Genomic DNA, 115,343 nt, shown 5'->3' on the forward strand with positions numbered 1-115,343 from the left:
TATATTTTGCATTACCAACGAGTCGATAGATTGTTAATGCATCGTTGATTTTCGCCGAACTAGTTTCCGTTTCAACCACGGATAGACCTGGTAGGCTACTTCGGTCGAGAGCAGGCCAATCCCCGCCCCAACCAATACGTCCGATATCCAATGTTTATCATTTGTCATTCGCAGTATTCCAGTCGATGTAGCCATCGCGTACCCTCCGATGGGAATCCAGGGACTAACCCCGCCAAATTCCCGATCCAGCAAACCCGCTCCCGTAAAAGCCAGGGCTGTATGGCCTGATGGGAATGAATAGGAGTCGGATAAATCGGGGCGAAGTTCATGGGTGACCTGTTTCAGACCCAGCACGACTACGGTCATAATGCCGTGAGCCACCAGCGCAATACCGGCCCTGTCGAGGGGTTGCGACCTACCTTTTACGCCCGCCAAACTCAACCCGGCCCAGCCAATCATTGGTCCATACTGTAGGTAATTATCGACCTGGGTGCGAAAATGGATTTTATCCTGAAGTTCACTTCGGACATAAAAGCGGTCAAAATGACTGTTCGGATAGTCGGGTGATAAAGCTAATCCCGTCGATAGGAGTACTGCCGGAGTCACCCAGCGAAACGTAGCGGGACGCGTTGGAAGGCTATCTAAAAATGTTTGTCGGGCATTGGTATTCAGGGGCTGCCCAACGGATACCGCTAGTGGAAGCAGCAACAACCAACTGACCAGTACCCAGCAGGATGGTAACGAATAACCGAATCTCCGACTTTGCTTCATAGGTTTAACATGCATAGCATCTCTTAACTTATCAGTACGTGTAGCGAGCAAAAAAGGTGTGGTTGACCTGAGTAATGTCGCGCAGAATAACTAAGGATGAGTAAAGTAAAGGGGCAAACCTGGGGATAATCTGGAGTTGATGCACCCGCCGGGTCGCCGGAGCGTTGAGGCATCAGCTAATCACAGCTTCAAAATGTAACCAGAATTGCCGCTGTACTTTGGCATGTAATCCAGATGAATGAAGTATGAAAATTTTGCTGATTGAGGATGAACCGTCGCTGTTAGTGGCCATACGACACTATTTAGAGAGGCAACAATACAATGTATCAACGGCGAATACCTACCGGAAATCCTCCGAGTAGATCCAAACAAGCGGTCCAGGGCATTGTATTCAATGAGCCGTTAAAGCCATTCCCCCATTTATAAAAGGCATTAGCCACGTTTCTTTTCAATTCATCAAGAACCAGAGGCAATTTTGCCCGGTCAGTCAACAGTCAATTTTTTACTATCAACTTATGTGGCTTAGAATCACCGTTTTTTTATTTTTACTGACGATCACTGTTACGTTCGCTCAAAATCCTGTTGATACGCCCCCTCCGACGGTTCCAGCTCAATCAAGCCAACTATCGACCACTCCAATCAGCGAAACGTCGATAAAAGGCAACGCAAAAATTTTGGGATATGTCATCGACTCTACCTTGACCAGGGTGGTTGAATTTGCGAACGTAGCCTTATATGAAACGACAAGCGGTAAACTTGTAGATGGAGCTGTGGCTGATGCGAAAGGGAAGTTTTCGCTCACCCATATTGCCCCTGGCTCATACAGACTGCTCATTTCGTTCTTGGGTTACAATGCGAAGTCTGTAGACAATATCGTTTTGACCAAAGGCCAAGTCAAAGACATAGGAGTTGTTCGACTCAGTTCCAATACGCGCACACTGGGTGAGGTAACGGTAGCGGGGAAAAAAGCGCTGGTGGAAGACAAAGTGGACCGACTAATCTATAATGCCGAAAATGATGTAGCGGCTAAAGGGGGGGATGCCCTTGACATTTTAAGAAAAGTGCCGATGCTTTCGGTCGATCCGACGGGTAACGTCTCCTTGCAAGGTAGCACCAGCGTGCGGGTTTTGATCAACAATAAACCCTCCTCCATTCTGGCCCATAATCTGGCCGATGCGCTGCGGCAGATACCGGCGGATTTGATTAAAACAGTGGAGGTCATAACCTCTCCATCCGCCAAGTACGATGCCGAAGGAAGCGGGGGGATTATTAATATTATCACCAAAAAGAACACCCTTCAGGGACTACACCTTGACGTTGACGGTGGAACGGGTAACCGCAATTCAACGCTGGGATTAAATGGCAGTTTCCGCAAAGGGAAACTGGGCCTTAACCTCAATGGCAATGGTCGACTCATTTACAATCCATCCGCGTCCGACTTGGATCAAACGACATTTCTGGCAACAGGGGCAACACCGGTTCAAACTCATCAACGAATCGACGCCTTCGACAAAGGTACCTTTGCCCAGTATGCTTTAGGATTGGATTATGATCTGGCGAAAAATCAATCCTTAACGGCGGGGGTAAGGCTGGGTGTTCGAAATTTAAGTCAGGATCAACATCAACTCACGAATACGTTCTCCAGTGAACGCATCGCTGCGCCGTTTAAACGGGATGTCAACACGCAGAATCTATCTAATTCAATTGACGTCAACATTGACTACCTGTATACCTACGAGGGGTCTTCGAAAGAATTAAGCTTTTCAACCCAGTATAGCCGGAGTAATTTGACTAATAACTTCGAGGCCAGCAACCTGGATACGCTGGGGCTCATCAGTACTCGGCAACAAAACCTGAACGATGCCACTAACCAGGAATTTATTCTTCAGGCTGATTACCAAACCCCTGTCAGTAAAATGCTTCAGCTGGAGTTTGGGGCCAAAAACACGCTTCGTCGGGTAACCAGTGACTACAATTACCTGCTGGCAGGCCCGACAACCGACTTTAATGTCGATCCCAGCCGCCCGTCGGGTTTGCTCAATTACGATCAGAACATCTCCGCTGCGTACCTATCTACCACGTTTACCTTACCCGGTGGGGTCGTCCTGAAGCCGGGATTACGTTATGAATACACCAGTATTCAGGCCCAGACTGGAGGGACCCAGACTGGAGGGACCTCTGTGGGTGGGCCAACACCCATATCAATTCCCGATTATGGACGCTTATTGCCCAGCATCAATGTGGGCAAAAAGGTGGGAGAGAGCAGCAGCCTTAAATTTGGGTATACCCGCCGTATCCGCCGACCGTTCATAGACGATCTGAATCCCAATTTCAATACAGCCAATCCACTCAATATCCGTGTGGGTAACCCGTATTTAAAGCCTGAAACCGTTGACCGGATTGAAATCGGCTACAGCACGCAATTAAAGAAAACATACCTGAATTTTTCGCTCTACACCCGGCTGAATACCGATGATATTCAATCAATTAGCCAGCGTTCGGATACGTTAGTGGGTGCGGTCGTAACCAGGGTAACCAACCTGGGTAAAGAATACAATTATGGAACGAATTTGTTTGCTACAATAAATCTGACCTCTAAGTGGAGCATAAATGCCAACCTGGATATTATGTACCGCTTTATTCAAGGGCTGGCCCTGGATGTAAATGGTCTGTCGGCCATGATCAGCAATCAGGGCTTTCGTTGGGGTGGGCGCATGGATACTCAGGTGCAATTCGATAAAGGGTGGGTGGTACAGGCCAATATTGGTTACCGGGGTAAAGACATTGCCCTGCAGGGGTATCGAATTGGCTTCGCCCAGTATTCGCTGGGAGCCCGGAAAAGTTTCACCAATAAGCGGGGTAGCGTCGGTATCGTGGCGGAGAACTTCCTGACCCAAGGCATGCGATTTACCTCTATTCTGACGTCGGCCCAGTTTGAACAGGATTATCGGCAGTATATATATAATTCCAGTGTTCGAGCCACATTCAGCTATAAATTTGGTAGTCTAAATGGAGCTAAGGTGAAGAAAAATAAATCCCTCAGCGAGGAGAATTGATTACATTCTGTTGTGAGCGAACGAAAAAATGGTGTATTGGCCGAAAATATTTGAACGGTTTCAAGGTGGCGGGAAGATTGTCAAAAACTGGCTTTATTGCGGCCAGAAAAACCGTTCAATTAAGTAGTGCAAGAATTGTCGCTCATAACTAATTTTTCTGGCCAGTTAGATGAAAGCTATCGATATAATACCTACTGTTGAATTGTTGTGATTATTTCAGCCCATTCTTCCTGTGATAAACATAATCATTTACCTTTTAGACATATGTCGGAAAGTTGCCTGTAGAGTCTAGCCACCTTTTTGTTAGGTTATACCCAACAGTCTCACAAAAACTGTTAGGTTCGCTGCTGAGACAAAACCCAGATTCATGGCTGGCCTTTGTCGCTAAAAATCAAGACCTTTCAATAGGTAGCGGGGCGAGCTAATCATAAAACTAGGTATAGACCTATCGATGCGATACAGACCCCGCTACCCTTTGAGTGCAGAATAGGGAACTCATAGGAATTGAGGCACCAGGCCTACTATCACAGTTTCGTTCGCCATTCTGCTTACTAATAGTCTGTAACGTAAATCCGCTAAACCATGACTACTTACAACTACTTCATTGGTATTGATATTGGCAAGAAAACGAATGCAGTTTGTGTCTTCGATGCACTGGAAAACCGGAAACTTGAACTGTCTATACCCAACACCAAAGCGGGGATGGAAGCCTTGCTCAAACAACTCAATAAGCTACCCGACTTCGAACTGGAAACAACGCTGTTCTGTATGGAGCACACGGGGATCTATTGCCAGCCAATGATCAACTTCTTTTATCCTATCGGCGCTAATTTATGGCTGCAATCAGCAGTCCATATTAAACACTCATTGGGTTTAACGCGGGGTAAAACCGATAAGGCTGATGCCCGTTTGATTGCTAAATACTGTATCCGCCATCAGCGTGATCAGAGGCTCTTTAAGTTGACTGACAAAGTGTTAGCTACTGTTCGCCAGCTTGCCCAGCAACGGGAACGGTTGATGGAGATGGCTAAGGCCTTCACGGATTTAAGTCAGGATTACCAAGCAATGGGCCTTTTAGCGGAACTGAAGCTCCATCAGCAGACTAGTGAGGTAGCCTTAGTTGCCTTACAGAAACAGATCAAGCTGGTAGAGGCACAAATTGAAGGTCACATAAAGGCCTCCCCTGAGTTGAAATCGAACATGGATTTACTCATGAGCATACCGGGAGTGGGTCGACAAACAGCCTTGTTTATGCTCATCTTCACCAGCAATTTCACCCGGTTTACGGACGCAAAAAAGCTAGCCAGTTATGCTGGTGTGGCGCCTTTCGCTTATGAGTCAGGTTCATCAGTAAGAGGCCGAACTAAGGTCAGTCGGATGGCAAATACCAAATTGAAACATCTGTTGCATATGGCGGCCTTAGCCGCTGTCAAGGCAAAAGGTGAATTGAGGGATTATTTTGAGCGGAAAGTAGCGGCTGGAAAGCGAAAGATGAGCGTTTACAATGCTATTCGCAACAAATTGGTGCATCGAATGGTATCGGTCATGGAGCGGAGAACGGCTTACATGGCGATTTATGAGAAATAGAATAATTTTTAGTTGACAGGGCTTGTTTTGTTCATAGGAATCGCTCTAAATGCGAGACGGTGTATTGGCCCTTATACAAACGTCCGTCAACTGGTGAATAGAGTGGCTAACTTCGAGCGAATAGTCAATCTAAATCTGTCCCAAAAATAGTACTTTACCGCTAGAGTAGAAATAAGCTTATCCTCTCCTGCCCTTTTCAAGATTTGTATTTTTCCTAGTAGGCGTTCAGGAAAGGCGACCTTTTCGTGAACGATTTCAAGCTTTCAGAACCAAGGTCAGACTGTTTCAGTAAGTCAGGAAAATCGTTCATTTGGCCAAGCGTTTTCGTGAACGATTTTACCAAAGCCCTTATATCGTATTCAACATACTGAAATACAGCTATTTATTTAGTACATTTAATATTATTCACAAGCCTTTAATTGGACGAATTCATAGTACAAGCACAGTTATCTTTTGATTACTATGTAACGTCTGCCAAAAGTTGGCAAGCTAGAGCCGAAGTTATATACCGTCAAATAAATACGAATATGAATAGTTCTCTATTTATTATCATTTAATTAGCTTTAAGGGATTATCACTCTTATTTACCTACTAACCACACTATGAAAAACAACTTCTCTACTTTAGCGAAGAAAACTGCCACTATTATTGGTGCAGCCATTGCCGCGATTGCCGGTACAGATGAGCGAATCACAGATACTCAACAGCAGACATTTGAACCAGCAATAAGCCAAATTGCCACTCAGAGCAAGATAAAGCCAATGGCTGTTCTTAAATTGAACTTCGGCAACCCAGATGAAAGTCAGTTGATTGCTCAGCACCGATCACACTCATCTCATAGTTCCCATAGCTCTCACCGCTCCCACTCATCTCACCGCTCATCGAGCTATAGCTAGTTGATCTTAATTGATTTATGAGGAATAATTACACTGAAGGTGACAGTATAACTGTCTTCGCAGATACTGCTTTGTATTCGAAGGAAGCTGTTTTTAAATGCCTATACTGGTATGGCAACCGATTTCATACATCTGTTTCTCTTCTGGATGAAGCTACTTATCTCATTCGATTAAGACTGCTTGCCGGTCAGGAAATGGCCGCAACCGAAATGGAGCTTTACCTACAAAAACTAGAGCGTGATTTGATTGATTTCAATTTGCGTGATATAGTTACTCGGGAAACTAAAAACGTACGTGACCTTTTGATCGCCAAAGCTTTTTCAAATGGCGAATTTGATGAGGACCCTCCCGGTGAATTATCTGATCCGGTAGGCTTCGCTGTAAATCAAATGGCTAATGATTAAGGAGAGAGAAGCCAAAACCAGCCGAAAGTTTAAAGAAGCGGATGTTTATGACCAACAGTCCGGCGACCAATACTTTCTCCTTCCTTTTCGGTTCCATAGGCTCAATGAGGATCAGGAAATCATCGTGAATGAAGTAGGAGATTACTTAATAATACCTACTGGCACCTACGAGCAGATTGTTCGAAGACGAATTTCGAAAACTACGCATCATACGTTATACGCTGATCTACTGAGTGGCTTCTTTATTTCTGAGGAGCCAATCTCTCCATTAATTGATGTACTAGCTACTCGGTACCGGACAAAGAAGTCCTTCTTAGATCAGTTTACCGCACTGCATATTTTTGTCATTTCACTCCGCTGTGAACACACCTGCCATTATTGTCAGGTTTCTAGGGTCACTCAGGACAAGGAGAAATACGATATGGCCTATCGCTATATAGACCGAGGTATTGATATGATGATGCAGTCGCCTAATCCCCATGTAACGATGGAGTTCCAGGGGGGCGAGGCTTTATTGGCATTTGACAATATTGTGTATGCTGTCGAACGGACAAAAGTACTGGCCCTAGAGCATGGGAAGCAAGTCACGTATGTGATCTGTACGAATTTGGCCGTAGTTACCCGGGAGATGCTGGAATACTGTCTGGCTAATGAGATCCTGATTTCTACCTCACTCGATGGTCCATCTACTTTGCATAATCAGAATCGAAAAAGACCAGGCCGAAACAGCTATGAGTTAACGATTCAGGGTATTGAATTGGCCCGATCTATCCTGGGAAAGGATCGCGTATCCGCTTTGATGACAACAACCAACCTGTCGCTCGGCTATCCGGAAGAAATCGTTGATGAGTATTTTAACCAAGGATTCAGGAGTATCTTTTTAAGACCAATTTCACCCTATGGGTTTGCGGTTCGTAACGAACGAAAAAACAGTTATGAAACCGATCAGTTTCTCCATTTCTACAAAAAGGCGTTAGATCGAATCATTGAGTACAATGTACAAGGTCACTTTTTCTCTGAGGACTATGCGACCATTATTCTAAGAAAGGTATTAACGCCATTTCCCGTTGGCTATGTGGATCTGAGCTCCCCTGCCGGTGCCATTACCAATGCGATCGTATTCAATTATGATGGGGCTGTATATGCCAGTGATGAAAGCCGGATGCTGGCCGAAATGAATGACTTCACCTTTCGGCTAGGTCATTTGGATACGCATTCCTACGAGGAGATATTTTACGGTAAGAAAACAGAGCAATTGGCTCAAGTATGGTCCAATGAGAACTTACCGGGGTGCTCGGAGTGTGCGTTTCAAAGTTACTGTGGGGCTGATCCGATTCATAACCATGCTACTCAGGGTGATGTATGGGGTTATCGGCCAACCAGTACCTTCTGCCAGAAAAATATGGAAATTATACGGTATCTAATCGAACTAATGGAGAAAGAGCCAACGGTTAAGTCTATTTTCGAAAGCTGGATAAGGCCCCGCCACTAAATAGCTATGCTACTACGAACCAGAGGAATACCCCTAAACTTTGAAGCAGATTTAGTGGGTCGGGTGACCCGGAACCCAGATAAACTGGATGAGTTATCGTTCCTATTAGTTGATCAGGAACCAGTACGAACAGTACCCGGGCCATACCTGGGCATGCTGACTAAACAGGCATCTGTCGATGATAGCTATACCCAGTCAGTTATCTACCGAGTGCCTACTCTGGATCACCTGGCGGAAGGAGATATCGTGTCAGTCAGTCAGGATGGAAATATTAACACACTGTACCGCGTTAATTCGCCCCACAATACGCTACTGGCCACTGAACGCTGCAATAGTAATTGCTTGATGTGTTCACAGCCACCTAAAGACAAAGATGACATTAATCGGCTTTTTGACGTACACCAAAAGTTAATTCCGTTAATTCCGAAAGACTGTGATGAACTGGGTATTTCGGGTGGAGAGCCTACGCTTATGGGGAACCACTTCTTTACGCTTCTCGAACAACTTCAAGAGCATCTGCCTCAAACGGAGATTCACATTTTAACGAATGGCCGAACGTTTGCCTGGAATCACGTCGCTGAGCGTCTGGCTCGGATGAACTATTCCCGGGTCATGCTAGGTATCCCAGTTTATTCGGATTACTATCAGGAGCATGACCATATCGTTCAGGCTCCTAATGCGTTCAATCAAACCATTCTAGGCTTACATAATCTAGCGCGGTACAATCAGCGAATTGAGATTAGGGTTGTCCTACATAAATTATCGATTCCTCGTTTGGTCAAGTTGGCCAAATATATTTATAAAAATCTGCCTTTTGCCGAACACGTCACCTTTATGGGATTGGAGTACGTTGGTTATACGCCCCATAACATTGATAAATTATGGATCGACCCATATGACTATATGGATGAATTGGGTGAAGCCGTTGAATTTCTGGCGGTACGTGGTATGAATGTTTCCATTTATAATACACAGTTATGTATCATGCCAGAACCTCTTTGGAAATACGCTCGCAAATCAATTTCTGACTGGAAGAATAGCTTTTTGCCAGAGTGTACACGCTGTGCCCGCCTTGAGGAGTGTGGGGGTTTATTTACCTGGAATCTAAAGAAACCCAGCCAGCACATTCAACCATTTTAAATTATACTCATTCGTCTGGTTAAAAAAGGGGTTTCTATCTCGTTTATTCAAAATCTACTTTGACAAAGTTCAGCTACTACCCCCTTTTCGTTGATACGCAGTGGCATTCATGCTTATATCAACAAGCGAATAACAGCCTCCGTAACCTTTCCGGTCACGTCCAAACCATTCGCCTGTTGTAAAGCTTTGACTGCCTTTTCGGTGGCTTCATCAAATCGATCAGTAACGGTTTGAGTTGAATCAGCTTTTAGATAACCTTTTTGAATTAGCTTCGTTTTCAGTTCGACAACATCGGCTCCAGATAAGCCCCACTGCAAGATTCTGGTACCTAATAGCGAAGTTGGGAGAGGTGGCGCGGTCTCATCGTCTAAATAAGGCACCACTTTTTGATCGACAATATAATCCAGTGGTAGTTGATTGGCCTGCTGTAATTTTCCAACAGCCGTACGAGTTTCTTCGTCGAAAACATCTGTCATCGACACATTACTCGCTCTAACGTAGTATCCCTTTTTAATTAATCGGTTTTTGAGCTCATAAACGTCCTTACCTTTCAGCCCCAGATAAAGCATCCGACTACCCAATTGGCCGCTCGACGTCACTACTTTTGTCCAAGGGCTGGTATTAGCCGGTTGGACTACCACTGGAGGAGAAGTAGCCAGTTTCTGATTCGAAACTGGTGACGCCGTTGAGAAATAACTAGTCTTTACTGGCGAACCTGAGCTAGTTGAAGGCATGGTTGGTGCGCGGTAACTCCCTGATGAACTTGACTGACTAGTCCCACTGGGTGAACTTGATAAGTAAGAGCTACCGCTGCTGTATCCTGAGTAATGGGATGAATGGGAGCGATGGGATGAATGTGAGCGGTGAGATGTGTGATAATTGCCCTCAAATGAACCCGAGTTCGGGTCTATTGCTCTTAGAATAAAACTGGGTTTTTTTAAGGAACTTTTTAGTTTCTTAAAATCAAGCTTTTCTTTCTGAGGAGAGACTTCATGCAATATGGACTCTGTATTTGCCGTAGCCTGTTGTTGGATACCGGCCAGGGCTCCTAAAGCAATACTTTGCAGAAGCAGGGGTAGCTGTTTACTCATTGATGGATAGAATGATAATCGGTTGGCCTAAAATTAGTCAGAAATTTATTTAAACGTTATCCATATGCCTTCAGATTTGCCCATTGACAATATTCTAAGATAGAAGTTCAACTAAGGGTATAATTAAAAAATGGACTGAATTCGTGGCGGCTCACTTTGTCAATATTAAAGCCAGTCTTGTCGGTGAATATGCAGCTAAGAGAGGCTGTTAAACGTACTTTTTATTAGGTATTAATCTTTTATTTTTCCTTTCCGCTTCCCTCGCTTATTGAGCCTAAAACGAACGTCAAGCTCCTTGTCAATGAGTTCCTCTAACTCTTTACGACCAAGCGGAACCGTCAGATAAGCGATGGATAGATGATTGCTGATGTGCGTATTAAGCAAGGTTTCAATGTCGAGTGGAAACTTCAAGCTTGCGGTTGCTTTATGAAAGCCATCTCGAACATTAAAAAGCCGCTCGCCTAGTGTCCTTCGTACACAGTGATTGCGGCTATCGAGCAAATCGCCCATACGACCGCGCAAGTTGCCCGTTTCGCCCACGTAAATCAGATTATCCCCTTCTTTAATGACATATACTCCAGCTTCGTTTGGAGCTTGTTTTGCCCATTGACGGGTCAGTGTGATTTGTTGCCAGTTACCCTCCTGTAATAACTTATTTCTTTGGGCTTCGAGATATTTGCCAATAATAGGCGACAGGGCTTCATCCACTCCAGTTGACTCTACCATTTCCTAGGGTATTTACCTGGCTACGGGTTAACTTCATTAAGCTTGCAAGAGTCAGTACTAATAATTAATTAGTTATAGCCAGTTAATGAGCTTATAAAGCTCATTAACTTTCTAAGTCTAATACCTTTAAATTGACAATAGTCTTCTGGTATTCCTGAAAAGCCAGACCAAATTCTTGACAAGCTTCATGGTGGCTAAACTGGTAACCCTCGTGTAGACCGTTTTTGGTAAGCAACTCGATTTCTCCATACTGAGCAATAGGAATTTGATAATTTCCTTTAAATCGTTTATCCCGACTCCCGTTTTTGTTTGATTTGTACCAAGCCTGCCCAACTACCTTACTGTCACCGGGGACATTTCCTGTCTCGATAAACCGAGACGTTGAAAAACGAAAGGTTAGCTCATCGTAACCAATGACAGCAAAATGCGTACGACTGCTGTAGGCAATTAAGAAGTTCGGGTATAAATAGAGATCGGCTCCATTGGCGTTATGAAAATAAAATGGTTCCTGATCCGCTTTAATATCAGGCAGACTTTTGAAGCCAATACGCACTTCCCTTCTTTTAAGGCTGGTTGAGGCTGCCGAACGCGTTTTAACCCGATCTTCCCGATAGGCCCCGGTTACATCCCATATTTTCTTAGACTTAATCAGGTTATTATAGCCATTGACCATCCGCTCAAACTTAGGCTTGATCGTACTGTCAAAGTCAATTTCCAAGCGTACGAATGAGTTTACCAACTGGTCACGTAAAGCATCCAGGGTTTGCTTCTGGGCTAGAATATCCTCTTGAATAGCTGCCGGTATGTTCTTTTTGAAAAGACCGACCAAAAATAAATAGCTAGAATATAGCTTGAGTTTCGAGACAAACATAGTCCCCTTGAGTTGACGCAGATTTAAGGCTAGTTCTTTCCGTTGCTGGTGAGTATCGAGGATCAAATCCTTTACACCCTGCATATTCTGACTAGTAATGTGCTGGACTTCCAGACTAAGGATATTATCGGCTGGCTCTATTAAATATACTCCAGGCAGTTCCTCTGGCGTAGCAGGAAATGAAGACGGGTTGCGACTAATAGTTTCCCGGTACGAAAGTCCGGTTCCGGGAATACTACCGTAAATTAAAGTGCCTTGGTTAGAGATTTTAATGCCCGCTCCTCTTATACCAATTGAAGTACTAACGCCCCGAGTACTAAAGTTAAGACGAACGCCGGGGATAATCTTTATACTCTTTCTAAATCGCCAACCCATGAAAAATTAAGTTCAGTAAATGGTGTAAGATATTAAAAAAGTATTTTTTTGGTCTTATAACCTTGTTATTAAGAATTTCTTACTTAATCGGCCGTTCGTAAATCGCCAGATAAGTACTGGTCGGCCTTCCGCCCAGACATCCGCCCGGCTGCGATACCTGAAAGACAGAATGGAGTCTGTAACCGTCGGCTGACCGCTGAGTAAAACGACCTGCGAGAAGTGGTAGGTCTTTATTGGCGAACTGCGCCCCAATAGGTTCAATAAGGTATTCCATAGCAAACAAGAAAGTTAAACGGTTATGGTAGATCGACACCTCCCGCGCCGGGGCGGCATCGGTGTAGGCGCTTAAATGATGATGACAGTCCTTTGCTGAATCCATGCTTACGAAGGGCCAGCTCAGCGTAGCGGGAACAAGTCGGTTCATAAACGCATCGCTGACCCAAATGAGGAGACACCCGTTTACGATACCACTTGAAAAGTCTCACACTAGCCCTTAGCCACCAAGGTGCCGTAGGTAATGGCAGGTTGTCAACTTCGGTATCGGTTGGCGTCGTACCGGTCAGGGCGCGCAGGACACTGGTCTGTAGTGAAGGAGCAACGTTTAACTGATACTTGGACTCGTTTAGAGTAACGATACGGCTTTTCTCTTTGGACACAGCTAAATGGATGTTGGTGGATAGACGCCAGCAAGTTTGGACCACCCGCTAACGAGGTTGTAAACAGGGCATTTCTCTTAGAAAAAGCAAATTATATCTGTACCGAATAATATATTTTCTTAAAATCATATATATGTGTAAAACCGTATTTGCCATATTCAACAAAAAGCCACACCATATATAATCTATACAATGGATACTCCGAACTTATATAGTATATACGTAAGTAAGACGAGTGATTAATGGATTGTAACAGCAAAAGCCTTCATCAGCCCTTTATATTCTTAACACCGATTAAGAACCGGCAGTCGGCTAGAAGTCTTGTTAAAACTGGCTTTCTTAACAGCATGAGGACGGTATCTATTACAAGGCTATAACGAGCGTAAATGATATGTAAAATTCAGGAAATTCAGTTTGGGCTTAACTTCTCTACCCTGTCGAGTGAAGAGATGTTTAGTTGAATCAAGCGCATAACGTCCGTTATGGCTTTGTTACGAAGAGCTTTTTGACTTGCTAGAGACTAACAGCATGACAAAAGAGAAAACTATCCCCTTATCTCTCGGCAGCTAATCAAATAGGGTAAAGTGGAGTCATTTCAAACAGTCGATAAGTTGAATAGATAGATCACTAAAACAGATTTCTAGCAGGGAAATGTATAGTGCTCCCCGAAAACTGGACCTATTACGCCAACGAGTGCTTTATCGGTGCTGAACCACATAAAGTGCGTAAGAGCCAACATTTGGGGAGCCCCATAATGACCCCGCCTAGCAAGCCAAGTCTAATTTTAAAGACAATAGCTTATATTAAACGAATCTTATAGTTCAACTTTCTTAGGAAATTTTTGATTTGATGGGAAGACTTCAGTAGTATAGGACTCCTTCAATAAAAAGGAAATTGCAACCACTACATACTAAACCACAGTTCAATAATTTGCTTTTAAAAACATCCGACAATTAATTAATTGTCATCAGTTGGATATTCTAATATAAACCTTGTTGATTTTATATATACAACAGGAAGGACAGTGGTTGATTCAGCATGTTCAAGTCTAAGTTTATGTACAGGTATATATAATTTTTTTGAAAGCATATCCTTGAATTCACTATAAGTATATGATTCAAGTTGTTTCTTAGATTCCTGTCTCAAATAAATAGATTTACTTTTGAAATGAATACTTAAAATTTCAAACCGAGTTTCGTGTTCGGAATTAATCTTATTGAACTTAATATTTAATATTACATTCCCTGCACCTGGAGTATAATATATTTTAGTTGCATGCGCCCTTAATTCATTAGCAATAAATTCAAATGATGTTTTAAAAGTAATATCACTCTCCATCCTTAAAAGTTGATTTAATTGCTTCTTTTTTATAGAGCCTGTTCTAAATTCATTATTACGATTAAAATATACTTCATAAAGCATTCCATTTAGAACATGGTTCTGACCGTTTATAGTAAAATCATTAAGCCATGAATAAAATGAATATCCAACCTGTTTTAGTAATTTATTTGCGTCAAAGCTGTCGTCATCAGCAGCAGCCAAAATAGACCTGCCTAAAACAAAAAGGTCACTGTCAGAACTTCCTTTTCCAAGATTAGAATCTATACGTCTTATTGCATAGTTTTGGGTATCGTAAACGTGTGTTTTCAAGCCTTTTATAATTTTTCCTATATCTATTGATTCATCGGGTTTATAGTTAATATCCTTTATTGCATCCACGGTATAGGTTAAATCTAACTTATAAAGCTGTTGCCCATAATTAAAAATAAAGTCATCAGTTAATGAAGAATGATCCCAGGTGAGTTGATTACCTCTAGTATCAGAATAAACTGAGTTTCGTACCTCCCTAAACAATTTTTCGATGGTAATATTCTCTTTATCAAGTTGGTTTAAAACCCAAAATGTAAAATACCCATTTTTTTGAGTTAGGTTTTCTTTCGAAGTTTGACCAGGGGATGTTGCAAAGGCTATAAATGTTCCCTGAGGTGCTTTAATTGAGGCTAAGTTGTAATCGTTTGTATCAGTAACACCCCTTGTAAATTTTCCGCTTCGGCAACAATCAAGAATCAGTATATTAAAAATGGTGCCAGACTCCTCCATTTTTTCTAGCAATTTTCTTATAGTATATGCGTTACGAGTGACATCATATTCTTGATTTACATCGTTATCAATACCGGTCAAATAATTCTCTCCCTTAAATTCGACTCCATGCCCTGCATAATAAAATATACCTGCTTTATAGTCCTCCTCTTTTAGTTTGTGAGTAAATTCTTCGATCAAATCATGGATCTCCTCGCAATTTTTATCCAATCCAGCATCTACATCGAATTGTAGGGACCTGAATTTATTGGCCATATCCTGGGCATCTTTTGCGGCAAAATTTAATACCTGATCATTTATATTGTAATTACTATTACCAATTGTAAGGGCAAGGCATTTCATGAGTGGAAGAACATTAATTTATATTTATGAATGCAAACCTAAAAGAAATCTATAAGGAAATTCCTGAAATGAGATTATTAATGCACTCACTTTCTATGTAATAATAAATTTACAATTGCTCACTTTAATTAAATAAAATACCTATAGTCGTAGGCTCTTTCAAATCTTCCTAATAGTGAACCAATTTGTGCTATCTTATTTGATGAATTTATAGTCGCTGGCAAAATCGAGTATAGGTCCATACTATTCCAATTTACCTTTGTGAGTCCCAATATTTCATTGGCTATTGTACTGATATTACTTTCGCCATAATGCTTTCGTATAGTTATTGGAGCAGGTATTCCATTACCACCTAAATAGTACTGAAATTTTGGATTTTGGATTGATGGTACTACACCATGCGTATAGAGCAGAGCTTTTCTGCTAGTTAGCAAAATACAAGTTCCCCTATTTATAGGGAATTTATCTGCTTGTGGCATTCCTGCATCGAGTTTATTTCGAGTATACCTTATATTGTCTTCAATATTTATTTCAACTAGATCGACTTCATGGATTCCTCCTTTAGCTAATCCGCTAACAATACCCTTTATCTCTTCTTCTGTGAAATGAGTACGCTTGTGTACAACAACACGTTTTACTTCTTGCGTGAAATTATCACGACACATACCTGCCGTCGATAGCCCAAACTTAAAAGCATCGTCAAAAGGTAAATACGGGTTCTTATGCTTGGCGTCCCATATTGGCTCATTAACTTTCGATAACTTATACTTAAGTCCTTGCCCCTGTGGGTTGTAAATATGACTACAGCCTAGAATCACCTTGCCCTGATTCCGGTGTTTATTCACGCTGTAACCAATTCCGGCATAAGCTGTCTGTGTATCTGTATTGGCTAGTATCCAAGGCGTTTTAAGAGCTTTTACGTAAAACGAAAGCGACAACCACCAGGTTATTTGACCTCTGAGAGGGTCTGATAGTGTCTTTTCCTCAATAAGCTGTGTAGCTATTTGATGTTCAGCAGCAAATGCCTTTAGGTAATCATGTAAATCAAAAAATTCATTGACACTATCGTAACTCTTATAATGCTCCCAAACTTTAGGTATGAATACGGTTACTACATTAGCTCCTTCATCTGAAGCACGCTGAATTCGTTGACTCAAAATGTTCGCTAATTCAACCGCCCCTTTCATCATGTCTGTCGATGGAGGAGAGATTGGGCAGTCAACCCAACGTGATTCGGAAACGTGAGGAATATTTATCCCAATGCCATATGCGGTATGGAAGCTTGGAAAATCAATCAAATAATCAGCATTATGTCTTTTCCCATTGTAAGTGGTGGTAACAACCTGATTTTGTAAGTTCAAAAAATTATAGAATCTACTAGAGTACTCTTGTGGGCATACTACTCCAATAAATATATCTTCTGATAAAGCACTACCAGATATTGGAAAATCATAAGGTCTATTATTCAATAGGCCCTTCATTGGATGAAAGTGATTAACCTCGTTTCCTGAAAGTGAGGAAAAAATTAAATTTGGTTCTAAGTACTGTATTCCCTCATGTACAAATAATTTTTGAGGAAATTTCTCTGATATTCTCTCACCTGATTTTGCACCAGCTTGCATTATTTTAGCGAACCCAGGTGATGGTCTAATTGTAAATTTAAAACCGTTTTCAGAGTCAGCAGGAAAATCGAAATTTAGGCTTTCATTGTCTTTAAATAATAGTTTTCTGAAATTATCGATGAAGGTTTCATATTGGCCATTATATAGCTTCTTAAAAAAGCTGTTTTTAAGATCTCTTTTAATATCTATTGGTATAGGATCATCATTATATTTTGGTATATATAGTTCGGGTTTACATGATAGATAGTTATAGCTTGAGTCTGCAATAAATTTAAATTTTATTCCACGATGAGTAGTATATCTAATTCCTTTGTATTCGTGGCTACTCTCAACTTTACTTGACCATACTAAGTTTTTATTGTTGTTAGAAAGACTAGGAAATTTTTGAGATATAGATAATGTTACAGCTCTGATTAGAAGGTTTGAAATTGTAGGGTTATGTATGTCATTTTTAGATAAAGGGCTTCTTTGAATATCGCCTTTGATACGACCTTTGAATATTTCATGAATTTTATCAGGTGAACCAAAAGCGTACACATTACCATTAAAATATCCAGCAACCAAAGATTGATCTGAAGTAGCTTCTTTAACTAGCTCCCAGGGTTCTTCGTCTGAGGTGTAAATGAATTCAAACTGGAAAACACTTTTCGGGAATCTTATAGGAAATAAATTTCCTTTTAGCACACTGTTGATGTGAGTAACGTTCATTGAGAACGGAGTGCATTTCTCGTGTTGAACGGGAAGTGAGGATATTATGTCCTGTAGCTGTTTTTGAAAAGGAGGTTTGCTTTCAAAACAAGCTTTAGATAGACCTATCATCAACTCATCAAATCCATCGGTCGGGACATAAAAAGCAGTTCTACCATTAGCACGAGCAGTATCTAATAACTTTTCGATTCTTGGATTTATTCTGTCTGCTCCTCGTCCACACCAATACAAACGACCTGCCCCTTTACTGCTATAAACTTTAGTTAGTGCATCCATCAGAGAAATGTCTCTCCCACTGTAACCGCTAACTATCAGGCTTTTATCGTTTAAATACCTTACTAATATATCAACAAATACTTCTTCTTGTGTGTCTAATTCTTCATCTGTATTTTTCATAGGGCCATACTTATAGTCCCCATGAAGTGCTATACATAGTAAGTTGTTTCTTTTATATGGCTGATAAATTTCAGATATATTACCTAAACTTATCTTACTGGCTTCCATATTGAATTGTATAGCCGCTTTATATGACAGGTTATCGAAATTAGTTGTCCATACTGATCTGATAATTTCAGCTTGTGCCAGTAAACACATCATCTGATAACCAACAGCGGGTTTCTTGCCTTCAATAATGCCTTCAAAATAGCTTTGGCGATCTCCCTCTATAGGATATGCTTTTTGGGCATAAAATGAGTATTCCGTTGCATGATTAAGTTCGGGAAAGTTGCCTTCATTATCTAGCCAACGCTGGATATGTTGGCGTACTTGTTCATCTCTATGATTTGTGAAACGACTTGCATTGTGAGCATTCTTGGTAACAAAAATATCTTTCTTCCACTCCCATATACAATCCGTTGCAGATTGTATTCCTGAACTTACCGAAGCCCCAGCACCTAATAATAAAGCATGTGCAGTGTTGGAATTGACTTTGATAGAGCGGATAAAAGCGTCATAATCAAGTATTAAGCTTTGCATAAATGTTGTTTAAGGAAAAGGCAGTGTATGGGTGGACCTGTTTTTGTGGTTCTGTCTTTAGATTAGGCATATCTAATCATGGAAAACGATAGCTTCTAATCATAAAATAAGGAAGTACGAAGCCCCTTTGCAGATTCTCAAAAATAGTGAATAATTGAATGAAATGCCTTTGATGATATGATAACTATCATTATACTAATTTCATATCCAAGCGACGCCGTATTACGCTCAAAGTGAGAGGCTTACAGAGCTTCTATTTGGTTACCATTTAATTTCGTTGATTCGCGTTTGTAGTATTGATAAATGTTCAATAAGCTCAACAAAAGGAAGTGTTTCACCGTAAATCATATTTTCCTGCATTTGTCTATAGTCGGTTTCCCAGTCTGATAATATGTGGCTAGGCGGAACAAATGCCAGTTTGTCCGGTGTATGGTTATCATAATCTACGTCGGCAAGGGCAGTAAAACGCCTGCGGTGGTCAACTATAGTCTGATAGAGCTCGGCATCTTTTAAGGCACTATCGGCATAAGGGGATTGGTTTAACTTTTCGATATCATAGAGATGTCGGCTTAAGCGGTCAACCCGTACTTTTTCTGGTGCTTTTTGAAACTCCTCGTGCAACAGAAAGATTTTTTCTAAAAATGTTCGTTCGGGGTTTACAACCGGTATCGTAATCGGTACATCGGCAAACGGGCGGCCTCTAAATTGTTCAGTCACTAAGGTGGCAAATGTCCGGCTGGTAGTTGGTTCTATCAGTGAACGACACCCGACTTCTACCAGCACGCCAGGTCTTAAGTAAGTGTCCTGTTCGGTCAGCTTGGGGTAATAAATCTCTATAATAATCGGATCTTGGTCTGACTGGCCAGTATCACGATAGCCTACCGTTACGCCTGCAAAACCAGCATCATTGAATTTAGCCGTGAGTTCATCAATGAATGTTGTCGTCATAAAAGCATAGGAGGCTTTACGTAACTTTTTGATTTGCTGTCTATTCAAATCATCCGAAAAGCCTAAATAAGCTCGGTCGATAGCTAAATCAATGTCCTCCGAAAAGCGTTGAATTAGTCCCCAGCCTTTGCTCAACGACGTACCACCTTTGAAGATAAGCGCAGGAGCACATTCCATTGAAAATACAAGTGCCAGTGTATGCACCACCCACCAGTCTTTTTCGACAGCGATGGCGGGTAGCCCTATTTGTTGGCCCGTTTGGGTAAAAATAGCCAACCGGGTTGCATCAGATAACTGCAACCATACCTGTAAACTTACGTTATCAATCATTATTGTTTATCTGGTTGAATGGCCGCAGCAACTGTCTTATCCATTCAGGAGCTACTTTCAGATCGTGTTGCAGGTGGTAAGGCTTTTCGTCTTTCAATCGCTCTCGGATAATACGCAGGTCTTCATCCGTTACGTTGTCTTTGCCAATAGTACGCAAGGCTTGAATCGCTAGTTTACTAATATCGCCAATAGCAGCAAGATTTCGGGCGCTGGCTTTCTTAAACGTAATGGTCTGTTGACCTACTTTAATTTTACGGGGTGAAGCGTCGGTATAGTAGACTACATTCAACGGTACCTGCGTAGTAAGTCCTAATTTATAAAGCGCGTAGCTACCGGTTGGTACTGTTCGTGATTTGTCGCGTTTGGCAATGGCGGCTGCAATCTCTTCGATGCTGGGTAGTATAGTCCCTATTATCTGATCATCAACCGGCCGAACATACATGCCCGTTGCCACACGGTACAACTTGCCAGACTGCACTAGTCGCTCCAACGATTTGGCAACCGTTTTGGCATTGGCAATATTTATAAAGTTATCTGCAAAGAATATTGTACCCCTTGCGGAACGCGATACTTTCCCAAATACCTGACTTTCAGTATTTTCTATCATTAAGGTAATATACGTTCTGTCGCAAAAATAGCAATAATTTGCGACAAGAATAGGATCAGGCCTCAGTAGAATAAAGTGATATTTAAGATGTTCTCTTCATAGTGTAGGCATTACTATTCGGCAAGTTTACGAATACGCTTGGTCAGACGGCGCCTATCTTAATGCATCAGTTAGAAGAACAGTTTGGCATATATTGATGAGGAAGCCTTTATAATGACTGCTATACTGAAATTAGATTTACTCAACTTACCGTGCTTCTGAGTGACCAGGTTTTTAGCCGATTATGGCATTCTCCATCCGGGAATCTCCTGTTCGCTTTCATTAATCGGGAAAGGCAATCATGAGCCAAAGCTTTGGTTATCCGTTCATATTTATACAATTCATCCAAAATCCATAGTATGGTGAAAACAGACAAGCCTTGCTGCTTGGCTTTTGCACGTACCAGCTTAATATGTGTCAGAAGTAAACTCTGACTTTCGTAAGCTAACCGAATCGCAGAAAGGTCCTGGTAACAAAGCTGGGAATCAGACGCCAGTTGCTGGGCCAATGCATCGATTCCCTCAGCTGATATAGAGCGAATAAGTAGTTGGCCTGTATCTAGATACGAGTTAAAAAGTCGTTGCTCTTTCAATGTTAATTCATCAAAAACTGACTGAGTTGTTTGATAAACTATATCTAAATCAAAGGGCATATTGACCAATTCTGTTTGAACTAGGTCGCTAAAAATGGTAGCATCGTGGATAGTAACGGGAGTCGTCATCAATAAGTAATACTATAGCATTTTGTCTAACACGGTTCTCAAATCAGCGATTTTCATTTCCCCTAACGCGGCAGCTTTAGCTAACGACACTAATTCTTCTGCTGCAATACGATACAGAAGCAGGTTGAATCTGTATGATTTCTCTTCCCCTTTGTATGACCCTAAGCCCTCCTCTTTCCTATTCTTACTGATCCAGATGAAGAAGTTTTTATAGGCGTAGTCATTGATAATCTCTAAATCTTTTGCTCTTCGAACGATTGCCTGAATGGAAATGCCGTATTGTTCTTTAATCGATATTAGCTCATCCAGTGTAATATTTGTTCTTGGCTTACCCAGAAGTGTCTGCATCACTGGTTTGGAAACCAGCATAGCACTGGCAAATCGATGGCAGCAACGTTCTATTTCTTTACTTTCCCAATGGTGGGGAAGTTTTAGCATGATATGTCCTAGCTCATGAAGGGCAGTTAGTCGTTTCCGCTCTGGTGTATAGGCTTTATTCAGCACAATAACCGGAATCGAATTGACCATTGCCGCAAGCCCATCAAATTCAAGTGGTGCCTGGATTTCCACTATTTTGATTCCTTTTTCTTCCAGCATCTCAATTACATTAGGAATAGGATTATAGCCTAAATTCCATTCTTTCAGCAACTGCAAAATCGTATTTTCTATTTCATCGATACTGGATATAGGTTTGTTCGCCAGTGGATTGACAAACTCTTGAGAGATATGAAGAATGCTTTCCACTTCTAAGTATCGCTCAACATGATCTTTTACCCGTTCTTTAATACTACTGATTTCTTTGGCAGTGAGCTTTGCCCTTTTTCGAAACTCAACATTAGTTAGCTCAATTTTAGATGGCTTGAAAAAGTAGTCAGGACTTACCGCTAATGCTTTAGCAAGAGCTGAAATAACCGGCTCTTCAGGCATCATTTTGCCGTCTTCGTACTTCTTAATGGCGTTGTAACTAACAATTAGATTAGCACGCTCAGAGAGTTCCCGTAGCGACAGCTTAGCCAATAAACGTGCTTGTTTTAAACGGATAGGAAAGGTATTATTCATTTTCTGCTTTAGTTGGCAAGGGTTGACGCATTGAGTTCGGTATGCCTACACTATAAATTTATGCGCGCAAAAGTAGTGTTAAATACGCTCTGCAACAGGAAAACCGGCAAACTATTCCTTTCTACTGGTTGACAGTTAAAAAAAATTGGTTGACAAATGATATAATAGAACTTTTTTTGTCAACCTTGCATTGTGAGAACGTAACGCCCACCTAACAAATATGAAAGAGATAATAAATGTCTTTGTTGGAGTCGTGCTCTTTGTAGCAGGCACATGGTTTCTGAATAATCGACCTGATATAAAGGATAGTGTAAGGGATGCTGGTTTAGGGGTACTGTTTGCTGCCGGAACCAGTCTGTTAGTACTGGCTTGGGAGAGTAAACAGTACCTTCGGGTTCTGATCCAATCCTACATAAAGCCAACAAAAGCTGTTCGGGTTTCTATGGCTTACCTGTTCCGTATCGAAGTTGACGGTCAGTTCCTGCTTGTTCGAAATCATAAAAATCCTTTGCGGGGTTACCAGCCTGTGGGTGGCGTCTACAAATACTTGAAAAGAGAAACGGCTTCCCTGTTCCAGGAATTAGGCATCGCTGTTGATATAAGGCCGGGTATTGGTGTAGACGATGACAGCCGGAATGACTTACGGTGTAAGATTAATGAAAGACGTCATTTACCGGCTTTTTTAAGATGGTTTGATGCTAAAAGAGACCGTGAGACAGACCCGTGGAGAGAGTTTTATGAAGAACTGATTGTAGAGGGTTTACTGAAACAAGAGGACTTCCCCTATATACAGTATTGTCATTTCAAATCTGATTACGAAGGGATAAAATCACCGGATGCCTTCCCCATAGATGAGTTTTTATACGCTGATATTATCGAGTTAAAGCCGGAAAACAGTAAGCAGATCGATGAACTCAAGCGTCTGTTTGTCCAGCGGAGCTTAAATGATATATATACGTTTGCTACTCCGGAAGAAATCCGTTCAGGGAGCACGTCGACAGGCATCACTATACTTCCTCACGCAAAGAAAATTTTGTGTTAACTTAAATCAATCAATCAATGATTAACTATGACGATCCTACTATTCAGTTAGATGATCAACTGGATAAAATGGCAGAAAGCCTTCAGTTGGATGATACCCGCCGGGAGCGTATGGAAACGGCCTACAAGGCAGTACACCAATTTGTTATGGATGACCCCATCTTCTTCAAAGGTCTGGTATCAGAAGCATACGCACAGGGCAGTGTTCGTATTGGCACAACTAACAAGCCGTATACAGGAAGCGAGTTTGACCTGGACACGGTAATTCAACTCAGGTGTATATCTGCTCAATATAGCCCCAGTTACATTCTGAATCAGCTGGAACGTCGTTTGAGTGAACCGGGGAGTAGATATCGGGACAAACTGGATCCTAAAAGCCGATGCATACGAATCCGCTATGAGAATGACTTTCATATGGATGTACTGGCCGCTTGTCAGGAGTCGGAAAGCTGTAAGAATACGATACTTGTTGCCAATAAAGATAGCGGCACAATTGATAAAAGTAATCCAAGAGGTCATGCAGACTGGTTCATTGATCAGGCAAATAAAGTAATTGAATCGTTACTGGAGAAAGCTGATCAACGAATGGCTGCATCGTTAGAAAAGCTGCCAGCTGACAATTTTAGAAGAAAAAAACCTTTACAGCGAAGTGTACAATTATTAAAGAGATACCGCGATATTTTCTTTGCTGACGATGACTCATATGCGACATCAAGCGTAATTTTGACAACTATCGCAGGTCAATATTATGGCGGTGAGCCCTCCATTTACACCACTATGGATGGAATCATCAGCAGAATTGTAACTGACGCAAATAGGTTTCAAATGGTTGTTGGCGGCCGGATCAAGGTATTAAATCCAGTGAATTTAAATGAAGATTTTACGTCAAAATGGGAGACTGAGCCAAAATACTATTATGAGTTTCTGCGTTTTGCCCGGCACCTTAAAGAAGAATGGCAAAAGTTTAAACTTCAACAGGGAGTAGTAACAGAAAGCCGAATCCTAAAGGATCTTTTTGGAAATGATACATATAATGCGGGATCGTCATTACGCATGCAGGAGATGGACGTAAGACGTTCAAACGGGCAATTACGGCAAGACCGAACGACGGGTATTTTGACAGCGAGCGTAGCCAGTAGCACAATAATTAAACCGAACACTTTTTACGGTGATTAATCGCAAGCTGCGCAAGATGCCGAACTTAGCTCAGCAAGCAGCCTATATTCAGCGCAATCATCCAAATTTTAAAATTCGCTATCTATCTCATAATCAGCTAGAAGTTCGAGGGTCATTACAACCCAGCGCTAGAAGTTGTGCCTATTTTTTTCGATTAACGTATCGTCAACACTCCAGACCGGTTATACATATTCTTAGCCCAGAACTAGAGAAAGGGGCAACAGGTGAAAAGCCCCCTCATCTATATAGTGATTGGTCGTTATGTCTATATCTTCCTAGTGCCTGGGAGTTTAGTGATTATGAATGGTTAAACGACACAATTATTCCTTGGATATCCTTGTGGTTACATTATTATGAAGACTGGCTTGTAAATGGTTATATCTGGAACGGTGGAGGAATGCATCCCACGCCCAAGCCCAAAAAGAGGAACCAACAATTAATACGCCCCTCTATATAATAAGCTAATTTTTACCTGTAGAACGACTTTCTACTATACTGCAAATAGGACGGCAGTATTGTCGCTCGCTTGTGATCCAAGCGAGCTTTGTTACGTCCATGCATGTATTTAAGTTTTACGATCACGTCAAAAATCTGGCTAACCGCGTCCAATAAAAGCTTGGAACAGGTCCATATCGTAAACAATTAAACTGAACGGGTTTATTGAACGCAAAAAAGTCCTTTTTCAGCCACTTCCCTCCTACCCGATCACCGTTCAGAAAAACGTCGGTCTGTGTGTATTGTCACAGACAGGTCATCCGTAATGTGATTACTTTACGACCAAAATCACTTACTATCAATTCCCATGGAGCCTAACCCCCATCACCGTCAGGAGCACTGGAATACTGTGTATCAAACCAAAGAAACCGATCAGGTTAGCTGGTACGAGCCGGTGCCTGCCGAATCGCTGCGTTTCATAGATGAAGCCAAGCTACCCCAATCCGCCCGAATCATCGACGTGGGCGGGGGCGATAGCCGATTGGTCGACTGTCTGCTGGAGCGGGGTTTCGAGCAAGTTACGGTGCTGGATATTTCGGCGGCTGCGCTCGACCGAGCCCGGCGGCGGCTTGGTGCACAGGCCAACCGGGTCACCTGGGTGGTGGCCGATGCGACCCGGTTTCGACCGGACACGCCCTTTGATTTCTGGCACGACCGGGCCGCGTTTCACTTCCTGACCAGCCAGTCTGAAATAACTGACTACCTGACGCTGATTCGGGATAACCTGGCCGCAACGGGGCGGCTGGTGGTGGGTACGTTTGCCGAAGACGGGCCGGGACGATGCAGCGGCTTACCTGTTCAGCAGTATTCCGAAACCCAGTTAACCGCTACGCTGGGGCAGTTTTTCAACAAGCGATATTGCCAGCGGGTCGAGCACCCAACGCCGTTCGGTACGCTTCAGCCGTTTACGTTCTGTTCCTTCGGCCAGCGGTCGGCGTAGACGTTACTGACAGAAGCACGTAGCCATCAGTCCCAGCCCCATTTTTTGAAGACCGCGTGGCCTTTGTCAGATTGCAGAAACTGGACGAACTGCCGGGCTGTATCGGCCTGCCGGGTCGTTTTGCTCAAGGCAATCGGCGTACCCCGAAAAACGACTTCCGATGGGGGCAACGACACCACCGCCGTTTCGGTCGTCAGCCGGTTATGCCACGACGCATACGTGATCCAGGCATCGTAGCGGCTGTCCTGTTTCCAGGCGGCAATGCCCAGCGCCGAATTGGCGAACGACTGCCCGATGTTGGCCTGAATGCCGCCAATCAGGTTTTGCCGACCGGCCAGGTCTTCCCATAACCCTAGTTGCCCGGCCCCGTTCACGTCGAGGATGGTAATGCCCGGTTTGGTCAGGTCGCGCAGGGTTTTGATCTGCTTCGGATTGCCGGGCCGCACCAGGATGGCGGCCGCCCGGCGGTACAGTTCCGTGCGACTCGCGGCATCGACCAGATCGGGGTGCGCGGCCGTAAACTGGGTGAGCATATATTCCGAACCGCCAAAAAACAGGTCGGCACGTTGCTGCGCGTCGGCCAGCCAGACCACATCAGGACCAGCAACCACCTTAACGGGGTGGCCCGTCTGCTGCCCAAATAGGGCAGCACATTCATTCAGGGGGCCAAACGGACCACCGGGACCATACACATGCAGGGTGTCGGTTGGGGTCTGAGCCGCGAGTAATCCGGGCGTAAATAACATAGCGAGAATCGGCCAGTGCCGGAAGTTGGTCATACGTGTGTTGATAAAACCGGAAGTGAATGGAACCTGATCGGGCTTTCCGACACACGCCGAGCAGGCCACAAAGGTGACGCAATCCGCTCCCACCTGGCTATCATTTTTCGGAATGCCCCCGCACCAGTTATGATTGGCGCACCGGTCGATGGCTCCCTACTTTTGAGCCGGTCGTCTGGACATACTTATCCAGCCAGGCGACTGACACGACCATGAAACGCAAGCCATTAACCACCTATACTATTGCCGATTACCCCAGTGATGCCACGGATCAGCGTGGGTTTTACATGATTCAAATCGCCGATCTAATCCGGCAGATGCGGGGTATCGACCAGCCCCACGCCCATGCGTTCTACCTGGTGATGTACGTCTGGGCCGGGTCGGGTACGCATACTATCGATGCCCAAACATACACCGTTACGCCCCCGCAATTGTATTTTCTGGCACCGGGGCAGGTACACGGCTGGAGCCTGAGCAATGATGCCCAGGGGGTGCTGCTCTTTTTCGATGGGGCCTATTTTCAGGCCCGTTTTCCCAAACGGTTGTTCGACTACCCGTTTTTCCGGCCCGACCGGCCCACGGCGCTGCTGTCGCTCCGGCCCGACGCCCCCATGCTGCCTACCCTGTTCGACTGGGCGTACCGGGAGTTTACGCACCCCCGGCCCCGGCAGGCCGAGGTGTTTGCCTCGCTGCTGCACCTGATGCTCGAAAACGCCTTTCAGCTTTACGAAGAGGTGGCTTATGTACCTGCCCACAACAGCAGCGGGCTGGTGCGTCGGTTCGAGGAGTTACTCGATGCACAGTTTGCCAACCAGCGAAGCTGCCAGGCTTACGCCGATCAGTTGCGCGTCACGCCCAATTACCTCAACAGTTGCTGTCGGCAGCAACTGGACAAAACAGCCAGCCAGCTCATCCGAGACCGTCTGCTGGCCGAAGCCGACCGATTGTTGCTGCATACCGACTTGACGATCAAGGCCATCAGCTACACGCTGGGTTTTACCGATACGGCTTACTTCTCGCGCTTTTATCGTAAAAACAATGGGCAAACGCCCCAGCAGCGCCGCGAGTTACCGCCTGATAATCATTGAATTGTCCTGTGTAACTGTTCTTTTGTCTCTTTATCAGACCGCCCGAAGCCGGTAGCTTTGGCCCTACTCATCAACACTGTTATGATTACCGAAGCGCCAATCCCTGCCACTGACATCGACCTCCACGACGAGCCACAGTCGTTCTGGACCCGCTACATTTTTAGTACCGACCACAAAGTCATCTCCAAACAATACCTGCTGACGGGCATGGCCTGGGCGGTGATTGGTGGGGGGGCGTCGATGCTGATTCGGCTGCAACTGGGCTTCCCGGCTGCCAGACTGGGCTGGCTGCGCCCGTTGCTGGGCCACTATGTGAGCGAAACGGGCCAGCTCACGCCCGACAGTTACCTTGGGCTGGTCACCATGCACGGGGCGATCATGATGTTTTTTGTGCTGACGGCGGGGTTGAGCGGTACCTTCAGCAACCTGCTCATTCCGCTCCAGATAGGGGCGCGGGACATGGCATCGGGCTTTATCAACATGCTGTCGTACTGGTTTTTCTTCGCGGCCAGTGCGGTGATGCTCTCGGTCTTTTTTATCGCCACCGGCCCGCCCGAAGGGGGCTGGGTCGTGTATCCGCCCCTGAGTGCCTTACCCCAGGCGGCTGGCGGGTCAGGCCTGGGCATGACGTTCTATTTGCTGGCGTTTGCCCTGTTTGTGATTTCTACTCTGCTGGGGGGTATCAACTACATCGCTACGGTGATCAACTACCGCACACGGGGCATGTCGATGCTACGGCTCCCGCTAACGGTCTGGGCCTTTCTCTTCACGGCCATCATTGCTACCATTGCCTTTCCGGTGCTGCTCTCGGCGTTTTTGCTGTTGTTTTTCGATCATTCGCTGGGGACCAGTTTTTTCCTGAGCGAGATATACATCGGCGGTCAGGCATTGCCCGAAACGGGTGGAGCCGCTATTCTTTATCAGCACCTGTTCTGGTTTCTGGGCCATCCAGAAGTATACATTATTTTTCTGCCCGCGCTGGGCATCACCTCCGAAGTGATTGCCACCATGTCGCGCAAGCCCATTTTTGGCTACCTGGCTATGATCATCTCGATGGCTGCCATCGTCTTTTTATCATTCGTCGTTTGGGCACACCACATGTTCGTGTCGGGTATGAACCCGTTTCTGGGGTCGATTTTCATGCTGCTGACGCTGATTATTGCCGTCCCCTCGGCCATCAAGGGCTTCAATTACATCACCACGCTGTGGCGGGGTAACATCATCTTCAGTCCGGCCATGCTGTTTGCCATCGGGGTGGTCTCGTTTCTGTTTACCGGGGGCGTCACGGGCATCGTTCTGGGCAACAGCGTACTCGATATTCAACTGCATGACACGTATTTTGTGGTGGCCCACTTTCACCTCATTATGGGGTCGGCCTCGTTCTTTGGTACAATGGCCGGCATTTATCACTGGTACCCCAAGATGTTTGGCCGGCTGATGAACGCCACCTGGGGAGCCGTGCATTTCTGGCTGACATTCGTGGGTGTCTACCTAGTTTTCTTCCCCATGCACTACCTCGGTATCGCCGGGTTTCCGCGCCGGTATTATTCGTTCAGCACCTACGATTTTACCCATTCGTTTACCGACCTGAATCAGTTTATCAGCGTCGCGGCTTTCGTGACGTTTGGGGCGCAGTTTATTTTCCTGTTCAACTTTTTCTGGAGTATGTTCCGGGGGAAGTACGCTCCGCAAAATCCCTGGAAATCGAACACCCTGGAATGGACCACGCCCATTGTACCGCTCCACGGCAACTGGCCGGGTGAGCTGCCGCTGGTCTACCGCTGGCCCTACGACTACAGTAAACCCGGTGCTATCGATGATTTTATTCCGCAGACGGTACCCCTGGCGGCCACGCCCGAATCGAATCTGCCCCACGAGCAGGAACAGGTACGGATCGAAACGAGCGAGGGGGTGTTGGTGGGTACTCCCTCGTCCATCGGGGATCGACCATAACTATTGGTGATTGGCGGAGGTTCTGAAAAGGCCTGACCTTTGAAACAACAAAACGGGCTAAACCCCTTATACTCATGAAAACGAACACGATTAAAACCGCAACCCAGCCCTGGTGGCTGATGGGCCTTCATGGTGGCTTTTATGCCGGAATGGGCCTGGTCCTGCTGATTCATCCAACAACGGCATCGTTACTCCACGCCCTGCTGCTAGGTGGCCTGCTGCTGGCCGCCGGGGTTTGCACGATGATTCTGGGCTTCCGCCGGAAACGCCACGAACAGGTCGATAGCTGGTTTATCATTTCCGGTATTCGGGACAGTATCTTCGGGGTTGCCCTGCTGGTCGAAGCTGGTCAGCCACTGGCGATGATAGTCAATATTCTGGGGCTGTGGGGCATCGTTTACGCTTTTTTGCAAGCCATCGAAGCCATTTTCTACTTCCTGGGCACCCGTTCCGACGAGAAAGAAGATTACGGCGTCGAGATCATTCATGCCATCTGCGTGCTGGTAGCCGGTGGCTTTGCCTTCTCCTTAGTGATGCGTCCCGACGGGCTGCAAACGTCCCTGGGTTTCGTAGGACTGTTTCTGCTGGTGCTGGGTGGCTTACAGGGTCTGCTGACCGATCGGTTACAAAAAGCCAGTCTCCGCTAACCGGACCATCCGTAAATCTGTTTGGTGCTTATTCGTCATTTATCCCCTGAATTACCATGACTCATGTCCTGCTATTACTCCTGCTTGGTCTGCTGGCCGGTGCCCTGAGCGGGCTGATTGGCATCGGCGGGGGTATCATCATCGTACCGGCCCTGGTGCTGCTCTTCGGCTTCTCGCAGACAACGGCGCAGGGAACGGCCCTGGCCACCTTGATTCCCCCGGTGGGGCTGCTGGCCGCGTTTGCCTACTACAAAGAGGGGGCTATCGACATTTGGGCCGCCGTCTGGATTGCCGCCGGATTTCTGATCGGCGGCTTTTTCGGAGCCAAACTCGCCACCATGATACCCGTCAAGCTAATGACCAAAGGTTTTGCGGTCCTGCTGGTTGGTATTGCCATAAAACTGTGGTTCACGAAATAAGTAAACGCACAACGATAAAAATGGAAACGCAACCTGATCTGCCCGCACCCCGCCAAACTGACTCATCGGCCGATGCGCCGGTTTGGCAACTGATTACTTGGCTCAACGCGCTGATTGGCCTGATCGCTGTGGCTATCGTCGGCCTGCTGATCGTTGTCGTTATGGTCGGACTCGGCGACACGACCGCGCCGGCCCAATCGGTTGCCTGGACCACTGGCCCGGCGGTGCAGACGGCCTCCGTAACTCCGGTTGTTTCATCGCAACCCGACGGGCAGCCCAAACCCAACTACTGGCACCCGCCCGGCGATGCCCAGTTGCCCGCCGGGGCGGCTGGCAAAGAGATCCGCTACGGGCGGGAATTAGTGGCCCACACCGCCAAATACCTCGGCCCGAACGGATCGGTGTTACACCTGTCTAACGGCATGAACTGCCAGAACTGCCACTTGGATGCGGGCACCAAAATCATGGGCAACAACTACGCGGCCGTTTTTTCGACCTATCCCAAATTTCGGGAACGGTCGGGGGGTATCGAGACGGTGGTGAAACGCATCACGGACTGTTTCGAGCGGAGCTTGAGCGGCAAAGGACCCGACAGCAGCAGCCGTGAAATGAAAGCGATGGTAGCCTACATGAAATGGCTCGGCACGGGTGTTCCCAAAGGCGATAAGCCAAAAGGGGCGGGCCTGGCGAAACTGGATTTTCTGGACCGCGCAGCCGATCCGACCAAAGGTAAGTTGCTGTATGCGGCCAAATGCCAGAGTTGCCACGGGGCGAAAGGGGAAGGCATTAAGGTGGCGGGTGACGCGCAGTACACCTACCCACCCCTGTGGGGGCCGCACAGTTACAACGACGGAGCGGGCCTGTTCCGGCTATCCAGTTTTGCGGGATACGTTAAAAACAACATGCCGTTTGGAGCCAGTTACGAAAGCCCGATGCTGACCGATGCTGAAGCCTGGGACCTGGCGGCCTTTGTCAACTCGATGCCCCGGCCCCACAAAGATCAACACAGAGACTGGCCGAAGATCGAAGCCAAACCCGTCGATTTCCCCTTTGCGCCCTATGCAGACGCATTCAGCGAAAAACAGCACAAATTCGGGCCATATCAACCCATTGCCGACGCAAAGAAAGCGGCTGACCCGCAAGCAAAATGACTAAATTCAATCTCAACCCAGTTCGTATGAAAACGCTCAAAACAATCACTATGCTGTTTGTCACCGCCCTGCTGGGCGCAACCGTACCCGCCCTGGCGCAGACCAAAGACCCGTCAGTTTTCCATGGAGCTGAAGCCACCAAAGCCCATTATAAAGCGGCCTACCAGCTCGACAGCGAAGAACCCGATAAAATTAAAGGCACCCTCCGCAACATCCAGAACGCCCTCGACGATCCCCGGCTCAAGGGTAAACTCGACCTCGAACTGGTCGTTCACGGCCCCGGCGTAGCCGCGTTCAGAAAAGACAGCGGTTATGAGGAGATGGTCAAAAAACTCCAGGACCGGGGCGTAACCCTGTCCATGTGCGAGAATACCATGCGCGAGCGTAAAATCAGCAAAGACGAACTGTTTCCGTTCCTGTCCTACGTGCCGAGCGGCAATGGCGAGTTGATTATCCGGGGGCAGGAAGGCTGGACGATCATTCACCCATAATCCAATCAACAAGACTTTCCACCGGAATTTCATCCATATTCGCTCATGAAAATCAACCCAATTCTCGCTACGATAGTGCTCATGGCCAGCCTCCTTACCGACAGTCAGGCGCAGCCAGCCCCTACTCCGAACCGTTTCGACCCACCCTGGAATACGCCCCCCACCGGTGGGGTATCCTTCACCGTACCGGGCGTCGATAATGTGCCCGACCTCTACGGCGACATCGTCAACCCGCAGTTGGTGGTGTTTATGGGCGGCAATCAGTTTATGGTACTGGACGATCTGCTGGCCGCTTTCAAAAAAGACTATCCCACCTACACCCGGATCTTTGTGGAGACGCTGCCGCCGGGTATTCTGGCCAAACAGATGGCCACCGGCTCGATCGTCATCGGCAATATGCGGATCGACCACCAGCCCGATGTGTACCTGGGCGGCAAAAAGCGGGTGCAGGAAAACCGCGACCGGCTGGTGAGCATTCAGACCTACGCCCGGAATAAATTGGCGATTATGGTGCGAAAAGGCAATCCCAAAAAGATCACCGGACTGAAAGACCTGAGTCGGGCCGACGTGAGGATAAGCATGCCTAACCCCGCCTGGGAAGGCATCGGCGGACGCATCGAGGAGGCCTACATAAAGGCCGGGGGCGACGCGCTCAAATCGGCCATCATGCAAACGAAAGTAGCCGACCACAGCACATTTCTGACCCAGATTCACCATCGCCAAACACCCATGCGGGTGCTCTACGACGAGTCGGACGCGGGGCCAGTCTGGTTTACCGAAGCGTTTTATCAGCAGAAGCTGAAGAACCCCGTCGAGCTGATTGCCATTCCCGATATTGAAAACGTGGTGGCCGAATACCAGGGGGGCGCAGTCAAAACGGCCCCGCATCCCCAGGCTGCCACCGACTTTATGACCTTCCTGACCGGGCCAACCGCGCAGGCCATCTACAAAAAATATGGCTTTCAACCGCCCATTGCCCCCTGACCGGGCCTTCAACCCGGCCTAATTTACCTGCCTGCCACCCATCATCCGTTCACCAAGTCGACTTATCATCCAAACATGACCCCAACACCACTAAGAGCGGGACTACTGGCCGGAACTGTAGCGATTACGGTCAATACACTGGCCCTGAAACTGGCGCAACCCCTGGGTATTGTGGCGGAAAGTGGCGGTTTGCTCCGGCTCGGTAGTCGCTACGCCGGACCGATAGCCAATGGGCTGGGCATCACTTACGCCTGGGCGAAGGCCGGATTACCCGGCCCGGCTACGCTTCCGTTCTGGCTGGCGTTTCACTACGCGACCGGTTTTGGTATGGTGTGGCTCTTCGTCGCGGTCCTACACGCCCGGCTGCCCGGTAGCGGGCTGGTAAAGGGCAGTTTGTTTTCGTTGCTCCCCTGGCTCATCAACGGCCTGCTGGTCTTACCCGCACTCGGCCAGGGAGTAATCGGCTGGCGCGTACTCCCCCCATCCGGTATAGCCTACTTTGCGGTGGCTAACTGGCTTTTCGGGGCCGTCCTGGGTATCCTCTACGAAAAACAACAGCGCCCGAAGGAGCTCATTTCGCCGGTTGGTAGTTAGCCCGATACCGCAACGAGACGGCACCTGCCCCTTTTAAATCCGCTTCCCGAGGATAGACGAATCGGGCAGACGATCTATCCCACGCAACCTTTTTCCAAACTATTCCGTAGTAGCTAAGTTAGCTCACAATTAACCCGTTAAGTAAAACCAATAGGATGTTCAATAGACTACTGCTGATTGGAATACTGGCCCTGCTGGCCACCGCCTGCGCCGACCACCGCGAACCGGAAAATTTTGCCCCTACCGTGCGCATTGTTTCACCCGTGGCTAATGCCCGCGTCACGCGCGGGGACGGCCGACCCGGAGCCGGCAGCTTCAACGGCAGCGGCTTTGAGATTAATGTGGAAGTGGTCACCCGCGATTCGGTCAACGTCATTACCAACGAAAGCCTCAACATTCGCAACACCGCCCTGCTGGGTAATGTCAACCCCAACATGCCGGGCCTGACGGTTCTCTTCGACACCGACCTGGTTAAACCCGACGGTGGTATCATCCCAAAAAATACCAACCTGGCGGCCCTCTTCAACATCGCCGGCACCGACGACACGCCCGGCCCGGGGGTCACCATCTGGACCGGCTGGCACGTGCTCGAATCCATTCCGGTGGGCGTCGGTCAGTTTACCATTACCGTCTCGGTCCGGGACAAAGCGGGCAAAACGGGCACCGACAAAATCACCCTCTCCGTTGCCGAAGGCAATGGAATAGCCACCAGCGGGCAGGCCCTGACGCCCCCGCCCTCGGCGACCCTCAACACCACGGGTCCGGTTGACCCGGCGGGTCCGGTTGTCACCCTGCTGGCTCCCCGCGATCCGTCTAGTGTGTCCACTGGCCCCAAAACCTCGCCCACGCCACCCACCAATGCCTCGCTGTTTTTCATTCAGGTGTCCGCACTCGACATCAGCCGAGCGGGTATTGGGGTCAATGAAAATGGGGAGGGCCGCGACGACGCCACCCGGGGTACGATCGTCGACCCTACCCAGTCATCCAAAGGGCCCAACCGCTACGTAACGGGACTGAACGTGACCTTCGACGTGCCCCTGCTGCAACCCAACGGCAACATCATCGTGGCCGGGGGTAACTTAGCCCCTGTGTTCAACATTGCGGGCAGCGAACTCGACCCCACGGGCTACGTGCGGACGACCTTCGGCTGGGTGGTGGGCGGCTCGCTGCTGATGCCCGTGGGCAAAACATCGGTGACCATTACGGCCCGCGTGACCGACAATGCGGGGAAGACGGGGAGTGCTACCCGCGTGGTGCAGATCAGCCCGGTGGTGAACGGGCAGGCCCTGACCCCTAATTCATAATGAACTGATTGATCCATCACAGCACCACATGGGTTACCAACCCAAGGCGTTCGGTGTTGTGATGGATTAACCGCGCTGAATCAGCCATATACAGCAATCACACTCAACGAAAACAGATCATGAAAATTCCAGTACTACTAATGGCGGTTGGCCTGAGCGTATTGACCGCCTGCCAGGATCACATGCTGACACCGGTCACCACGCCGGATGCGGGTCCGGTGGGCGTGACGGGCCAGGACCGGGTCTACACCGCCGACCAGAGTTCCAACACAGTATCGGTGTTTGATCCCTCGACTGACAAACTCCTGGGGGTCATTCGCTTTGGCATCGCCCGCCCCAACGACTTTAGCCCACTCTACGACCGGGAGGCCAACGTGCACGGCCTGGGCATCTCTCCGGATAACCGCACCTTAGGCGTCGTTTCTACGCTGACGAACTCGGTCAGTTTTGTGGATTTGACGACCAACAAAATCAAGGGGAAAGTGTACGTGGGCCGCAACCCGCACGAGGGTTTTTTCACGCCCGACGGTAAGCAGTTCTGGCTAACGGTGCGGGGGGAGGACTACGTGTCCGTTATCGACGTGGAGAAGTTGCAGGAGGTTCGACGCATCGAGACGGCCAAAGGGCCGGGCATGGTCGTGTTCCGGCCCGACGGTAAGGTGGCTTTCGTCAACCACTCGTTCACCGCCGAACTGGACGTAGTCGACACCAAAACTTACCAGGTTATCAAACGTATTCCAACCGTAACGCCCTTTTCGCCCAATATCGCGGCCACCTTCGACGGGCAGCAGGTTTGGTTCACCCACAAGGATGAGGGCAAAGTAAGCGTGGTGAATGCCCAGACCTACGAAACCGAAGGCGTCATCGACACCGGACCGGGCACCAACCACGTCAACTTCGCGGGGGCGGAGGGCGGCTCGCGCTACAGCGGCAGTGCCGCCGGGGCGTTTGCCTACGTGACGGTGGGCGGGGAAAACGTGGTGAAAGTCTACAGCCGCAGCCGTCAGTTGGTGGCCACGATTCCGGTCGGCCCGAATCCCCACGGGATATGGCCCTCGGGCGACGGCAGTAAACTGTACGTAGGGCTGGAGAACGGCGACGCGGTTGATGTCATTGATACGAAGACCAACACCAAAATTCGGCAGATACCGGGCGGGCAGGCCCCGCAGGCACTGGTGTATGCCGTCCGGGCGATACCCGACGGATCGACCGGGCTAGCCAATCTGGAGGCTTTCGTACCAACCACACCGGTAAACGTGCGGCTGACGCCCAACGGGACGCCACCCGTTCCGGGCGTCGGGGGCGGGGCTACCGTGCGCACCATCGGGGGGATCGACGAGCTGGTTCTGGCCCTCAAAAAGCTGACGCCCGACACAGCATACACGCTCTACCTGTCCGACCAGAAAAGCATGGCGGTCAACCCCGAAGCGGTGGTAGCGTTTAAAACGGATGACAAAGGCGCGGTGGAAATCAATGCGTACTACCAGATTAAACTGCGACTGGCGGGGCGGTTCTTGGTGGTGCTGCAGGGCGATAAAAATCCGGCCGGTGCCGTGGTTCTGAGTACGCCCTGATGGTTATTGAAAAGGTGAGTTAACCCCGACACTTTAAAACACCTTCTTCCCGGTTTGGCTAATCCATTTTTAGCCGTTCACTCCTATCGTTCTATGCTCGATTTTCGCCTGAATGTCTTTTACACGGTGGCCAAACGGCTCAGTTTCACCAAAGCAGCCGCCGACCTATTCGTGACCCAGCCCGCCATTACCAAACACATTCAGGAACTCGAAAGCCAGTTTGGCACGGCCCTTTTCGACCGGCGGGGTAACCAGGTTAGTCTTACTAGGGCCGGTCAGGTGCTGTTTCGCCACGCTGAAGGAATCATTGCGATTTACCAGCAGGCCGAATTCGACATGAATACACTCAAGGGCCGGGTAGGCGGACAGCTGCGGCTGGGGGCCAGTTCGACCATTGCCCAGTACGTCATTCCGGCGGTACTGGCCCGCTTTCAGGAGCACACGCCCGAGGTGAAGCTATCCCTGCTCAGCGGCAACACCGAACAGATCGAACAGGCCCTGCTGGGCAACGACATCGATCTGGGCTTAGTGGAAGGCCGCACCCACCACAGCGATGTTCGCTATACGCCCTTTGTCAAAGACGAACTGGTACTGGTTTGCCGGGACGACCACCCGTTGGCCGGGCGGGATGAGCTGACGCTGGATGAGTTGAAAACCATTCCGCTGGTGCTGCGCGAACGCGGTTCTGGCTCACTCGAAGTAGTCGAACACGCCCTGCGAAAGGCGGGGCTGCGCCTGACCGACCTCACCGTCGGTATGCAGCTGGGCAGCACCGAAGGAATCAAATCGTATCTGGGCAGTTCAAAGAGCATGGCCTTTGTGTCCATTTTTGCGGTGCAGGATGAACTCAAATCGGGTGCGTTGCGAGTGCTGGATGTGGCCGGTTTAGCGATACAGCGCGATTTTTACGCCATTCAGTTGCAAGGGGTAAGCGAGGGGCTGGCCGATACGTTTATGCGCTTTACGAGGCATCACTATAACCGAAAGTAATCACCTATGAGCAGGGATGATTGGCCCCGCACCCAGCGGCCGGGTACCTTTGATCCATCAATAAAGTAACCGGTTATGAATCCGACAACAACGCCCCGCACTCCTTTCCTCAAGCATATTGACACCCTGCGTTCGCATACCTTCACCACCCGCGAACTCATTTTTGGGACCGCGCTGGTGCTTTGCCTGACTCCGATTATGTCGTCCCCACTGGCCTTGTTGCTGGGATTGCTGATGGCGCAGTTTGTCGGCCATCCATTCCTACACCTTAATCATAAGGCCACGCACTGGCTGTTACAGGCATCGGTGGTCGGGCTGGGCTTCGGCATGAACGTACATAGTGCAGTGCAGGCGGGGAAAGAAGGCGTACTGTTTACGGTCGTGTCCATCGCCGGGACGCTGACGGTGGGTATTCTGTTGGGTAAATGGCTGAAGATCGACCGGGTAACGGCCCACCTCATTGCAGCTGGTACGGCCATCTGCGGAGGGAGCGCCATTGCCGCCCTTTCGCCCGTGATGAAGGCCGAAGAAAAGCAACTGTCCGTCTCCCTCGGTACCATTTTTATCCTGAACTCCGTCGCGCTGATCGTCTTTCCGCTCATTGGCCAATGGCTGCACCTGACTCCATCGCAGTTTGGGTTGTGGTGCGCGCTGGCCATTCACGATACCAGCTCGGTGGTGGGCGCGGCCGCTAAGTTTGGCCCCGAGGCCCTGCAATTGGCCACCACTGTGAAACTGGCCCGTGCCCTCTGGATCATTCCGGTTGCTCTCGGCACGGCGGCTCTGTTTCGGACGGGAAACGGTAAAATCAGCATTCCCTATTTCATTGGCCTGTTTATCCTGGCCATGATCGCTCACACGTATCTACCCGCTATTGAGCCACTTGCCGGGATACTGGTCAAACTGGCACACATTGGCCTGACGCTGACGCTGTTTCTGATTGGGGCCGGGCTATCGGGTAAGGTTATCCGCGCGGTGGGCTGGAAACCCATGGTGCAGGGCGTCGTTTTATGGATACTGATCTCTACAGTATCGCTCTATGCTATCCTGCACGTATAGTTCAATTAACTAAACAAAATCACCTTTACTGACATTTTTGATCCCATGAAAAACGACGCAGCCAATTTCTTCGACCGGCGGGGTTTCCTGAAAGCCGGTTCGCTCACGACCCTGACCGCCCTGCTGGGCACCAACATCGTCTTTGCCGACCGGCTCCCTAAACAGTACCTGCCGGTAGCGTTTGACATTGACCCATTGGCGACTAAAAACAAGAACTTAGTCGTGCTGAACGACAAGCCCTGGAACGTGGAAACCCCGGCTTACCTGCTCGACGATGCCGTGACACCCGCCGACAAGATGTTTATCCGCAACAACGGCCTGATTCCTGAAAACATCGACGTAGCCAACTGGATACTGACCATCAACGGCGAATCGGTAAATGCCCCAAAAACATACACCCTTAATGACCTTAAAACCAAATTCAAGCCCTACACCTACCAACTGGTGGTCGAGTGTGGCGGCAATGGCCGGGCGGGTTTCTTCCCCAAAACGGCGGGTAATCAGTGGGCTGAAGGCGGGGTAAGCTGCGCCGAATGGACCGGTATCCGGCTCAAAGATTTGCTGGCCGATGTCGGTTTGAAAGACAACGCCGTGTATATCGGCTACTACGGTAAAGACCTGCACCTAAGCCGCGACCCGAAACAGCCGGTCATCTCGCGGGGTGTTCCCATCGCCAAAGCCCTCGAAGACGAAACGATCATTGCCTGGGCCATGAACGGGGAGGCTATTCCGCTGGTCCATGGCTACCCGCTAAGGCTGGTCATTGGCGGCTGGCCCGCGTCGGTGTCGGGGAAGTGGCTGCACACGATTGCCATTCGCGATAAAGTCCACGACGGGGCCAAAATGACGGGTAAAAGTTACCGCATCCCTATTCATCCGGTGGTGCCGGGTGTCGATCCGCCGGAGGGCGACTTCAAAATCATCGAGTCGATGCCGGTGAAGTCAGTCATTACCTCGCCTAAAACGGGGCTGGAACTGCCAATAGGCCAAACACTATCGTTACGCGGTCATGCCTGGGCGGGCGACCGCACGGTGAAGGACCTACACGTCTCAATCGATTTTGGTCAGACCTGGCAGAAAGCGGACTTGAAAGCCCCAAAAAACCGGCTGGCCTGGCAACACTGGACCGCCGAGGTACAAATGCCCATTCAGGGGTATTACGAGGTCTGGGCGCGGGCCACCGACGAGGTGGGCGTGGCGCAGCCGATGGTGATGCCCCAATGGAACCCCGAAGGCTACATCAACAATGCCTGTCACCGGATTGCCGTGAAGGTTGTTTAGGAAAGAACAGAACGAACAGGAACAAAAAAATGATGAACGAGAAACAGAGATTGACCAAGTACAGATGGTTGGTGAGCAGCCTGTGTGTCTGGCTGTTATGCGCCTGGGTCGCCCAGCAGCCGGTTCCCGCCAAAAAGGCGCCCGTGAAGGCAGCAACCTCACCGGCAGCGCACCGTTCGGCGACGACGAAAAAAGTGATAAAAGGTACGCCCGTCGCAACAATACCAGGGGCGACTACGACGATCAACGCGGATGGGGTTCATGTCGATACCGAGTCGGGGCTGACTCTGGACGAAACCATGCCCCTTGTGAAGGGGCAATGCACGGTCTGCCATTCAAGTAAGCTGATTCTGCAAAGCCATTTCGACCAGGAAAAATGGATTGAGCGTATTCGCTGGATGCAGCGTACTCAGAAGCTGTGGGATTTGGGGGATACGGAAAAGCCTATTCTGGCTTATCTGGCCAAATACTATGGCCCCATCAAAACGCCGTTTGATGGTCGTCGGTTGCCGCTCGAAGCGCCAAAATGGCATAAGGACACCGGGCAGTAAATGAAGTGATTATCGGCTTATAGTAAAACTCCATTTTCCTCAGGCAAAAAATAACTCATTTATCCTTTGTCAGGCCTCTGGTACAAGTTACGTCGCGTTTTCTCTACGCAACTTACCTATTTGTATCCGTACAGACTCCCCTCCTACTCAACCGGCCATTTTCGACCAATAAAAGGGTAGTTGATGTTATTTAATGAACTCGTAATTTTGGTATAAATGAATGGGTTGCAGCAATGTGAACTACCGCTAAACGCATCCACAAAAACGTCGGTTTCATTTTTGGACAAGACAATCAACTGTTTTGCCTAAAAAAGTCTTCCGTAGATTTAGAAATAGGAAGTACTTGATTGCTACTTGATAACGGTGCAAAAAAATATAAATTTAATGGCTGTTTAAACTTCATTCGCTGTCTATTCGGGTAAGAATATGCTTCATTTGGGCAATCTCTCGCTCCTGAGCCTTGATAATATCCTGAGCTAACTTTTTCACTTCCGGGTCCTTTAGATCGGCATTTTTACTAACCAGAATAGCAATTGAATGGTGAGGGATCATGGACTGCATAAACCGTTTATCGTCAATAAATACCTGATGGCGGACACAAAACAAGGCCGCAACAAACAAGGCAACACTCCCGCCAATAATGAACATATTAGTACGCTGATCCTGGTACATCGAGCGCATAAACAGTAACATGACCACGGCCATTACCGTAATCATCAGGGTGGTCATGTAAAGACGATTTGTACTTAAATAGAGGTGATCAACCTTTTCCGTATTCAAATACATCGTCAAATGCATAACCACAAACGATACTGCGAGCATCAGAAAGAATTTTCTGTAATGCCCCTTTTTCATATTGTCATGATTCATATTCTGGGATTCCATAGCGTTTTCAACGGTTAAAGACCATTGATGAAGAAACGTCAGCCAGGTTAAAACTGTTTTTAAAAGGCATTTGGCCGCAGTAGTTCGGCTTGGAGAAAGCTGACGGCTATCCGATTCTGAAAATAAGCAATCCCGCACCGCTGAGCGCGGTTCCCTCGCAACGGTGGACCGTGCAGGGACCAGCGACTGAACCGGCCATGGCAGTTATCAGTTTATCTCATCCTAGAATAAGTTAAGACCTCTTCTAGGTCACACGGCCCGCGCAATCTTCTCAAGTACTTGATGACTATCACCAAATCGGCATAGTGCATCGCAATGGGTGCGTAATTCCGACATCAGAATGTAGCGGATTGGGGTATTTGTCTGTCGAATGGAAGGACGGGTTAACTGCATCTCGACCTCTCTCCGGCGACTGTCGGGAACCACTAGGTACAACGTCGTGGCATGATCAGGTAACGAGCAGGTCAGGTCGGTCAGCCGTAGAATGCCGGAGTAGATCGATGTACTTTTTTCAACCTCGAAAGCGCAGATAATACGCCCTGTTGCTTTCTCTAACCATACGATATCAATCAGACTAATGGTTTGAGCCGTTTCCGGCGAGACGGGTAAGGCGGGCAGGTTTGGTAGACTCAGAAATGAAAACAAATGGCCATTGTATTGCCGGGAAATGTCATTCCGGGCGGTTACAACATCGTAACCCAATGCGCGTCCAATCGTCAACAGATGGTACTGCATTTCACTATGCGTTTGTTCTTCCCGTTGTTCATCAACAACTGCTTTATGCCGTTTTGATAATTGCTTTTCCAGTTTATCGCGTTCAATAAGGGGCTGATCGGATAAGCCCGGTACTAATACGTTTCCCGCTCCAATCTCAAACAATAATCCTGACAAAGCGCCCAAATCGTTTGATAAAACGTGCCGATATTCGGTATTCACCGATAGCATCTTTTCCCGAATGGCCAAATATTCGGGCCAGGAACCGAGCTTACGCCGTTCGTTGAAGAGCCGGTTATAGCCGTTGATAATCGCGGTATTGAAAGGCGGTACCCAAGTCGGATGCAGGAAATAAAGAATACTGGCAACGGCTGGTCCCAAGCCCTTAATTTTATAGGCATTAAGCCGGGTAATCTCATTCGTAATCGTTTCCGGTTTAGTCGCCTTCAGGCAGCATTCCAGGAACTGTCCAAAATACCGCTTGTGGTCCTGATTCTCATAAATGTCCGGGATACGTAGCTTCGGCTTCCAATAAAAAGGATGAGAAGCCCCCTCAAACACCTGCTTTTGTTCAGTAATGCAGTTTAGTACGAACTCTAACGAACTACCTTTAAAATCGTTGGGAAAAGAGCCATCCTTGATGTCACTGATGACCTGAAGGACGCCACGTCGAATTGATCGAAACGCTTTTAAACGGTCTTCGTTGTGCAGAAACCAGCTTTAGTACGTCAGATCAGAATTTTGTTTGTAATCTTCGATTAAGTGGGTTAAGGTATCTGTGGGCATAGATTAATGAGTTGGCAGTCAACTAAAAAGCTAAGTTGCTTAAAAGGAGCCTTAATCCCAACCGAGGAATCTAAAATTCTGTAACTCCACCGGGGAATCTTGTAAAAACCGAGCCTGTCCTCAAATAGTTAGTTGATTAAGTTGTTACGTTTTACTCAATTATATGAAAAATAATCTTTTAGGCCGTTTGGCCCTGATCGCTTTGCTGGCAATAGTCAGTACCGCCTGCAACAAAAATAATGACGGCATTACCCCACAAACGCATGACGCGAATGTGTATCAACAAATCATGCATGCGAATATGACGCAGATGAACGCCATGAAGATGACGGGTGACCCGGACCATGATTTTGCTATGATGATGTCGATGCACCACCAGGGGGCTATCGATATGGCCAATGAAGTGCTCAAAAGTGGGAATGATCCGATGATTAAGACAATGGCGCAAAATGTAGTATCCTCACAGACGAGTGAAAAGTCTCAGTTTACTCAGTTTCTCAGCAGTCATCAGGCAGTCGCTTCGGATGCAGGCAAGACATTTGATGCAATGGCTATGCAAGGCATGGATAAAATGATGAAAGCCCAGGATACCCGGTTCCTTTCCGGCAATTCTGATGTTGATTTCACCGCCTTAATGATCGACCACCATCAGAGCGCATTAGATATGGCTCAAATGGAATTGAATTACGGTAAGGTGGATTCTATGAAGCAGATGGCTCAGAAAATAATCGAGGAGCAGAAAACTGAGATTAGCCAATTTCAAGACTGGCTGATCAAGAACAAACCCTATTGAAAACAGCTAACGCTGATGTCATATTTGTGAAATAAGATAACAAAATAAGTATGAAAAAGAACAGACTTATGTTAGCTTTTACCCTAGTAACTATGCTGATGGTTCAGCCTATTCTGGCCCAGCAATCGACTAGTAATGCCATGATGAAATCAATGATGTCAGGCATGAACAAAATGATGGGTATGAAAATGACGGGAGACCCTGATCATGACTTTGCGATGATGCTCAAGATGCACCACCAATCAGCCGTCGATATGTCAGACCTGGAAATCAAGCAGGGAAAGAACGCTCAGGTAAAGGCAATGGCGACCAAGATCAAAGCCAGCAATCAGAAAGAGATTAAGGAATTGGATCAGTTTCTGAGCAGCCACAAACCCATGTCGTCTTCGTCAAAATTGGGACAAACCGGCATGGAAATTATGCACGGCGGCAAGCACTCGATGAATGGCAACGTGGACCATGACTATGCCAGTATGATGGCCCAGCACCATCAACAAGGTATTGATATGGCCCGTGCGTTCTTGAAAGAAGGTAAAACCTCATCAATGAAGACGCTAGCGAATAAAGTCATTAGTGAGCAAACCAAAGAGTTGGCTGATCTCAAGAAACAGGAAACCAGTTTGAAAGGGTAGGCTATTCTCCTCAATTGGTACGCTCAGCCTGATTAGTACAGGCTGGGCATTTTTGAATTTGATGATTATGTTTCCAAGTGGCTTTTGAAACGCCTATCGTTTGCTTATTTCAGGTTGTGTTGCATACCGCCCATGCCCTTCATGCCCCGCATCATGTTCATGACCATCACCCGGGTAAAGTGTAAGAGTGGTACAATACTTTCACCTGGAGCTATAAATACTTGTCTTAAAGCTATTTACAGTCAAGATTTTGGAGCTATCAAACCTGAATTACTCAAAACGTATACTGCTCCGGCAGCCACCGTGGCGCGGCCCGGTTCCTTTCAGAAAACTCGATAAATGAGCAGGTTTCGTGAAAACGCTCCGGCGTCCCGGTTGATTACGCGAACGGCAATATGAAACGTTTGTAGGGATCGAAAATATGAAATAATTTCATTTTCTATCCCTTTCAATTAATCGACCGTTAAAATGAAATTTTAGCCGTAACATATTGACTTATAATAGTTTAAGTGCTGTAGAATATATATTGTACCAGTTATTCTTTATACCCGGGTTATGGGCGATTCCTAATGGGTTGCCCGTGGTTGTAGGGATCGAATTGTAGAGACATACGACAGAGCATTGAATTTGGGGTAGATAATCCCGTAAATAATTGGCTAAGGCAGGTTAGTAGGGGGCGCCGTTTCACGGAACTAACTAGACTGCCGGTACGCCTATCAATCTATTTACGAAGATACAGCGTACATATAGCATTAAACGCTTGCGCTTGGTCATCATCTTGACAAACCAATATGGTTGGTTTCACTGCCTCTAGCAATATCCTTTGCTAGAGTCCATAAACGTTTCTTTTATGAATATGCACATCCCTCCCGTGGCCTTGACAGTACTATTGGCCCTGAGCTTATCCTTTTCCGCTTGTAAAAAGAGTGATGAAAATCCGGTTGTTGCTTCTACAACAACGCGTCTGACGACTAGCCTGAATGGTGCTAATGAAAAACCATCTTCCACGACCTCTCCGGCTACGGGTACGTTTGTTGGCGACTTAAACACGACGACCCGGATCCTTAGTTACACGGTCACCTACCAGGGTTTTCCCACCACCGATCCACCAACGGCAGGCCACCTGCATCGGGTCACCAATGCGGATGGTACCGGCCCAGTTGACATAAATTTCCCCAGTCCTTTACCAGCTTCACCCTTTATGGCGGTAACGGGTGTATTGGCGCAAAGCAAAGTAGATTCTCTTTTAGGAGGCAAGTACTACGCCAATATGCATACTAAGGTTTATCCCGGTGGAGCGATCTGGGGCGATGTCAGAAAGTAATAAAGCTGTACCGTTTTTGGCCTTACACTAGCTGCTTATTAAGTCCTATAAGGCCAATTACTTATGTTTAGGAATGGATAAATTCTCGAATTACTTACTATACAATCGGTAAGCGCCTGGTACCTGAGCCTGACTGGAAAGTCAGGCTCATTATTTCATAATGGAATTGGTAGGTAGTGCCTATTCTTTTAATGTATGAAAATCACTAAATATATCCACTCCTGCCTATTACTGGAAAAGGACGGGCAACAGCTCCTGTTCGATCCCGGCAAATTTTCCTTTATCGAGGGGTTGGTAAAACCCGAAACCTTCCGACACGTAGCGCAGGTGATCATTACCCATGACCATCCTGACCACCTGGACGTCGATATCCTCAAGCAGATTGTAAACCTGAGTGGTGCCCAGGTATTTTCGACGCAGGAAGTGGCCGATAAACTCCACCCGCAGGCAATACCTGTGCGGGTTATTGAGGAAGGAACCCTTCAACTCGGTCCGTTTACCCTACAAGCGATTCCGGTCCCTCATGAGCCCGTTTTGGACGATCACTTACCTAAGATGTTTGCCTTTATAATTGACAATCAGGTACTCAATCCAGCGGACTCGTTCTCGCCTATTTTGCTGAATTATAAGGGGATCGAGTTGCTGGTGCTGCCCGTCATGGCTCCGTTTCTGACCGAGCTCATGGTGGCCGATTTTGCTAAACAGATGCAACCGAAACAGATCCTGCCCGTTCACGATGGGTATGCCAAATCGTTCTTTCTCCAGCAGCGGTATGAAACATACGGGCCTTACGTTGAGAAATTAGGTATTCAGTTTCATTACCTGACCGAACCAGGACAGGCCGTTATACTATAGATCCCTAAAACCGCCGTCGTGAAACATAAACGGCCCTATTACTGCGGCAGTTTCTCCCGGAAGTAGCCATACAGCCACGTTCCCGCTAGGGCACTCAGCAGCGTAACGGCCACAAGGACATACCCACTGCCAATCTGAGCGAATAAGGGGCCTGGACAGGCACCGGTAATGGCCCAGCCCAAGCCAAAAATAAGCCCGCCATAGATCTGGCCTTTGTGAAAGACTTTAGGCGCAATATGAACCGGCTCGCCAGTCATCGTTTTGATACCGAATCGCTTAATGAGTTGTACAGATAGGAGCCCTACCACGACGGCACTGCCGATAACCCCGTACATATGAAACGAATCAAGCCGGAACATTTCCTGAATCCGGAACCAGGAAATGATTTCGGCTTTGACGAAGACAATGCCAAACAGCAGACCGACAATCAGGTACTTTAGATTGGCAAGCCCCGTTTCGGGTTTAGTTTTTGCCCCGGGCACTTCGTGGAGCAACCCTACCCCCGACTATTTTTTGGGTGCCCGCAGTACGTGGGAAATCGACATCTGGGGTAAACTTCACAACCGAAAAAAGCAGCTTATCTGCGACTACTCGCTTCTGAAAAGGGCCGTCATGCCGTTATAACTGCCTTAGTAGCAGAAATTGCCCGGCACTACTACGCGCTACTGGCCCTGGATGGTGAGCTGGAAATCCTTCAGAAAAACGTCGAGTATCAGCAGAATGCGCTGGCCCTGGTCCGCATCCAGAAAGAAGCGGGCCGGGTAACTGAACTGGCCGTTCAACAGTTCTCCGCCCAACTCCTGAATACCCGAAGCAGACAGGGTCAGGTTCGCCAGCAGATTGTCGAGAATGAGAATCAGTTGAACCGATTACTGGGTCGCTATCCGCAACCAATTGCGCGTGGCAACTCCCTTCAAGCTCGTGAACTACCCGGCCAGGTGCTGACGGGTATTCCTGCGCAAATGCTGGTTCGTAGACCCGACATCCGGCAAGCTGAACTTGATCTGCAAGCTGCTAATATTGACATTGATGTAGCCCGTGCCGAATTTCTGCCCAGTCTGAACCTGACGGCATACGTAGGACTGAACGCCTTCCGAACGGGCGTGCTGTTCAACCCGGCTTCCATTGCTGCGGGTTTGCTGGGTGGTTTGTCGGCACCCATCCTGAACCAGCGTTTTGTGAAAGCCAATTACCAGCAGTCGGTAGCGCAAAGCCGGGAATCTTTGTATCGCTATCAACAGAGCATCCTGACGGGTTTCAGTGAGGTAACCACCAGTTTGCGGGGTGTCGAGAATCACCGGTCGGTTGCTGATCTTCAGGCGCAGGAAGTAGCCGTTTTAGAGCAGGCCGTCTCGACATCGAACGATTTGTTTCGGGGTGGCTATGCGTCCTATCTGGAAGTAATCACCGCGCAACGGAGCGTGCTGGAAGCGGAACTGGCCCTGATTACCACCAAACAGTCTCAATTCTTAGCCCTGACAGATTTATACCGGGCATTGGGTGGCGGATGGGAATAGGGGATCGATTCGATAATCTTTTGGGATTGGATTATACATACCGTTCATAATCCGCCCATTCGTCAATATCGTTCAGTTCATCGAGTCGGACGAAGGTCAGGTTATGTTGCAAAACAGCCAGTTCCGTGAGCTGGCAAAGCTCCGGTTGACTCCAGGGCATATCCCGAAATAAAAACGGGCGAGGCCGATTCATCCCCAGTAAATAATATCCCCCATCGGTAGCCGGTCCAATCACTACGTCTACCGTATCGAGTACGTCAATTGCGCGGCTGATTTGATCGGGGGTAATGTCAAGACAGTCGCTGCCAATGATGATGACCTTTTTGGCGCCGGATGCAAACTGCTCCTGAAAGGCATTCAGCATCCGCTCACCCAGATCAATGCCTGTTTGCTGCTGTTTAGGATACCCGTTCCAGCCATCATCCGGGTTGATAAAATCACCGTAGTAAACGACGCACCCGGTTGCAAAGCCTTTGACAAGTTGTTGAGTATAGGCCAGCAGGTGCCTATACACCTCAACCGCTCTGGCATCTCCCACGGTGCGGGCAATCCGGGTTTTCACCTGACCCGGAATCGGATTTTTGACAAAGACAATAAGGCGGTTGGCGGTCATATTCCTGGTTAATAAATGCGTGGGGTTCAAACAGCGACTACCCGCCAAACGGTTAACTTGCAGAAAAAGTTAGGCCAACTACTCGATTTATCATGCTTGAACAAATTCAACAGGCAACCCAGTTTATTCAGTCAAAAACACAACGAACACCCCGGATTGGGATTATTCTGGGCACCGGCCTCGGCGCTCTGGCCAAAGAACTCATTATTGAAACAACGCTCTCCTACGAGACGATTCCACACTTTCCCCTATCGACGGTTGAGTTCCATTCGGGTAAGTTACTTCTGGGAACCCTGGAAGGCAAGCCGGTTGTGGTGATGCAGGGACGCTTTCATTATTATGAGGGTTATTCCATGCAGCAGGTCACCTTTCCGGTTCGGGTAATGCACGCGCTGGGCGTTCGAACATTGCTCGTGTCGAATGCCGCCGGGGGTATGAATCCGGATTTCCAAACGACCGATTTGATGGTCATCGAAGACCACATTAGCCTGCTGCTGCCCCAAAATCCACTGGTAGGCCCAAATCCGCCCGAATTCGGGGATCGGTTTCCGGATATGAGCGAACCCTACAGCAAATCCCTGATCGATCTGGCGTTTATACTCGCGGCCAACCTAGGGATTCCCCTCAAACGGGGTGTCTACGTCAGTGTTACGGGGCCGCAACTCGAAACAAGGGCCGAGTATCGAATGCTGCGCCAATGGGGAGCCGACGCCGTGGGCATGTCGACCGTACCGGAAGTTATTGTGGCCAATCAGATGGGGATGGCCGTTTTCGGTGCCTCGGTCATTACGGATATGTGTTTCCCCGATACGCTGGAAAAAGCCGACATCACCAAAATCATTGCGGCTGCGGGTACTGCCGAACCGAAGCTGACGGCCCTCATGAAAGCCCTGGTTGGTCAACTAAATGATTGATGCTCCGTAGTTGGTCCAGGCTGACGGTCAAAGGAAGGTGAATTGGTGGCAATAGAAGGCCATCCTTCAGCCGAATACACGATTCGATCCATGCACATTTTTCGCAAAAAAAAGTTAGTACCCGTAATGTAGCGATCAGTTGTATCAACGGCATGATAGATCAGCCAGTCAACGCCCGCTGCGTCTGGTAGTACACAAGCCTGGCCCGGTGAATCCCAGTGCTCATTGGGTTTCAGGATACTATGCGGTTCCGGAATGGGGGCAAAATCCCGGACTGGGTTCGTCGACCAGTATACACTGACCGCATAGCCATTCGTCGCCCACGTATTGTCGCCGGATATCCACAAAAAATACCGATCCCAGGCCGAAACATAGGTCACAAAAGCGCCTTCCCGTAAGGTTTCAAACGGAACGCCGGGCCGGGGCCAAAGTACGTCTGTAGGTGAGCCGATAAACGTTCGACCATCGGCGGCCAATTCAATGGCCCGGATGGGTTCATGCGCCGAACCGTAATATAGATAATGTCGACCCGTTTTGGGGTCCGCAAAAAAGCAGGGATCAATCATGGCATAGGAGCCGTTTGAGTCTGAGAGCGGTACGCCTATATCGACAAAGTTATCGGGCGTATCGGACAGGGCTAAAGCCAGGTGCATACCATCTTTAGCATCCGACTCGGCGGCATAATATAAGCGGTACTGGCCATTGACATAAACGACCTGCGGACACCAGAAACGCTCACACTTTCGCGCCCAGACTGGCTTAGCGACCAACGCTCCGGTTGGCTCCGACCAGTGAATTAAATCCGGCGAACGACGAAGCAGAATGTTGGCTTGAGTGGGCGAAAACTGGTCGTGGGTTGCATAGGCGTAGTAACCCTTCTGGTGGACGAAAAGTACCGACGGGTCCGGAAAATCGGTAGATACCAGTGGATTCTGATACGAAGTCTGCTCCATGTTCGAATTAGATTTAAAGGCAGCAAGCTGGACTAGTCTATGGATTCCATAACGAAACAAAAAATCAGGAAAATGGGCTTAATCTCCTCTTAATCCTCTTTGGTAAACACTCCCGGCGAGAATAGGTTAAGGGATTACTAAACGGCATCCAGATCCATTGGTTGTGCGCCAGTTTTCCCTAGTATGGTCAGTCAATTTATGTTTGCCACGGGCATCGAAAATAGCAATCCGACGATTCAAGGAGGTAGCTTTCGTCAGGATGAATTAGCGAAATGTGGTCATTATCAGCACTGGCGAACGGACTTTGACCTGGTCGAGCAACTGGGCATTCACTTTCTGCGCTACGGCCCCCCTATCCATACCACCTTTCTGGGCGAAGGGAAATACGACTGGTCTTTTGCCGATGAAACGTTTGGTGAATTACGCAAACGCGACATCGTACCCATTGTGGACCTGTGTCATTTTGGCGTACCCGATTGGATTGGCAATTTCCAGAATCCCGATTTTCCAACTCTTTTTGCTGAATATGCCCACGCTTTCGCGAAGCGGTTTCCATGGGTTCAACTCTATACCCCCGTCAATGAAATGTATGTCTGCGCCGAGTTTTCGGCCCTGTATGGCTGGTGGAATGAGCAGCTACGGAGTGATGTCGCTTTTGTGAATGCCCTGAAGCATATTGTCAAAGCAAACGTACTGGCCATGAGTGCCATTCTGGAAGTAAGACCCAATGCCCTGTTTATCCAGAGTGAATCGTCGGAGTATTTCCATGCCGAAAATCCGGCGGCTATCAAACCCGCCGAGATCCTGAATGCCAAACGCTTTCTGTCGCTCGATCTCAATTATGGCCGCCGGGTCGATTCGGAGATGTACGAATACCTGATGGACAACGGTATGAGCCGCGATGAGTATCACTTCTTTATGGGTCATAACCTGAAGCAGTATTGCATTATGGGCAATGATTATTATCAGACCAATGAGCACCGGGTATCGGCCGACGGTAGCACCCGAGGCTCGGGTGAAATATTTGGCTATCACGTCATTACGACCCAGTACCACGACCGATATAGACTACCGGTTATGCATACCGAAACCAATCTATGGCAGGGACCGAACGGCGACGAAGCGGTGAACTGGCTCTGGAAGGAATGGGCCAACGTATTACGGGTTCGGAATGATGGCGTACCGATGGTAGGCTTTACCTGGTATTCGCTCACCGATCAGGTTGACTGGGATTCGGCGCTGCGTGAAAACAACGGCACCGTCAATCCGCTGGGCCTGTGCGACCTCAACCGACAGATTCGTCCCGTAGGCCAGGCCTATAAACAGCTTATTGATGATTGGCGGCAAGTACTACCGGCCCAGAGCGTCTGTCTGGAGGTGCCGATTATCATGCCTAGTGAGAGTGAACAACCCTGGGCTTACCAGAAGCAGAACGATGCCAAAGAGGCTCGTCAGAATGTGACCAATACCGTTTCAAAAAACAACCAAGCCGACGCGTAAAGACGATGAGATTTCAGGATAAAGTAGCGATTGTTACGGGCGGTGCCAGCGGTATTGGTCTGGCAATCGCCAAACGGCTGGCTTCGGAGGGAGCCCGGTTGGTGTTGGCCGATCTAAACGAAGACAACCTCAATAAAGCGTTGCCCGACGTAAAAGCAGCCGGTGCGCCCGATGTTTGGGGTAGTGTTTGCAACGTCGCCATTGAAGCCCAGGTAGAAGCTACCGTACAGGGAGCGCTGACGCGTTTTGGCAGACTGGATGTGATTGTCAACAATGCCGGACTTATGCAATTCAAGGCGCTGGAAGAATTGACCGGTGAGGACTGGCTGCGCATCCTGAATGTCGATTTGCTGGGTGCGTTTTACTTCACCAAACAGGCATTCCTGCATATGAAGCCCGGCGGCACGGTTGTGAATGTGGCCAGTATTCATGCTATTGAAACAGAACCCCTGGTGGCTCCCTACGCAGCGGCTAAAGCTGCGGTACTCTCGCTGACGCGTTCCTCAGCGCTGGAAGGAAAACCCAAAGGTCTGCGGATCAATGCGGTTCTGCCCGGTGCCATTGACACGCCAATGTTGTGGAGCAATCCAAATGTAAAATCAGGAGTGGAAAAAATTGACCGGGCAGACGTCGGCAAACCAGAGGACGTAGCGGCTACAATTGCATATCTGGCATCGGACGATGCCGCATTTGTGCAGGGAGCTGAAGTTCGTGTAGATGGTGGGCGGCTTGATCGGCTGTGAGGGCAAGCCCCATTACTTTCGCTGCCGAGCATTAGTGTGACTCCTTCCAGCCATGTCTAACTTTTCGACTGCCGGGCCGATTCATGGCTCGATACCCAGTCCAGTGAGGAAATAGCTGCGGCCAGCGACAGTTCACCAGCCGCCACGACACCCGCTACAATTTCAGCGAATTTATACACCTGACCTGTACCCGAACATCCCAGTATATTCAGGCATTCCTGCTGGGTCGGCAGACCCGTACCCCCGCCAACGGTTCCGACAATGAGGGAAGGCAACGTAATGGAGCCGTATAAATCGCCGTTGGGCAATAGCTCTGACGTCGTAATGGCCGCCGAGGATTCTGCCAGGCAGGCAACATCCTGACCCGTGGCAATGAATAAAGCCGCCAGACCATTGACCGAATGAAGGCCGTTATTATTGGTTCCGGCCATAAACGCACCGACGTTCCCGATACGGGCGTGCCGGTCGAGTTGTTCTGGTTCAACTTGCAATTCACGGAGTAGCAAATCTTTGGGAATAGTTACCTCGGCCGTTACGCGCTTGCCCCGCGTTTGAAGGGTGTTCACAAACGAGGGTTTCTTATCGGTGGCCATATTGGATTCCAGGTAAAAATGCTCAACACCCGCTACCTGTTGCAGCAGGTAATTACAAGCCGCCAGCGTTGCTTTACTGACCATATTCTGGCCTGCGGCATCGCCTGTTGTGTAGCCAAACCGCAGAAAGAGCATCCGTCCCGCCTGATAGGGCGTAATGTAACGTAGCCTGGCGAAACGCGACGTAGATTCCGCTTCTGAACGTAGTTCCGGCTCATGGTCGGCTACCCAGCGAGACAGATCACGGGCGGCTCGGGCATCATGCATCACAAAGACCGGCGCCCGTTGCATACCCTCGTCCAGCACCGTACAGGTAACGCCACCGCATTGGTTGAGTAGTTTTATGCCCCGATTGTAGGAAGCCACCAATGTACCCTCAGTCGTGGCCAACGGAATTAAAAAATCGCCCTGAGCGTGTTCGCCGTTAATGCGCAGGGGGCCTACCAAACCGATAGGCACCTGAGCAACGCCAACGAATTGCTCGCAATTGCCCCGGACAAGCGCCGGATCAAAGGGAACAGTGGTGAGGTAGTTGGGTAACGTTTGGGTATACTGGCGAAGAAAATCCTGTCGTTCCCGGATAATTTCCGGCGACATATCATCGACCGGATGGCGCGGGATAGTGGCGTTTTTTTGCACTCCTGCGCCTTGATGTTGAGCCTGATCCACCTGTAACTCATCCTCAATCATAATCGTTAACCTACCAAATGGCTGCGACTGTAAAATCAACTCAATGGTATGACGACCAGTTATCAACGGTGCAGCAGTTGCCTGAACCGTTACCTTCCGGCGAAGAGGGAATTTGAGTGGATTTTTGGTGGATATAGCACTAACCCTGATGGCTTCCTGCCCATCCAGTTCCAGGGTAAAGGCATCGACTGGGTAGGCTTCTCCGTCAATACGAACCTGCGTCAGACCCGTAAACTGGGCATCGGCCAGCCGATTTTTCAGCGAAAAGGTAAAACCAGTCGGTGTATTTCGTAGGCTACTGCGGGTATATAGCTGCTTTAACAGCACATTGGGTATAAAGCGAAACATAGTTGTCTTCTGGGGCCAGGGTCCTGTTTCAAGTCAGGCACAAGGTAAACTCTCTGATCGGCAAAACAGTTATTCGGTAAATCACTCGTGACAAGCATCTCCATCATTATTCCGACAGTCAATGAGGAACGAACGCTGGCCCGTACGTTCCGGCAGCTTCGGCAGTTGTACCCCATGCCAGACGAGCTGATTGTAGTCGATGGAGGCAGTACCGATCAGACGATTTCGATCATTCAACAGCAGATCCAGCAGCAAACAGCGCTGGCAGATTATCCACCTATCCGTCTGATACAAAGCCCGCTTGCCCGCCGGTCTTACCAAATGAATCTGGGTGTTCAGGTGGCTACCAGCGAGTACCTGTGTTTTCTGCATGCCGATACGTCCCTGCCCGACGATGCACTTCTGGTCATCCGCGAAACCCTGTCGCAATCCACCATAGCGGCCGGTGGCTTTATTTCCCTGATGCGCGGCCCCCTGCGAACCCGCTGGATTACTTCGTTTCATAACTTCATCAAAACCTACTACGCCCCGCTCTTTTTTCGGCCCTATCTATTCTTTTTCAAGGGTGCGCGATTGCTTTTTGGCGATCAGGTTATTTTTTGCAGACGGCAGCAGTTTCTCGATTGTGGAGGCTATTCCGACGATTTACCCATCATGGAAGAAGCCGATATGCTTCTTCGTATCGTTCAATTTGGACGAATCCGGCAAGTGAACCGTGTAGTCGAATCGTCGGACAGGCGATTGGTCAAATGGGGCTTCTGGCGGGCAAACGCCTTATTTCTGTACGTAGGTGTTTTGTGGGGTGTTGGCTACTCGGCCGAGAAACTGAAACAGTTGTACGAGGATATTCGATAGAAAAACAACTCTACATGAGCCCAATCGGGAAAATGAATAGAAAACACTAACTTTGAGTACCTTACAAATCGTAGAAAATATGAAGCTTATTCATCAGCCGAACCTAACGCCACAAGAACGTCAGGCCAACGTATCGAAGTTGATTGACCGCTGGAAGGAGCGCAAGAAGCTATCAGAAGAAGAAACGCAAGCCAGAGTCAGAACCCCTGAATACCAGGATATTCTAAAAAAATTACGCGAACGAAACGCGGCCAAAGGCATTACAATCCCGGAAAAGAATGAATTATGAATTTGATTTTATGGGTGGCTCAGAAAACAGCTACGTTTTTCAAACCATCAATAGAATCGTCTATGAAGTAAAGTTCATACCCACACCTTATCTGTTTGATGAAGCTAGCCCGTTTGCCTCCTATGTGTATGAATTTTCGATCCTTGTCGCCGATAACCCAACCGATTTAGAGCCAATCTTTGATGAGCGCACTTCATATACAGTGGCGGCAATTTTTACTGAGTTTTATGAGCAAAATGATGCGTTAATTACGATTTATATCTGCGATTCATCCGATGGTCGGCAACTGACCCGGCAACGAAAATTCAACTACTGGTTTTACTTTTTTGTCAAGGATGACTTCGTCAAATATGATGACATCATCCGTAACATTGACGGAGAAAAATACCCCGTAGCGCTAATCCTAAAAGAACAAAACCCCTACAAAGCGCAGATCATCGGAGAATTTATCGCCATAATAAGTGGGTATAACAGCGACAAATAAATTGCCGATACGTTATGTCAAAAATCCCCTTCTTTGATTCCGTTGGCTCACCGTTACTAATCCTTTTTTTCGTTCTCTTGCTGATTATGCAGTGGCGTCGTCCATTACGTCGGCTACATGTTAAACTCCTGCGCCGGTTAGTCCGAAACATTGGCTTTGCCTTACCGGCGTTTGTTACGTTTCGGCTGGTTTTATTGCCGATTCCGCTGCTGGCTGCCCATTGGGCGCATGACCATCAGGTGGGTTTACTGAACTGGTTGCTTCCCCATACGGGCATTAGGGGCTGGGTGGGCGGTATACTAGGGTTTCTGGCCTTCGATTATGCCTATTACTGGTGGCATTATGCCACGCACAAGGTGCCGCTGCTCTGGCGTTTTCACAATGTACACCATACCGATCTGGACATGGATGTTTCGACAGCCGTTCGATTCCATTTTGGCGAATTACTGTTGAGCGTGCTCTTTCGAGTCGCACTCGTTGGGGTGTTGGGTATTAGTTTTTGGTCGGCCATTGTATACGAAGTGTTTTTTGATACGGCGGCCCAGTTTCATCATGCCAATTGGCGATTGCCCGCCAGGGTGGAGCGTCTCCTGAATACACTTTTCGTAACTCCGCGCATGCACGGCATTCACCATTCCATTGTCCGTGATGAATTCAATTCAAATTGGGGAACGCTTTTTTCCGTCTGGGACCGACTTCACAAAACCCATCGGATGGACATTGCTCAGGAAGATGTTACGCTGGGCGTACCGGCCTATCGGGATGAAAACGAACTGAAGCTGGGGCACTTATTTCGTATGCCATTTGGCAAACAGCGGGACTGGAAACTGCCCAACGGCACAGTACCCGTTAGGCAAACAAACATCAATACAGCCACCGAAGAATAGCCTTCGCCCAGGTTGGAATATTGCCTTTTAACTGCTCTAACAAGGCTGACTTACTGACGCGCGACGCCACCGGATACGGATATATTTTCTTCTGAATAGCTCCTGCCCCTAACCCGAACGTATTGGCTAGTATCAAATCCTGAATCATTTCGCCCGCCTGAGGTGCTACGATACTGCCGCCCAGGACTTTACGTTTCCCGAACAGCTTATTCCCCTTAGCCAGATAAAGCCATTGTTTGCCGTAGTCATAATTGTCGATAACGGCCCGGTCGTCTTCGGCAAAGTCATAGACAATCTTTTCATAAGCGATGCCCTTCTGGGTAAGTTGTACTTCCGAAAGGCCAAAGGTGGCCACTTCGGGGTCGGTGAAGGTTACCCAGGAGAAGTGGGTGTAGGAAACTTTCTGCTTGAAGGGCGACAGGAAGTTATTGATAAGAATAGGTGCCTGCATTTCGGGGGTGTGCGAAAAGTAAAGCTGGCCCGTTACGTCGCCGATAGCATAGACCCGAGAGTTGGTCGTTTGCAGGTAATCATTCAGCTTTAGCTTGCCGGATTCAGTCTCGATGCTGGCGGCTTCGGGTTGTAAGGCATCTACGTTGACCTGACGGCCAATGGCGACCAGCACCGCATCGAAGGCAAGTTGACTTTTTAGGCCAGCTGTATCTTCCAGGATGGCACTGGTAGCCGATTCAAACGCGATAAGCTTCGTTTGTAGCCTAACGTCGATACCCTCGCTGGTCAGTCGATCCAGTAACAGCGTAGACACCTCCGGCGACTCGTTATCCAGAATCTGCTCACCCGACTGAACGACAGTAACCTGCGACCCAAGCCGATGAAACGCCTGACCCAGTTCAATGGCAACCGGTCCTCCCCCAACGACCAGCAGCCGATTTGGCAAGGTATCCATCGAAAAAATTGTCTGATTATCATGCAAGACGACCTGTTCAACGCCCGGAACCTGAAGTTGAACAGGCTGCGAACCGGTGGCAATGACAATCCGCCTGGCCGTGAAGGTCTCACCAGCCGCTTCCACACGATCTTTTCCTGTAAAGCGGGCTGTACCGATCACTACGTCGACGCCCTGCTTGCGAAAGAAATCCGCATTTTCATGCTTTCGGATCAGCGCAATTCGCTCCTGAATGTACTGCTTAACGCGCTCGAAATCTAGTTTGCCGGTAGTTGTCAGCCCAAATTCCTGGGCCGTTTTCGCCTGATGGATCAGCCGGGAAACGTGAATGAGTGCCTTGCTGGGTACGCAGCCCGTATTCAGGCATTCGCCCCCAATGTTCTGGGCATCCTTTTCAATGAACAGCACTCTGAAACCCAGTTCGTGCATGGTCAGGCCAATGCTAAGACCACCCGAACCGGTACCAATGACTAGTAAATCATATCGTTTCATAGGTTTTTCAGGCAGTTGTGCCCCCACAACTTGATCCCGCTCCCGCCGTGCAACCGTAACAGTGCTTGTTAACAACCACGGCACGTTGGTTCAATACAGGCTCATCGAAATTCCGAACGTGCTGCACCGGGCTGGCGACTTTTAAATCCAGCATCTGGTTGAAGTCACAATCATAAATAAACCCGTCCCAGCTAATGGAAAGCGTGTTTCGGCACATTACGCCCGCAGCTGCTGTCGGGTTAAAGCTATTAACCAGCTTCTCCATGTAGTTATCATAATTGCCCGACGAAATCAGGTAATCGAGGTAGCGACTGATAGGAATATTGGTAATGGCGTAGAGATCGTTAAAAACAATGCCGAACTCATCCAGTAGCACCCGCTTGAACTGGCGTTTCAGGCTCTCCTGCGAACCGGGCAAAAAAGCCCCGTTGGGATTATACACCAGATTGAGCAACAGACCTGAATCAGGTTGCCCGTATCCAACAGCATTGAGCATCCGCAACGCCCGAATGGAACTATCAAAAACGCCTTTGCCCCGCTGCCGGTCGGTTTTGTCGGCATTATAAAAGGGCAGCGAGCTTACTACTTCGACCTGATGTTCTCGAAAAAACTCAGGCAAATCGTGGTATTTAGGATTGGCGACAATAATGGTCAGATTACAACGCACCATGACCTTTCGTCCCAGCTTACGGATTTCCTCGACGAACCAACGAAAATCCGGATTCATTTCGGGCGCACCACCGGTCAGATCGACCGTTGGGATAGTCGTTTTGGCCAGCGCATCGAGGCACTGCTGCATCGTTTCACGGGTCATAATTTCCTGACGGTCGGGGCCGGCATCGACGTGGCAATGTTTACAGACCTGATTACACATCTTCCCCACATTGACCTGAAAAACAGCCGGTTCGAGCGGTTGTAATGGAAACAGTCCGGCTTCTGCCAGTTTCTGATGAAACGGCGGCAGTTTTAACGTATCAGCAACTTCGCTCTGCAATGATTGCAACTGAACGGCAGAGTTGGCTAAGGGGTGTCCGCTGGCTTTAAGGGATTTCACGTAGTAAAGAGTGAAAGAGTGAAAGAGTGAAAGAGTGAAAGAGTGAATGAGCGAAAGAGCGAAAGAGTGAAATACGTATCTGCATATCACTCTTTCGCTCATTCACTCATTGATTACATGGATATTTCTTTGGCCTTGTTCATCATCTGAACGCCGTGGACCAGCGACGAACCACCCCGAATCGCAGCCGCTACGTGAACAGCCTCCATCATTTCAGCTTCCGAGCAGCCTTTTTCAAGCGTATCAGTCGTATAGGCATCTATGCAATACGGACATTGGACGGTATGCGCCACCGCCAGCGCAATCAGCGATTTCTCGCGAGCCGTCAATGCTCCTTCGGCAAATACAGAGCCGTAGTAGGCGAAAAACTTATCGGCCATTTCTTTCTGAAACTCTCCGATATTGCCAAATTTTTTAAGGTCTTCGGGATTGTAATAGGTTTGCATAGGATTTGGTTCGTCTTTATTAAGCATACATAGAACTCAGAAATACCTGATTAGTTTTCGCTTAAAAAGCACGAATCCCAACCAGGTAGTAAGCTTGATTTTGTAAACATACAATTGCCGTAGTGATTGTGTATCGTCCTAAAATAAGTTGACCGTTTTGAGTTAGTCCGGTTATACGTTTACCCTTTTCTTCTTAGTCCGAATTTACACTATTTTTTCTCCCCTGAAGTTGGAGGTTTATAATAGTTCTTCCAACGGCGTTCCAGGGGGCCATGGCCATTATGGGCCACGTCAGGGCTCAGCATATTGCAACTCAGATGTGGCCGCTTGTAATTATACAGGAACACCCCATTCTCTAACAAGGTATAGGCTTCTTCAAGGGAGCGAACGGGTTGTTGGCTCAAATACTCTTGTTTCATAATACCATTGATCCGCTCGGCAATTGAGTTCTCTAATGGATCAGAGTTTTCAGTCATACTAATCCGAATATGATACGTATCGACTGCCTGCGTATACTCATCACAACAATACTGAATGCCCCGGTCGCTATGATGAATTAAGTCAGGACCCATCCGTTTGGTAATCTGCTTGAGAGCCATTTCTAAAGCTCGCCGAGAGTGAACCGCTTCTAAACTGGCCGCTACGGCGAAGCCCATGATCCGGCGAGAATAGGCATCGGTAATAAACGAGATATACAGATAACCAGCCTCCGTTAACCAGTACGTTATGTCGGCGACCCAAACCTGGTTGGGTCGTAGAATGGTAAGATTCTTAATCAGGTTTGGGTATTTGCGAAACCGATGTCGAGAAAAAGTCGTGATCATCTTTCGTCTACGCTTTCTGATTAACAGGCCATTAGCTGCCAACAAGTCGAATAATGCATCCCGACCCATTTTTATTCCCCTTTCCAACATTCCTGCTTTAATAAGGTCATAAAGTTTCTTGCCGCCAATGCGAGGATGATCCGTTCGTACTTTTTCCACTAATTCCAGCACTTGTTTGTCTGCCTCCTCCCCGGTTATCAACCTATGTGTATGCTGATAGTAAGCCTGCCGACTAAACCCAAACAACCCACCGATCCGCCTTAGGCGAATATGCGGATGGCTCACTCGAAGGAGTTGGATTGCTTGGTATCGGACTTTTTTTCAATAGCGATGCCCAGCTCCTGCTCGGCAACCCGGATGACGGTGGTGTAATAAATTACCTGGAGTTCAGCTTGTTCAAGCTCTTTCTTAAGTTGCTTGACTTGACCAGCTAACTCATCGGCTTTCAAAGCCATCCGCTCAACCAGAGTTGGGGGTGGCTGCTGACTGGCTTGCTTCATGACGTCTTGGCGCTGGAAGTTCTCGTGGCGTACTCGGTCCAGCCACTTCCTAACAGTATGGCGGGTCAAAACGTTAAACTTGGCCATCGCCTGGGGAATGGTCAGCCGACCCAGGTTAATCTCTTCAACCATTTGACGCATCTTGAGCTCATGCGCCTGAGTACGAAGCAAAAATAAGTGGTCCATCTGCTTGGAGTGATGGTAAACCTATTTTAGGACAAGACATAACTCAGTAGAAACTGAAACCTCCTTTTGAAGCAGGCTATTGGCTCGCCTAAGGCAGCGAAGTCAATCCTTATTGAGTTACTCCCCTTTCAATATAGATTCGTATCACTTAGCTATTAATAAATTTTTTTGCAGAAAGGTTAATGCTTTTATCCCTTAAATAAAACGCTTCGTCCGCAAATAGCATGGGTTGGTCCCCAAACAGAAAACAAATTCAAAACCACTGTAATTGTCTGGTAATTAAGGACAACCAACTACCCACTTAAAATCGCCATATTTGATTATAGGGTAATTTATTCCCTACCTCAATCACGTATGGAAACAAATCATTTTTCGCTTCGACTTAGCAGCCTTACGGCTGATTTGCCTATCAATGCCGATCAGCAGCAGTCAGCCGTAACCGCTGCCCAAAATACCTTCGAGGAGTTGCGTCGACAGGGAGTACCCCTTCATCAAGCCATCGAAAATGCCGAGTCGGTGTTACTCGAAACGATCACGCCGACCCTGGATGCCGCCAGTCGCCTAAAAGATATTCTGGCCAACGATTTTGAGCCGCAGCCCGAGCTGGCTAGCTCTCCCCATTTTCCTATTCTGCTCCAGAAATTCATGCCTATGTTGGTAGAGTCAGAGAGCCGGTTGGCAAATGCCTTCATCGTTGGATTAGTCAGTGAGTACCGCGATAAACATTTGACCAATGGCTTATAATCATCGCGCGCACCTGGCCGCCAACCTGGAGGCCCTACGACTAGCGTTTCTGGTCGACCAGCGGAGCAAATCCGGCAACCCGGTTGAATTGACTGCCGAAGAACGCAATACACTAGCGGCTTATAGTGGTTTCGGTGCCTTAAAATCGGTTTTACTACCGGTCGAAAATGATACCCTTTGGACGACTGCCCTGGATAATCAGTTGCGTCCGGGTGTTCAGCAGCTACACAAGCTACTAGCGGAGGCCGCTGGTGATCGGGCGGAGGATTTTCTATCGGGTATCCGGAACAACGTCATGTCTGGGTTTTATACGCCCCCCCAGATCGTTGAGCAGTTAGGTAAGGGACTGGCCAGCGTGATGGGTTCTACACCCATTCAGTATTTAGACCCATCAGCTGGAACGGGCATCTTTCCTCAGGCTTTTGCCCAGGGTGGTCTGGCCATCGGTTCCGCGCAGTTAATCGAAAAAGATCCCGCGACCGCCCTGGTCCTCAAAGCCCTCTACCCACAGTACACGGTTGAAAATAAAGGGTTTGAAGAGAGCGGCCGTAAGCTCAATGATCGCTTCGATCTGGTGGCCAGCAACATCCCGTTTGGTAACGTCGCCATCTGGGACGAGGCCCTGGCTAACAGTAAGGACAAGCAACGCCGGGGAGCCTGCGCCCGGCTACATACCTATTTCAGCGTCAAAAGTGTAGACTGTCTTCGGGAAGGCGGTGTAGCGGCCATCCTGACCACGGATGCCCTGCTTAACTCTCCGGCTAATGAACCGGTGCGTCAGTACCTGATGAAGACCTGCGATCTGGTCTCAGCAGTTCGACTACCTCACAACCTGTTTACCGACTTTGCCGGCACAAGTGTAGGAAGCGACGTAATTCTGCTTCAAAAACGAAGCGGTAAAACGGCCCTGACTGATCAGGAAAAGAAATTCATCCGGTTCAGCGTAAGCCCAGCAAAGACGGTTGTCAACGAACTCTTCATTAAGGGTGAAAACATCGTGGCTACTAGCCAAAAACTAGACACCGACCAGTACGGCAAAGCCGCCCTGATCTATGAGCACCAGGGCGGTATCGATGAGATCGCCCGGCAGCTTGGTCGCTACGTAGGGGACGATATGGCCCGAACCTTTCGGCAGCAAAGCTTTGAGCAGCATAGGATGGAGCCTACCATCCAGCGTGTTCAGCCGAGCCGGGCCGCCGACCGCTCCGCAACACCCCTGTTTGTGCAGGGAGAGTTGTTCGCCATGAACGTCCCCGCTCCGGCTTTACCTCGTCCCTTAACGCTGCCATTGGAAGATTTCCACCAGCCGGGGAGTCTGATCTACCAACAGGGCGAAGTAGGCCGGTTAGCGTCTGATCTAAAAACGCTGGAAACCCTACCTGGACAGGTAGACCATTCAAGGCTGGGTGCCATGCTCCAGATTCGGGATGCCTACGAGCGGTTATACCGCCGGGAAACGGATTCCCAGCAGCCACAACCCGAATTACGCCTGTCACTCAATACGGCTTATGGTGCCTTTATAACGCGTTATGGAGCCATTAACGAAGGCAAAAATGCGGGCCTGGCTCTACTCGATCCCGATGGCCGCAGCCTACTGGCGCTCGAAAATACTGACGCCAATAAACAGTTTGTCAGGGCTGATATTTTCAATCAGCCGGTCAGCATCCAACAGGCAAAAGTAGAGCAGTTTACGGCCCAAGATGCACTAACCGCCTGCCTGAGCAAACTGGGAAGGGTCGATATAGAGTACCTTCAGGAACTGACCAAGTTAACCAGGCCCCAGCTGATCAAAGACCTGGAAGGACAGATTATTTATAATCCGTTAGAGCAGCAATACCAGACGCCAACAACGCTGGTCAGTGGGAACGTAGTGGAGAAGCTGGAAGCGATGGAAGCACTGGCCGCTGATCCACTGGCCGGGCCTGCGCTCAAGGCACTGCGTGAAGGTCAGCCCACGCCAATCAGTTTCGATGAACTGGACTTTAATCTTGGGGAACGCTGGATTCCTACCGAAGTATACGAGCAGTTCGCCAAGAATCTGTTCGGTAGTAATGTGACGGTTACGTATCTACCCTCAACCGACGAATTCAGCGTCGATCTGCCATCGTGGGGCTATAAGAACGCGACCATCACCCAGCAGTACGCCGTGCAGGGGCAGTTCCGGATGTACGACGGTCTAACCCTGATGGAATATGCGTTGTACAATACAACGCCCAACATCAATAAGGAAGGGCCGGACGGAGCAAAGATGCTCGACAACGAAGCGACCCAGCTGGCCGCGACAAAAATTGAGCAGATCCGTACCGCCTTTGTCGAATGGCTACCCACTCAGAACCCGCAGCTGAAGCAGGACCTGGCCGACCGATACAACCGGTTGTACAACTGTTTTGTCAAACCCCAGCACGATGGCACGCATCAGCAGTTTCCTGATTTGAATTTAAAAGGGCTGGGTATTCCGGGCTTATACGGATCGCAGAAAGATGTGACCTGGATGCTGTTACAAAACGGTGGAGGTATCGCCGATCACGAAGTCGGCACCGGCAAAACGCTCATCATGACGGTGGCGTCTTACGAAATGAAGCGGTTAGGACTGGTCAACAAACCCATGATCCTGGCTATGAAAGCTAACGTCAACCAGATTGCCGAAACCTACCGAACGGCCTATCCAAATGCCAAGCTGCTTTACCCTGGCCAGGATGACTTCACGCCAGCTAACCGGGAACGATTTTTGAACTCGATTAAAAACGGAGCCTGGGATTGTATCATCCTAACCCATGATCAGTTTGCGCGTATTCCCCAGGCCCCTGATGTGCAGCAGAAAGTCATGCGCGACGAGCTGCGTAATCTGGAGAAAGATTTAAAGACGATTGAGAAAACGGGAGGCACCATATCTAAATCTCTTCTGAAAGGATTAGAGACCAGAAAAGCCAACCTTACCTCAAAGTTGTTGAGGTTGCAAAGCGAGATGGATAAAAAGACGGATTCAGTGCCTCATTTTGGCAACATGGGTATCGATCACCTGTTCGTCGATGAATCGCATCAGTTTAAAAATTTACAGTTTACCACCCGTCACAACCGGGTAGCCGGACTGGGTAATCCGGAAGGCAGCCAACGGGCTACCAACCTGCTCTATGCGGTGCGGAGCATCCAGGAGCGGACGGGCAAGGACTTGGGCGCGACGTTCCTATCCGGTACGACCATTACCAATTCGCTGACAGAAATGTACCTGCTGTTTAAGTACTTGCGCCCAAAGGAAATGGCTCGGCAACACATTGATAATTTCGATGCCTGGGCAGCGGTCTACGCCAAGAAAACGTCGGATTACGAATACAGTGTTACCAATCAACTGCTGGTCAAAGAGCGTTTTCGCCATTTTATCAAAGTTCCCGAGCTGGCTCAATTTTATAGCCAGATCACGGATTATCGAACGGCGTCAATGGTGGGCCTCGACCGGCCTAAAGCGGTTGATGTGCTGATCAGCTTACCCCCTACGCCTGATCAGGCGGTTTTCAATAAAAAACTGATTGAGTTTGCCAAAACCGGCGACGGGACGATTCTGGACCGCGCGCCACTGTCCGAAAAAGAGAGCACGGCCAAAATGCTGATTGCGACCAATTACGCCAAGAAAGCAGCCCTGGACATGCGTCTGATCGACCCAACGTTGGACGATCACCCCAGTAGCAAACTATCCCGCTGTGCTGCGTTGATCGCCAGCCACTACCAGGAGAGCGCCCCCTATAAAGGCACGCAAATGGTGTTTTGTGATACCGGTACGTATAAACCAGGTAGCTCGTGGAATGCTTATAGCGCCCTACGGGACAAATTAGTCCAGGAGTACGGCATTCCAGCGCACCAGATCCGGTTCGCTCAGGAGTGTAAAAATGACAAGGAACGGATTGCGCTCTGGGATAAGGCCAATACGGGTGAGGTGCGGATACTTGTCGGTTCGACGGGGACGATGGGAACGGGCGTTAACGCGCAGAAGCGGGTCGTAGCCATGTACCACCTGGATATCCCCTGGAAACCTTCGGAACTTGACCAGCGCGTCGGACGTGGCTCCCGAACGGGCAACGTGGTGGCCCGCGATCACTTCAACAACGAAGTTAAAAACTACGTCTTCGCTACCGAGCAGTCGTTGGATAACTATAAATTCAATTTGCTGCACACGAAGGCCACGTTTATTGCTCAGATCAAGAGCGGATCAATGACGGGTCGTCGGTTGGACGAGGGTGCATTTGACGAGGCTACCGGCATGAATTTTTCGGAGTACGTGGCGATCTTGTCAGGCAATCAGGACTTGTTGCAAAAAGCCCGGCTGGAAAAGCAGATCACCGCTCTGGAGAGTGAACTGAAGCTATTTCAGAAGGAAGGCTATAAAGCAGGGTCGATGCTCACCGACGTAAGTAAATCGCTGGAAAAGGCGCTGAAAACGGCAACCTTACTTCAAACTGACTATGCCAGGCTAACGGCCGTAACGCAATTCGGACCCGACGGAAGTTTGCCCAATGCTACCAAGATAACACGGACTAATACCCCTATCACTAAAGTCAAAGCCTTGGGAGAATACTTGGTTGAGTTGGATCGGCGAATAGATACCAAAGGCGGGGCCAAGCAGGTTGGAACGTTACACGGATTTGACTTGTACGTGCGAACCGATACAGGTTATAGCGTGAATGGGTTAATTGAGAAAGCCAATGCTTTTTTTGTCAAAAGCGACAACTTGACCTACAGCTACAATAACGGCTATCTATCGGGTCATACCCCGGAGGTAGCGGCCCGGCAGTTCGTGCGGGGCCTGGAGAAAATACCGTCGCTTATTCAACACCAGCAGGAGAAAATCGACAATCTGACCAATCAGCAAAAGTTATTGACTGACATTGCGGCAAAACCCTGGGGGAAAGGGGATAAACTTCAGGAACTCAAATCGGAGTTGCGACAGGTCGAATCTCGTTTACAGTCGATTGGTCAGGAAAAAGAACCGGAAAAAACGAAACAAGCAGAAAAGACGACCGCCAAAAAGCATCAGGATCAAAGCCTAGAAATCACTTAGCATTTTCTTCGCGCACCAAAATTGAGAGGCCCCTGGTTGGATGATTAATCAGATGCAAAATACCTCTTTGTTGAGTTTTTAAGTAAAGAACTTCCGTATGCTTACCAGACAGTAATCGGCAGATCTGTGGAGCCAATTCAGGTAAGACCATATCATTCTGAATGTCGATGTAAGGATCGATTAAGGGTCGTAGTTGCTGAATCGTATACCGAGTACCGGCTAACGTATCTAAGGGGATGAAGGGCAGAGACTTAATTATGCGCGTTTTCATTGAAGCAAAAGGGGGAAAACGGATTAGGGTTAAAAATAAGCTCAGTTCTGAATGATTTGGAAAAAAGCAGGCCGACATAATCGGCCTGCTTTTCGCCGCGCGGGCGGCCCCGTTCTATCCACACCATAAGAAAGCTTCCTTCCTTAAGTTCTTATTTACTTAGTTGAACTGGCAGGATGCCAGATTGTTGGTAACACGACACCAGCGACAAAAGCAAAAATGAGCATACCTCGAATAAGAAGAATGTAAGCGGGTTCCACATTTTGAGTAACGGCCGTCAGCAAATACATCAATAGGCCACTGGTAACCGAACAACTCAGCAACTGAGGAGTCAATAGCTGGTTACGAGGGCTCAGTTTGATTAATTGATAAAAACAATACCAGAAGCCCCAGAGCCATGCCCCATAGCGAACCGTTTCGATAACGATCAACGCGTAATAACCAGATGTATCGTCAGCGGGACTATCTAAGAATCCGTTCCAGAACCAACAAACAATATTGATCACTTGAACCAGTAATGAGGAAACAATAAATAAACACCAGAAACGCTGACCTGAGTGTGCAGGTATAATTCTATAAACCAAGGGTGATACCCATTTAAAGAAAATCGTTTGTTCAAAAGGTTTCATAGTCTGAGAGTAGTTAGTAGTTAAAAATAGATTATTTATTTCAAAATAGATAGGCCAGCGAAAGCTAGTAAACCACATAGTATGACAAGATAAGTTTTCATAAATTAAGGGTTAAAAGCTACGAGCCTGCGGGTTATGAAACCCTATTTTGAAAATGGAAACGCTCAGAGGGTCTAGTTTTATAACTGCCGTTGAAACGTCCCAGGTCCAGACTCGCGGTTGAGTTGCTCGTAGTAGATCCGTTGCCAGAATTCCCGATGCCTGGCCACGGCTGTAATAGGGTCAGCAGTTTTGTTCTTGATGAAATACTTTACCTCAGAAACAGGCTTATCACCCTTACATATGGGACAATAGTAAGTTTTGGTTTTCTCCGAGTGAGCACGTTTAGCTACACTAACACTACCGCAGCATTGACAAGCCAGGCGCGGAGTGGTGGGTAAGCTATTCAGCAAAGTTTCATCACTTTGCTCAAGGATGTTTTCACGGATCTGGGCAGCAGTCATAAGCGGCTAGGGGAAGTGTTAGTAATCAAACTGGATGATGGGGTACGGGAGCAGAAATGAACGATAAATTCAGCAATCAGAAAACTAACAATGCATAGTGAAACCACAATCAAGACCAGGCTTAAAAGGGCCATCGGTAGCGATTTTCGCTTAAAGATGTTGAGTACCATAGCAGTAAGAAAGGGGTTGAAAGGTTCAAAATAATTCGGCTTCTTCCTCCGCCACCTTAATGCCATACACATCAGAGATTGGTTCAGAATCGGTGCATCGTTTAAAAAAGACTTCTTTATAAGGCATTAGCGATTGAGATAAATTATCGCCCACAGAAGTCAATAAACTATACTCTGCTGGAGTCAATTGCCAAATTGACTGTACATCGAGCAGAAAGGGAGATCGTATAATTGTTCGATGGTCGAGCAGGAAAAGATTTGAAAACTGGAGTTGAAGGCGCTGTAAACGTTGTAAGTGAGATTCCTTGTCCGTCTCATCATAAAGATCGCTGGGATACAGCAGCCAGATTTCTATACCTAACTTACGGCCTACTTTCAGTAAATAATTCAAACTTTCCCACAAGGCAGAATTAGCAAGGGCATTAAACCAGTACTGTTCAAGAATCAGAACTCTGGTATTTTTAGTAGAGGGTAACTGAGCGATACGCTCCAATAAGTTGATTAGGAAGTTTACGAACTGACGCTCATCGTCGAGCGGTAAGATTGTCCACTTAATACCTACAGAAGCAAAGGGTTCTAAAAAAACGGCACCATACTCGATCTTCTGAAAAGGCATCACCCGATTGTTCCACATAGCGGGGAGTTTCGTAGTAGGGTGTCCAAACCATATATCGGTGGGGTTAGTAGAAGCGTGTCCAAAAGAATATTTCCAATCCACAAACAGGACCGAGGCATAACGGTAGCCTTTTGAGAGCAGATATTTAGTCAGAAAACTAACGCCACGGCATGCATTTCCTCTAGCAATCAGTTTGTGGCCTTCGCATAAAACAGGCTTTTGAGTTACAGAGCCTCGTACGATAAGAGGTACACTCCGCAGCACACTGTTGTTACTGCCTGGGGCTGTTAATTGAAATGATGACATAGTACTTTAATTAAGAGTTAGGAATATTAATGCTTATGTGAAATGCGCCTTCAGGAAGTTCCTAGCGTGACTTATTCTCTACTCTTGGCCTCGCCAATGCTGCCAAATGGGTTAATTCGGACAAACGCTGATGATTAAAATATACGTCTTCACCCACCTTTATTCGGTCTAATTCCTGCTGGGAAAGTCCTATCTGCTCAATGAATGATAGTTTGCCAGCTTCGACGGGGTCTGTAAAATGATCCAGTATTTTGCCATTTTCCAATACGTAGTGACAACTGCGGCTCAGATGGAACATACCGACCGCATCCGCATCAAGTTCTTTCGAACAAGTCAGATTGAAGTAGATATAAAAAGACGCGCTGTAAAGTACCGAAGCCTGAACATGGGTAACAGCCTGATTCGCATTAATAAGCGAAATCATACGCTTTGCCTGAAAAACATAACCGCCCGTCGAGCAAAGCTGAATCTGTAGTTTAGTCGTTGGTTCTAAACCAACATGATCAGCATAATAAGCTTCGTACTTATTCGAAAGCGCTGTATAGGCTGATTCATCTATAGAATCGATGCTGATAAAATAAGCTTTTCCCTTTAAATAAGGTGAAACGTGAAGCCGTTCCTGTCGGCGGAGGGCGTCGATTTTTTCGCTGCATCGGTCGGTTAGGTACTTGCGATGACGGCTGATGGCCACCTGGGGACTACTCGTACGGGATTCATAGTAATAAGGTAGTGGACTTAACCAGACCCGCTTTCTACAGACGGAGCAGTAATGTTTACCTTCCTCATTTTGAGTCTTACGTTCGACTAAACTTTGATTCATACAATGGGGGCAGCCACTCACTAACTCATACGGCAAGCTATTGAGCAAATCCGTATCTGACAACGCTAAACGGGATAAAAAATGGGGTGTCGTAAAATCAGCAATACCAGCACTTGTTACCCAAGTGGACGAATGCAGATCAGGCGAATTTGTCAGTACATCATCCGTAGTAGGAACCTGGTCACTAGGCAGGGATGGTACCGTCTCAAAATTCCATACAGACAATGGTACAAGTAGTTCAGGCTCTGACGGTAAATCGGGCCGGGTAACTACATTGATTGGTTCTGCCAGTAAATCCGGTTCAGGCTCTAATGTCAACGGCTCTTCCTGATCTAGCAGGTAATCAGAACTTGAGTGAGCTTTGAGCTGAACCTGTTCTTCTTTAATATTTTTCTTGGCCTGATCAAACTTATCAATACGGAAAGGTAAGCCAAGATGGAAATGAAACATACGTGCGAAGTCCATAGTATATCCAGTTTAATAATAACCTAAATTTTAGTTAGAAACCACTGTTAACGAATGCGCTAACTAAGCTGCCACCAATAAGTAATCCCGAAAATTCTGCTAGTTCCCTACTGTGAAAAGAGATTGAATTTGATTCTGAATAGCGATGACGTGCTCAAGCATGGCATCTGTAACAGGTGACTCTTCGGAGAGAGGGGCATAACCCACGAATAAGGGTTCATATCCGCGTATCGGATGTCCTTCGTTCCAACCCGTACCTAACCAGCCAGCGAATTCACCGTAATTCAAATTCTGAAGTGTAGCCGGAGTTAACGTACCGCGCAAGGTGGGTACAGACGCGATAAATTCAGCCTCTTCCGGTAATAGTTGCCGACCGACCAGTATCGTACCAAAGCAGGAGGTTGTAAACTCTATACGGGACTTATAAGCACTCAGCCTGGCTCCTGGCCCTACGTAATCAAAGGCAACGTATAAATGAATACGAAAGCCACGACCTGTAGCAATAACCGTATCAAGATAAGGGTACTCAAAAGATTGATAGGAGTCTATAACAACGGCCCGATGTGAATCTCCTGGGTGGTTACGCAATAGTGTATGGCAGATAAAATCGGTATACAAGGCAAGCGTAGCTTTATGTTTAAGATCTTTAGCCTGCGATCTTACCAGTAACGTTTCGGGTAGCAGTGGCTCCTCGCTACGGGTAAAATCAAAGCCGTTAACGATAGGGTTACCCGGCGCTAAAATCCAGTACAAACCAGGTGTACCCCACATAGTAAAACAAATCTCTACAGATGCTAACCGACCAATAATCTGCCCAATTTCTTTATTGCCACCGACCGCATCCAGTAAGTGTTGGAGAAACTGAGCAAAGCGAGGGATTGAAGCCAGTACAGATAATATACGTTCGTAGCCTTGCTTGGTAAATTCGATGAGATGCGGGATTGTACAAACATCTACGCTTAGTTGTTGACTGGCATTCTTTTCCGTTACTGTGCGTAAATACCAGATAATAGCCGCTATATAATCAACGATTACCGAGTAGTAGAATCCCCCTTCCTGGTCATGGATGTTTGAACTGCCAAGCCCTAAATTTAAATGCAGTAGTTTAGCTATCCGAACGGCATCCGCAATGTCGGTTATACTTTTCCAGTCAATGGGATTAAAGCGATACGACTGATCGGCGTGATCAAGATCGATCAGATTGTGCTGGTCGTCAATAAAATAGTCAAGCTGTTCCGAGGGCATTGATCCCACGTAATACAGGTGTGCATTCGTAGAAAATTCAGTAAACATAAACTGCGTTAGCAGGGCATTCTTTGCCGAACCAGGCGAACCAATCAATAAAGTAGGCTGATTAGGTTGGTGACCACTTAATTGATTTAGGGGGTGATCTGTTTTAAGACTCATGGTATTACCATTCAAAAAGGTAAGACAACTGATAAAAGTCATTAAAGCTACTCGTCGTTATACGAGAAAAGTAAGTACCGCAATCACCTTATCGGTACTGCAATCGCTTAACTAATTGGACCAATGGGTTATCAAACGTATAGCGTTCTATCCAGGGGGCTATGGTCCAATTATACAGTAGAGAAGCGAATACAAACAAGACAAGTAAAATCAGCCACTCTTTCCTGGAAGTACCTGATTCCCTTGTCCGCTCCGTATAAACAGGCACTTGGCAGACTTGCTCTGGAGATGATTTTGTCGCTACCATGTCATGTATGGCTGTTAAGGGTAAGATGAAAAAGAGTTGCACTGATTTTTGGTCGGCCTCCATCAACCTATCCAGATCCGTCGCGGGAGACTTTTTGGGCGATTCCATATCATTTGACAGCGGTTACAATGAAGGTTGTGTCTTTAGCTTGACCCAATGAATCAAAAACCCGAAACGTCAGTTGATGAGCGCCTGAATCAGTCGGCATATACGTGAGCGTATCACTAAGTAATCGACTCATATTTGCTAGAACGACCGTTTTTCCACCGGGAACGAGCACCTTGTTGTTAAGCCGCAATACACCCCGTACTGGCGCAGCTACCTGCCAGGAAAGTGTATACGAATTACCCAACGTGAGGTAATCCGGTTTAACACCGAAGCCCACTGACGTTGGCTTTTGCCAGGGAATTGACCTAGGAAACGCATCCATTTCCAGCTGGAAAGGAAAACTACGCTGAATGTCGAGCGATTCGGTTTGACAGGCCGCCCCAACTAGTAGTAGGCCACAGGCCCAAAAGATTGACTTTTTCATCGGAAGAAACAGTAACGGATACCAATGTATCCAGTGGTGCGAAATTTGGAGACCTCCGAAAACGGGATATACCGTTCCGTGATCCCGCCCACGATGGCCAGCGATGGACCGACATATACCTCCGCTTCCAGTCCGAGCTGAGGGCCAATGGAAGCCGTAGATTTATTTTGAATGACCCCTTCCGATAAATTTGATTGATTCCGGTTAACAGACTCGTAGCCAACGTATAGCCCCGCCGTAGGCGCAATATACAGCCAACGATGGGTTGTAAAGAAACCACGGGGTACGTAATCCATTGACAGCCAATACTGTTCAACCAGAGGTTTAGCCAGCGTCTGGGCGTCGTAGTATTTACGCATATACGATACAGAGGCTTTCCAATAGCGCTCATTTTTTCGGTACCATACGTAATCAAGGGCACCCATATAGCCGCTTCCCGGTGCATGTGGAGACGAAAATTTAGGGAAGTTATCGACGACTCCCGCCGTAAAACTAACGGCCGTCTGACCCTTTATGTGCCGCTGGGCGTAGCCTTGACGACCAACGAGCGTGCTCACCAGGAGCAACAGAATCTGAAGGGATTTCATAAGATATCAGCGTCTAAAATGTCTTGATTGGCCATCGTGAAGGTCACCGTTCGGCCCCCATTCTTTTCGCCCATAATCACCTGTACCACCTTGTCATCCGGTATGGTGAATTTTTGGAAGACGTATATTTTTTCAACACTCTTCTGTCCAGGAATTATAACTAACGGTTGGTTATATACGTACAGTGGAATGACTTCCAATTCCTGGTGTGATGTTTCTTTCGCCAGGGTTTTGTCAACGATAAAAAAGCGAATGAAATCCAGGTCATAGCGGATGTTGGATTTATTCTTCACCCCTATTTTATAATAAAGCACATTGTCCTTGTAATACAGGCCCCGTAGACTCGCCTGAATGTCGTATTTATTAATACCAATGTGTTTAACCCGCCGGTTGTGTTCCATGATGGACGAGCAGTTTTGAACAATTTCCTGCTGTGAGGTATTCACGCCAGCAAAGCTGACAACTGTTCCTTTCTGGTTAACAAACCTTGCCTTTTGTTGGACCAACCCCTCCTCATTGACGGATAGATCCAGCGCCAGCATGGTCGGGTATTCATTGTAGTTAACCACGAAACTATAAAATTGCCCGTCGGACGTCATGACCGAAAAATTGGTTTCATTAAACCCGATACTGCTTGCCTTCACGCGTAGGACATTATCAACTGCGTTGGCTTTATCGGCAATAATATCCTTGGAACCCAGATCGACCGACCGAATGGGCGACTTGAAAATGATGCAGGTCGTCTTATTAAACGCCAAATCAAGATAGTAAGAACGAACGACGTTATGATCCTGTATTGGAAGTGATCCATAGGAAAATACCGGCACCTCACCCTGTGTGGAAAGACCTGGCCGCTCTGGGACGCTAATGGCCACACCCGGCGTCACCGCACTGGGTGCCACAGCGTTTCCGGCACCAACCCGTTTCCGGATTGAATCAAGTCGCATTGTTTGTGAAGTTGCCGTATTACGTGTGGCGCTTTTCATTGAATCAGCCACTTGAGCCGATGCCAGGTGATGCACACTAAGGGCTAGGACCGAAATATAGACTACATGTTTCATCGCAGTTACTTATTTTAAAAGGACATAATAATTATTTTTCAGCGTAGCCTTTTGAACGGCCACTTTCTAGCTAGCTAGTTGACGCCTAAAACACGGGCGGTATCACGTATCCCTGCTCCGTTGAGTACCATCTGAGTGATTTGCTCTTTGACCAAGGGGTCACGAGCCTTATGCGTGTAGGTTTGGACAAAGGTTCGACCGCAGTCATAGCATCGGTAGCGTTGGGTACCAGCGCGAGTGGTACCATACCGTTTGACGTGTTTGGTTTGCCCACAATGCTTACAGGAAACTGCTTCTAAGACCATTCACAAAGATACCCTATTCAACGCAGTTAAGCCATTACCCCATATTTTATAAATACTAGTATTGATTTATTTTCTTTTGCTCTTTCACTGGGACGATTGGCTAACCAATAATAGCTGCTTCAACTCAACGAAAAAAACCGATTCATGCACTTTTATGAATCGAAATATTTCTCCGGTCCGCCGATGCGGTCGCTTCTAGAGAAAGTACTAACCGCCTTTTTTAAATTACCGCGCTCTAACTCGGCCTGTTTAAGTTCTTTTTTTAACCGCTGGATCTCCTGCTGATTCTATCTCAGTTGGGCTCGTCCGCTAATTTAGTGCTTGGTGAGGCTACTTGTTCGCGTCGCCAATTGGTTAGAATTTTGGGCGTGATGCCTAATTCAATAGCGGTCGCTTTTAAGGAGCCTTTAGCCACTGCTAGTTCCACCGCCTTTTTTTTTGAATTCCTCGTCGTACTGGCTTATAGTTTTTATGGTACACTAAGTTAGATCATGCTTAACTTAATGTCTAGTTAAATGTAGCAGGCCTAATATCGAGCATTTCGTAGATTGGTTGTTGATGCAATTAAATAAGTCTCCAAAAATACCAATATATATACTTTTCTTCAATATATAATATTAAGAAAATAATATAATTTTAGTTTACAAAAGATTCTTATAGTAACATTTATATTTAATATACATATATTTGTTAAACAAAATGTTTACTAATATGAAATATGCTTTATTTGTTATAACATTTATACTTACTCATGTAACCTTTGCGTGGGGAACCAAATATTATGTTAATCCGGTGGGGAGCACTTTCAATGATGGATTATCAGCATCTAAACCTAAAAAAGATTTTCAAAGTATTGCAAATTCAACAGTAGCTGGCGATACGGTCTTTTTTATGAATGGGAATTATTCAAATTCATGCGCACAATGTGACGTTCTCGAAATTAAGAGCAGTGGAAAAGCAGGTGCTTACATAGTCTTTATGAATTATCCTGGCCATCATCCGAAAATTAAATTTAATGGATGGCAAGGTATAGCTATTGTGAATGGAGCAAGTTATATCAAGATAATCGGCTTTGAGATAGAAGGAAATAGCAAAAACGTAACTATTAGCGAGGCACTCACCCAGCCTGGCACTTGTAATAACCTGAGCAATCCTAGTATAGATCCAAGATTTAATGGTAATGGTATTGGGGTTAAAACGAACAATAATCAGTATTCTCATCATCTGGTTTTTTCAGGTAATATTGTTCATGAATGTGGAGGAGGGGGGATTGGGATTAATCAAAGTGATTACATAACAATTGAAGATAATGTAGTCTATAACAATTGTTGGTATTCAATTTATGGCACTAGCGGTATATCCCTTTATCAATCATGGAATTTAGATACATTTAGTGGATACAAAAATATAATTAGAAGAAACAAGTGTTTTAATAATATAAATTTTATACCTGTACCCAGTTTTGGGTGCGTAATTCAAGACGGTAATGGGATAATTATTGATGATTCACGCAACACTCAAAATCAATCTAATTTAGGGGCTTATAAAGGTAAGACCTTAATTGAAAATAATATAGTTTGGTACAATGGTGGATCAGGAATCCATACATTCCTAAGTGAAAATATAGATATAATAAATAATACTGCTTATCTTAATAACCAGAGTCCAGCAATAAACTGTGGCCAAATTTTAGCAAATAGTAGCAATAATATAAATATTTTAAACAATATTTTATATGCTCCTACAGGAAAGATGATAAACAATTCATACAACAGTAAAAACATACAATACTATAATAATTTACACTATAATGGTTCAATAGCTATTTTGAATAACTTAAGTTGTATAAATAAAGATCCATTATTTATAAGAGCGATTAAAAGTCTCAATGCTAATTTCCATACGTATGGTTCTAGCTCTACAATTGACGCAGGTACTACTTTATTGTATAGTCAATCTGACATCGAGTTAGTAAAACGCCCTATTGGAAAATTACCAGATATTGGTGCTTATGAAACAGCAACTATAAGTCTCAAGAGTACATCAAACACTTCAACGTCTAAACAAGTTAATCATATTACAGACAAAAGTAGTGCAATTGATAATGAAGCTCTTTATTTATCAGTAGAATACCCAAAGCTTAAAAATTTAGAAGGATTTGATTTGTATAATGATGAGTTTGCTAGTAATATTTCACTATCACCTAATCCAGCCAAGTCATACGTAAACGTTAAATTTACACTTATTAAAGGGCAAAATGCTAATTTATCAATATTTAATTTATATGGTGTACCTATTAATATAATAAATGTAGTTGGCAATGGAGATACTCAGAGCGAGATATTTATAATTGAAGGCCTCAAGGAAGGAAAATATTTTGTGGTTTTAGCTAATAATAAAAAAATCATAAGTAAGCCTCTACTGATAAGTAATTCATTTTAGAGTGACGTATACCGGAACACTGGGCAATATTATATAAGTGGAATTTAGTCGAAGCTACATGGATAGATAGAACGATCTTGTTATAATGATAGTCAGACATAATGGTACTTCCTCCTATCATTTCCCTCTCCTTTCCAGCCCCTACTCCTATACCAAACCTTTATTATATCCCACAACTACACTATAGTAAAATGATGTCATAACGGCCTGATTTATAGTAATATAAGCTTACAAAAATTTAAACTAGTTAATATTATATTGTTACCTTACACTACAAGTTACCAAATAATAAATAAAGTTTTGACAGTAGTGGAGGAATGCTTAACCTTATATGTTATTTGTCTTAGGGTATGCCAATGTCCTTGTTTATTATTTCGGTTGATCAACATGGCTCTGTACGGCACTTCCACTGTCAGTGCGATAGTCTGGAGATTGCGCTGGATATAGTCAGTGCCATTTCGGTGCTGGGGAGTTTAGTTTTATGTATTAACTTGGTTGATACTAATCAATGGATGCAGCTTCCTGTGGAGGTGTTTGATGGCGAATGTTTTTCGGGGCCACTCAACCAGCTGGAACAAGAATGGCAACAGATATTGGGCGAGCCAGGACATACCGAAGCCATTGAATCGGTGCCTGCAGGCTCGTAAATACCAACAAAAAAAGAGTTTCTCAAGGGGTTAGATTTAGAAGACATAACATAGCCGTAGCCATGCTACGGCTTTTGTTTTGCCACATATCTCGATTTCCTGCCAGAACATAAGGGATTGATTTTCAACAGAAAAGACAAATTTTTCAGTATGCATTTACTGACATCGGAAGCGGAGTAGCTTGTATTAGGGAGTGACGTGCCGGATTGGCGCTAGTCATAACAACGATATGTACGCCACTATACTCTCTTGACGATGGACGTTTTTGACGTTGTTTTTTGTTTTTATCTTTTGCCGATGTGTGTGGTTCTATTGCCTATCATATTTGCTCATGATGAGCTTGACGATACCGAAGGCATAAGCAGAACCGGTATCTATGTGCTGGCTGTTTTACCGATCCTCAACATGTATTCAGCCTTTTGCCTCCTGGATATTGTATTCACGTCAATGCTCATCTACGTGAAGAACAGGCAGTATTGATCGGTTGCGTTACCCCCCTATTCTCTACGGTTTACTGTACACCTCCCGTAAACTGTCTGCATATTCCTCCGTATGTGTTTTGGCCAGCAGTTCGTAGCCCTGGTCGATCAATTCCTGATAGGTGAAGTCCTCATTCTTCACGCTCTTCGTCGCATTATCAGCCATAGCCAGTTTGCACAGCTCATGGTTAATCGAATCATTCTTAACGGTCGAACCTACGCGTATGTCGTACCACATTGTTTGAATGTGGTATTTTTTGTCCAGCGGTTTGCTGCCACAACCCAGTAGAGTGAACATGATAAGGGATACGAAAAGATGCTCGGCTATATGTTTCATGGCAGCAAATTACACTATCCCAAACTTACGTCATTTTATTTTTTACCAAAAAACGGGCAAAAAGTACAGTTCATCGAAACCTGAAGACTGGTCGAGAAATTATTACTCAGTTTTGCAGCCAACAGGGAAAGGCATAAGATACTGTTCCTCCTCCCTTTCCACGCTTGAATAAATAGAGAGTACGTAATTAAATCAGCCAATCAAGTCGCTACAGTCAATCATGAACCCCGTCACGTTTACCACCCGTCCACTCTTGTCAACCGTTAAGATATCTGCCAATGTACACTACAATAGCCGCACCCTGGATGAACTGTTAGTCAGTAGTCAGGAAACGCGCCTGCATCGAATTTCTTCTCTGGTGAAGTCTTCCTCTACCTGGCGGTCGCACGGCAGTTACCTGGGGTTAGATGAGAGCAATCACCTTATGTACGGTCTGACACGGCGGGAAAGCTGGATGTTTTCGGCAGTCAGTTTTACCGGGTTGATCGTCCTGGGCACATTGGTTAACTGGCTGTGTTTATAAGCTGATGCAGTAAAGTCAGGTATACATATATAACTTTTTCGCAATACAATAAGTTAGGGTTAACAGCCATCGAATTCAGCAAGGGCAAAACTCAATCGTTCAGCGTTGGGCTACCTTGCAGTAACACTAACTTTTTAGTCAATGACCGGCGAGCAAAAGCCATTTCGTCAAAATAAGGAACTCACCGAGCGTTTGGATGTAGATTTTGCGCTGAAGGCCGCACGTCTGGGCATCTGGGAAATAGATCCTGCTACAAACTTGATTAATTGGGACGATCAGTGCCAGGAGCTGTTTGGGTTGGCTAACATGAATCAAATACCTTATGAACAGGCCATAAGGTACATACATCCCGACGATCTAGGCAGGGTAGATAAGGCAGTTAAACAGGCAATGGATTTGCAGTCCAATGGTAAGTATGACGTTACTTACCGCACCATTGGTGCAGCGACCGGACAACTGCGATGGGTTCGCTTTATTGGAAAGAGCTACCTCAACGAATCAGGCGAAGTCTATCGCTTTTCGGGTGTTGCCCTGGACGTTTCAGATGATGTACAGGCTCGTCAACAGATTGAATTAAGTGAACATCGTTTTCGAAATTTAATCAAAGAGGCCCCTTTTGCTATTGGTGTATACACAAGCCGGGAGCTTATCATTGAGATGGCAAACGATGCCATGATCAAAGTATGGGGAAAAACCCCTTCGGTTATTGGCATGAAACTAGCCGATGCCCTGCCCGAGCTGGAAGGTCAGCCCTTTATTGGTTTACTGGAACAGGTTTACGACACCAACATTCCCTACCAAACCGCCGAACAGCTTGTCAATCTGGTTGTGGATGGTCGCCTGCAAACGTACTGGTTCACTTTCACCTACCAACCGCTCACCAATGAACAGGGCAAGGTTTATGCCATTTTAAATATGGCGGTCGATGTAACCGAGCGTGTGCTGGCGACCCAGAAATTGGTAGAGACTCAAACCAGCATGCGAGGGGCCATCGAACTGGCCGAATTAGCCACCTGGCATCTGGATATCAAAAAAAATACATTCAGTTACTCGAAGCGCTTTATGGGCTGGCTTGGCTTTTCCGACGAAAGCAAGACGCTGGATGAAGCCTACAACCCGCTTCCCCCCAGCTACCGTCAGTCCGTTGCCAATGCTATAGAAGCGGTTACACAACCCGGCTCATCGGGCATTTACGAGAATGAGCACCCGATCATTAACCGGCTCACCGGACAAACACGAATCATTCACGCACAGGCTCAGGTGTTTTATGACGCAGCCGGTAAACCTGCCCTATTAAGCGGAACAGCCCATGACGTTACCGAACAACGGCGAATTAATCTGGCGCTGGAGCAACAGGTACAGGAACGAACCGAAGAACTGGAAATAACGAATGAAGAGCTAGCTGCCACAATCGAAGAGTTGGCTGCTACAAATGAAGAACTGGCCGCTACGAACGAAGAGTTGACAGAAGCCAATGATGTGCTTGCCGAGTTTAACCAGCACCTCACCCGCTCCAATCAGAACCTGGAGCAGTTCGCTTATATTGCTTCGCACGATTTACAGGAGCCATTGCGCAAGATTCAGCAGTTTAGTGATTTGCTCAAAACCCACTACGCGACCTCATCGGGTGAGGAGTTAGTTTATCTGGAGCGGATGCAGCTAGCGGCCAGCCGCATGTCGCTGTTGATCAAGGACCTGCTGGCGTTTTCCCGAATTTCGACCAGCCCTGTTCCACCAGCCCGCGTTTCGCTCACCCGAATCGTTGATGAAGCCCTGGAAAACTTATCGGTGGCCATTGACGAAACAAACGCCCAAATTGAGGTGGGGACATTACCAACGCTGCAAGGCGATGCCTTACAACTGGGGCAGTTATTTCAGAACCTGTTTTCCAACGCGCTCAAATTCCGACGACAGGGTGTTCTGCCCAAAATCAGGGTTAGTGCCAGATCTGTACTTGCTGTCGATTTGCCAATTACCGTAAAGCCCGCCCGGCAGGCAGTTGCTTTTCATTCGATTGAAGTAGAAGATAACGGCATCGGATTCGAGGAGAAATATGCCGACCGTATTTTCCAGGTTTTTCAACGATTACACGGAAAAAATGAATTTGCCGGAACGGGTGTTGGGCTTGCGATCTGCCAAAAAGTGGTAACCAATCACGGCGGAGCCATTACGGCCATGAGTCAGCCGGGGCAAGGAGCCCGATTCTGTATTTATTTGCCTGTATGAGTTACGCGGATGTGTTAAGCCACAATCGCAAGGTCTTTTCTATTACCAGATGCAACTCTTTATAGCTGGTTGGTTTTTCGATATAATCGGTAGCCCCCAGTTCTCGGCAACGGGTGAGGTCTTTGGGGTTTGCTGAACTGGTAAAAATGATAATAGGAAGTGATTCATATCGCGTTAGTGACCGCATCTCCCTTAAAATCTCAAACCCATTTTTAACAGGCATATTCAGGTCGAGCAGTAGAAATGCAGGTAATGTCCGAAGCGCTTCGAGTTGAGACAAGGCTTGTGAGCTGTCGTAAATTGGCATTACGTCATGCTCAGGATAATTGGCTTTTATTACCGTGCTTAGAAGATAGTAATCGTCGGCGTCATCGTCAATCATAATAACTGATGGAAGCTGATTTGCACTGGCACTATTTACTGACACGTCCATTAGTATCCATTGATGTAATTATCTCTGGCGCGATAAGTCTTTGTCAAGTGTTTTTGTTTAAAAATTTTCTTTTTTTTAATTATATCTATCAACTGACACCTGCTGACTGGCAGACTACCCCTGAGCTCACCCCAGATTACTGCCTGCAGCATACCACAGAGAAGCTACTGCCTTTTGGTATTTTGTTCGCAATTCTTCCAGTTTCACCCGTAAGTCGATCAGTTTCGTTTCGCGGCTGTTGACCAGGAACAGGGAACTCTCGCCCATATCGAATTTATCCTGTTCGGCCCGAAGCAACGTTTGCTGATTCAGGACGGTCTGCTGCTGAACAGCAATTTGCCGATTAAGCGCTTTTAATTCATTCCAGATGGCCTGCACATCGTTGGCAATAACCCGACTTGTTTGCTGCCGCTCCAGGTCGAGCTGTTTGGCTTTGATCTGCACTTGCCGCAACTTGCCGCGCTCTTTTCGCAGAAACAACGGAAACGTCAGGTCTACGCCTATTTTGTGGTTATCGGACCGGAAAGCATAATAGCTCGACCAATCATAGCCAGTACCTGCCACGGGTGTGCGGCTCAGCAAACTCGCATTTAGCACGAGTTGTGGCTGGAGCAACGACCGCCGAAACCGCTCTTCAATGGCTAGTTGCTGGCCTTTGATTGTTAGTTTGAGTAGATCAGGATGTTGTTCGGCAGCCCGGTTGAGCAGATTTTCCAGTGTGGCTTCATTGGCGGGTTCCTGCGAAGCCACCTGCGGCACGATCGTTTGGGGCATATCGACGGCTTGCGGCAGGCTACCCGTTTCATCACTCGCCCACAAAAATGCCGTTACCCGCAAACGCGCGTTTTGCAGGGCCACCTCCGCCTGCTGCTGCATCACGAGTCGATCCTGTGCCGATATGAGCGCTTCGGTGGTGTCGATGGCTGCGGCATCGCCCAGTAAAGCCCGCTCACGAATGGCGGCAAACCGCGTGTCGGCCAGTTGATACCCTTCCCGAATGAGACTATATTGCTGATAGGCCAGATACCATTCCCAATAGGTTTTGGCCGCATCGAAAAGCGTTTTATTGATCAGCTTCAGCCGGTCGGCATCGGCTAACGTAACGGCTAACTGTGCCTGCCGCAGGGTACTGCGCCGGGCGTCAATAACCAGGCCTCGCCCAATAGGAACGCTTATACCCACAGCCGCCAGACCCGACGATGGCACGCGATCTTCGGGGTTGACAAACTCGCCCCGGTTCTGATCGTAGGTTACTTTAACATCGATACCAGCGGGAAGAACCGGCACGGATAAACCCGATTGCCACTTCTGGTAATACAGACTCTGGCCAAATTCTTTCCGATCGTAGGCTGAAAATAACTTTGGGTCAAACGCACCCCGCGCCTGCCGAACATCCTCCTGAGCCTCTGCCGGTAGTAAAGCCGCTTGCCGAACGAGTGGATGGTGTTGTAAAATAGCCTGATAAAATTCGGCTGCCGTAAATGTCATGGTGTCGGCAGGTGTTTGCGCCGACGCGATTGGCGCAAGAAACACCACCATTATCCACCACAAACGGAGTTGTTTACACGTCATTTCTTTTTCTCGTCTTTTGGTTCTTCCTGCAAACTCGGCGGGAAGCCGTTCAACTGCCGCCACAGTTCATACCAAACGGGTACATCATCGAGCATGACCCAGCCATACACCCCCGACCCAACCCGCAACTGCTGCGGCCAGGGCTGATCGCCTTTTTGCTGCCGGGGTTTTACCAGCAACCGGTATTTACCATTGACACTGCTGACAGCGTCGATCACGGCCACCTCACCCCCAAACGTACCCACCGCTACCGTTGGCCAACCCGCAAATTGAATAGCGGGCCAGCCATCGAACTGGAGCCGCACGTTCCGGCCGGTCTGAATCAGGGGCACATCCATTGCCCGAACATACAGCTCAATGGCAATTGCCGGACGGGCAGGCTGAAGAATAGCGATGGATTCGCCCTCTTTGATCGTTTCGCCAATGCCCGCCTTAAACGACCGAACGACGTAGCCATCCTGCGGAGCCCGCACCACATAACGCCCCCGCCGAACGTCCACACTGCTGATCTTATTCTGTATCTTCGAAATCTCCCCCACGGCTTCGGCCTGATAAGACAGGGCAGAACTTCGGTCTGACAGGGTTTTGGCCAGCTTCTCCTGATAGTCGGCTTGAATCGTACCCAGATCGAGCCGGGCAATGACCAGTTCCTGCCGGGCCACATTGAGCTTGTTTTCCTGCGCCACGACTTTGGCATAATCCTCCTGTACTTTCAGTCGGCGCGATTCGAGGTCGGTAAGCGAAAACAGGCCGTTCTTGTGGCCCCGTTCATAACGTTCCAGCCGATCGAGGGCGATCTGGTAGTTTTTCTGAACCGCAATTAAATCGGTACTATCGCTGACCACCTTGAATTGTGACTGCCGCACTTTGTTTCCGGCTGACGACAATTTTACTTTCAAACCGGTTTCGAGCGCGGCTTTCTGGCCATCCAGTGCGGCAATTTTCGCATCGGTAGCCGCATAACTGCCCCGTTTTGCTCCCAGTTGTTCATTGAGTCGCTGGGGTAGGTTTGGGTCGAAATAGTCGTCTTTTATCTCGGAGATGACCAGCAGCGTGTCCCCTTTTTTAACATACTGCCCCTCCTGTATGGCCCAGTGTTCAATTTGGCCGGCAATGGCATTCTGCACCGTTTGCGGTCGATCCTGTGGGCGTAGGGCCGTGACGCTGCCTTCGCCATTGATGTTTTGCTGCCAGGGCAGAAACATTACCAACAGGCCAATCAGCAAAAATGCCAGCATCCAGCGCCCAAGTTTACGCCCGCTGTTGGGCTGGGGAAGGGTTCGTAATGTTTTGAGCGGGTAGTGAGTAAAGAGCTGCTCGTTTACCCGCTCGTTGGATAAATTAAGCATGGGCGGTATCTGTTTCGAGTGGTAAATCGGTCACGTTAGCAATTTTTTCAACAGCGGTAAGCATGTCAAAAACCGTATCAATTCCGGAAATCAATTTTTCAACAGCTCCGGTAATCAGTACGATCACCAGTTCAGAGGCAACGAATTGCCCCAGCGTCATCTGCCGCCCAACAACCAGCGTTGTACCCAGGATCAGCAACCCGCCCGTTACCAGTGTTTTGAAGGCTATGCCGCTATAAAAAAACCGTTTCAGCACACTAAAATGAGCATTCCGGTAAGTCAGGTAATTCGCAACCAGATCGTCCATTCGATCAATGGGTTCCATCGCATCGGCCCGGCTGCGCAGCGTTGGCAGGTCGTGGGCGAGATCTTCCAGCCAGGCAACTACCTTGTATTTGTACTTCGATTCGTTGAGGCTGGTCTTTAATCCACTGGGTCCAAACAACCAGCAAATGCCAACAATAGCCAGCAACGTGAACAAACCAAACCCCAGAAATACAGGGTGATAAAACGACAGCAGAATAATGCCGAATATGATCTGGACAACGGCGGCTGTGAGGTCGATGAGCAGTTTGGGCAAGCCTTTCTGGATAGTCAGTACATCAAAAAAGCGGTTCATCAGCTCGGGCGGAAAGTAAGCGGCCAGCGCCTTCGGCTGGATATGGGGCAGGCGATAAGTGAATTCAAATGCAGCCTTTGCAAAAATGCGCTGTTGCAGAATTTCCACCAACGTCATCTGACTGATCATTAACAGGCCCGTAATCAGGACACCAACAATGATCAACCCGATCAGAACATACACGGAGCTGAATACCAGGCCACCCGATACGAGGTTGAACACAGCCTGAATACCCAGCGGAAGCGATAAACTGATAACACCCGTTACAATCGCATACAGATAAATGTAGCCAATGTCTTTTTTGTCATTGCTCAGGAGCCGCAGCAACCGTTGAGTTGGCGAAGGCTGAGGTTGTTGATAGCCAGTTGTCATGTTTATTAATACGTTTTTAACATTTTGATAGTAATACTATCACAAATGCAAACATAACTTTTATTCCCGATAGTTCGTTTCTTTGCATTAATCATTTAGGTTAAATGGTTTTTACGCTCGACAAATGGAATATACCGTACTGGTACGGATGAACGAGAAGCTTTTTCTACGAAATCCGGAAAGCTCTGATCTGGGACGACGCATTGTTAGGCAGGGCATTTTGCTCATCGATGAGCTAGGCTTTGAAGACATGACCTTCAGGAAGCTGGCCGAACGCCTTGGCACAAAAGAGGCCAGTATTTACCGATACTTCGAAAATAAGCACCGGCTGTTGGTGTATCTGGTGGCCTGGTACTGGCAATGGCTGGAATATCAGGTTGTTTTTCAGACAAATAACCTGATCGACCCCCGCGATAAACTGGAACGGGTTCTCCAGTTACTCTTGCCCAAAGACCTTGTAAAACCGATTGCCGAAACGACAGGGTATGATATTGATTTCACGGCTCTCTACCACATTGTTATCTGCGAAGCGAGCAAAGCGTATCTGACGCATCACGTCACAGACGACAATAAGCAGCAGTTGTTCAAGCCTTACAAGGACTTATGTGGCCGTATTGCTGCTATTATTCTCGACTATAAGCCCAATTACCCGTATGCGCGGTCAAGGGCTAGTTCGATTATCGAAACGGCTCATTATCAATCTTTTTTCGCTGAGCATTTACCCTCTCTCACCGATTTTGGCCCTCTGAAGCGTAACGAGGATTTGTTTGCCTTTCTTCACCATCTTCTTTTTTCATCCCTGGACTGCGACTAGTTAGGATAATCCACTCGCATAGATGCCTTAGATCATCTTCTTACCTGCCCTTTATCATAGTTGGCTTAATTGAGTATCGATACTTTTGTCAATATCACGTTCATGCCTTGCGTGGCTGGAAGACCAGCCTGTTTGCCAGCGGCTCTGAGCGTGTTGACTTACTCAATTACAAAGATTATGGATAAGGACTTGCAGGGAAAAACAGCCCTGATAACCGGAGCGGCTTCGGGCATTGGCCAGGCCGTTGCCTTACTTTATGGCCAGCATGGGGCCAATGTAATGCTATCAGACGTAAATGAAACCCTTGGGCTGGAAGTAACCGAACAGGTGAAAGCCCTGGGCGCAAATGCTCAATTTTTCAAAGCCGATGTAAGCGACCCGGTTCAGTGCCAGCTACTAATTCAGGAAACCGTTTCGGCATTTGGTCAACTGGATATAGCCTGTAACAATGCGGGCATTGGTGGCGAACTGAACCTGACCGCCGATTACTCGATCGAGGGCTGGCAGCATATTATCAACGTCAATCTGAACAGTGTATTCTATTGTCTCAAGTATGAACTGGAGGCCATGCTGAAACAGAACATCAAAGGGGCCATTATTAATATGGCATCCATTTTAGGGCAGGTGGGCACGGCTATGTCGCCGGGTTATGTGGCCGCCAAGCATGGCATAGTGGGTCTAACGCAAACGGCAGGTATTGAATATGCGGCTTCGGGCATCCGTATCAATGCCGTTGGCCCAGCCTACATCAACACGCCTTTGTTAAGTCAACTGTCCGACGATGTTAAACAGATGCTTATCGGTATGCACCCCATCGGGCGACTGGGTCGTTCAGAAGAAGTGGCTGAACTGGTTCTCTGGCTGTCGACGGATAAGGCTTCGTTTGTTACTGGTTCGTATTACCCGATTGATGGCGGGTATCTGGCGAAGTAAGGAAGTGACCATCCCATTTTACCACTCCCAACCCCCTCCTAAAACAGGAGGGGGCTTTGCCGAGGGGGAGCTTGTTATTGTTTTTACTCGTATTTTTTATAAGGAAGAGACTTGTTTACTTTCCTATAAAGGCAGGCGAAAACTTTAAAATAACTACCCCTTGGTATAGCCCCCTCCTGTTTTAGGAGGGGGTTGGGGGTGGTAGAATGGGGTGATCTCTTCCTAAAACCTTAACGCCAGTCCCATACCTAAACCACTACTGGCCGGAGCAAGCTGAAGGCTTGTGGCTGGGCGCTGATTATACTGATCTGCTGCCCGCCGGAACTGTAGGGTGGCCCGGTGACCAAGCCATACCGACGCTAACCCAACCAGAATACCACCGCCCACCAGAGCCGCCCCAACACGATGATCTGGGCCGCGACCGTCTAAACGGCCATCGTTGTTTGTTGACGCATTCGGATCATTTCCCGGTCCGTCAATAAACCGACCGTGCCTGAACATACCACCCCGATTAGCAAAAGCGACTCCAACACCTACACCAATAAATGCAGCAGCAGTAACCCCTGTAACGGTAGACCAGGTGCGCAGTGAACGCCCGCGGTCAAAGCTGGTGAGCGCATCGGGTTGAAGCCGCACTACTGACTCTGTTTCTGTCAGACTTAGGCGTTGCCCACTGGCATCCACAAAATGATGCGTTAGGAAACGACTCTGATAACGAAGTGTCGACAAGCCCACGGCGCTGTTCACTACGCTCGAAACGCCCCCCTTCCCCACAGTAACGGTTACAGTTTGGGCTGTGCCAGCACCCGTTGCCGGAGCCGATTGACTCTCAAACGAATCCTTTGTCCCGTTGGCATACTTGATAAGCAACACATCGCGGATGGGAGCCGTATAAATGGGGCCATCGGGATTATCCGTTTTGCGATATTTTAAATCCTGCTGATTCACTTCGAGGACTTTAGCGGGAATTTCTCCACCAGTACGAAGAATGATATTGTCCTGAGCATAAGTGAACGTGGCCGTCAGCAGAGCGACCAGTGAGGTGAGTACACGCATGGAACGTTTCGGTTTTACGGTTAAACGGAACTATATCCGGTTTGTAGAAAGGGATACGAGTTTGACCATCGAAACGTTGCGAAAAAGAAACCAAATAAATATATATTTTTAAGGCTAACGTTATTTAATGTCAGTAGTGCCGCTAACCAATTAGTAGCCAATTCCAGTGCCTTAGGCTACGAATAGACAAACTGGTTCAGCACCAGCCAGTACTGCAGATTTCGGTCATGAGCTCTTTTAAGGCCATAAACTCTGCTGGTTTGATCAGAGATGAGTTGGCTTCTGCTACGTACATACGCAAAAAGATACCCGCCGGGGCAGACAGTTCCTACTGATTTATCGTTCGCACACATTAATCAGGCAAAAGTCCCGGTACGTTAGAAAAGCACCTCAATCAGCGTGCCGGCATCCGTACTTTCTACCTGCAATGTAGCATTCAGCAAATTGCTGAGCTGTTTGACAATAGACAGGCCGATACCCTCTCCTGAACCTGAATCGGTATAATTTTCCTGTTCCTGCTGATTATCGGGTATCGTTTCGGCCTGTCGATGTTTGTCAAGGAGCTGCCTAACGCTCCGCTCAGGCAGCCCCGACCCGGTATCCTGCACACTGAACTGCCAGCCTTTTTTACCTTTACCAGTGCTCCAGCCAATCGTTACACCACCCGCTTTGGTATACGTGAGTGCATTTAACACCAGATTTTGAGCAATCCGGCGCACCTTCACGATATCGTCTTTAGCGGGTAATGAGTCGGGGCCGTTTATGTGTAGCCAAAGGCCGCGTTCGTGAGCCATCGGTTGCAGGCTGGCGCTTAACTCGCGTAACAGTTCGGCAACATCGAACGGCTGGTTAAAGACCTGTTCCTGCCCGGCCTCCAACCGCGAATAGTCCATTAGTTGAGTCAGCAAGCCGATCACCTGACTAAGGTTCCGGTTGAGCATACTCAGCATTTGCTCCCGCTCTTCTTCAGTATCCATCAGGTTCAGGAGGGCAGCAGCTCCCTGAATGACCCCAAAACTCCCCCGCAAATCATGCGACGTTGTCCGTAGAAACTCGCCCCGCTCCCGAACATACCGGCGCATCTGCTCCAGATCCTGCATCGCTTGCTGCGAGCGTTCCAATTCCTGAAGCCAGTGACTCTGTTGATATTCAGCCTGTTTCAGGGGTGTAATGTCAACCCCTGTCAGCATGATACCATCGTCCTGCCGGGTAATATACATACCAATCCATTGATCCTGCCTGCCAGCGACCTCCTGCTGTTCGCGGTAGGCACTTTTGCCGGTCTCATACACCTGCCGAAGTTGTGGGAGTGTTTTTTCCTGCCAAAGGGTCGCGGCCAGGTCGGTTGCCCGCTTGCCCGCAACCTGCCGGATAGGCTCCTGTACGAGTTGAGCAAATTTCTGATTACAGACAACTACGCTAAAGTCGATCACCTCGCCCTGCGCTGTTTTCAAGGCTTTAAATAGCCCCACAGAGGCCGGAGAGGTATCGAGTACAGCCTGAAGATTGTCGGCACTGTTCCTCAGGTCGTTATTCGTTTGCGCCAGCTTTTCATTCGCCAGGGTTAGTTCTGCAGTACGCTCCTGCACGCGGTTGTCCAGTTTCTGATTAAGGCTTTTTTGTACGTGTACCTCGGCACAAGTACCGATGTAGCCCGTAAACGTACCTTCGGGAGAGAAGGTAGGGCGGGCGTTTTCCATCATCCATCGGTACTCACCGTCACTGCGTTTCAGACGATATTCGGCCTGGTACGGAAAACGACCGTTAAAGCTAGTGATGTAGGCAGCAATGTATCCGGCACGGTCTTCGGGGTGAATGCCCTGCGTCCAGTCCTGTATATCTTTTCCCTCAGCACTACGACCTGTATAGTCCAGCCATACTTTATTGAAGAAATTGTAGCGACCATCGGCACCGGCAACCCAGATCAGCGCAGGCACATTGTCGATAATATCGTGAAACCGGATCTGCCGTTCTTCCAGCAACTGCTGCACCTTTCGGTGCTCGGTAATATCTTCGATGACCAGTAAAATAGCCTCCTGCCGTTGTTGGTGAATAACTCGGCGAGCGTGTATCAGCATTACTTTTTCGCCGGCGTCAGCAAAATGATGCTTCACCTCGAAGCCTTGCATAAAGGCATTTTTTTGAGTAACCTCTTCCAGCAGTTCGCGCAGTTGCGGGATATCCCACTGGTGGTTACCAATTTCATAAATCATCTTCCCAACGGTAGCAGATTCACTCAGCCGAAATAGCTGGTAAAACGTTTGGTTGGCACTCTTTACGCGCAAGTTTTTGTCAAGCACAAGGGTAGCTTCGCGGATGGTCGAAAAGATGGCTTCGGCGTACATGTACGCTTCCGTCAACTGGTCGTTACGGACCTGTAATTCATAATTAATGGTCTGAAGTTTTTCGTTTGTCGACTCAATTTCTTCCTTACACGTTTCCAGTTCTTCGTTGATACTTTGCAACTCTTCATTGCTGCTGACAATCTCTTCGTTACCTAACTGTAGTTCCTCGTTGGCAATCTCATGCTCCTCAATAAATGCGTGCATCTCTTCCCGCATTATGGCCAGTTCGTTCTCCAGTTGATGTGTCCGGCTGGGCTGCCCTTTCTCCAATCCGGACTCCGGTATGGTGGTCTTATCAAGCTCCTGAAACAGAATCAAAAACAGCCGTCCGGCGGCTCCATCGGTAAGGGGAACGACGTCAATAGCCACCAGGTGTTTCCTGCCGCTTACTTCGATTTCCAGACCGGATCTATGCACAGACTGCCCTGATTTTCGGGCTTTCTGCACGCTGTTCCGAATCTCGAACGATAAGGCCGGGCGAGCCATTGTTAGTAAATTCAAACTGGCCTTACCTGAGGCATGTTCAAGAAACAGGCTGGTCTCTCCCCGAAACTGTAAAATATCCAGTTCCTGATCGACAACCACACTGGCAGGCACGTAGTGGTTCAGTAGTACCTGATCAACTACCTTATCTAAATCAGTCACTGGCTTACGAGCTTTATTGAGCGGATAGTTACTACTTCCTTCTGATTTTATATCTAACAAACGAGCGGCCGATTGCCCATCTGAGCGATCAACAACTGCCTGACTGATAACTTCTATTGCTAGCTCATCCTTGCGATTGAAGACTTTATGAAGCTTGTCGGCGGGCGTAAACAGCGACACCGAAGCGGATACCGTTTCTGACTTGCCCAGCAACAGATAGCCATTGGCATTCAGGGCGTAATGAAACATAATAAGTGCATTTCGCTGCAATACCGTGTTCAGATGGATTAACAGATTTCGACAGCTAATCAGATCGACCCGTGAAAAAGGCGGGTCTTTAAAGATATTGTGCGGAGTAAAGATGCACATATCCCGAACGGTCTTCGCAATACGAAACACACCATCAATCTTCGTAAAAAAACGCTGCAACCGATCCGGCGATACCGTGGCGACTTCACTGGGGGTATAGGTACCCTGCCTGGCCCGGTTAATGGCAATTTCGCTGAGGTCGGTAGCAAAAATCTGAATGGCCATCTTCATACCCAGTTCATCGAGCACTTCCAGCAATAGCATAGCCAGCGAGTAAGCCTCCTGCCCTGTTGAGCAACCGGGAACCCAGATACGCAGGCGATGATCGCTTTCTTTTTGCCGGATAAGTTGCGGAAAGATGGTCTTTTTCAGAAACAACATTGTTTCCGGATCGCGAAAAAAACTGGTTATGTTGATCAGCAGATCATTGTAAAGTAAGATGGCTTCTGTATCGTTCTGCTGTAGATAGTTTGCATAGGCGTGCATCGTATCCAGCTTATAAAGGACCATGCGCCGGATAATTCGCCGACGAATGGTAGCCATATTATAGTGACTAAAGTCGACCCCAATGGTTTTTTTCAGCCATTGAATAATGGTTTGAAGGTCATTGGCTTTCATCTCGACAAGCTCGGTTTGTTGGAAGAGGGCAGGTTGCTGACTCAGTCGTTCCAGTTCGGCGGCTATGTCGGCGGGCGACAACACCCTGTCAACAACGCCTTCGACAATAGCTGCCTGGGGCATAGTGAGGTATTTGGCCGACCCATCCTGCGCAAAAGTTATTCCACCGGCTACTTTAATGGCTTTCAGACCCTGGGTACCGTCGTTGGCCAGACCCGACAATATAACACCGACAGAACCCTCTTTTTGCCGTTCGGCCAGCGAGGTAAAAAACTGATCGACAGGCAGGTACTCATTAGTCAGGATTTTGGCATTTGCTTTGGTCTGCCGCCTGCGGGGCATGCGGGTTAATACCCCGTCCACAATTTCCATAGGTATATCGGGTGGAATGATATACACATGGTCAGGTTCGACTGCCATCAGATGATTGGCCTCCAGAACGGGCATTGGCGTCGCCTGACTCAGCGTAACTACCAGCTTGGGTTCTGACGATGGATGTGCGTGTTCGATATAGGCATAGGCCAGCCCTGTGGTTGGCGAAAGGTTGCTTAGCAAGTCAACAAACGCTTCTCGTCCACCTGCCGATGCACCAATGGCGACAACCGGAACATGAGATACTATAGGTGGGCATTTACTAGTCATCCGAGTGTGGTTTTACTATAAACCAAATGTATCTTTCGTTGTTGACTGCCATATATCTGTGCAGTTATTATCTATCCAGACGAATTAGTTCATGTAGTTGCAAACGAAACTTAAGTATATCAAAAAATAAAAAGAATACCTAACCAATAAGTAAGTAATGGTTTACACAGCAAATCTATGGCAAGACGGGATATAGTCGTAATCGGTGCATCGGCAGGGGGTGTACTGGCACTTAAAGAGTTAGTCGCTGCATTACCGGCTACTTTCAACGCACCTATTTTTGTTGTGCAGCATGTGGCCCCCTATGCAACCAGCATGTTGCCCGAAATTCTCTCTCACGCAGGACCGCTCAAGGCCGTACACCCGGCTGATGGCGTCCCAATTCGGGCCGGGTATATTTACATAGCCCCGCCCGATCATCATCTACTGGTTGAAAGCGACCGGGTATTAGTAAAAAAAGGGCCAAAAGAAAACCGGTTTCGCCCTTCCATCGACGCCCTGCTTCGCTCTGCAGCCTATACTTTTGGCCAACGAGTTATTGGGGTAATATTAACGGGTCTGCTCGATGATGGAACATCGGGTATGTGGTCAATAAAACGATTGGGGGGTGTTGGTATCGTTCAGCAACCCGACGATGCACAGTATCCAAGTATGCCTTCCAGCGTACTCGAATACGTTGACGTTGAGCATATTGTGCCTCTGGCCGAATTAGCTGACCTGCTGTGCCGTTTAACAACGGAAGACGATGCGTCTACGTCTCAACAACTCTCCCTCGATGAGCAGGAGAGGTTGGCAACCGAAGTTAAAATTGCAGCTCAAAAAAATGCCTTCGAGATGGGAATCCTAGACATGGGTGATCTTACACCCCTCACCTGCCCAGAGTGCAGTGGCGCACTTGTGCGCTTTAATGAAGGTAAACTGGTTCGCTATCGATGCCATACCGGGCATGCCTATACGGCAGGTGCGCTGCTGTCGGAAGTGGATAAATCGGTTGAAGACAACCTCTGGAAATCAATTCGCGCCATTGAAGAAGCCATCATACTACTCGAAGAATCGGGCAAGGCACTAGCGCAGGGTGGAGACGAATCGGCAGCCGAGAAATTCTTCAGCAAGGCCAGAGAAAACCGCAACCGGGCCAGTATGCTGCATAAGTTCATTTTTCAGCAGGACCCACTGCTTCAGGAAAACAGTGTACCTACCTTTCAATCGTGAGCAGCTAGACCACTGCCTCACTATTGACATAAAGGTAGTAGCAGGGCACCAATAGATATGGATTAACCATAAGCCAGGTAGCAGCAAAATGCGTTTTATTTGGGCAATAACAACATTAACCTAATGAAATTGACGGTATTCGGTTTTTATCCTAATTTTATAGCCTCCCAAGGCTAATTATACGAATACAACGTCACTCATGAGAACTCATTACCTCGCCGTAGCCCTGTTGCTACCCATGCTGGCATTTGCACAGCCAAAGCCAAAAAAATCCGCTCCCACTGCCGTCGACAAAGACAAGCAGATGATCCTTGCCGATCTGGACAAGCGGTCGCCCGAGTATGCCGGTATCTCCAAACAAATCTGGGACTTTGCTGAACTTGGCTATCAGGAAGAGAAAAGTTCGGCCCTACTGGAAGAACAATTGAAGAAAGAAGGCTTCGATGTTCAGACAGGGGTAGCTGGTATTCCTACGGCTTTCGTAGCTACCTATGGATCGGGCAAACCCGTTATCGGCATTCTGGGTGAATATGATGCGCTGCCCGGTCTGGCCACCGAAGCCAAACCTGAATTTACGCCCATTGCGGGTCAGAAAGGCGGTCATGGTTGTGGGCATAACCTCTTTGGAACCGCGTCGATGGCGGCTGCGGTCGAAGTTAAGGACTGGCTCAAACGATCAGGGCATTCCGGAACGATCAAAATTTACGGTTGCCCGGCCGAAGAAGGCGGATCGGCGAAGGTCTATATGGTGCGCGAAGGCCTTTTTAAGGATGTCGACGTGGTATTACACTGGCACCCCGGCGCTCAAAATGCCGCCGATGCGGGTACATCGCTGGCAAATAAGAATGCGAAATTCCGGTTCAAAGGCATTGCCGCCCATGCGGCTGCCTCGCCGGAGCGCGGCCGGTCGGCGCTGGATGGGGTCGAAGCGATGGATTACATGGTCAACATGATGCGCGAGCACATTCCATCCGATACGCGTATTCACTACGTGATCACAAAAGGTGGCGAAGCACCCAACGTGGTTCCGGCCAATGCTGAAGTCTACTACTACGTCCGCAATAAAGATCGGGCAGTGGTGCAAAGCGTTTGGAAACGGATCGAAAATGCCGCCGAAGGTGCAGCAAAAGGAACGGGAACGCAGGTAACCTGGGAAGTACTGGGTGGCGTGTATGATTTGCTGCCCAATGTAACCCTGGCCGAAGTGATGCACCAGAACCTGAAAACTGTTGGCGGGGTGACGTATACACCCGAAGAAACCGCTTTTGCTGAAAAAATCAGCGAGACGTTTGGTGATCAGAAAGTGCCCGTAACAAACGCAGCGCTGGTGAAAGATTTCCGCGATGCCTCCGAAAGTGCTACCAGTGGCGGCTCGACCGATGTTGGCGATGTAAGCTGGGCGGTACCAACCGTTGGCCTGTCGACGGCTACCTGGGTACCGGGTTCGTCGGCCCACAGCTGGCAATCGACGGCTGCCAGTGGCATGAGCATTGGTCAAAAAGGCATGATTGTGGCCGCAAAAACGCTCGCCATGACGGCATTGGATTTGTTCAAAACGCCCGTCCTCATCGAGAAAGCCCGCGCCGAATGGCTGACAAAGCGCGGAGGTGCTGACTTCAAATACGAAGCGTTACTTGGCGACAGAAAACCAGCGTTGGATTATAGAAAATAGCTGTCTACCAGTAAACCTATATGGTTTATAAAACCTTATAGGTTTGAATTGCCCGGTGCAGTTGAAGTCCGTACCTTTGCGACAGAATTCAAAGGGTGAGCGAAAGAGCGAGAGAATGAAAGAGTGAACGAGAGGAATCCTATCCCTCAACACACTTCACTCTTTCACTCTTTCATTCTTTCGCTCTTTCTTTCACTCTTTCGCTCTTTACCTAATGCTTCGTACTCATACCTGCGGTGAACTCCGCCTTACCGACCACAACACGACAGCCACCCTTTGCGGTTGGGTTCAAACAATCCGCGATAAAGGCGGTGTTTTATGGATTGACCTCCGCGACCGTTACGGTATCACCCAACTATTGCTCGAAGACGGGCAAACAGCCCCCGAATTATTTACGATGGCCCGCTCACTGGGGCGCGAATTTGTGATGAAGGCAACGGGAACGGTTATCGAACGTAAATCAAAAAATCCGAATATCCCTACGGGTGAGGTTGAATTAAAAGTAACGGCTTTAGAGATTTTGAATCCCGCCAAGCTGCCGCCGTTTCTGATTGAAGATGAAACCGACGGGGGCGATGATCTCCGCATGAAATACCGATACCTGGATCTGCGCCGTAATCCTGTTCGGCGAAGTCTCGAACTGCGCCACCGGATGGCTCAGCAAACGCGGGTGTACATGGATGGGCAGGACTTTATTGAGGTAGAAACGCCGGTGCTGATCAAATCGACACCCGAAGGCGCACGGGATTTTGTGGTACCAAGCCGCATGAATCCGGGCGAGTTTTATGCCCTTCCACAGTCGCCCCAAACGTTTAAGCAACTGCTGATGGTATCGGGTTTCGACCGGTATTACCAGATTGTCAAGTGTTTCCGCGATGAAGATCTCCGCGCCGACCGTCAGCCTGAGTTTACGCAAATCGACTGCGAAATGTCGTTTGTGGAGCAGGAAGATATTCTGAATATGTTTGAAGGGCTGATTCGGCACCTGTTCAAAGCGGTTAAAGGCATCGACATGGCCGAAGTGCCCCGCATGACCTATGCCGAGGCCATGAAACGCTACGGCTCCGACAAGCCCGACACGCGCTTCGGCATGGAATTCGTTGAACTGAAAGGTACCTTCGATACCGTCGATATGACCTCGGGCAAGGGCTTCGGTGTTTTCGATTCGGCAGAGATGGTCGTGGGCATCAACGTGCCGGGTTGTGCACACTACACCCGCAAACAACTCGATGAATTGACGGACTGGATCAAACGCCCCCAAATTGGCGCGAAGGGCCTGATTTATGTTCGCTATAACGAAGATCGCGACGGCGAACCGGGCACCCTAAAATCCTCCGTCGACAAGTTCTATTCGGAAGCCGATTTAAAAGCGTGGGCAGCTCATTTTGGCGCGAAACCCGGCGATTTGATGCTGATCCTTTCGGGTGATTGCGCGAAAGCCCGCAAGCAGTTGAATGAGTTACGTCTGGAAATGGGCAGCCGCTTAGGTCTGCGTGACCCGAATGTATTCAGTACATTATGGGTGCTCGACTTCCCCTTGCTGGAATATGGCGAAGAGGAAAACCGCTGGTTTGCCATGCACCATCCGTTCACATCGCCCAAGCCAGAAGATATTCCGTTGCTGGACACCGACTTAGGGGCCGTTCGGGCCAATGCCTACGACCTGGTGATTAACGGTACGGAAGTGGGCGGTGGCTCGATTCGTATTTTCAACCGCGATTTGCAGGCCCGTATGTTCAGCATTCTGGGCTTTTCTGACGAAGAGGCTAAAGCACAATTTGGCTTCCTGATGGATGCCTTCGAGTTTGGTGCACCTCCTCACGGCGGACTTGCCTTTGGTTTCGACCGGTTGTGTTCGCTTTTCGGTGGTGTCGACTCGATTCGTGATTTCATCGCCTTCCCCAAAAACAACTCCGGCCGCGATGTAATGATCGACTCACCCTCGCCCATTTCGCAGGCGCAGTTGAACGAGTTGAAAATCGCAACCATAGCGAAATAGTTTTTTTAACCACATCGGACCGCCGAAGCGGAGGCACAGAGGTCTAATGGGGAAGAACGTAACCCATTAGACCTCTGTGCCTCCGCTTCGGCGGTCCGATGTGGTTAAAAAAAACTTTATCTTATAAAATCGTCTAATTTCTGAGTTTACGCGTTGCTTTACTTGTCTACCCAGGGGTCGCGTGTTTGTTTTTGAAACTGATTTAGCTTCGTTTGCATTCGAGTCAGCACGTCCCGATAATGCGGGTTAGCCGCCAGATTTTTCACTTCGTCGGGATCGGTTTGGAGGTCGTATAACTCTAAACGGGGACGTTGCAAATAAGCAGTCACCGTTCGTTTACCAAAATGCGTCTGCTTCGTCCGAAGAATGTCCTGCCACGTAAACGAGTTGTACAGATCGAGTGCCATTGGATACGGAAGCTGATGCGCCAGATTGACGATCAGCTTGTATCGGCGTTCGCGCAACACCCGCATCGGGTAATACATGGTCACCTCGTGCAGGGAATGCGAGGCATACACGTCATCCCAACCCTGAACACGCTCCTGTTCAATAATCGACTTGAATGACCGTCCCTGTTTATGGGTGTTACCGGGCCACGCGTTGGCAAAATCCAGCAAGGTGGGTGTTATATCGACCCACGAGATCATGGCATCCTGCACAAAACCTGGCTTCTGTGGTTTGGGCAATTTAATAATGCACGGCAATCGCATACCGGGTTCATATAGCGTTGTTTTCGCCCCCGGAAAGGGCGCCCCATTATCGGACAGATAGATAATGAGTGTGTTGTCGTAGTGACCGGTATCTTTCAGGTAGTCGATCAGGCGACCAACACCTGCGTCAAGACGGCCGATCGACTCATAATACTGGGCTAGTTCGGCCCGACAGGCTTTTGTATCGGGCAGATAAGCCGGAACCCGAACGTCGCGGGGCTGATAGAAATGGTCGCCCACCTGCGGATACCCACCGGGACGATTGCCAAATAGATTAGGTTTCGAGCCATCAAAAACAGGCGAACCATCGGGCGCAACCGTATTACTTCGGTGCGGGTCATCGGTTGCGAAATAAAGAAAAAATGGGTGGGAAGCGTCCGCCGACTTATCATCCAGGAACGAGTAACATTGCCGGGCCATCTCTACCGGGCTACGACCAATTGATGCCGGATCATTAACGCCCCCCGCCTTCAGCACTTGTTGAAAGTGGTATACCTTCTCGGGAGCCACGTGTAATTTACCGATGCGAGCGGTACGGTATCCCGCTTTTTCCAGCAAAACAGGCAATGACTGCACCGTATCGAACGAGCTAAAGTGATGCTCCTGATGCTCCAGCCCATACATACCATTGGCATGATTATGCTGTCCGGTTAACAACACCGACCGGCTGGGACTACAACTGGCTGTTGTACAAAACGCATTCGAGAAGCGAGCGCCATCGGCCGCGAGCTGGTCAATATGAGGAGTTCGAATGGTTGGCTTTACTGGTAGCGTACCTGTAGGATTCAGATTCCCATAACAACCAAGAGCTTCACGCCCATGATCGTCCGCCACAATCAGGACAATATTAGGACGTGTATCTGTCTGATAACGAAAATATTCTCTGGATTTAAGATGATTTTTCCATGCAAACTTGCCAAGTAATCCACCTACTATATACAACCCGATCAGAAACCTGTTAAATGCGAAACTCATAGTGGTAGCTCAGTTATCATCTCAAGTATAGCTATTTCTGATCAAGATTTTTACCCCTTATTCATAGCAAATCCTACCTATTGTTACCAGTGGTTATAATAAATAAACTACTAAATAAAATTTTAATTCTTATAGTAACAATTGGGCATAATAATTGCACATAGTTGATTGACTTATCCAATTATTAATATCAATATTCATGACCGTCTTTCTTCGATGGGCAGTAGTATTATGCCAATTAATATCCTTTGGGGCGTTTGCTCAACTCACCGTTACGAGCCCGGTGCCGCGAATGGTCTTTCAGCGCGATCTGGACAACCAGGCCACCATCCTGGTCACCGGCATGGCCCCACCAGCCGCCACCTCCATCGAAGCCCGCGTCGTGCCACTGGCCATCGGGCAGGGTAGCGTCTCATCCTGGACTACCCTCAACCGAATCAACGGCTCAACCACATTCCGAGGCACCATCACCGCCCAGGCAGGCTGGTATCGACTCGATGTGCGGGCCAAAACGGGCACTACCCTCATCGCTCAGACCCAGGTTAACCGAGTCGGGATAGGCGAGGTGTTCATCGTGGCCGGGCAGTCTAATGCAGCGGGAGGCTTTCAACGGCCACCCAATTCGGTGGAGGACCGGGTGATGACCCTTGACTTCCGCCAGGACAGCCTCAGCGAACAACTTCTGCCCCTGCGCTTTAGCAACACCAGCTACGGGGCCAACATTGGCCCCAGCCAGCCCCCCCACATCTGGGGGCCGCTGGGCGACAAACTCGTTCAGCGGCTGAACGTGCCCGTTCTGTTTCTGGGGGCGGCCCTGGGGGGCACCACCAGTAGCGAATGGCAGCAGTCAGCAGCAGGTAACATCGGTACATCGGTCAACCTTGCTGTTTACCGTCGGCTGGGGGTGGTGCTGCTCCACTATGCGCTGCGCACCGGCGTGCGGGCCGTGCTCTGGCATCAGGGTGAAGGAGATATATCATCGACCACTCAGCAGTACTTTAACAATGTCAAGTACGTGATCGAGAAGAGCCGCCAGCAGGTGGGCAACCGACCCCTGCCCTGGGTCGTTTCCCGCGTGAGCTACACGCAGGGCCAAACGAATCCGCTGGTTATTGCGGCCCAGAACCAGCTCATCAGCAATGTACCCAACGTCTTTGCCGGACCTGCTACCGACTTCCTGACAGGGTACGACAACAGGGGGGGAGATGACGTTCACTTTCGGGGAGCGGGTTTTTTCCGCTTTATCGACACCTGGGATCAGAGCCTGACCACCGCCTTCTTTCAGCAGGCCCCCCCCCTGATGCCCACCGACTCGACCGCCCTCATCACCTCGGGCTACACCCTGCCCCTCACCCGACGACCCGGCGAAACTGTGGCCGTGGCCTCTCTGCGCAGCGACGCCCACGAGCCCGATAACCAGTACATTGCCCAGATCGTACGAGTCTCCGACGGCAACGTGGTTTTCGAGTCGGCCCCCTCCACCGACAACCCCATCCTGATCACCCTGCCCTTCACCCTGACCAATGGTCAGTACCAGTTGCGCACTAAAGCCACCCACCCCGTGCTGGCTGGCAGTTTGGGCGAGCCTTTCATGGTGCAGCAGGATGCCACCCCCAGCCCCGCCTTCACTATCTACCGAACCCCCATCAGCGGTGGCACCGCCGACTCGTCCATTCTTCGCTTTGGCTACGGCTATGATATGCCCTCTCATGGTCTATTGGCGATGGTACAGGCCACGGCTCCGGTGGAGGTGCGGGTTCAGCGAATCGACGGGGGTAGCTTTGCTGATTCTGGATGGGGTGTGGCACCCCCCAGTTCACAAGCCCCTGACAGCGACTGGAATTCTGATTTTAATTATATCCGATACTACCCAGCTCAAAACGCTGGCATCGATGGAGTTATACCCGGGGCCCGCTACCGGATCTCGGTCCGCAAACAGGGTGACACTAGTGCGGGGTTGTGGTATGAAACCGTGTTTCTGCAACGGCGCAACATCCTTTACTACCCTATGGAGCCTACTGGCCCCATTCCGCCCGTACTGACGCTGAATGAGCCGGTGGCCAGTGCCTGCTTGAGTGGTACGGTCAATGTGGTGGTCGATGTAACCGACAATGTGGTGAACAGAGGCAATATGTTCAGTGTGCGTCTTTCGGATGTAAACGGCTCCTTTACCAACGAAACCACCATTGGGAGCGGCTCGACCAGTCCAATCTCATTGACTCTGTCTCCTTCGCTACCGGCCGGAACCAACTACCGGATTCGGATTGTGGCCAGCAATCCGGCCGTCGCCAGTGCGCCCAGCCAGCCGCTGTCCATCTGTGCGGGCGGGGCCGACTTATCCCTGAACATGAGTGTTAGCAACCGAACGCCGACCACCAGCCAGCCTGTTACCATCACTATGGTGCTGGCTAATGCCGGTCCTTTTGCCGCTACCAATGTGCGAGCCCAGAGTATACTGCCTGCTGGCATGGCTTTCGTTGATTCTCCTTCGGGGAATGTCAGTGCCTCAGCCAACACAGTTACCATCCAGGCGGGCAGTCTGCCAGTGGGCAGTAGGCAGCCCTTCGTTTTCCGGGTCAGGGCCAGCCAGTCGGGTAGCTATGCGACTTCGGCTCAGATCACGGCCAGCGGCCAGTTCGATGCCGACAGCCAGCCCAATTCGGGCACCGGAGATGGACAGGATGACGAAGCGACAGTGGACATGCGTACCCCCGATGCCAGCGGCCCCCAAATTCGTTCACCCAACTCTAACCAAGCTGCTCCGCCAATTGTGCAGAGTAATCAGCCACCTACTGACTCAGCCAAAGCCGATTTAAGTCTGAACCTGAGCGCCAGCAAACTGGTAGTGAGTTCTGGCGAGGTCATGAGCGTTACGCTGGTGTGCAGTAATCGGGGGGGAGCTACGGCCAGCAACGTTAGCCTGCAAACGCTACTACCCACGGGTTGGCGGCTGAACGTAACCACAGGGTTGACAATCAATGGGCAAACCATCACGGTTCCCATCGGGACAATTCCGGCTGGTGGTTCGAAGGCTATGGTCTTACAAGTGCGTGTTTCGGGGTCGGGAACGATTCGCTCTCAGGTATTAAGTGCTACTCCCATCGATTCAGACTCCACTCCGGGCAATGGACTTAATAAAGGGGAAGATGATGAGGCCTCGCTGAGTTTACGCGTGCGTTAATACCATTTTAAAAATAAAAGGCCCTACATCGAACGGGGCCTTCTTATTTTTAAAATACTCTCAACTGTCCACAATTCACGTCTAATTACTTCTTCACAATCTCTTCGAGAAACGCCCGAAACTGATCGGCGAATTCGGGTCGCTTGAGAGCGAATTCGACGGTTGTTTTCAGAAAGTCGAGTTTGTTGCCAATGTCGTGGCGCTTGCCTTCGATGCGGTGCGCGTACAGATTTTCGCGTTTCAGCAAGAGCAACAAGGCATCGGTCAATTGAATTTCATTGTTCTTACCCACTGGCGTTTGCTCCAGCATGGCAAAAATTTCGGGGGTCAGGATGTAGCGACCGGCAATGGCCATATTCGACGGGGCTTCGCTGATCGAGGGTTTTTCGATCAACGTGTCGAGCTCAAAAATACGCTCGCTCAATGACTTACCCCCCACAATACCATAGCGATTTACCTTGTCGTGGGGCACCTCTTCAACCGCAATAACGGAACCGCCAAACTGCTCAAATGTGTCGATAAGCTGCTGGGTTACGGGAATAACCGAGTCCATGATCGTATCGCCCAGCAAGACCGCAAACGGCTCATTACCAACATGATGCCGGGCGTACCGAATGGCATCGCCGAGGCCGTTCAGTTCCCGCTGCCGAACATAGTGCAGGTTGGCCATGTCCGACAAACGGCGCATCTCGTCCAGCAATAGCTGGTCCTCTTTTTCTTCGAGCCGCATTTCGAGTTCGAAGTTGCGGTCGAAGTGGTCTTCGATGGCCCGCTTGCCTTTGCCCGTAATAATCAGAATATCTTCAATACCCGAATCGACGGCTTCCTGCACGACATACTGGATCGTGGGGCGGTCAATAATGGGCAGCATTTCTTTCGGCTGGGCCTTCGTGGCGGGCAGAAACCGGGTGCCAAGTCCGGCAGCGGGGATAACGGCTTTCTTGATCATAACTAAAAGAGCGAAAGAGTGAAAGAGTGAATGAGCGATTTGTCTAGACGGCATTTTCGCTCATTCACTCTTTCGCTCTTTCACCATAATTAAACTACATACGGCTTTATAACACGAGCGTTTATTTTCTTCAATTCGACGAATAGCCGGTTCAGCATGGCGTCATCGCGGTAGAGGCCAATGATGGAGCCACCCGACCCGGTAAAGGAAGCCGACGCACCACAGGAACGAGCTTTCTCGATCAAACTCCGGTTACGGTCGGTGATGTTATAGATCTGTGCCCGCAAATCGAAGTTTCGGTTCACAAGCTCATTCAGCGACTTGGTATCCTGCCGGAGAACAGCGTCGCGACCTTCGCGGGCTACGTCGGCAATGGCGCTCATGGTGTCAACCACAACGGGTTCACCTTTGAGCCAGCGCGTCCGGATGTCGTTGTGTACCTGACCGGATTGTTTGCCCAGGTCGGTATTGTAGGCAATGTACAGTTTGGGCAACAGGCGTGAATCGAGCGGCTCATATTGACCGTAGCCCTGACGCTCCATCGTTTCGCGGTCGAAGTCCATATATACGCAGCCCTCGTAGCATTGAATGACGCGATCCTGTAATCCAGCCGTAATGCCCAGTTCTTCAGCTTCGGTAGCCAGCACCAGATTGGGCAATATAGGCTGCGGAATATCGACGCCATAAAATTGCATCAGTGCCCGAAAGGTGGCGACAATGATAGCACTGGAGCCGGACAAGCCCACCTGCCGGGGAATGGACGTATTATATCGAATTGAAAAATTCTGGTTAGGGAGCCGAATATGTTCATTCTCACAGTATTCGGAAAACTTCTTGATGGCGGCCTTCAACAGCGGGACGCCCCCATGATAACCGAGTGTACTCACGGAGTCGCGCAGATGGTACAAACTCCGAAACACGTTTGTATCCTGCAACTGGGGCTCGATGTGGAGTTCGGGCGAGGGGTAAAGCGTTACAGACGCCCCGAAGTTTCGAACAGAGATGGCAATGGTTTTACCAAAAAATCCATCGGACGGGTTTCCTAACAATCCCGCCCGAGCATAGGCACGGGTTTCGATAAGCAAAACGGTAGCGGAACGGATGTTCGCCGGCTAAATAATTAAACGACAAGTTTACGAAAGAATAATCAGGATAAATACGCGTGAGCAGCACCCGATAATAAAAAAGCGACTGGATGTTCTCCAGTCGCTTTAAGGCATAGCTACTTTTCATTAGACCGGCGAACCGGCTGCATTATCTTATTTGGTGTCGTCTTTCGAGACGTCGGTTTTATCTTTTTCGTCATACCCTACGTGGTGCGGGTCATACCCTTCGCCGGGACTGTCGCCCTCTTCGAGATAGGTTGCATCTGCCCGGTGCAGAAGCGCATCATCGGATGGATTTTCAGCGATTTCACTTAGTTTTTTAGCCGCTTCATCGCTCATCATGCGCCCTTTGGGTGCTTCGGAAATAGCATCGGCGTTCACGTCCCACTCCTGATTTCCACCCAGGCTTTCGCCTTTTGGATTACCAGACCGGCCTTCGCCCGTATTTTCCTCACGGGTATCGTGGGTCATGTTTCTATTTTCGGAATCCATATCCATACCCGATGTTGCGCCCATCTGGTTTGTGCCAACGCCCTCCGATTCGCGACCGTAATCGGAATCGCCGTGCTGGTTAGGGTCATGAGAATAAAATTCAGGATCTAGTTTATCCGGGTCGAATGGTGATGTCGTTGCCATGGCGTTAAGTGTTTTTTTACACTATAACCCGTGCGAAGCAGAGTTGTTTGGAAAGGGTAAAGGGAGAGTGGGTGGAGTGGTGGGGTAGGTGTAGTGAGTGAAGTAAGTGAAGTAAGTGAAGTAGTGAGTACTCCATCTATTTCACCCATTACACCTATTTCACTCACTACACCTATTCCACCCATTACACCTATTCCACTCACTACACCCACTACACCACTCCACCACTTCCCATCCCCCTTATTTCCTCCAGCAGCTGATCGTTGGTTTGCTGAAGTAAAGCAACGCGCTCGTTAAGCTGAAAAAGCAGGAACTCCATATTCCGCAATCGCTCTTCGGTAGTGATGGCTGCGGAGGGCGAATTAAGCACCTTAAACATCAAGCCTTCGCCCCGCAATAACCAGTCGCCATTCACCTGTGGGTAGGCCACCAGAATTTTTTCGAGCGTGTCGTAGCGAGGCTTTAATCGACCGTGTAAAATATGATAAACTTTTTCGCCCCGATGCTCGCCCAGCTTTCGGGAAAATTCGAGTACGCTGATATCGAGCGAGTCGATGAGCTGCTGAAGGCGAAGATTGATCGTCATAACTTACATTTTTTTATGTAAAAACTAAGAGGAGCGCGGATTGGACAGATCGAACGGATTTCCATTTCATTAAAGTTCCCTCGCTAAGTGGCAAACAGGCAGTTAAATTGATTTTAAGGGGCATTTAATGAGCTTTCACATTCCCGATAAGCCCGCAATCCAGTGAGATAGAAAAGACATCAGGAAAGCTGAAAATACTTATACAAAGGGCTTGTTTTTTACACAGTTTTGTGTAATTTTAAACTAGTAAACACGATGCCCTAAAAAGGCAAAAGGGACCTCAAAATGGGCCCCCTGCTTGAACAGTAAACAACAAATACTAATGAACACACAAAGCAATAGCCAAATTGAGACAATTCAAAGCGGTAACGAACTTAAACCGAATCAAAAAATTAACGAGTTGACTGGCGAGGTCGTAAATAGTGGGCTCGCCCGGCGATACAAATACCTGGAAGGACACCCGCGTCAATACCGATTCGATGCCAAGGAAGGTGTGTTCAATATCAACGGTAATGAGAAGCTTGGGCGCACCCTGACCTTCCAACCTATTGCATGGCGTATTTTCACGGACAACATCCTGAACATGGGTACCAAAAACTGGGCAGAACTTTTCTTTATCGACGAGAAAAACTGCGTATCGGCGGTGCTGTTTCATGGGTATTCGGTCGACAATATTTTTCGGCTGATCGAACCACTCTATTACGACGACCTGACGCTGGCCGATGTGGTCATTACGGCCGTTGCCGAGAAGAAAGAGAACAACAAAATTCAGCCAAAGGGCGTCTATTACATTGCCAACTTCACGTACAAAATGGCTGATGCCGAGAAAACGAAAGAACTGAAGCAGTTTGCCCAGGAGGTTAAAGTATTCCGTCAGGAAACCCTGACAGATATTGCCAACATTAAAACGGCAATGAACTACTATAACCCGTTTGCAAACCCTGTCGATGAGCCAGCCTTATTGGCCGTTGGCTAATCGATCTGCTTTTTCTCAACGTTTCCCCTTTTCTGTATGGTTTCTCAACTTCTGACATCCTCTCGGCAACCAATTTATACAACCGGCGATGATTACCGGGCCCTGTCGCGTGTATCGAACTCTGACTTGACCCGGCTCAAAGAAGAGCACCTGGGTTATTGGTCGGTGCCTTCAGCCCGGTTTATTCCCGAAAAGACCAAAGCGTTTGGTCGGGCGTTTCACCAGCATCTTCTCGAACCTGAAACGGTTGGGACCGTCTTATCGCAGTTTCTGCCTGATATGATGGAACCAACCATCAATACGGATGCGCTGGCCCCGGCCCAAACAAAGCAGTTAGCCACACTGATGCGAACAATTCGGCAGGATGCTTTTTGTCGGCGGTATCTGCGGTTGTCTGAGCGAGAGCGCATTGTCCTCTCAACGGAGCCAACGACCGGCATTGCCTGTAAGGCGCGGCTGGATATGGTCTATACCAGTCCCAAACGCCGGAATACCATGGTGATCGACTTAAAAACAACCTCCGCCCGAACCCAGGCCCAGTTTCTGGAGTCGTGCTATACCTATGATTACGACCGGCAGGCAGCGTTTTATATCGATAGCCTGCGCAACGCCGACGGTCGTGAATGGGGCACGACGAAGCAATTTCGTTTTGTGTTTATCGGCATCATGAAGCAGAGTCCGCACCGGCTTTTCGCCGTAGATGCGACGTCGATTCCGGGCTTTATCGACTACGGTCGGAAGAAATACCGCTTCTGGCTTCGCAAGTGGCACGATGAACAAACAACCGACCAATTGGTAGCCCCCGCCTGGAGTATGAGTGCGTAAAAATGGACAGTTAATGGTTTTCGGTATACGGTTGGCTGACGCGTCAGCAACACTCGTGCGTCAGCCAACCGTATACCGAAAACCCTACACCGCAAACCGAATCCCGTAAACCTCGTTATGAATGCATCAATAATAACCCTCACCCCTACCGAACTCCATTTTGATTGGGGTACGGACGGACTGGTGTTGTGGATTGAAGAGCTGGATGGCGCCGATAGTCTGGCCGGACAAATGAGTGAGGTAATGGACCGAATCGCCTTCGCCATAGAACTGCAAACGGGCTGGGACCACCGGACGGATGGCAACACCTTACACCCGCTGTATGGCTACCGGCTTCTGTTGCGAGATGCATCGGGCCTGTGGAACGCTGTCCAAACCGACGAAACCGGCCACTTCGCCGGCCTGACACCCCTCGAAGAAATGGACTACGAAGTAGCCTATGATAAGGTCATGTGGCTGGATTAAAGAGAGTTGATAAGCATTTTAGCAATTTTTTTTAATCCAGCCACTTACTGTACTCCCATGCAACCTTTTGGATTTGGCTGGCATCTTTACCCAAAGTCAAACACAACTCCAAAAGCACACATGAAAACCCTTCTTCTCTCACTTCTTTTTGCCAGCCTGGCCGTGGCACCTGTTTTGGCACAATCAACGGTTGATGCCAAAGATATTATTGCCAAAATCAATCGTAAAGAATCTGTTTCGTATCAAAACGCCACGATTACCGGCGACCTTGACCTGACTGATCTGGCCAACAGAAGAGAGTCTCGTGAAGGAGGCTGGGGCGATTCGCGTCAGTTTCTAAGTGTTGTGGAAGTACCCGTAACCTTTAAAAACTGCAAATTTACGGGTAAGTTTCTGGCGTATCGCACTGAAGATTCTGACCGCAAACTGATCAAAACCAACAACATCGTGTACAATGCCGACTTCAGAGAAGGGGTCACGATTGAGGGCTGTACGTTTGAAAAAGATGCGGCCTTTAAGTATTCGATCTTTGATCAACGGGCCATTTTTACGAACAATACCTTCAAGGACATAGCGCTGTTCAAGTACAGCAAATTCCGCAACGCAGCCGACTTCAGCGGGTCAACCTTTCGGGATTATGCCGATTTTAAATACACGAAGTTCGATGAATCGTCGTCCTTTCAGAAAGCAGCTTTTGAGCAGTATGCCGATTTCAAATACACGAAATACGACGAACGGGTTGATTTCGGTCAGGCTCGCTTTAACCGCAACGCCGACTTTAAATACACCCATTTTCCCCGTGGTACAAATTTCGACGATACCCGTTTCGAAGGCTCTACCGACTTCAAATACACCACCCTCGATGGACGGAAATTCTCTCCAAATGGGCGGTAAGTAGTAGTTGACAGGTTATTGATTATTGGGTAATTGTCATTCCAGTTACCTAGTAACCAATAACCTAATAACCAATTTACAGGTTTACCAATACGTTAACCAACTCCTCAACGTATTGAAACGCGCCACAAAAATTTTCCTTGCACTGGTCGTCCTGCTGATCATTGCCCGCTTGCTTCTCCCCTATTTCGTACTTCGGTACGTCAATAAGACCCTGGCCGACATGGGAGGTGGGTATACAGGCCATGTCGAGGATATTGACATTCAACTCATTCGGGGTGCTTATCAGATTGATGATTTGCGTATTCGCAAGATCAGCGGAAAAGTTAAGGAGCCCTTCATTTACATTCCCAAAACAGACCTTTCAGTTGAGTGGAAGTCGCTCTTTAAGGGAAAATTAGTAAGCGAAGTTGAAACCTACGAACCCGAAATAAACTTTGCCTTCAGCGAGAGCGAAGCCAGTAGTCAAACAGGGGCCGATGTAGACTGGACGGCTTATCTTAAGAAACTCCTGCCCATCAGCATCAACCGTTTTGCTATCGTCAATGGCAAAGTCAACCTGATAAGTCTGGTAACGCACCCCCGCGCCGACCTGTCTATTCAGAAATTTCAGGGCGAAATTCGGAATATTCGGAATGTCGAAGACAAAAATAAAAAGCTTCCCTCACCGGTCGTGGCATCGGGGGATGTGCCGGGTTATGGCGGCACCATGAACTTTTCGGCCAACATGAATTTTCTGAAAATTGTGCCGGATTTCGACTACAACCTCCGATTCAGCGATTTACAACTGGTTAAGCTCAACCCGCTGGCCAAAGAGTATGCCAATATTGATTTTGAGCGGGGCACGGTGAGCGTTTACAGCGAAATGGCCATGCTCGATAGTAAGCTGAATGGCTACCTGAAGCCGCTTACGAAAGGCATGCAGATTTTCAAACTCAATGAGCATGAAGGTCGCTCAGTAGGCAAATTTTTTACTGAGTTGCTGGCCCAGGGAGGTACGGCCATCCTCAAGAACCAGAAGCATGATCAGGTAGCCACCCGAATCCCACTCAATGGAACGATTGATAACATCGAGACATTCGTTTGGCCAACGATTTTTGGTGTGTTGCGTAATGCCTATATCGAAGCGTTCCAGGGTAAATTCGACAACAACATCACCCTAAAGGATGCCCTAAAAAGCGTAAAGGAAGACTTTAAGGAAAAACGAATCGAACGAAAGGCTGAACGAAAAGAGAAGCGGGCAGAGCGAAAAGCCGAACGCAAGAAGAAGCGAGCAGAACGAAAAGCCAAAAAGAAGAACAAGGATTAAATGGAATTATTAAACACGGATACGGTCCGCCGTTGGGGCACAGAGTTTAAGGAATTGGAAAATCTTTAAACTCTGTGCCCCAACGGCGGACCGTATCCGTGTTTAACAAGCCTGTTTTACTGCTTTGGCTTACGATACAGCAATGTATCTGCTCGAGCGCCCGAAGCGGTTCGGCGGGGAGCATACCTGTTCTTACCTTTACGTACACCAGCATCCTTTTCCTGTTTATAGGACGGAATGGCATTATCCTTACTTTCCAGATTATCCTTTTGCGAAGGTGGCGGAATAGGCTTGTTCGACCGCGCCGTTACAGCCGACTTCGATTTAGGATTGTTCACACCAGCCGTCATGGATTTGGGCTCACTCGCTTTGTTCGATGAGGGTGTCGTCTGAGCCAGGGCTGTCGTGGTCATCAGCGCTACACCGAGCATTAATTTGATCATATTTTTCGTTGAGTTTTATTCATTAACACTTACCGTCGAACGCTGTCTACTTTCGTAGCACCACCCCGGCGCAGCGAATCGGGCGGCAGGCGCTTTTGCTTCCGGTTTTTGGGTAACGTCGTATCCAAACCCGCTTCCATTTTCATACGCTCCTGCCGGTTGGTCTTCATCTTAGGCCGCGCTGGATTGGCCTGACGGGTATCCGTCGTTGATGTCGACTGCTGCATGGTTGGCGTTTGACCGCTTTGGCCAAATGCACTTACGCTTAGGATAATACCCAGCATACCAAACATGAATCGTTTCATAATTTCGTTGAGTTAGTATCAACTTGTAACGACTTGAGGCAACAATAGGTTATGGTTTTAGCGGGTTATTGAGGATGTGAACTACCGGAATCTTTAGGCTTTTGTTCCTGCAACCCGATTTCCGGGCGGTTTTTGTGGAATCCCGCCCGTTATTGCATCAATAGGGGTAAGCAGTCAGTTCGTGTATGTTTTTAAAACTGTTTCGTAAGCCCAGGCCCAGTACCGACCGATCGCGCAGCGATCCGGCCGACTATATCGCAACCTACCGCGCTACCGGCGACCTGGCCGTATTGGGCGAACTTTATGAGCAACATATGGACCTGGTCTATGCTGTTTGCTTCAATTACCTGCGTGATGAAGACGAAGCCAAAGATGCCGTTATGAGCCTGTTTGAACAGTTGGTGACCGACTTGAAAAAGCACGACGTGCAGCAATTTGGTCCCTGGCTTCACAGCGTTGCCCGTAACTACTGTTTGATGCAGCTGCGTAAAAATCAGGCTCATCCCAAAACCGCGCTGGTAACCGGCACGGGAGCCGACCTTGACGATGAACCCGTTATGCGAATTGCAGAAGATGACTCCGACCTGTTGGACCTTGAAGAAGACCTGACAACAATGGAAGCCTGCTTGCAAACCCTGCCACCCGAACAGAAAACCTGTCTGACCCTCTTTTATCTGGAAAAGAAAACCTATACCGAAGTGGCCGACCTAACGGGTTACGATCTGAAACAGGTAAAAAGTTATTTGCAAAATGGCCGCCGAAAGTTGAAAATTTGTATGTCTAAGTAACGCAGGGTTATCTCTGCGCTTTAGTTGATTGCGGGCAATACCGCGTTACAACAATGATTGACCAACTAACTTTTGATGATTTACGGGCGTATCAATCCGGGCAGTTAAGTGGCCCGGCGCGGTACCGTGTAGAGCGACTTCTGCTCGAAAACCCTTTCTACGCCGACGCACTTGCCGGGTTGGAAGCCATGCAGCAAACAGCCGCTAACACATCGGCACACCCAACCACCGAGCAGCTTGCCGAACTTCGGGATGCCCTGCATGAGCGCATTCATGCCTCGGCAACTAAAAAACGGCTCTGGCCACTCTGGATTGCGACAACAACAGCCGCTATTTTGTTTATGCTGGCCGTAGCCATTTATTTAATCTTTTTTGCGCCAAAGCAACCCGTAAAATCAATACCGAAGCCGACACCTGCCGTAACGAGTAGTGTGTTCAGTAACACCGTGTTCGGAGCGGTAACGGCATGACAGAAAAGCGCCTGCACAATAGCCAGCAATAAAAAAATAGCCTACCCTTTTGACCGAACGCTCAATATTCTTTTGAAAGAATAAAACATTTCCAAAACGAAGGACGTTAACCGGACATATCAACTTATCGATTGCTCTATGTTTCGCGCAAATTCACTACGTATTACACTACTCTCCTTTCTGTTTCTTACTGGCTGTTTATCAGGCAGTTTTGCCCAACAACGATTTAGTGCAGGCCCACGGGTTGGCTTGAATTTATCCACATTTGGCATGGATGCCAAGGGGTATACGTTACGGCCGGGTGTAACAGCCGGTGCCTTTTTAATGTACAGCTCACTGAACCATTTTGGTATTTCGGGCGATGTTCTTTACTCGCAAATGGGTGGTAAGTATAACCAGTCCAATGACTCGTTCAAACAACGGATCAACTACCTCGAAATCCCCGTTGCGCTGCGTTATTTCCTGACATTGAACGGAAATTTCCGACCCAATGTGTTCTTTGGTCCATCATTGGGTTTTAAGCTCAATGCAAAACGCACCAACTACATAAATCAGGGCGTTGTTAAACAGGATTTCGATAACAGCGCTCAATTCCGCTCGATGGATTTAGGTCTGGTTGCCGGTTTCCAGCTTAACTTTAAAGGACTGGCCGAACGGCAGCGTTTCCTGATCGATGCCCGTTACCGCTACGGTCTGAGCGACATTACGCTCGACGACAACCAGAACGTCAATAACTCAACCATCACCCTAACGCTCGGCTACGGCTTTGGCGTTGGGCCGGAATACCGCAGCCGGTACCGGAAATAGTTAATTCGCACTGTCTATCAAATGTCCTCGCTACGCTTATTTAATGAGCTGGCGAGGACATTTTTTGTATTTTTGGCCTATCACGACCCAATTTTCCTGCTCATGCCCTTCTGCCGGTTCGCTTTTTTTGGTTTTCTCAGCGTTTTATTGTCCTTAACGACCTTCGCGCAAACAACATCACCAACGTTTCTCAAACTTAACCCTAGGCAGGCCTGCTGGGTCGATTCGGTGTTTACGAACATGAAACCCGAAGACCGCATTGCCCAGTTGATCATGGTGGCCGGGTACTCGAATCGCAAACCGGGCTACGAAGATTCGCTTATAACACTGGTTCGAACCAATAAACTTGGTGGAGTGGTCATGTTTCAGGGTGGGCCTGTTCGGCAGGCGCGGCTCACCAACCGGTTGCAGGCCAGTTCGCCCGTGCCGCTGCTCATTGCGATGGATGCCGAATGGGGTATTGCCATGCGACTCGACAGCACGGTTCGCTATCCGTATCAGATGACGCTGGGTGCTATGCAGGGCGCAGGTTCCGATTCGCTCATTTATCAGATGGGGGCCAATTTGGCAAAACAGGCCCGTCGACTGGGTATGCACGTGAACTTCGCCCCCTCCGTCGATGTCAATAATAACCCCAACAATCCCGTTATAAACTTCCGGTCGTTTGGCGAGAACAAGTACGAAGTGGCACGCAAGGCCCTCGCCTACATGCGCGGCATGCAGGATAACCAACTGTTAACCAGCCTGAAACACTTCCCTGGCCACGGCGATACCGGCACCGATTCACACTACGACTTGCCGCTGATCGCCAAGAGCCGTGCCCAGCTCGATTCGCTGGAGTTGTATCCATTCCAGCAGTTGATCAAAGCAGGTGCTGCCGGTGTCATGATTGCCCATTTGAGTATTCCCGCGCTCGATACCACGCGCAACCGCCCCTCAACCCTCTCCCCCGCCATTGTTACGAACCTCCTCAAAAACGAATTGGGTTTCCAGGGACTGGTTTTTTCAGATGCCATGAACATGAAAGGCGTTACCAAGTATTTTCCTTCGGGCAAAGCCGATGAACTTGGTATTGAAGCGGGCA

Annotated in this window: 104 protein-coding genes and 2 pseudogenes (2 of these 106 running past the window's edge); 57 read left to right on the plus strand and 49 right to left on the minus strand. The window is 48.3% G+C overall.

Going from position 1 to position 115,343, the window contains the following annotated elements; genetic code table 11:
- Together CWM47_RS28220 and CWM47_RS28225 are read right to left on the minus strand one after the other, a co-directional pair.
- Positions 1-12: the 5' end (the start) of a BamA/TamA family outer membrane protein gene (locus tag CWM47_RS28220; RefSeq protein ID WP_100991956.1), read on the minus strand. 1,065 nt of this gene lie to the left of the window's left edge; only the first 12 of its 1,077 coding nucleotides appear in the window; it begins with the start codon at positions 10-12; its stop codon lies beyond the left edge, outside the window.
- Between the two features lie 21 nt (positions 13-33).
- On the minus strand, positions 34-771 hold the full coding sequence (locus tag CWM47_RS28225) for a phosphatase PAP2 family protein (RefSeq protein WP_100991957.1): 738 nt from the start codon (positions 769-771) through the stop codon (positions 34-36).
- Between the two features lie 515 nt (positions 772-1,286).
- On the opposite strand from CWM47_RS28225, the gene CWM47_RS28235 reads away from it, so the two are divergent.
- From CWM47_RS28235 to hxsC, 6 genes are all read left to right on the plus strand, one after another.
- The gene (locus CWM47_RS28235) at positions 1,287-3,827 is read left to right on the plus strand and encodes a TonB-dependent receptor domain-containing protein (RefSeq protein WP_100991958.1); all 2,541 of its coding nucleotides are present in this window, start codon (positions 1,287-1,289) and stop codon (positions 3,825-3,827) included.
- Positions 3,828-4,409: 582 nt separating this feature from the next.
- A complete protein-coding gene (locus CWM47_RS28240; protein ID WP_100991959.1) occupies positions 4,410-5,414 on the plus strand; it encodes an IS110 family RNA-guided transposase in 1,005 nt (334 codons plus the stop codon).
- Between the two features lie 602 nt (positions 5,415-6,016).
- On the plus strand, positions 6,017-6,310 hold the full coding sequence (locus tag CWM47_RS38970; RefSeq protein WP_206170550.1) for a hypothetical protein: 294 nt from the start codon (positions 6,017-6,019) through the stop codon (positions 6,308-6,310).
- A 17-nt stretch (positions 6,311-6,327) separates the two neighbouring features.
- The gene (gene hxsD, locus CWM47_RS28250) at positions 6,328-6,714 is read left to right on the plus strand and encodes a His-Xaa-Ser system protein HxsD (RefSeq protein WP_170069458.1); all 387 of its coding nucleotides are present in this window, start codon (positions 6,328-6,330) and stop codon (positions 6,712-6,714) included.
- Complete coding sequence (hxsB, locus tag CWM47_RS28255; protein WP_100991960.1) at positions 6,707-8,206, plus strand: His-Xaa-Ser system radical SAM maturase HxsB; 1,500 nt, start codon at positions 6,707-6,709, stop codon at positions 8,204-8,206. Before hxsD ends, hxsB begins: the two co-directional genes overlap by 8 nt.
- Before the next feature lie 6 nt (positions 8,207-8,212).
- Positions 8,213-9,346 (plus strand): His-Xaa-Ser system radical SAM maturase HxsC, encoded by a 1,134-nt coding sequence (gene hxsC / locus CWM47_RS28260; RefSeq protein ID WP_100991961.1) that lies wholly within the window; start codon positions 8,213-8,215, stop codon positions 9,344-9,346.
- 113 nt (positions 9,347-9,459) lie between these two features.
- On the opposite strand, the gene CWM47_RS28265 is transcribed toward hxsC, so the two are convergent.
- The 11 genes from CWM47_RS28265 to CWM47_RS28315 all read right to left on the minus strand — a co-directional run bounded on the left by CWM47_RS28265 (position 9,460) and on the right by CWM47_RS28315 (position 22,516).
- A complete protein-coding gene (locus CWM47_RS28265) occupies positions 9,460-10,437 on the minus strand; it encodes a peptidoglycan-binding domain-containing protein (RefSeq protein ID WP_100991962.1) in 978 nt (325 codons plus the stop codon).
- Positions 10,438-10,668: 231 nt separating this feature from the next.
- Positions 10,669-11,163 (minus strand): GIY-YIG nuclease family protein, encoded by a 495-nt coding sequence (locus CWM47_RS28270; protein ID WP_100991963.1) that lies wholly within the window; start codon positions 11,161-11,163, stop codon positions 10,669-10,671.
- 103 nt (positions 11,164-11,266) lie between these two features.
- Positions 11,267-12,409, minus strand: a complete 1,143-nt coding sequence (locus CWM47_RS28275; protein ID WP_100991964.1) for a DUF4236 domain-containing protein — start codon at positions 12,407-12,409, stop codon at positions 11,267-11,269.
- A 79-nt stretch (positions 12,410-12,488) separates the two neighbouring features.
- Complete coding sequence (locus CWM47_RS40380) at positions 12,489-12,683, minus strand: hypothetical protein (RefSeq protein ID WP_100991965.1); 195 nt, start codon at positions 12,681-12,683, stop codon at positions 12,489-12,491.
- Positions 12,684-12,705: 22 nt separating this feature from the next.
- Positions 12,706-13,110, minus strand: coding sequence for a membrane protein insertion efficiency factor YidD (yidD, locus tag CWM47_RS40385; protein ID WP_394341953.1), 405 nt, complete (start codon positions 13,108-13,110; stop codon positions 12,706-12,708).
- Positions 13,111-14,022: 912 nt separating this feature from the next.
- A complete protein-coding gene (locus CWM47_RS28290) occupies positions 14,023-15,507 on the minus strand; it encodes a caspase family protein (protein ID WP_100991966.1) in 1,485 nt (494 codons plus the stop codon).
- Between the two features lie 128 nt (positions 15,508-15,635).
- Positions 15,636-18,812 (minus strand): SIR2 family protein, encoded by a 3,177-nt coding sequence (locus CWM47_RS28295; RefSeq protein WP_100991967.1) that lies wholly within the window; start codon positions 18,810-18,812, stop codon positions 15,636-15,638.
- A 261-nt stretch (positions 18,813-19,073) separates the two neighbouring features.
- Positions 19,074-20,036 carry a nucleotidyl transferase AbiEii/AbiGii toxin family protein gene (locus tag CWM47_RS28300; protein ID WP_240625503.1) on the minus strand — a complete coding sequence of 321 codons (963 nt, stop codon included), beginning with the start codon at positions 20,034-20,036 and terminating at the stop codon, positions 19,074-19,076.
- Positions 20,037-20,082: 46 nt separating this feature from the next.
- Positions 20,083-20,697: a DUF6088 family protein gene (locus CWM47_RS28305; RefSeq protein ID WP_170069459.1), complete on the minus strand. Its 615-nt coding sequence runs from the start codon at positions 20,695-20,697 to the stop codon at positions 20,083-20,085.
- Between the two features lie 241 nt (positions 20,698-20,938).
- On the minus strand, positions 20,939-21,457 hold the full coding sequence (locus CWM47_RS28310; RefSeq protein WP_100991969.1) for a PIN domain-containing protein: 519 nt from the start codon (positions 21,455-21,457) through the stop codon (positions 20,939-20,941).
- A gap of 12 nt (positions 21,458-21,469) precedes the next feature.
- Positions 21,470-22,516, minus strand: a complete 1,047-nt coding sequence (locus CWM47_RS28315) for a helix-turn-helix domain-containing protein (RefSeq protein ID WP_100991970.1) — start codon at positions 22,514-22,516, stop codon at positions 21,470-21,472.
- A 220-nt stretch (positions 22,517-22,736) separates the two neighbouring features.
- On the opposite strand from CWM47_RS28315, the gene CWM47_RS28320 reads away from it, so the two are divergent.
- The 3 genes from CWM47_RS28320 (at position 22,737) to CWM47_RS28330 (ending at position 26,168) form a co-directional block, all read left to right on the plus strand.
- Positions 22,737-23,558, plus strand: coding sequence for an SMODS-associated NUDIX domain-containing protein (locus CWM47_RS28320; protein WP_100991971.1), 822 nt, complete (start codon positions 22,737-22,739; stop codon positions 23,556-23,558).
- Between the two features lie 17 nt (positions 23,559-23,575).
- Positions 23,576-24,733, plus strand: a complete 1,158-nt coding sequence (locus CWM47_RS28325; RefSeq protein ID WP_100991972.1) for a nucleotidyltransferase domain-containing protein — start codon at positions 23,576-23,578, stop codon at positions 24,731-24,733.
- A gap of 802 nt (positions 24,734-25,535) precedes the next feature.
- Positions 25,536-26,168 carry a class I SAM-dependent methyltransferase gene (locus tag CWM47_RS28330; protein WP_100991973.1) on the plus strand — a complete coding sequence of 211 codons (633 nt, stop codon included), beginning with the start codon at positions 25,536-25,538 and terminating at the stop codon, positions 26,166-26,168.
- A 26-nt stretch (positions 26,169-26,194) separates the two neighbouring features.
- Here CWM47_RS28330 and CWM47_RS28335 read toward each other — a convergent pair whose 3' ends face one another.
- Positions 26,195-26,947: a substrate-binding domain-containing protein gene (locus CWM47_RS28335; RefSeq protein ID WP_018619839.1), complete on the minus strand. Its 753-nt coding sequence runs from the start codon at positions 26,945-26,947 to the stop codon at positions 26,195-26,197.
- A gap of 212 nt (positions 26,948-27,159) precedes the next feature.
- On the opposite strand from CWM47_RS28335, the gene CWM47_RS28340 reads away from it, so the two are divergent.
- From CWM47_RS28340 to CWM47_RS28375, 8 genes are all read left to right on the plus strand, one after another.
- Complete coding sequence (locus tag CWM47_RS28340) at positions 27,160-28,035, plus strand: helix-turn-helix transcriptional regulator (RefSeq protein WP_100991974.1); 876 nt, start codon at positions 27,160-27,162, stop codon at positions 28,033-28,035.
- A gap of 81 nt (positions 28,036-28,116) precedes the next feature.
- Complete coding sequence (locus tag CWM47_RS28345; RefSeq protein ID WP_018619837.1) at positions 28,117-29,988, plus strand: cytochrome c oxidase subunit I; 1,872 nt, start codon at positions 28,117-28,119, stop codon at positions 29,986-29,988.
- A 74-nt stretch (positions 29,989-30,062) separates the two neighbouring features.
- The gene (locus tag CWM47_RS28350) at positions 30,063-30,635 is read left to right on the plus strand and encodes a DUF308 domain-containing protein (protein ID WP_018619836.1); all 573 of its coding nucleotides are present in this window, start codon (positions 30,063-30,065) and stop codon (positions 30,633-30,635) included.
- A gap of 56 nt (positions 30,636-30,691) precedes the next feature.
- The gene (locus CWM47_RS28355) at positions 30,692-31,054 is read left to right on the plus strand and encodes a sulfite exporter TauE/SafE family protein (protein WP_018619835.1); all 363 of its coding nucleotides are present in this window, start codon (positions 30,692-30,694) and stop codon (positions 31,052-31,054) included.
- 20 nt (positions 31,055-31,074) lie between these two features.
- Positions 31,075-32,205 carry a c-type cytochrome gene (locus CWM47_RS28360; RefSeq protein WP_100991975.1) on the plus strand — a complete coding sequence of 377 codons (1,131 nt, stop codon included), beginning with the start codon at positions 31,075-31,077 and terminating at the stop codon, positions 32,203-32,205.
- Between the two features lie 26 nt (positions 32,206-32,231).
- Positions 32,232-32,696 carry a DsrE family protein gene (locus CWM47_RS28365; protein WP_026260770.1) on the plus strand — a complete coding sequence of 155 codons (465 nt, stop codon included), beginning with the start codon at positions 32,232-32,234 and terminating at the stop codon, positions 32,694-32,696.
- Between the two features lie 45 nt (positions 32,697-32,741).
- A complete protein-coding gene (locus CWM47_RS28370; protein ID WP_018619832.1) occupies positions 32,742-33,680 on the plus strand; it encodes a molybdate ABC transporter substrate-binding protein in 939 nt (312 codons plus the stop codon).
- A gap of 75 nt (positions 33,681-33,755) precedes the next feature.
- Positions 33,756-34,274 (plus strand): hypothetical protein, encoded by a 519-nt coding sequence (locus CWM47_RS28375; RefSeq protein WP_018619831.1) that lies wholly within the window; start codon positions 33,756-33,758, stop codon positions 34,272-34,274.
- Positions 34,275-34,531: 257 nt separating this feature from the next.
- Here CWM47_RS28375 and CWM47_RS38355 read toward each other — a convergent pair whose 3' ends face one another.
- Entirely contained in the window at positions 34,532-34,858 is a 327-nt protein-coding gene (locus tag CWM47_RS38355; RefSeq protein WP_157816073.1) for a hypothetical protein, read from the minus strand.
- On the opposite strand from CWM47_RS38355, the gene CWM47_RS38360 reads away from it, so the two are divergent.
- From CWM47_RS38360 to CWM47_RS28405, 6 genes are all read left to right on the plus strand, one after another.
- Entirely contained in the window at positions 34,859-35,578 is a 720-nt protein-coding gene (locus tag CWM47_RS38360) for a hypothetical protein (RefSeq protein WP_157816074.1), read from the plus strand. It abuts the gene before it with no gap.
- Positions 35,579-35,697: 119 nt separating this feature from the next.
- The gene (locus tag CWM47_RS28385; RefSeq protein WP_018619829.1) at positions 35,698-37,152 is read left to right on the plus strand and encodes a YncE family protein; all 1,455 of its coding nucleotides are present in this window, start codon (positions 35,698-35,700) and stop codon (positions 37,150-37,152) included.
- 93 nt (positions 37,153-37,245) lie between these two features.
- Positions 37,246-38,142: a LysR family transcriptional regulator gene (locus tag CWM47_RS28390; RefSeq protein ID WP_100991977.1), complete on the plus strand. Its 897-nt coding sequence runs from the start codon at positions 37,246-37,248 to the stop codon at positions 38,140-38,142.
- Between the two features lie 75 nt (positions 38,143-38,217).
- Entirely contained in the window at positions 38,218-39,201 is a 984-nt protein-coding gene (locus CWM47_RS28395) for a YeiH family protein (protein WP_100991978.1), read from the plus strand.
- A 45-nt stretch (positions 39,202-39,246) separates the two neighbouring features.
- Positions 39,247-40,482 (plus strand): sulfite oxidase, encoded by a 1,236-nt coding sequence (locus CWM47_RS28400; RefSeq protein ID WP_100991979.1) that lies wholly within the window; start codon positions 39,247-39,249, stop codon positions 40,480-40,482.
- A 29-nt stretch (positions 40,483-40,511) separates the two neighbouring features.
- Positions 40,512-41,033, plus strand: a complete 522-nt coding sequence (locus tag CWM47_RS28405; RefSeq protein ID WP_240625504.1) for a hypothetical protein — start codon at positions 40,512-40,514, stop codon at positions 41,031-41,033.
- Positions 41,034-41,432: 399 nt separating this feature from the next.
- Here CWM47_RS28405 and CWM47_RS28410 read toward each other — a convergent pair whose 3' ends face one another.
- Both CWM47_RS28410 and CWM47_RS28415 read right to left on the minus strand, forming a co-directional pair.
- Entirely contained in the window at positions 41,433-41,918 is a 486-nt protein-coding gene (locus CWM47_RS28410) for a DUF305 domain-containing protein (protein ID WP_240625505.1), read from the minus strand.
- Between the two features lie 249 nt (positions 41,919-42,167).
- Positions 42,168-43,418, minus strand: a pseudogene (locus CWM47_RS28415) (hypothetical protein).
- 163 nt (positions 43,419-43,581) lie between these two features.
- Between CWM47_RS28415 and CWM47_RS28420 the strand changes: the two are divergent.
- The 4 genes from CWM47_RS28420 to CWM47_RS28435 all read left to right on the plus strand — a co-directional run bounded on the left by CWM47_RS28420 (position 43,582) and on the right by CWM47_RS28435 (position 47,022).
- Positions 43,582-44,211: a DUF305 domain-containing protein gene (locus CWM47_RS28420; RefSeq protein ID WP_100991980.1), complete on the plus strand. Its 630-nt coding sequence runs from the start codon at positions 43,582-43,584 to the stop codon at positions 44,209-44,211.
- Between the two features lie 50 nt (positions 44,212-44,261).
- Positions 44,262-44,843 carry a DUF305 domain-containing protein gene (locus CWM47_RS28425; protein WP_100991981.1) on the plus strand — a complete coding sequence of 194 codons (582 nt, stop codon included), beginning with the start codon at positions 44,262-44,264 and terminating at the stop codon, positions 44,841-44,843.
- Positions 44,844-45,693: 850 nt separating this feature from the next.
- On the plus strand, positions 45,694-46,167 hold the full coding sequence (locus CWM47_RS28430; protein WP_317046657.1) for a CHRD domain-containing protein: 474 nt from the start codon (positions 45,694-45,696) through the stop codon (positions 46,165-46,167).
- A 195-nt stretch (positions 46,168-46,362) separates the two neighbouring features.
- Positions 46,363-47,022 carry an MBL fold metallo-hydrolase gene (locus CWM47_RS28435; protein WP_100991982.1) on the plus strand — a complete coding sequence of 220 codons (660 nt, stop codon included), beginning with the start codon at positions 46,363-46,365 and terminating at the stop codon, positions 47,020-47,022.
- Between the two features lie 38 nt (positions 47,023-47,060).
- Here the strand turns inward: CWM47_RS28435 and CWM47_RS28440 are convergent, their stop codons facing one another.
- Positions 47,061-47,504, minus strand: coding sequence for a DUF6691 family protein (locus CWM47_RS28440; RefSeq protein ID WP_240625506.1), 444 nt, complete (start codon positions 47,502-47,504; stop codon positions 47,061-47,063).
- Positions 47,505-47,514: 10 nt separating this feature from the next.
- Here CWM47_RS28440 and CWM47_RS28445 point away from each other — a divergent pair.
- A pseudogene (locus CWM47_RS28445) lies at positions 47,515-48,539 on the plus strand (TolC family protein); the annotation flags it as partial.
- Between the two features lie 31 nt (positions 48,540-48,570).
- Here CWM47_RS28445 and CWM47_RS28450 read toward each other — a convergent pair.
- On the minus strand, positions 48,571-49,152 hold the full coding sequence (locus tag CWM47_RS28450; RefSeq protein WP_100991984.1) for a TIGR04282 family arsenosugar biosynthesis glycosyltransferase: 582 nt from the start codon (positions 49,150-49,152) through the stop codon (positions 48,571-48,573).
- Positions 49,153-49,244: 92 nt separating this feature from the next.
- On the opposite strand from CWM47_RS28450, the gene CWM47_RS28455 reads away from it, so the two are divergent.
- Entirely contained in the window at positions 49,245-50,066 is an 822-nt protein-coding gene (locus CWM47_RS28455; protein ID WP_100991985.1) for a purine-nucleoside phosphorylase, read from the plus strand.
- Here the strand turns inward: CWM47_RS28455 and CWM47_RS28460 are convergent.
- A complete protein-coding gene (locus tag CWM47_RS28460) occupies positions 50,051-51,019 on the minus strand; it encodes a glycoside hydrolase family 43 protein (RefSeq protein ID WP_100991986.1) in 969 nt (322 codons plus the stop codon). The two genes, CWM47_RS28455 and CWM47_RS28460, sit on opposite strands and share 16 nt — an antisense overlap.
- A 183-nt stretch (positions 51,020-51,202) precedes the next feature.
- Here CWM47_RS28460 and CWM47_RS28465 point away from each other — a divergent pair, with 183 nt between their 5' ends.
- Positions 51,203-52,519: a family 1 glycosylhydrolase gene (locus tag CWM47_RS28465; protein ID WP_100991987.1), complete on the plus strand. Its 1,317-nt coding sequence runs from the start codon at positions 51,203-51,205 to the stop codon at positions 52,517-52,519.
- Between the two features lie 5 nt (positions 52,520-52,524).
- Entirely contained in the window at positions 52,525-53,262 is a 738-nt protein-coding gene (locus CWM47_RS28470) for an SDR family NAD(P)-dependent oxidoreductase (RefSeq protein WP_100991988.1), read from the plus strand.
- A 56-nt stretch (positions 53,263-53,318) separates the two neighbouring features.
- Here the strand turns inward: CWM47_RS28470 and CWM47_RS28475 are convergent, their stop codons facing one another.
- Positions 53,319-54,893 carry a hydroxymethylglutaryl-CoA reductase gene (locus CWM47_RS28475; protein WP_100991989.1) on the minus strand — a complete coding sequence of 525 codons (1,575 nt, stop codon included), beginning with the start codon at positions 54,891-54,893 and terminating at the stop codon, positions 53,319-53,321.
- Between the two features lie 87 nt (positions 54,894-54,980).
- On the opposite strand from CWM47_RS28475, the gene CWM47_RS28480 reads away from it, so the two are divergent.
- The 4 genes from CWM47_RS28480 to CWM47_RS28495 all read left to right on the plus strand — a co-directional run bounded on the left by CWM47_RS28480 (position 54,981) and on the right by CWM47_RS28495 (position 57,408).
- Positions 54,981-55,748, plus strand: coding sequence for a TIGR04283 family arsenosugar biosynthesis glycosyltransferase (locus tag CWM47_RS28480; RefSeq protein WP_100991990.1), 768 nt, complete (start codon positions 54,981-54,983; stop codon positions 55,746-55,748).
- 79 nt (positions 55,749-55,827) lie between these two features.
- Complete coding sequence (locus tag CWM47_RS28485) at positions 55,828-56,037, plus strand: hypothetical protein (protein ID WP_100991991.1); 210 nt, start codon at positions 55,828-55,830, stop codon at positions 56,035-56,037.
- A complete protein-coding gene (locus CWM47_RS28490; RefSeq protein ID WP_100991992.1) occupies positions 56,027-56,521 on the plus strand; it encodes a DUF6169 family protein in 495 nt (164 codons plus the stop codon). Before CWM47_RS28485 ends, CWM47_RS28490 begins: the two co-directional genes overlap by 11 nt.
- Before the next feature lie 14 nt (positions 56,522-56,535).
- Positions 56,536-57,408: a sterol desaturase family protein gene (locus tag CWM47_RS28495; RefSeq protein ID WP_100991993.1), complete on the plus strand. Its 873-nt coding sequence runs from the start codon at positions 56,536-56,538 to the stop codon at positions 57,406-57,408.
- Here CWM47_RS28495 and CWM47_RS28500 read toward each other — a convergent pair.
- From CWM47_RS28500 to CWM47_RS28520, 5 genes are all read right to left on the minus strand, one after another.
- Complete coding sequence (locus tag CWM47_RS28500) at positions 57,386-58,807, minus strand: dihydrolipoyl dehydrogenase family protein (RefSeq protein WP_100991994.1); 1,422 nt, start codon at positions 58,805-58,807, stop codon at positions 57,386-57,388. The genes CWM47_RS28495 and CWM47_RS28500 overlap by 23 nt on opposite strands.
- A gap of 7 nt (positions 58,808-58,814) precedes the next feature.
- Positions 58,815-59,861, minus strand: coding sequence for an arsenosugar biosynthesis radical SAM (seleno)protein ArsS (gene arsS, locus CWM47_RS28505; RefSeq protein ID WP_100991995.1), 1,047 nt, complete (start codon positions 59,859-59,861; stop codon positions 58,815-58,817).
- Positions 59,862-59,974: 113 nt separating this feature from the next.
- Entirely contained in the window at positions 59,975-60,307 is a 333-nt protein-coding gene (locus CWM47_RS28510) for an arsenosugar biosynthesis-associated peroxidase-like protein (RefSeq protein ID WP_100994095.1), read from the minus strand.
- Between the two features lie 209 nt (positions 60,308-60,516).
- Entirely contained in the window at positions 60,517-61,416 is a 900-nt protein-coding gene (locus tag CWM47_RS28515; protein ID WP_157816075.1) for an IS3 family transposase, read from the minus strand.
- Positions 61,413-61,817: a hypothetical protein gene (locus CWM47_RS28520; protein WP_240625507.1), complete on the minus strand. Its 405-nt coding sequence runs from the start codon at positions 61,815-61,817 to the stop codon at positions 61,413-61,415. The genes CWM47_RS28515 and CWM47_RS28520 overlap by 4 nt, the downstream gene beginning before the upstream one ends.
- 354 nt (positions 61,818-62,171) lie before the next feature.
- On the opposite strand from CWM47_RS28520, the gene CWM47_RS28525 reads away from it, so the two are divergent.
- Entirely contained in the window at positions 62,172-62,561 is a 390-nt protein-coding gene (locus CWM47_RS28525) for a hypothetical protein (protein ID WP_100991997.1), read from the plus strand.
- Positions 62,551-67,611 carry an N-6 DNA methylase gene (locus tag CWM47_RS28530; protein WP_100991998.1) on the plus strand — a complete coding sequence of 1,687 codons (5,061 nt, stop codon included), beginning with the start codon at positions 62,551-62,553 and terminating at the stop codon, positions 67,609-67,611. The genes CWM47_RS28525 and CWM47_RS28530 overlap by 11 nt, the downstream gene beginning before the upstream one ends.
- A gap of 426 nt (positions 67,612-68,037) precedes the next feature.
- Here the strand turns inward: CWM47_RS28530 and CWM47_RS28540 are convergent, their stop codons facing one another.
- From CWM47_RS28540 to CWM47_RS40390, 9 genes are all read right to left on the minus strand, one after another.
- Complete coding sequence (locus CWM47_RS28540) at positions 68,038-68,511, minus strand: hypothetical protein (RefSeq protein WP_100992000.1); 474 nt, start codon at positions 68,509-68,511, stop codon at positions 68,038-68,040.
- A gap of 179 nt (positions 68,512-68,690) precedes the next feature.
- Positions 68,691-69,014: a hypothetical protein gene (locus CWM47_RS28545; protein ID WP_093831097.1), complete on the minus strand. Its 324-nt coding sequence runs from the start codon at positions 69,012-69,014 to the stop codon at positions 68,691-68,693.
- Positions 69,015-69,209: 195 nt separating this feature from the next.
- Positions 69,210-70,106 carry a hypothetical protein gene (locus CWM47_RS28550; protein WP_100992001.1) on the minus strand — a complete coding sequence of 299 codons (897 nt, stop codon included), beginning with the start codon at positions 70,104-70,106 and terminating at the stop codon, positions 69,210-69,212.
- A gap of 61 nt (positions 70,107-70,167) precedes the next feature.
- Positions 70,168-71,391 carry a hypothetical protein gene (locus tag CWM47_RS28555; protein WP_157816076.1) on the minus strand — a complete coding sequence of 408 codons (1,224 nt, stop codon included), beginning with the start codon at positions 71,389-71,391 and terminating at the stop codon, positions 70,168-70,170.
- A gap of 99 nt (positions 71,392-71,490) precedes the next feature.
- Positions 71,491-72,798, minus strand: a complete 1,308-nt coding sequence (locus CWM47_RS28560) for a type IV secretory system conjugative DNA transfer family protein (RefSeq protein WP_157816077.1) — start codon at positions 72,796-72,798, stop codon at positions 71,491-71,493.
- A gap of 416 nt (positions 72,799-73,214) precedes the next feature.
- Positions 73,215-73,637, minus strand: coding sequence for a TraQ conjugal transfer family protein (locus CWM47_RS28570; protein WP_100992005.1), 423 nt, complete (start codon positions 73,635-73,637; stop codon positions 73,215-73,217).
- The gene (locus tag CWM47_RS28575) at positions 73,634-74,224 is read right to left on the minus strand and encodes a conjugal transfer protein TraO (RefSeq protein WP_100992006.1); all 591 of its coding nucleotides are present in this window, start codon (positions 74,222-74,224) and stop codon (positions 73,634-73,636) included. Before CWM47_RS28575 ends, CWM47_RS28570 begins: the two co-directional genes overlap by 4 nt.
- On the minus strand, positions 74,221-75,285 hold the full coding sequence (gene traN / locus CWM47_RS28580; RefSeq protein ID WP_100992007.1) for a conjugative transposon protein TraN: 1,065 nt from the start codon (positions 75,283-75,285) through the stop codon (positions 74,221-74,223). Before traN ends, CWM47_RS28575 begins: the two co-directional genes overlap by 4 nt.
- Positions 75,286-75,359: 74 nt before the next feature.
- The gene (locus tag CWM47_RS40390; RefSeq protein WP_100992008.1) at positions 75,360-75,590 is read right to left on the minus strand and encodes an IS1/IS1595 family N-terminal zinc-binding domain-containing protein; all 231 of its coding nucleotides are present in this window, start codon (positions 75,588-75,590) and stop codon (positions 75,360-75,362) included.
- Between the two features lie 711 nt (positions 75,591-76,301).
- Between CWM47_RS40390 and CWM47_RS28590 the strand changes: the two genes are divergently transcribed.
- The 3 genes from CWM47_RS28590 (at position 76,302) to CWM47_RS28600 (ending at position 79,159) form a co-directional block, all read left to right on the plus strand.
- Positions 76,302-78,032: a choice-of-anchor Q domain-containing protein gene (locus tag CWM47_RS28590; protein ID WP_157816078.1), complete on the plus strand. Its 1,731-nt coding sequence runs from the start codon at positions 76,302-76,304 to the stop codon at positions 78,030-78,032.
- Between the two features lie 356 nt (positions 78,033-78,388).
- Entirely contained in the window at positions 78,389-78,679 is a 291-nt protein-coding gene (locus CWM47_RS28595; RefSeq protein WP_100992010.1) for a hypothetical protein, read from the plus strand.
- Positions 78,680-78,934: 255 nt separating this feature from the next.
- Positions 78,935-79,159, plus strand: a complete 225-nt coding sequence (locus CWM47_RS28600; RefSeq protein ID WP_100992011.1) for a hypothetical protein — start codon at positions 78,935-78,937, stop codon at positions 79,157-79,159.
- Positions 79,160-79,183: 24 nt separating this feature from the next.
- Here the strand turns inward: CWM47_RS28600 and CWM47_RS28605 are convergent, their stop codons facing one another.
- Positions 79,184-79,456, minus strand: a complete 273-nt coding sequence (locus CWM47_RS28605) for a hypothetical protein (protein ID WP_157816079.1) — start codon at positions 79,454-79,456, stop codon at positions 79,184-79,186.
- Positions 79,457-79,715: 259 nt separating this feature from the next.
- Here CWM47_RS28605 and CWM47_RS28610 point away from each other — a divergent pair, with 259 nt between their 5' ends.
- Positions 79,716-80,018 carry a hypothetical protein gene (locus CWM47_RS28610; protein ID WP_100992013.1) on the plus strand — a complete coding sequence of 101 codons (303 nt, stop codon included), beginning with the start codon at positions 79,716-79,718 and terminating at the stop codon, positions 80,016-80,018.
- 141 nt (positions 80,019-80,159) lie between these two features.
- Positions 80,160-82,244: a PAS domain-containing sensor histidine kinase gene (locus tag CWM47_RS28615; RefSeq protein WP_100992014.1), complete on the plus strand. Its 2,085-nt coding sequence runs from the start codon at positions 80,160-80,162 to the stop codon at positions 82,242-82,244.
- A 1-nt stretch (position 82,245) separates the two neighbouring features.
- On the opposite strand, the gene CWM47_RS28620 is transcribed toward CWM47_RS28615, so the two are convergent.
- From CWM47_RS28620 to CWM47_RS28635, 4 genes are all read right to left on the minus strand, one after another.
- Positions 82,246-82,626 (minus strand): response regulator, encoded by a 381-nt coding sequence (locus CWM47_RS28620; protein WP_157816080.1) that lies wholly within the window; start codon positions 82,624-82,626, stop codon positions 82,246-82,248.
- A gap of 177 nt (positions 82,627-82,803) precedes the next feature.
- Positions 82,804-84,249: a TolC family protein gene (locus CWM47_RS28625; RefSeq protein ID WP_240625508.1), complete on the minus strand. Its 1,446-nt coding sequence runs from the start codon at positions 84,247-84,249 to the stop codon at positions 82,804-82,806.
- Complete coding sequence (locus tag CWM47_RS28630; protein WP_100992017.1) at positions 84,246-85,598, minus strand: HlyD family secretion protein; 1,353 nt, start codon at positions 85,596-85,598, stop codon at positions 84,246-84,248. Before CWM47_RS28630 ends, CWM47_RS28625 begins: the two co-directional genes overlap by 4 nt.
- Positions 85,591-86,589, minus strand: coding sequence for an ABC transporter transmembrane domain-containing protein (locus CWM47_RS28635; RefSeq protein WP_100992018.1), 999 nt, complete (start codon positions 86,587-86,589; stop codon positions 85,591-85,593). The genes CWM47_RS28630 and CWM47_RS28635 overlap by 8 nt, the downstream gene beginning before the upstream one ends.
- 124 nt (positions 86,590-86,713) lie before the next feature.
- Between CWM47_RS28635 and CWM47_RS28640 the strand changes: the two genes are divergently transcribed.
- Positions 86,714-87,403, plus strand: a complete 690-nt coding sequence (locus tag CWM47_RS28640) for a TetR/AcrR family transcriptional regulator (RefSeq protein WP_100992019.1) — start codon at positions 86,714-86,716, stop codon at positions 87,401-87,403.
- A 177-nt stretch (positions 87,404-87,580) separates the two neighbouring features.
- On the plus strand, positions 87,581-88,336 hold the full coding sequence (locus CWM47_RS28645) for an SDR family NAD(P)-dependent oxidoreductase (protein ID WP_100992020.1): 756 nt from the start codon (positions 87,581-87,583) through the stop codon (positions 88,334-88,336).
- 222 nt (positions 88,337-88,558) lie between these two features.
- On the opposite strand, the gene CWM47_RS28650 is transcribed toward CWM47_RS28645, so the two are convergent.
- Both CWM47_RS28650 and CWM47_RS28655 read right to left on the minus strand, forming a co-directional pair.
- The gene (locus CWM47_RS28650) at positions 88,559-89,392 is read right to left on the minus strand and encodes a hypothetical protein (protein WP_100992021.1); all 834 of its coding nucleotides are present in this window, start codon (positions 89,390-89,392) and stop codon (positions 88,559-88,561) included.
- A 377-nt stretch (positions 89,393-89,769) separates the two neighbouring features.
- Complete coding sequence (locus tag CWM47_RS28655; RefSeq protein ID WP_100992022.1) at positions 89,770-93,951, minus strand: CheR family methyltransferase; 4,182 nt, start codon at positions 93,949-93,951, stop codon at positions 89,770-89,772.
- 177 nt (positions 93,952-94,128) lie between these two features.
- Here CWM47_RS28655 and CWM47_RS28660 point away from each other — a divergent pair, with 177 nt between their 5' ends.
- The 3 genes from CWM47_RS28660 to aspS all read left to right on the plus strand — a co-directional run bounded on the left by CWM47_RS28660 (position 94,129) and on the right by aspS (position 98,834).
- Entirely contained in the window at positions 94,129-95,163 is a 1,035-nt protein-coding gene (locus CWM47_RS28660) for a chemotaxis protein CheB (RefSeq protein WP_100992023.1), read from the plus strand.
- A gap of 199 nt (positions 95,164-95,362) precedes the next feature.
- Positions 95,363-96,835 (plus strand): amidohydrolase, encoded by a 1,473-nt coding sequence (locus tag CWM47_RS28665; RefSeq protein ID WP_100992024.1) that lies wholly within the window; start codon positions 95,363-95,365, stop codon positions 96,833-96,835.
- 214 nt (positions 96,836-97,049) lie between these two features.
- Positions 97,050-98,834, plus strand: coding sequence for an aspartate--tRNA ligase (gene aspS / locus CWM47_RS28670; RefSeq protein ID WP_100992025.1), 1,785 nt, complete (start codon positions 97,050-97,052; stop codon positions 98,832-98,834).
- Positions 98,835-98,992: 158 nt separating this feature from the next.
- Here the strand turns inward: aspS and CWM47_RS28675 are convergent, their stop codons facing one another.
- The gene (locus tag CWM47_RS28675; RefSeq protein ID WP_100992026.1) at positions 98,993-100,519 is read right to left on the minus strand and encodes a sulfatase family protein; all 1,527 of its coding nucleotides are present in this window, start codon (positions 100,517-100,519) and stop codon (positions 98,993-98,995) included.
- A gap of 199 nt (positions 100,520-100,718) precedes the next feature.
- Here CWM47_RS28675 and CWM47_RS28680 point away from each other — a divergent pair, with 199 nt between their 5' ends.
- The gene (locus CWM47_RS28680) at positions 100,719-103,700 is read left to right on the plus strand and encodes a sialate O-acetylesterase (RefSeq protein ID WP_240625509.1); all 2,982 of its coding nucleotides are present in this window, start codon (positions 100,719-100,721) and stop codon (positions 103,698-103,700) included.
- A gap of 85 nt (positions 103,701-103,785) precedes the next feature.
- Here CWM47_RS28680 and galU read toward each other — a convergent pair whose 3' ends face one another.
- The 4 genes from galU to CWM47_RS28705 all read right to left on the minus strand — a co-directional run bounded on the left by galU (position 103,786) and on the right by CWM47_RS28705 (position 106,977).
- The gene (gene galU, locus CWM47_RS28685) at positions 103,786-104,649 is read right to left on the minus strand and encodes a UTP--glucose-1-phosphate uridylyltransferase GalU (protein WP_100992028.1); all 864 of its coding nucleotides are present in this window, start codon (positions 104,647-104,649) and stop codon (positions 103,786-103,788) included.
- Between the two features lie 89 nt (positions 104,650-104,738).
- Positions 104,739-105,734, minus strand: a complete 996-nt coding sequence (locus CWM47_RS28690) for a mevalonate kinase family protein (protein WP_100992029.1) — start codon at positions 105,732-105,734, stop codon at positions 104,739-104,741.
- A 174-nt stretch (positions 105,735-105,908) separates the two neighbouring features.
- Positions 105,909-106,391, minus strand: a complete 483-nt coding sequence (locus CWM47_RS28695; protein WP_100992030.1) for a hypothetical protein — start codon at positions 106,389-106,391, stop codon at positions 105,909-105,911.
- A gap of 211 nt (positions 106,392-106,602) precedes the next feature.
- Positions 106,603-106,977: a helix-turn-helix transcriptional regulator gene (locus CWM47_RS28705; RefSeq protein ID WP_100992032.1), complete on the minus strand. Its 375-nt coding sequence runs from the start codon at positions 106,975-106,977 to the stop codon at positions 106,603-106,605.
- Between the two features lie 322 nt (positions 106,978-107,299).
- Here CWM47_RS28705 and CWM47_RS28710 point away from each other — a divergent pair, with 322 nt between their 5' ends.
- From CWM47_RS28710 to CWM47_RS28730, 5 genes are all read left to right on the plus strand, one after another.
- Positions 107,300-107,953, plus strand: coding sequence for a hypothetical protein (locus CWM47_RS28710; RefSeq protein WP_100992033.1), 654 nt, complete (start codon positions 107,300-107,302; stop codon positions 107,951-107,953).
- Positions 107,954-107,989: 36 nt separating this feature from the next.
- A complete protein-coding gene (locus CWM47_RS28715) occupies positions 107,990-108,778 on the plus strand; it encodes a PD-(D/E)XK nuclease-like domain-containing protein (protein ID WP_100992034.1) in 789 nt (262 codons plus the stop codon).
- Positions 108,779-108,895: 117 nt separating this feature from the next.
- Positions 108,896-109,243, plus strand: a complete 348-nt coding sequence (locus CWM47_RS28720; RefSeq protein WP_100992035.1) for a hypothetical protein — start codon at positions 108,896-108,898, stop codon at positions 109,241-109,243.
- A gap of 120 nt (positions 109,244-109,363) precedes the next feature.
- On the plus strand, positions 109,364-110,137 hold the full coding sequence (locus tag CWM47_RS28725; RefSeq protein WP_100992036.1) for a pentapeptide repeat-containing protein: 774 nt from the start codon (positions 109,364-109,366) through the stop codon (positions 110,135-110,137).
- Between the two features lie 115 nt (positions 110,138-110,252).
- On the plus strand, positions 110,253-111,446 hold the full coding sequence (locus tag CWM47_RS28730; protein ID WP_100992037.1) for a DUF748 domain-containing protein: 1,194 nt from the start codon (positions 110,253-110,255) through the stop codon (positions 111,444-111,446).
- 116 nt (positions 111,447-111,562) lie between these two features.
- On the opposite strand, the gene CWM47_RS28735 is transcribed toward CWM47_RS28730, so the two are convergent.
- Positions 111,563-111,889, minus strand: coding sequence for a hypothetical protein (locus CWM47_RS28735; protein ID WP_100992038.1), 327 nt, complete (start codon positions 111,887-111,889; stop codon positions 111,563-111,565).
- A 29-nt stretch (positions 111,890-111,918) separates the two neighbouring features.
- The gene (locus CWM47_RS28740; RefSeq protein ID WP_100992039.1) at positions 111,919-112,194 is read right to left on the minus strand and encodes a hypothetical protein; all 276 of its coding nucleotides are present in this window, start codon (positions 112,192-112,194) and stop codon (positions 111,919-111,921) included.
- Positions 112,195-112,379: 185 nt separating this feature from the next.
- Between CWM47_RS28740 and CWM47_RS28745 the strand changes: the two genes are divergently transcribed.
- From CWM47_RS28745 to CWM47_RS28760, 4 genes are all read left to right on the plus strand, one after another.
- On the plus strand, positions 112,380-112,982 hold the full coding sequence (locus CWM47_RS28745; protein ID WP_100992040.1) for an RNA polymerase sigma factor: 603 nt from the start codon (positions 112,380-112,382) through the stop codon (positions 112,980-112,982).
- Positions 112,983-113,035: 53 nt separating this feature from the next.
- Positions 113,036-113,452: a hypothetical protein gene (locus tag CWM47_RS28750; protein ID WP_100992041.1), complete on the plus strand. Its 417-nt coding sequence runs from the start codon at positions 113,036-113,038 to the stop codon at positions 113,450-113,452.
- A gap of 138 nt (positions 113,453-113,590) precedes the next feature.
- A complete protein-coding gene (locus CWM47_RS28755) occupies positions 113,591-114,259 on the plus strand; it encodes a porin family protein (protein WP_100992042.1) in 669 nt (222 codons plus the stop codon).
- A 102-nt stretch (positions 114,260-114,361) separates the two neighbouring features.
- Positions 114,362-115,343, plus strand: the 5' end (the start) of a protein-coding gene (locus CWM47_RS28760; RefSeq protein WP_100994097.1) for a glycoside hydrolase family 3 N-terminal domain-containing protein. 2,030 nt of this gene lie beyond the right edge of the window; 982 of the gene's 3,012 nt are visible here — the first part of the coding sequence; it begins with the start codon at positions 114,362-114,364; its stop codon lies off the right edge, out of view.

This window comes from Spirosoma pollinicola, from assembly GCF_002831565.1.
GTDB lineage: Bacteria > Bacteroidota > Bacteroidia > Cytophagales > Spirosomataceae > Spirosoma > Spirosoma pollinicola.

Coding starts and splice junctions, on each gene's coding strand:
- CWM47_RS28225 (WP_100991957.1), bottom strand. CDS start 771: ATGAAGCAAAGTCGGAGATTCGGTTATTCGTTACCATCCTGCTGGGTA.
- CWM47_RS28235 (WP_100991958.1), top strand. CDS start 1,287: ATGTGGCTTAGAATCACCGTTTTTTTATTTTTACTGACGATCACTGTT.
- CWM47_RS28240 (WP_100991959.1), top strand. CDS start 4,410: ATGACTACTTACAACTACTTCATTGGTATTGATATTGGCAAGAAAACG.
- CWM47_RS38970 (WP_206170550.1), top strand. CDS start 6,017: ATGAAAAACAACTTCTCTACTTTAGCGAAGAAAACTGCCACTATTATT.
- hxsD (WP_170069458.1), top strand. CDS start 6,328: ATGAGGAATAATTACACTGAAGGTGACAGTATAACTGTCTTCGCAGAT.
- hxsB (WP_100991960.1), top strand. CDS start 6,707: ATGATTAAGGAGAGAGAAGCCAAAACCAGCCGAAAGTTTAAAGAAGCG.
- hxsC (WP_100991961.1), top strand. CDS start 8,213: ATGCTACTACGAACCAGAGGAATACCCCTAAACTTTGAAGCAGATTTA.
- CWM47_RS28265 (WP_100991962.1), bottom strand. CDS start 10,437: ATGAGTAAACAGCTACCCCTGCTTCTGCAAAGTATTGCTTTAGGAGCC.
- CWM47_RS28270 (WP_100991963.1), bottom strand. CDS start 11,163: ATGGTAGAGTCAACTGGAGTGGATGAAGCCCTGTCGCCTATTATTGGC.
- CWM47_RS28275 (WP_100991964.1), bottom strand. CDS start 12,409: ATGGGTTGGCGATTTAGAAAGAGTATAAAGATTATCCCCGGCGTTCGT.
- CWM47_RS40380 (WP_100991965.1), bottom strand. CDS start 12,683: ATGGAATACCTTATTGAACCTATTGGGGCGCAGTTCGCCAATAAAGAC.
- CWM47_RS28290 (WP_100991966.1), bottom strand. CDS start 15,507: ATGAAATGCCTTGCCCTTACAATTGGTAATAGTAATTACAATATAAAT.
- CWM47_RS28295 (WP_100991967.1), bottom strand. CDS start 18,812: ATGCAAAGCTTAATACTTGATTATGACGCTTTTATCCGCTCTATCAAA.
- CWM47_RS28305 (WP_170069459.1), bottom strand. CDS start 20,697: ATGATAGAAAATACTGAAAGTCAGGTATTTGGGAAAGTATCGCGTTCC.
- CWM47_RS28310 (WP_100991969.1), bottom strand. CDS start 21,457: ATGACGACTCCCGTTACTATCCACGATGCTACCATTTTTAGCGACCTA.
- CWM47_RS28315 (WP_100991970.1), bottom strand. CDS start 22,516: ATGAATAATACCTTTCCTATCCGTTTAAAACAAGCACGTTTATTGGCT.
- CWM47_RS28320 (WP_100991971.1), top strand. CDS start 22,737: ATGAAAGAGATAATAAATGTCTTTGTTGGAGTCGTGCTCTTTGTAGCA.
- CWM47_RS28325 (WP_100991972.1), top strand. CDS start 23,576: ATGATTAACTATGACGATCCTACTATTCAGTTAGATGATCAACTGGAT.
- CWM47_RS28330 (WP_100991973.1), top strand. CDS start 25,536: ATGGAGCCTAACCCCCATCACCGTCAGGAGCACTGGAATACTGTGTAT.
- CWM47_RS28335 (WP_018619839.1), bottom strand. CDS start 26,947: ATGACCAACTTCCGGCACTGGCCGATTCTCGCTATGTTATTTACGCCC.
- CWM47_RS28340 (WP_100991974.1), top strand. CDS start 27,160: ATGAAACGCAAGCCATTAACCACCTATACTATTGCCGATTACCCCAGT.
- CWM47_RS28345 (WP_018619837.1), top strand. CDS start 28,117: ATGATTACCGAAGCGCCAATCCCTGCCACTGACATCGACCTCCACGAC.
- CWM47_RS28350 (WP_018619836.1), top strand. CDS start 30,063: ATGAAAACGAACACGATTAAAACCGCAACCCAGCCCTGGTGGCTGATG.
- CWM47_RS28355 (WP_018619835.1), top strand. CDS start 30,692: ATGACTCATGTCCTGCTATTACTCCTGCTTGGTCTGCTGGCCGGTGCC.
- CWM47_RS28360 (WP_100991975.1), top strand. CDS start 31,075: ATGGAAACGCAACCTGATCTGCCCGCACCCCGCCAAACTGACTCATCG.
- CWM47_RS28365 (WP_026260770.1), top strand. CDS start 32,232: ATGAAAACGCTCAAAACAATCACTATGCTGTTTGTCACCGCCCTGCTG.
- CWM47_RS28370 (WP_018619832.1), top strand. CDS start 32,742: ATGAAAATCAACCCAATTCTCGCTACGATAGTGCTCATGGCCAGCCTC.
- CWM47_RS28375 (WP_018619831.1), top strand. CDS start 33,756: ATGACCCCAACACCACTAAGAGCGGGACTACTGGCCGGAACTGTAGCG.
- CWM47_RS28385 (WP_018619829.1), top strand. CDS start 35,698: ATGAAAATTCCAGTACTACTAATGGCGGTTGGCCTGAGCGTATTGACC.
- CWM47_RS28390 (WP_100991977.1), top strand. CDS start 37,246: ATGCTCGATTTTCGCCTGAATGTCTTTTACACGGTGGCCAAACGGCTC.
- CWM47_RS28395 (WP_100991978.1), top strand. CDS start 38,218: ATGAATCCGACAACAACGCCCCGCACTCCTTTCCTCAAGCATATTGAC.
- CWM47_RS28400 (WP_100991979.1), top strand. CDS start 39,247: ATGAAAAACGACGCAGCCAATTTCTTCGACCGGCGGGGTTTCCTGAAA.
- CWM47_RS28405 (WP_240625504.1), top strand. CDS start 40,512: ATGATGAACGAGAAACAGAGATTGACCAAGTACAGATGGTTGGTGAGC.
- CWM47_RS28410 (WP_240625505.1), bottom strand. CDS start 41,918: ATGGAATCCCAGAATATGAATCATGACAATATGAAAAAGGGGCATTAC.
- CWM47_RS28420 (WP_100991980.1), top strand. CDS start 43,582: ATGAAAAATAATCTTTTAGGCCGTTTGGCCCTGATCGCTTTGCTGGCA.
- CWM47_RS28425 (WP_100991981.1), top strand. CDS start 44,262: ATGAAAAAGAACAGACTTATGTTAGCTTTTACCCTAGTAACTATGCTG.
- CWM47_RS28430 (WP_317046657.1), top strand. CDS start 45,694: ATGAATATGCACATCCCTCCCGTGGCCTTGACAGTACTATTGGCCCTG.
- CWM47_RS28435 (WP_100991982.1), top strand. CDS start 46,363: ATGAAAATCACTAAATATATCCACTCCTGCCTATTACTGGAAAAGGAC.
- CWM47_RS28450 (WP_100991984.1), bottom strand. CDS start 49,152: ATGACCGCCAACCGCCTTATTGTCTTTGTCAAAAATCCGATTCCGGGT.
- CWM47_RS28455 (WP_100991985.1), top strand. CDS start 49,245: ATGCTTGAACAAATTCAACAGGCAACCCAGTTTATTCAGTCAAAAACA.
- CWM47_RS28460 (WP_100991986.1), bottom strand. CDS start 51,019: ATGGAGCAGACTTCGTATCAGAATCCACTGGTATCTACCGATTTTCCG.
- CWM47_RS28465 (WP_100991987.1), top strand. CDS start 51,203: ATGGTCAGTCAATTTATGTTTGCCACGGGCATCGAAAATAGCAATCCG.
- CWM47_RS28470 (WP_100991988.1), top strand. CDS start 52,525: ATGAGATTTCAGGATAAAGTAGCGATTGTTACGGGCGGTGCCAGCGGT.
- CWM47_RS28475 (WP_100991989.1), bottom strand. CDS start 54,893: ATGTTTCGCTTTATACCCAATGTGCTGTTAAAGCAGCTATATACCCGC.
- CWM47_RS28485 (WP_100991991.1), top strand. CDS start 55,828: ATGAAGCTTATTCATCAGCCGAACCTAACGCCACAAGAACGTCAGGCC.
- CWM47_RS28490 (WP_100991992.1), top strand. CDS start 56,027: ATGAATTATGAATTTGATTTTATGGGTGGCTCAGAAAACAGCTACGTT.
- CWM47_RS28495 (WP_100991993.1), top strand. CDS start 56,536: ATGTCAAAAATCCCCTTCTTTGATTCCGTTGGCTCACCGTTACTAATC.
- CWM47_RS28500 (WP_100991994.1), bottom strand. CDS start 58,807: ATGAAACGATATGATTTACTAGTCATTGGTACCGGTTCGGGTGGTCTT.
- CWM47_RS28510 (WP_100994095.1), bottom strand. CDS start 60,307: ATGCAAACCTATTACAATCCCGAAGACCTTAAAAAATTTGGCAATATC.
- CWM47_RS28520 (WP_240625507.1), bottom strand. CDS start 61,817: ATGGACCACTTATTTTTGCTTCGTACTCAGGCGCATGAGCTCAAGATG.
- CWM47_RS28525 (WP_100991997.1), top strand. CDS start 62,172: ATGGAAACAAATCATTTTTCGCTTCGACTTAGCAGCCTTACGGCTGAT.
- CWM47_RS28530 (WP_100991998.1), top strand. CDS start 62,551: ATGGCTTATAATCATCGCGCGCACCTGGCCGCCAACCTGGAGGCCCTA.
- CWM47_RS28540 (WP_100992000.1), bottom strand. CDS start 68,511: ATGAAACCTTTTGAACAAACGATTTTCTTTAAATGGGTATCACCCTTG.
- CWM47_RS28545 (WP_093831097.1), bottom strand. CDS start 69,014: ATGACTGCTGCCCAGATCCGTGAAAACATCCTTGAGCAAAGTGATGAA.
- CWM47_RS28550 (WP_100992001.1), bottom strand. CDS start 70,106: ATGTCATCATTTCAATTAACAGCCCCAGGCAGTAACAACAGTGTGCTG.
- CWM47_RS28555 (WP_157816076.1), bottom strand. CDS start 71,391: ATGGACTTCGCACGTATGTTTCATTTCCATCTTGGCTTACCTTTCCGT.
- CWM47_RS28560 (WP_157816077.1), bottom strand. CDS start 72,798: ATGAGTCTTAAAACAGATCACCCCCTAAATCAATTAAGTGGTCACCAA.
- CWM47_RS28570 (WP_100992005.1), bottom strand. CDS start 73,637: ATGAAAAAGTCAATCTTTTGGGCCTGTGGCCTACTACTAGTTGGGGCG.
- CWM47_RS28575 (WP_100992006.1), bottom strand. CDS start 74,224: ATGAAATCCCTTCAGATTCTGTTGCTCCTGGTGAGCACGCTCGTTGGT.
- traN (WP_100992007.1), bottom strand. CDS start 75,285: ATGAAACATGTAGTCTATATTTCGGTCCTAGCCCTTAGTGTGCATCAC.
- CWM47_RS40390 (WP_100992008.1), bottom strand. CDS start 75,590: ATGGTCTTAGAAGCAGTTTCCTGTAAGCATTGTGGGCAAACCAAACAC.
- CWM47_RS28590 (WP_157816078.1), top strand. CDS start 76,302: ATGAAATATGCTTTATTTGTTATAACATTTATACTTACTCATGTAACC.
- CWM47_RS28595 (WP_100992010.1), top strand. CDS start 78,389: ATGTCCTTGTTTATTATTTCGGTTGATCAACATGGCTCTGTACGGCAC.
- CWM47_RS28600 (WP_100992011.1), top strand. CDS start 78,935: ATGGACGTTTTTGACGTTGTTTTTTGTTTTTATCTTTTGCCGATGTGT.
- CWM47_RS28605 (WP_157816079.1), bottom strand. CDS start 79,456: ATGTTCACTCTACTGGGTTGTGGCAGCAAACCGCTGGACAAAAAATAC.
- CWM47_RS28610 (WP_100992013.1), top strand. CDS start 79,716: ATGAACCCCGTCACGTTTACCACCCGTCCACTCTTGTCAACCGTTAAG.
- CWM47_RS28615 (WP_100992014.1), top strand. CDS start 80,160: ATGACCGGCGAGCAAAAGCCATTTCGTCAAAATAAGGAACTCACCGAG.
- CWM47_RS28620 (WP_157816080.1), bottom strand. CDS start 82,626: ATGATTGACGATGACGCCGACGATTACTATCTTCTAAGCACGGTAATA.
- CWM47_RS28625 (WP_240625508.1), bottom strand. CDS start 84,249: ATGACGTGTAAACAACTCCGTTTGTGGTGGATAATGGTGGTGTTTCTT.
- CWM47_RS28630 (WP_100992017.1), bottom strand. CDS start 85,598: ATGCTTAATTTATCCAACGAGCGGGTAAACGAGCAGCTCTTTACTCAC.
- CWM47_RS28635 (WP_100992018.1), bottom strand. CDS start 86,589: ATGACAACTGGCTATCAACAACCTCAGCCTTCGCCAACTCAACGGTTG.
- CWM47_RS28640 (WP_100992019.1), top strand. CDS start 86,714: ATGGAATATACCGTACTGGTACGGATGAACGAGAAGCTTTTTCTACGA.
- CWM47_RS28645 (WP_100992020.1), top strand. CDS start 87,581: ATGGATAAGGACTTGCAGGGAAAAACAGCCCTGATAACCGGAGCGGCT.
- CWM47_RS28650 (WP_100992021.1), bottom strand. CDS start 89,392: ATGCGTGTACTCACCTCACTGGTCGCTCTGCTGACGGCCACGTTCACT.
- CWM47_RS28655 (WP_100992022.1), bottom strand. CDS start 93,951: ATGACTAGTAAATGCCCACCTATAGTATCTCATGTTCCGGTTGTCGCC.
- CWM47_RS28660 (WP_100992023.1), top strand. CDS start 94,129: ATGGCAAGACGGGATATAGTCGTAATCGGTGCATCGGCAGGGGGTGTA.
- CWM47_RS28665 (WP_100992024.1), top strand. CDS start 95,363: ATGAGAACTCATTACCTCGCCGTAGCCCTGTTGCTACCCATGCTGGCA.
- aspS (WP_100992025.1), top strand. CDS start 97,050: ATGCTTCGTACTCATACCTGCGGTGAACTCCGCCTTACCGACCACAAC.
- CWM47_RS28675 (WP_100992026.1), bottom strand. CDS start 100,519: ATGAGTTTCGCATTTAACAGGTTTCTGATCGGGTTGTATATAGTAGGT.
- CWM47_RS28680 (WP_240625509.1), top strand. CDS start 100,719: ATGACCGTCTTTCTTCGATGGGCAGTAGTATTATGCCAATTAATATCC.
- galU (WP_100992028.1), bottom strand. CDS start 104,649: ATGATCAAGAAAGCCGTTATCCCCGCTGCCGGACTTGGCACCCGGTTT.
- CWM47_RS28695 (WP_100992030.1), bottom strand. CDS start 106,391: ATGGCAACGACATCACCATTCGACCCGGATAAACTAGATCCTGAATTT.
- CWM47_RS28705 (WP_100992032.1), bottom strand. CDS start 106,977: ATGACGATCAATCTTCGCCTTCAGCAGCTCATCGACTCGCTCGATATC.
- CWM47_RS28710 (WP_100992033.1), top strand. CDS start 107,300: ATGAACACACAAAGCAATAGCCAAATTGAGACAATTCAAAGCGGTAAC.
- CWM47_RS28715 (WP_100992034.1), top strand. CDS start 107,990: ATGGTTTCTCAACTTCTGACATCCTCTCGGCAACCAATTTATACAACC.
- CWM47_RS28720 (WP_100992035.1), top strand. CDS start 108,896: ATGAATGCATCAATAATAACCCTCACCCCTACCGAACTCCATTTTGAT.
- CWM47_RS28725 (WP_100992036.1), top strand. CDS start 109,364: ATGAAAACCCTTCTTCTCTCACTTCTTTTTGCCAGCCTGGCCGTGGCA.
- CWM47_RS28735 (WP_100992038.1), bottom strand. CDS start 111,889: ATGATCAAATTAATGCTCGGTGTAGCGCTGATGACCACGACAGCCCTG.
- CWM47_RS28740 (WP_100992039.1), bottom strand. CDS start 112,194: ATGAAACGATTCATGTTTGGTATGCTGGGTATTATCCTAAGCGTAAGT.
- CWM47_RS28745 (WP_100992040.1), top strand. CDS start 112,380: ATGTTTTTAAAACTGTTTCGTAAGCCCAGGCCCAGTACCGACCGATCG.
- CWM47_RS28750 (WP_100992041.1), top strand. CDS start 113,036: ATGATTGACCAACTAACTTTTGATGATTTACGGGCGTATCAATCCGGG.
- CWM47_RS28755 (WP_100992042.1), top strand. CDS start 113,591: ATGTTTCGCGCAAATTCACTACGTATTACACTACTCTCCTTTCTGTTT.